The sequence below is a fragment of the Pseudomonas sp. FW300-N2F2 genome (assembly GCF_017351655.1).
GTDB classification, from domain to species: Bacteria; Pseudomonadota; Gammaproteobacteria; order Pseudomonadales; family Pseudomonadaceae; genus Aquipseudomonas; species Aquipseudomonas fluorescens_AA.
In genome coordinates, this window is record NZ_JACNDQ010000002.1 from 1,315,250 (window position 1) to 1,423,898 (window position 108,649).

Annotated in this window: 84 protein-coding genes (1 of these 84 only partly in view); 38 read left to right on the plus strand and 46 right to left on the minus strand. The window is 63.7% G+C overall.

Going from position 1 to position 108,649, the window contains the following annotated elements:
- The 5 genes from J4E63_RS20555 to J4E63_RS30945 all read left to right on the plus strand — a co-directional run.
- Positions 1–65, plus strand: partial view of an aldehyde dehydrogenase (NADP(+)) gene (locus J4E63_RS20555; RefSeq protein ID WP_207283164.1) — the 3' end only. Its footprint begins 1,516 nt before the window's first position; the window shows 65 of its 1,581 coding nt (coding positions 1,517–1,581); its start codon lies beyond the left edge, outside the window; its stop codon occupies positions 63–65.
- Between the two features lie 234 nt (positions 66–299).
- On the plus strand, positions 300–596 hold the full coding sequence (locus tag J4E63_RS20560; protein WP_192261354.1) for a DUF5629 family protein: 297 nt from the start codon (positions 300–302) through the stop codon (positions 594–596).
- Positions 583–1,767 carry a lactonase family protein gene (locus tag J4E63_RS20565; protein ID WP_207283165.1) on the plus strand — a complete coding sequence of 395 codons (1,185 nt, stop codon included), beginning with the start codon at positions 583–585 and terminating at the stop codon, positions 1,765–1,767. Before J4E63_RS20560 ends, J4E63_RS20565 begins: the two co-directional genes overlap by 14 nt.
- A 156-nt stretch (positions 1,768–1,923) precedes the next feature.
- Entirely contained in the window at positions 1,924–2,103 is a 180-nt protein-coding gene (locus tag J4E63_RS20570; protein ID WP_003202673.1) for a hypothetical protein, read from the plus strand.
- Positions 2,104–2,276: 173 nt separating this feature from the next.
- Positions 2,277–2,402: a hypothetical protein gene (locus tag J4E63_RS30945; protein ID WP_259333991.1), complete on the plus strand. Its 126-nt coding sequence runs from the start codon at positions 2,277–2,279 to the stop codon at positions 2,400–2,402.
- Between the two features lie 145 nt (positions 2,403–2,547).
- On the opposite strand, the gene J4E63_RS20575 is transcribed toward J4E63_RS30945, so the two are convergent.
- The 9 genes from J4E63_RS20575 to J4E63_RS20615 form a co-directional block, all read right to left on the minus strand.
- Entirely contained in the window at positions 2,548–3,150 is a 603-nt protein-coding gene (locus J4E63_RS20575) for a glutathione S-transferase (RefSeq protein WP_207283166.1), read from the minus strand.
- Positions 3,147–6,788 carry an AAA family ATPase gene (locus tag J4E63_RS20580; RefSeq protein WP_207283167.1) on the minus strand — a complete coding sequence of 1,214 codons (3,642 nt, stop codon included), beginning with the start codon at positions 6,786–6,788 and terminating at the stop codon, positions 3,147–3,149. Before J4E63_RS20580 ends, J4E63_RS20575 begins: the two co-directional genes overlap by 4 nt.
- On the minus strand, positions 6,785–8,029 hold the full coding sequence (locus tag J4E63_RS20585) for an exonuclease SbcCD subunit D C-terminal domain-containing protein (RefSeq protein WP_092165397.1): 1,245 nt from the start codon (positions 8,027–8,029) through the stop codon (positions 6,785–6,787). The genes J4E63_RS20580 and J4E63_RS20585 overlap by 4 nt, the downstream gene beginning before the upstream one ends.
- Before the next feature lie 354 nt (positions 8,030–8,383).
- Complete coding sequence (locus J4E63_RS20590; protein ID WP_207283168.1) at positions 8,384–10,021, minus strand: BatD family protein; 1,638 nt, start codon at positions 10,019–10,021, stop codon at positions 8,384–8,386.
- Positions 10,018–11,754 (minus strand): tetratricopeptide repeat protein, encoded by a 1,737-nt coding sequence (locus J4E63_RS20595; RefSeq protein ID WP_207283169.1) that lies wholly within the window; start codon positions 11,752–11,754, stop codon positions 10,018–10,020. The genes J4E63_RS20590 and J4E63_RS20595 overlap by 4 nt, the downstream gene beginning before the upstream one ends.
- The gene (locus J4E63_RS20600; RefSeq protein WP_207283170.1) at positions 11,751–12,830 is read right to left on the minus strand and encodes a VWA domain-containing protein; all 1,080 of its coding nucleotides are present in this window, start codon (positions 12,828–12,830) and stop codon (positions 11,751–11,753) included. Before J4E63_RS20600 ends, J4E63_RS20595 begins: the two co-directional genes overlap by 4 nt.
- Positions 12,823–13,317, minus strand: a complete 495-nt coding sequence (locus J4E63_RS20605) for a DUF4381 domain-containing protein (RefSeq protein ID WP_060742000.1) — start codon at positions 13,315–13,317, stop codon at positions 12,823–12,825. Before J4E63_RS20605 ends, J4E63_RS20600 begins: the two co-directional genes overlap by 8 nt.
- Positions 13,314–14,258 (minus strand): DUF58 domain-containing protein, encoded by a 945-nt coding sequence (locus J4E63_RS20610; protein WP_060742001.1) that lies wholly within the window; start codon positions 14,256–14,258, stop codon positions 13,314–13,316. Before J4E63_RS20610 ends, J4E63_RS20605 begins: the two co-directional genes overlap by 4 nt.
- 9 nt (positions 14,259–14,267) lie before the next feature.
- On the minus strand, positions 14,268–15,227 hold the full coding sequence (locus J4E63_RS20615) for a MoxR family ATPase (protein WP_039589986.1): 960 nt from the start codon (positions 15,225–15,227) through the stop codon (positions 14,268–14,270).
- Between the two features lie 603 nt (positions 15,228–15,830).
- Between J4E63_RS20615 and J4E63_RS20620 the strand changes: the two genes are divergently transcribed.
- Entirely contained in the window at positions 15,831–16,199 is a 369-nt protein-coding gene (locus tag J4E63_RS20620; RefSeq protein ID WP_207283171.1) for a DUF6124 family protein, read from the plus strand.
- Positions 16,200–16,401: 202 nt separating this feature from the next.
- On the opposite strand, the gene J4E63_RS20625 is transcribed toward J4E63_RS20620, so the two are convergent.
- The 6 genes from J4E63_RS20625 to J4E63_RS20650 form a co-directional block, all read right to left on the minus strand.
- Positions 16,402–17,379: a D-glycerate dehydrogenase gene (locus tag J4E63_RS20625; protein ID WP_207283172.1), complete on the minus strand. Its 978-nt coding sequence runs from the start codon at positions 17,377–17,379 to the stop codon at positions 16,402–16,404.
- A gap of 15 nt (positions 17,380–17,394) precedes the next feature.
- Positions 17,395–18,693, minus strand: a complete 1,299-nt coding sequence (locus J4E63_RS20630; RefSeq protein WP_207283173.1) for an MFS transporter — start codon at positions 18,691–18,693, stop codon at positions 17,395–17,397.
- An 89-nt stretch (positions 18,694–18,782) separates the two neighbouring features.
- Positions 18,783–19,763, minus strand: a complete 981-nt coding sequence (locus J4E63_RS20635) for a sugar kinase (RefSeq protein ID WP_207283174.1) — start codon at positions 19,761–19,763, stop codon at positions 18,783–18,785.
- Positions 19,756–20,538 (minus strand): AP endonuclease, encoded by a 783-nt coding sequence (locus J4E63_RS20640; protein ID WP_207283175.1) that lies wholly within the window; start codon positions 20,536–20,538, stop codon positions 19,756–19,758. The genes J4E63_RS20635 and J4E63_RS20640 overlap by 8 nt, the downstream gene beginning before the upstream one ends.
- Positions 20,539–20,718: 180 nt before the next feature.
- On the minus strand, positions 20,719–21,744 hold the full coding sequence (locus J4E63_RS20645) for a LacI family DNA-binding transcriptional regulator (RefSeq protein WP_310650714.1): 1,026 nt from the start codon (positions 21,742–21,744) through the stop codon (positions 20,719–20,721).
- Between the two features lie 277 nt (positions 21,745–22,021).
- Complete coding sequence (locus tag J4E63_RS20650) at positions 22,022–22,375, minus strand: hypothetical protein (protein ID WP_060742007.1); 354 nt, start codon at positions 22,373–22,375, stop codon at positions 22,022–22,024.
- A gap of 429 nt (positions 22,376–22,804) precedes the next feature.
- Between J4E63_RS20650 and J4E63_RS20655 the strand changes: the two genes are divergently transcribed.
- Positions 22,805–27,673, plus strand: a complete 4,869-nt coding sequence (locus J4E63_RS20655; protein ID WP_207283176.1) for an NAD-glutamate dehydrogenase — start codon at positions 22,805–22,807, stop codon at positions 27,671–27,673.
- A 187-nt stretch (positions 27,674–27,860) separates the two neighbouring features.
- On the opposite strand, the gene J4E63_RS20660 is transcribed toward J4E63_RS20655, so the two are convergent.
- From J4E63_RS20660 to J4E63_RS20670, 3 genes are all read right to left on the minus strand, one after another.
- A complete protein-coding gene (locus tag J4E63_RS20660; protein WP_207283177.1) occupies positions 27,861–28,265 on the minus strand; it encodes a cupin domain-containing protein in 405 nt (134 codons plus the stop codon).
- A 298-nt stretch (positions 28,266–28,563) separates the two neighbouring features.
- Positions 28,564–28,857 carry a putative quinol monooxygenase gene (locus J4E63_RS20665; protein ID WP_103309747.1) on the minus strand — a complete coding sequence of 98 codons (294 nt, stop codon included), beginning with the start codon at positions 28,855–28,857 and terminating at the stop codon, positions 28,564–28,566.
- Positions 28,858–28,977: 120 nt separating this feature from the next.
- Positions 28,978–30,411: a PLP-dependent aminotransferase family protein gene (locus J4E63_RS20670; protein WP_092473724.1), complete on the minus strand. Its 1,434-nt coding sequence runs from the start codon at positions 30,409–30,411 to the stop codon at positions 28,978–28,980.
- A gap of 195 nt (positions 30,412–30,606) precedes the next feature.
- Between J4E63_RS20670 and J4E63_RS20675 the strand changes: the two genes are divergently transcribed.
- Entirely contained in the window at positions 30,607–31,047 is a 441-nt protein-coding gene (locus tag J4E63_RS20675) for a carboxymuconolactone decarboxylase family protein (RefSeq protein WP_207283178.1), read from the plus strand.
- 155 nt (positions 31,048–31,202) lie between these two features.
- Here the strand turns inward: J4E63_RS20675 and J4E63_RS20680 are convergent, their stop codons facing one another.
- Positions 31,203–31,529 carry a hypothetical protein gene (locus J4E63_RS20680; RefSeq protein WP_060742013.1) on the minus strand — a complete coding sequence of 109 codons (327 nt, stop codon included), beginning with the start codon at positions 31,527–31,529 and terminating at the stop codon, positions 31,203–31,205.
- Between the two features lie 205 nt (positions 31,530–31,734).
- Here J4E63_RS20680 and J4E63_RS20685 point away from each other — a divergent pair, with 205 nt between their 5' ends.
- From J4E63_RS20685 to J4E63_RS20695, 3 genes are read left to right on the plus strand one after another with little or no spacing between them, the layout of a single operon-like run.
- Positions 31,735–32,367 carry a secretin and TonB N-terminal domain-containing protein gene (locus J4E63_RS20685; protein ID WP_092445044.1) on the plus strand — a complete coding sequence of 211 codons (633 nt, stop codon included), beginning with the start codon at positions 31,735–31,737 and terminating at the stop codon, positions 32,365–32,367.
- Entirely contained in the window at positions 32,364–32,909 is a 546-nt protein-coding gene (locus J4E63_RS20690) for a sigma-70 family RNA polymerase sigma factor (protein ID WP_207283179.1), read from the plus strand. Before J4E63_RS20685 ends, J4E63_RS20690 begins: the two co-directional genes overlap by 4 nt.
- Positions 32,910–32,946: 37 nt before the next feature.
- Positions 32,947–33,888, plus strand: coding sequence for a DUF4880 domain-containing protein (locus J4E63_RS20695; protein WP_207283241.1), 942 nt, complete (start codon positions 32,947–32,949; stop codon positions 33,886–33,888).
- Between the two features lie 439 nt (positions 33,889–34,327).
- Here J4E63_RS20695 and J4E63_RS20700 read toward each other — a convergent pair whose 3' ends face one another.
- Positions 34,328–34,939: a type II secretion system protein J gene (locus tag J4E63_RS20700; RefSeq protein WP_207283180.1), complete on the minus strand. Its 612-nt coding sequence runs from the start codon at positions 34,937–34,939 to the stop codon at positions 34,328–34,330.
- Positions 34,936–35,388 (minus strand): type II secretion system minor pseudopilin GspH, encoded by a 453-nt coding sequence (gspH, locus tag J4E63_RS20705; protein ID WP_207283181.1) that lies wholly within the window; start codon positions 35,386–35,388, stop codon positions 34,936–34,938. The genes J4E63_RS20700 and gspH overlap by 4 nt, the downstream gene beginning before the upstream one ends.
- Before the next feature lie 117 nt (positions 35,389–35,505).
- Here gspH and J4E63_RS20710 point away from each other — a divergent pair, with 117 nt between their 5' ends.
- Complete coding sequence (locus J4E63_RS20710; protein ID WP_207283182.1) at positions 35,506–35,949, plus strand: type II secretion system protein N; 444 nt, start codon at positions 35,506–35,508, stop codon at positions 35,947–35,949.
- A 114-nt stretch (positions 35,950–36,063) separates the two neighbouring features.
- On the opposite strand, the gene gspI is transcribed toward J4E63_RS20710, so the two are convergent.
- Entirely contained in the window at positions 36,064–36,438 is a 375-nt protein-coding gene (gspI, locus tag J4E63_RS20715) for a type II secretion system minor pseudopilin GspI (protein WP_092198320.1), read from the minus strand.
- A gap of 148 nt (positions 36,439–36,586) precedes the next feature.
- On the opposite strand from gspI, the gene gspG reads away from it, so the two are divergent.
- The 9 genes from gspG to J4E63_RS20760 all read left to right on the plus strand — a co-directional run bounded on the left by gspG (position 36,587) and on the right by J4E63_RS20760 (position 59,444).
- Positions 36,587–37,036, plus strand: a complete 450-nt coding sequence (gene gspG, locus J4E63_RS20720; RefSeq protein WP_060742020.1) for a type II secretion system major pseudopilin GspG — start codon at positions 36,587–36,589, stop codon at positions 37,034–37,036.
- An 8-nt stretch (positions 37,037–37,044) separates the two neighbouring features.
- A complete protein-coding gene (gspK, locus tag J4E63_RS20725) occupies positions 37,045–38,031 on the plus strand; it encodes a type II secretion system minor pseudopilin GspK (protein WP_207283183.1) in 987 nt (328 codons plus the stop codon).
- Positions 38,028–39,209 carry a type II secretion system protein GspL gene (gene gspL / locus J4E63_RS20730; protein ID WP_207283184.1) on the plus strand — a complete coding sequence of 394 codons (1,182 nt, stop codon included), beginning with the start codon at positions 38,028–38,030 and terminating at the stop codon, positions 39,207–39,209. Before gspK ends, gspL begins: the two co-directional genes overlap by 4 nt.
- The gene (gene gspM / locus J4E63_RS20735) at positions 39,202–39,777 is read left to right on the plus strand and encodes a type II secretion system protein GspM (RefSeq protein WP_207283185.1); all 576 of its coding nucleotides are present in this window, start codon (positions 39,202–39,204) and stop codon (positions 39,775–39,777) included. Before gspL ends, gspM begins: the two co-directional genes overlap by 8 nt.
- The gene (gene gspD, locus J4E63_RS20740) at positions 39,774–42,134 is read left to right on the plus strand and encodes a type II secretion system secretin GspD (protein WP_207283186.1); all 2,361 of its coding nucleotides are present in this window, start codon (positions 39,774–39,776) and stop codon (positions 42,132–42,134) included. Before gspM ends, gspD begins: the two co-directional genes overlap by 4 nt.
- A 169-nt stretch (positions 42,135–42,303) precedes the next feature.
- Positions 42,304–43,722: a type II secretion system ATPase GspE gene (gene gspE, locus J4E63_RS20745; RefSeq protein WP_192261330.1), complete on the plus strand. Its 1,419-nt coding sequence runs from the start codon at positions 42,304–42,306 to the stop codon at positions 43,720–43,722.
- Entirely contained in the window at positions 43,722–44,933 is a 1,212-nt protein-coding gene (gspF, locus tag J4E63_RS20750; protein WP_060742025.1) for a type II secretion system inner membrane protein GspF, read from the plus strand. Before gspE ends, gspF begins: the two co-directional genes overlap by 1 nt.
- A 509-nt stretch (positions 44,934–45,442) precedes the next feature.
- Entirely contained in the window at positions 45,443–46,612 is a 1,170-nt protein-coding gene (locus tag J4E63_RS20755) for a substrate-binding domain-containing protein (RefSeq protein ID WP_103310410.1), read from the plus strand.
- A gap of 214 nt (positions 46,613–46,826) precedes the next feature.
- Entirely contained in the window at positions 46,827–59,444 is a 12,618-nt protein-coding gene (locus tag J4E63_RS20760; protein WP_207283187.1) for a filamentous hemagglutinin family protein, read from the plus strand.
- A gap of 296 nt (positions 59,445–59,740) precedes the next feature.
- Here J4E63_RS20760 and J4E63_RS20765 read toward each other — a convergent pair whose 3' ends face one another.
- Positions 59,741–62,314, minus strand: a complete 2,574-nt coding sequence (locus J4E63_RS20765) for an EAL domain-containing protein (protein ID WP_207283188.1) — start codon at positions 62,312–62,314, stop codon at positions 59,741–59,743.
- Positions 62,315–62,652: 338 nt separating this feature from the next.
- On the opposite strand from J4E63_RS20765, the gene J4E63_RS20770 reads away from it, so the two are divergent.
- From J4E63_RS20770 to J4E63_RS20780, 3 genes are all read left to right on the plus strand, one after another.
- Positions 62,653–63,039, plus strand: coding sequence for an EF-hand domain-containing protein (locus tag J4E63_RS20770; protein WP_053119671.1), 387 nt, complete (start codon positions 62,653–62,655; stop codon positions 63,037–63,039).
- 126 nt (positions 63,040–63,165) lie between these two features.
- Positions 63,166–64,011 carry a DUF692 domain-containing protein gene (locus J4E63_RS20775; RefSeq protein ID WP_207283189.1) on the plus strand — a complete coding sequence of 282 codons (846 nt, stop codon included), beginning with the start codon at positions 63,166–63,168 and terminating at the stop codon, positions 64,009–64,011.
- Positions 64,004–64,765 (plus strand): DUF2063 domain-containing protein, encoded by a 762-nt coding sequence (locus tag J4E63_RS20780; protein WP_207283190.1) that lies wholly within the window; start codon positions 64,004–64,006, stop codon positions 64,763–64,765. Before J4E63_RS20775 ends, J4E63_RS20780 begins: the two co-directional genes overlap by 8 nt.
- 110 nt (positions 64,766–64,875) lie before the next feature.
- Here J4E63_RS20780 and J4E63_RS20785 read toward each other — a convergent pair whose 3' ends face one another.
- Complete coding sequence (locus tag J4E63_RS20785; protein ID WP_207283191.1) at positions 64,876–65,382, minus strand: DoxX family protein; 507 nt, start codon at positions 65,380–65,382, stop codon at positions 64,876–64,878.
- Between the two features lie 17 nt (positions 65,383–65,399).
- Entirely contained in the window at positions 65,400–66,032 is a 633-nt protein-coding gene (locus J4E63_RS20790) for a ferric reductase-like transmembrane domain-containing protein (protein ID WP_207283192.1), read from the minus strand.
- Positions 66,033–66,512: 480 nt separating this feature from the next.
- Here J4E63_RS20790 and J4E63_RS30950 point away from each other — a divergent pair, with 480 nt between their 5' ends.
- Together J4E63_RS30950 and J4E63_RS20795 are read left to right on the plus strand one after the other, a co-directional pair.
- The gene (locus J4E63_RS30950; RefSeq protein ID WP_237140769.1) at positions 66,513–66,770 is read left to right on the plus strand and encodes a transposase; all 258 of its coding nucleotides are present in this window, start codon (positions 66,513–66,515) and stop codon (positions 66,768–66,770) included.
- Positions 66,767–67,603 (plus strand): IS3 family transposase, encoded by an 837-nt coding sequence (locus J4E63_RS20795; RefSeq protein ID WP_259333607.1) that lies wholly within the window; start codon positions 66,767–66,769, stop codon positions 67,601–67,603. Before J4E63_RS30950 ends, J4E63_RS20795 begins: the two co-directional genes overlap by 4 nt.
- A 131-nt stretch (positions 67,604–67,734) precedes the next feature.
- On the opposite strand, the gene J4E63_RS20800 is transcribed toward J4E63_RS20795, so the two are convergent.
- Both J4E63_RS20800 and J4E63_RS20805 read right to left on the minus strand, forming a co-directional pair.
- Positions 67,735–69,045, minus strand: a complete 1,311-nt coding sequence (locus J4E63_RS20800) for an ATP-binding protein (protein ID WP_207283193.1) — start codon at positions 69,043–69,045, stop codon at positions 67,735–67,737.
- Positions 69,042–69,782 carry a response regulator gene (locus J4E63_RS20805; RefSeq protein ID WP_207283194.1) on the minus strand — a complete coding sequence of 247 codons (741 nt, stop codon included), beginning with the start codon at positions 69,780–69,782 and terminating at the stop codon, positions 69,042–69,044. The genes J4E63_RS20800 and J4E63_RS20805 overlap by 4 nt, the downstream gene beginning before the upstream one ends.
- 225 nt (positions 69,783–70,007) lie before the next feature.
- On the opposite strand from J4E63_RS20805, the gene J4E63_RS20810 reads away from it, so the two are divergent.
- The 3 genes from J4E63_RS20810 (at position 70,008) to J4E63_RS20820 (ending at position 72,174) form a co-directional block, all read left to right on the plus strand.
- A complete protein-coding gene (locus J4E63_RS20810; protein WP_207283195.1) occupies positions 70,008–70,271 on the plus strand; it encodes a DUF2790 domain-containing protein in 264 nt (87 codons plus the stop codon).
- 169 nt (positions 70,272–70,440) lie between these two features.
- On the plus strand, positions 70,441–71,661 hold the full coding sequence (locus J4E63_RS20815) for a cytochrome c biogenesis protein DipZ (protein WP_207283196.1): 1,221 nt from the start codon (positions 70,441–70,443) through the stop codon (positions 71,659–71,661).
- 183 nt (positions 71,662–71,844) lie between these two features.
- The gene (locus J4E63_RS20820) at positions 71,845–72,174 is read left to right on the plus strand and encodes a hypothetical protein (protein ID WP_060743197.1); all 330 of its coding nucleotides are present in this window, start codon (positions 71,845–71,847) and stop codon (positions 72,172–72,174) included.
- A gap of 3 nt (positions 72,175–72,177) precedes the next feature.
- Here the strand turns inward: J4E63_RS20820 and J4E63_RS20825 are convergent, their stop codons facing one another.
- Entirely contained in the window at positions 72,178–74,043 is a 1,866-nt protein-coding gene (locus tag J4E63_RS20825; RefSeq protein ID WP_207283197.1) for a sigma-54-dependent Fis family transcriptional regulator, read from the minus strand.
- 343 nt (positions 74,044–74,386) lie between these two features.
- Between J4E63_RS20825 and J4E63_RS20830 the strand changes: the two genes are divergently transcribed.
- The 5 genes from J4E63_RS20830 to J4E63_RS20850 all read left to right on the plus strand — a co-directional run bounded on the left by J4E63_RS20830 (position 74,387) and on the right by J4E63_RS20850 (position 79,751).
- Entirely contained in the window at positions 74,387–75,460 is a 1,074-nt protein-coding gene (locus J4E63_RS20830; RefSeq protein WP_207283198.1) for an ATP-NAD kinase family protein, read from the plus strand.
- A 2-nt stretch (positions 75,461–75,462) separates the two neighbouring features.
- On the plus strand, positions 75,463–76,440 hold the full coding sequence (locus J4E63_RS20835; protein ID WP_192261318.1) for a thiamine pyrophosphate-dependent dehydrogenase E1 component subunit alpha: 978 nt from the start codon (positions 75,463–75,465) through the stop codon (positions 76,438–76,440).
- A gap of 36 nt (positions 76,441–76,476) precedes the next feature.
- Complete coding sequence (locus J4E63_RS20840) at positions 76,477–77,493, plus strand: alpha-ketoacid dehydrogenase subunit beta (protein WP_060742039.1); 1,017 nt, start codon at positions 76,477–76,479, stop codon at positions 77,491–77,493.
- Positions 77,493–78,605, plus strand: a complete 1,113-nt coding sequence (locus J4E63_RS20845) for an acetoin dehydrogenase dihydrolipoyllysine-residue acetyltransferase subunit (RefSeq protein ID WP_207283199.1) — start codon at positions 77,493–77,495, stop codon at positions 78,603–78,605. Before J4E63_RS20840 ends, J4E63_RS20845 begins: the two co-directional genes overlap by 1 nt.
- Positions 78,606–78,686: 81 nt before the next feature.
- On the plus strand, positions 78,687–79,751 hold the full coding sequence (locus J4E63_RS20850; RefSeq protein ID WP_225613516.1) for a 2,3-butanediol dehydrogenase: 1,065 nt from the start codon (positions 78,687–78,689) through the stop codon (positions 79,749–79,751).
- A 58-nt stretch (positions 79,752–79,809) separates the two neighbouring features.
- Here the strand turns inward: J4E63_RS20850 and J4E63_RS20855 are convergent, their stop codons facing one another.
- The 15 genes from J4E63_RS20855 to J4E63_RS20925 form a co-directional block, all read right to left on the minus strand.
- The gene (locus J4E63_RS20855) at positions 79,810–80,364 is read right to left on the minus strand and encodes a DinB family protein (protein ID WP_207283200.1); all 555 of its coding nucleotides are present in this window, start codon (positions 80,362–80,364) and stop codon (positions 79,810–79,812) included.
- A 233-nt stretch (positions 80,365–80,597) separates the two neighbouring features.
- Entirely contained in the window at positions 80,598–81,515 is a 918-nt protein-coding gene (locus J4E63_RS20860) for a dihydrodipicolinate synthase family protein (RefSeq protein WP_025213515.1), read from the minus strand.
- A gap of 213 nt (positions 81,516–81,728) precedes the next feature.
- Complete coding sequence (locus J4E63_RS20865; protein ID WP_207283201.1) at positions 81,729–82,757, minus strand: trans-3-hydroxy-L-proline dehydratase; 1,029 nt, start codon at positions 82,755–82,757, stop codon at positions 81,729–81,731.
- Positions 82,758–82,865: 108 nt separating this feature from the next.
- Positions 82,866–83,588: an amino acid ABC transporter ATP-binding protein gene (locus J4E63_RS20870; RefSeq protein ID WP_058543020.1), complete on the minus strand. Its 723-nt coding sequence runs from the start codon at positions 83,586–83,588 to the stop codon at positions 82,866–82,868.
- A complete protein-coding gene (locus tag J4E63_RS20875; RefSeq protein ID WP_060742045.1) occupies positions 83,581–84,231 on the minus strand; it encodes an amino acid ABC transporter permease in 651 nt (216 codons plus the stop codon). The genes J4E63_RS20870 and J4E63_RS20875 overlap by 8 nt, the downstream gene beginning before the upstream one ends.
- Before the next feature lie 12 nt (positions 84,232–84,243).
- Positions 84,244–84,909 (minus strand): amino acid ABC transporter permease, encoded by a 666-nt coding sequence (locus J4E63_RS20880; protein ID WP_060742046.1) that lies wholly within the window; start codon positions 84,907–84,909, stop codon positions 84,244–84,246.
- The gene (locus tag J4E63_RS20885) at positions 84,902–86,677 is read right to left on the minus strand and encodes an aconitase X (protein ID WP_207283202.1); all 1,776 of its coding nucleotides are present in this window, start codon (positions 86,675–86,677) and stop codon (positions 84,902–84,904) included. The genes J4E63_RS20880 and J4E63_RS20885 overlap by 8 nt, the downstream gene beginning before the upstream one ends.
- A gap of 10 nt (positions 86,678–86,687) precedes the next feature.
- Positions 86,688–87,506 (minus strand): transporter substrate-binding domain-containing protein, encoded by an 819-nt coding sequence (locus J4E63_RS20890; RefSeq protein ID WP_072404405.1) that lies wholly within the window; start codon positions 87,504–87,506, stop codon positions 86,688–86,690.
- A 234-nt stretch (positions 87,507–87,740) separates the two neighbouring features.
- Positions 87,741–88,490 carry an AraC family transcriptional regulator gene (locus J4E63_RS20895; protein WP_207283203.1) on the minus strand — a complete coding sequence of 250 codons (750 nt, stop codon included), beginning with the start codon at positions 88,488–88,490 and terminating at the stop codon, positions 87,741–87,743.
- A 242-nt stretch (positions 88,491–88,732) separates the two neighbouring features.
- Positions 88,733–89,989 (minus strand): FAD/NAD(P)-binding oxidoreductase, encoded by a 1,257-nt coding sequence (locus J4E63_RS20900; RefSeq protein ID WP_207283204.1) that lies wholly within the window; start codon positions 89,987–89,989, stop codon positions 88,733–88,735.
- The gene (locus tag J4E63_RS20905) at positions 89,986–90,222 is read right to left on the minus strand and encodes a 2Fe-2S iron-sulfur cluster-binding protein (RefSeq protein WP_060742051.1); all 237 of its coding nucleotides are present in this window, start codon (positions 90,220–90,222) and stop codon (positions 89,986–89,988) included. The genes J4E63_RS20900 and J4E63_RS20905 overlap by 4 nt, the downstream gene beginning before the upstream one ends.
- 191 nt (positions 90,223–90,413) lie before the next feature.
- On the minus strand, positions 90,414–91,529 hold the full coding sequence (locus tag J4E63_RS20910) for an FAD-dependent oxidoreductase (RefSeq protein ID WP_207283205.1): 1,116 nt from the start codon (positions 91,527–91,529) through the stop codon (positions 90,414–90,416).
- Complete coding sequence (locus tag J4E63_RS20915; RefSeq protein ID WP_207283206.1) at positions 91,526–92,458, minus strand: 4-hydroxyproline epimerase; 933 nt, start codon at positions 92,456–92,458, stop codon at positions 91,526–91,528. The genes J4E63_RS20910 and J4E63_RS20915 overlap by 4 nt, the downstream gene beginning before the upstream one ends.
- Positions 92,459–92,570: 112 nt before the next feature.
- On the minus strand, positions 92,571–93,242 hold the full coding sequence (locus J4E63_RS20920; protein ID WP_060742054.1) for a GntR family transcriptional regulator: 672 nt from the start codon (positions 93,240–93,242) through the stop codon (positions 92,571–92,573).
- Between the two features lie 205 nt (positions 93,243–93,447).
- The gene (locus tag J4E63_RS20925; RefSeq protein WP_207283207.1) at positions 93,448–94,614 is read right to left on the minus strand and encodes an MFS transporter; all 1,167 of its coding nucleotides are present in this window, start codon (positions 94,612–94,614) and stop codon (positions 93,448–93,450) included.
- 137 nt (positions 94,615–94,751) lie between these two features.
- On the opposite strand from J4E63_RS20925, the gene J4E63_RS20930 reads away from it, so the two are divergent.
- On the plus strand, positions 94,752–96,143 hold the full coding sequence (locus J4E63_RS20930) for a PLP-dependent aminotransferase family protein (RefSeq protein ID WP_207283208.1): 1,392 nt from the start codon (positions 94,752–94,754) through the stop codon (positions 96,141–96,143).
- Between the two features lie 348 nt (positions 96,144–96,491).
- On the opposite strand, the gene J4E63_RS20935 is transcribed toward J4E63_RS20930, so the two are convergent.
- From J4E63_RS20935 to syrB1, 3 genes are read right to left on the minus strand one after another with little or no spacing between them, the layout of a single operon-like run.
- The gene (locus J4E63_RS20935; RefSeq protein WP_207283209.1) at positions 96,492–97,703 is read right to left on the minus strand and encodes an alpha/beta fold hydrolase; all 1,212 of its coding nucleotides are present in this window, start codon (positions 97,701–97,703) and stop codon (positions 96,492–96,494) included.
- 60 nt (positions 97,704–97,763) lie between these two features.
- Positions 97,764–98,699 (minus strand): syringomycin E biosynthesis L-threonyl-[L-threonyl-carrier protein] 4-chlorinase SyrB2, encoded by a 936-nt coding sequence (syrB2, locus tag J4E63_RS20940; protein ID WP_060742633.1) that lies wholly within the window; start codon positions 98,697–98,699, stop codon positions 97,764–97,766.
- 17 nt (positions 98,700–98,716) lie between these two features.
- Positions 98,717–100,564: a syringomycin E biosynthesis L-threonine--[L-threonyl-carrier protein] ligase SyrB1 gene (gene syrB1, locus J4E63_RS20945; RefSeq protein ID WP_207283210.1), complete on the minus strand. Its 1,848-nt coding sequence runs from the start codon at positions 100,562–100,564 to the stop codon at positions 98,717–98,719.
- Between the two features lie 339 nt (positions 100,565–100,903).
- Here syrB1 and J4E63_RS20950 point away from each other — a divergent pair, with 339 nt between their 5' ends.
- From J4E63_RS20950 to J4E63_RS20960, 3 genes are all read left to right on the plus strand, one after another.
- Positions 100,904–101,965 carry a TauD/TfdA family dioxygenase gene (locus J4E63_RS20950; RefSeq protein ID WP_103309111.1) on the plus strand — a complete coding sequence of 354 codons (1,062 nt, stop codon included), beginning with the start codon at positions 100,904–100,906 and terminating at the stop codon, positions 101,963–101,965.
- Between the two features lie 34 nt (positions 101,966–101,999).
- Complete coding sequence (locus J4E63_RS20955) at positions 102,000–103,700, plus strand: cyclic peptide export ABC transporter (RefSeq protein ID WP_207283211.1); 1,701 nt, start codon at positions 102,000–102,002, stop codon at positions 103,698–103,700.
- Positions 103,701–104,086: 386 nt separating this feature from the next.
- Positions 104,087–108,649, plus strand: a 4,563-nt coding sequence (locus tag J4E63_RS20960; RefSeq protein WP_207283212.1) for a non-ribosomal peptide synthetase, incomplete at its 3' end; no start/stop codon positions are given.

Genomic DNA, 108,649 nt, shown 5'->3' on the forward strand with positions numbered 1-108,649 from the left:
AGAACGCCAACCCGCTGGGGATCCTGCGGTTGGTGGATGGGGTGCCGGGGCGCGAGGCGCTCTGATCGCGGTGGGGCAGTTGCATTGAGGTTTGATGGACTGCCGCCATCGCGAGCAAGCTCGCTCCCACACTGGATTTTTTGTGAACACAAGATCTGTATTCATTGAAATCCTAATTGTGGGAGCGAGCTTGCTCGCGATGGCGATCGCCCGGTCAACATCGCTTCTGAAGTGATGGCCCAAGGTCCACTCGCCCATTGGGTTATCATGGCCACTTTCCCAAAGACCGACTGATCACCATGACTGCCGTAACCGACCCCCTGCTGCTTGCCCTCGACTCCTGCAACATGCTGATTATCGACGGGCTGCACGCATTCAATTTTGAGCTCGACGAGCAGGACCAACTGCACGTCGAGTGCATGAACGGCCGTACCCTCGAGCATTGGCGTTTCACGCCGGCGCAAATGCAGGCCGCGACGTTCGACAAGGCTTCGAATCACTGGATCATCACCAGTGACTCCGGTGACCACCGTCTGGAATGCGTGGACGCCACCAGCGGCCACGACGATGAGGACGACGAAGATGAAAATGCGTAGTCTCTGGCCGCTGTTGATGGCCGGCAGCCTGGGCGCCATGGGCGCCATGGGCGTCCAGGCGGACACCGAAGAGCGTCATCAACTGCTGGTGGGGTCTTATACCGCCGGGCAGAGCCAAGGCATCTATCGGTTGCAGTTCGACAGCCGTACCGGCCAGATCGACGCCAACCCGTTGCAAGTGATCAAGACGGACAACCCCTCGTGGCTGACTCTCTCGCCCGACCTGACCCGGCTGTTCGTGGTCAACGAAAACGGTCCGGGCCAGAAAGACCCGGTGGGCAAGGTCAGCAGCTACGCCATCGACCCGAAGACCCATGCCATCAGCCTGATCAACCAGGTGCAATCCCTGGGCAACGAGCCGACGCATTCCAGCCTCAGCGGCGATGGCCGGCACCTGCTGGTCAGCAACTATTCGGTCGTGGAAGACCCGGGCGGCACCCTGGCGGTATTGCCGGTGGGTGCCGACGGCAAGCTGTCGCCAGTGGTGCAGTTGAGCAGCCATCAACCGAGCCGGGTCAACCCCGAGCGGCAGATGTCGGCCCATGTGCATTCGGCGGTGTCGTCGCCCGATGGCAAGTACGTGTTCGCCAACGACCTGGGGGCGGACAAGGTGTTCATCTACCGCTACGACCCCAAGGCCAATCCCGAGCTGCCGCTGACTGCCGCCGATCCGGCCTTCGTGCAGTTGCCACCTGGCAGCGGACCGCGTCACCTGCTGTTCAGCGCTGACGGCAAGCACGCCTGGCTGACCATGGAAATGAGCGCGCAAGTGGCGGTGTTCGATTACCAGGACGGCCGCCTGACCCAGCGCCAACTGGTCGACTTGGCCGCCGGCAAACCCCAGCCGGGCAGGGCGGCGGCTGCGCTGCATGCTTCCAGGGACGGCAAGTTCCTCTACGTCAGTAACCGTGGCACCACCAATGAAGTGCTGGTGTTCGCCATTGACCCGGCTGCGGGTACGCTCAAAGAGCTGCAGCGGCGCTCGGTCGAAGGCGATCATCCGCGGGAGTTCAGCCTCGACCCGAGCGGAAAATTCCTGCTGATTGCCAATCAGAAGAGCAACCAGATCGTGGTGGTCGAGCGCGATCCGAAGACCGGCCTGCTGGGTAAAACCGTGCAGAAAATGCCGATGGATGCACCGAGCGACTTGAAGTTCATGCTGCGTCAATAGACCGCAGGCCTTGTTTTTCAAGGCCTGCGCCGTTGTATCAACGAGACTGATATTCGCTAGTACTACAAAGCATTTCAAAGCGAGACGCCTCGGCGCGTAAGTTTGCTCCACGGCCCAACCGGGCAAGTCAGCCAACTGAATCCGAGGTCTACCGCCATGAATCTGAATCTCTTCTCCGTGATCGCCGCTTCCGCCATCTCTGCCACCGTAGCGCTGCCCGCCAGTGCCAGTGTCGAGATCAGCGACAAGAAAAACCGTACCCAGAGCTACACCGAGAAATACCTGCAACAAAGCGCCAACTTCTATGCGGCGCTGGACCACAAGACCCAACACTGAAATCTCGCGCAACGCCTGAAGCCTGCGATCTTTTCATCTTCACTGATATCGGGTGAAAGAGAAAAGATCGCAGGCTTCGCCGTTTCTGGAAAAATCCCGCTGTAATATCACTTGGCCATGTGTTTAAATTTGACGCTGACAAATTGACTCCTTCGCAGATAAGGATCGACACCATGGCGATGCGTCTGGCAGTGATGCTGCTGTTTCTCTACTCCACGCCGATTGTCTCGGCGGCCCAATCGGATGCCGGTGAGCTGGAAGTGGCGCGTGAGCGCTTATTGAGTCTGCTGAGCGACTAATTGGACCAGGCAACAATCGGGTTGCAGGAATGCCTTTGTGGCGAGGGAGCTTGCTCCCGCTCGATTGCACAGCAATCGCAAAAAAGGGTCCGCTGCGCGGCCCAGCGGGAGCAAGCTCCCTCGCCACAAAAACAGGTACGGGCTGTTATTTGGCCATGATCGCCACAAACAGCTCGGACTCCAGGAACCTCTGCAACCAATCCTGCAGCCGCGGATAGGGCGCCTGGGCAAACCAGTCGCGGTCGACGTGGGCGAATTGCCGTATGAAGGGCATCACTGCCACGTCCGCCAGGCTCTGGTGCTCAGCTGCCAGAAACGGCCGGGTTGCAAGCAGTGCTTCCAGGCGGCGCAGAAAGTCTTCGCCCTGGCTGCGGTAATGCTCCTTCGGGTACTCGGGGTAGCGCTCGGGGTACTTGTAGCGATTCAAGTGCAGCTTGAACACCTGGTCGTTTTCCTCGATCAACGCCGCCGTCAACGCCTGGCCGTCGGCGTTGTCCCGTAGCCGCCAGTCTTGCGGGTCGTGCCGGGCCAAGGCCCAGTTCATGATCTCCAGGCTTTCATCGATCACTCGGCCATCGACCTGCAGCACCGGCACCGTGCCTTTGCTGGAGAGGGCGAGCATCTCGGCGGGCTTGGCCTTCAGGCTGACTTCGACAATCGCCATGTCGACCGCGCTGTAGCGCAAGGCCATGCGCGCCCGCATCGCGTAGGGGCAGCGGCGGAAGGAATAGAGCGTGGCGCGGCTCATTTCACCTCCACGGTGCTCAACCCGTTGCCCTGGCGACGGACCTGGATCTGCACCGGGATCCGCTCGTGCATTTCCTGCACGTGGGAGATCACCGCGACCTTGCGGCCTTGGGCCTGCAAGCCGTCGAGGGCGTCCATCGCCAGTTGCAGCGATTCGGGGTCGAGGCTGCCGAAGCCTTCGTCGATGAACAGCGATTCGATCTTCAATGTGCTGGACGCCATCGAGGCCAGGCCCAAGGCCAGGGCGAGGGAGACCAGGAAGGTTTCGCCGCCAGACAACGAATGCACCGAGCGCAGTTCATCACCCATTTCCGTGTCCATCACCAGCAGACCGAGCATGCTGCCGCCACGCTTGAGCCGGTAGCGGCGCACCAGTTGCCGCAGTTGGGCATTGGCGTGATGCACCAGCAAGTCGAGGTTGTAGGCCTGGGCCAGCTTGCGGAAGCGGTCGCCGGTGGCCGAACCGATCAGGGCATCGAGGCGTGCCCAGCGCTGGTATTCGGCGTAGGCCTGTTCGATCTGCTGGGCCAGGGCTTGGTTGGCGTTCTGCCGGCGCTGGTCCTCGGCCTGTTCGGCACGCAGTTCGGCGCAACGCTGTTCGCTGACGGCGAATTGGGTTTGCAGTTCGGCGAGGGCTTCGGCGAGTTGCTCGGGCGCCAGGTTGCCGTTGTGCTGGGCCTGGTGGTTGTGCAGGCGCTGCTCGCGTTCGGTGAGCAATACGCTGGTCTGTTCGATGGCTTTTTCGCTGTTGAGCAAGCGCTGGCGCAACTGGCCGAGGTGTTGCTCGTCCAGGCCGAGCAGGGCTTCAAGGGCGGCATCGTCCAGTTCAGGATGGCCGGTGCGCCACTGCGCGATACCCGTGGTCAACGCCTGAAGTTCGTGGTCCAGGGACTGCGCCTGTTCCTGGCGGGCCTTGAGTTCGGCGGCCAGCTGCACAAGGCTGTTGCGCACTTGCTGCAACTGCTGATTGGCCGTCGCCTCGGCCTCGCGGGTCTGTTCCAGGCGCTGGTCGAGTTGTTGTTGCCATTGTTCGGCGCTGAGGTGCTCGCCGAGCAGTTGCGCGAGTTTCTCCTGGCAGGCCTGCTGTTGCTCGCTCAGGGCGCTGAATTGCAGGCGGGCCGCTTCCAGTTGCTGGACGCGGGTCTGCTGGCGGTCCTGCTCTTTCTCCAGGGTCTGCTGGCGCTGGCGTTGTTCGTCCAGTTCGTCGCGCTGCTGTTCCAGTTGCTCCAGGCGTTGGGCAATCTGCTGGTCGAGCTGCAGGAAGGTCGCGGCGGGTTCGCTGCGCAAGGCCTGCAAGGTGTCCGCCGGCAGCAGGGCACTGAAGTGGTTCAGTTCCTCGTCCAGGCGCTGGCGGTCGCGGGCCAGTGCTTGCTGCTGGTTGCCCAGGTGGTGTGACGCCTGCTGGCTGGCCGTTTCGGCCTCGCGCAGGCGCTGGCCCAGGCGTGCGGCGTCCTGCTGCAGGGTCAGCAGGGCGGCTTGGCGTTGTTCGTCCTGGCCGATGCGCAGGTGCAATTGGCTGTTCTGTTGAGTCAGCCAGGCGTCGCGCTTGCTCGAGTCCTGGGCCAGCAGTTGCGCTGACAACGGGTGGGCTTCCAGGCTGGGGGCCAGGCTCTGTTGCTGGCTGGCGAGCTGTTCCTGTTGTTGTTTGAGTTCCTTGAGCTGGGCAATGACCCCGCTGTATTGCGCCCGCAGGTCGATGACTTTCTCATTGAGCTGTTCGACGGCTTTGCGGGCGTTGGCCTCTTCGGCTTCATCGAAGCGTCCGAGGTTTTCCAGCAGGGCTTCGGGCTGATGATAGGGATGCTCGACGCTGCCACACACCGGACAGGGCTGCTCGTCCTGCAACTGTGCGCGCAGTTGTTCGACGCTTTCACTGCGGGCCAGGCGCTGGCGTTCCAGCAGTTCGCGGGTCACGGTCAGGGTCTGTTCGGCGATGGTCAGTTCGGCCTTGGCTTCGCCGCCCTCACGCACCAGGCGGTCACGTTCCTGCAACGCCTGTTGTTGGCGTTGCTCGAGCTCGGCACCCCGTTTGTCCAGTTCTTGCTGACTGGCCCACAGCCGGGTCAGGTCTTCGAAGGCGCGCAGTTGCTTGCGGTTGTCTTGCAGCAGGGTGCCGAGCAATTGGATCTGTTCGGCCACGGCCTCCGGCTCGGCGCCGGCTTCCTTGTACAGCACCTCAAGGTCTTGCCGGCGGCTGGCCAGTTCCTCGGCGGCACGGGCGGCGCCTTGCTCCAGCATGGAGAGTTCGGCCTGGCCCTGGTTCAGGCGATTGCCGATCAGCATCAGTTGTTGGAGGCGATCGCGATAAGCGTTCCAGGCGTCGCTCAGCGGTGCCAGGTGCGTACTTTGTTCAAGCTCGCCGGCGATTCGCTGCAAGCGCTCGGCCACCTGTTTCTGTTGTTCGAGCAAGGTGTCGATGGCGCGCTGGCCTTCGGTGCAGGCCTGTTGCGCCTGGTCCTGATGCCCGGCGGCCTGGCTGGCGTCCCTGACGAGACGGGCGAGGGTGCTTTGCTCCTCGAAAGCCTGGCGTAATAACGGCGCACTGTCGCCCCTTTGTTGCCGGGCCGCGACCAATGCCAGTTGCGTGACGCCCAGGCCTTTTTCGAGTTCGGCTTGCTGCTGGTGCAGGTCGATTTGCTGCTGGGTGAGCTGCTGGATCTGCGCGGCCAAGGGCTCGAGCTGTCGGCTCAGTTCCGCCTGGCGGATGAACTGATGGCGTTGGGGCGCCAACTGTTCCAGGCGGGTCAGTTTCAGGCGTTCGTCGGCCAGGGCGTGCCAATCGGCCTGGGCCTGTTGCAACTGTTCGGCGGCGCTGGCGTGTTCATCCTGCAATTGGCGCAGGTCGCGCAGCCAGGTGTGTTGTTGCTCCAGTTGCTTGAGTTGCGCCTGTTGGGCCTTGAGTTGTTGCTGGGCGTCGTTGAAGCGCTGGTCGAGCTCGGCCCGGGCTTCGGGGGCCAGCGGGGTGACACCGGTGGCCTGGTCGTGCAGCTGTTTGTGGGTTTCCTTGGCTTGCTTGGCCTTGTCGAAGGCGCGACGACCGAGGCGGGTATACAGGGCGGTGTCGGTGAGTTTTTCCAGCAGTTCGCTGCGGTCGTTGTCATCGGCCTTGAGGAACGCGCTGAACTCGCTCTGGGCCAGCAACACGGCGCGGGTGAACTGCTCGAAGTTCAGGCCAAGGGCGGCTTCGAGCTGGGTCTTGTATTCGCCTTTCTGGCTCGCCAGCAGTTGATCGTTGTCCAGGTCCCGCAGGCTCTGGCGGCTGGCTTGTAATTTGCCGCCGGCCTTTTCCCGGGCGCGATTGGCTTCCCAGCGGGCCCGGTAGCGGCGCCCGTCGATGCCGCGAAAATCCACTTCGGCAAAACCATCGCCGGTGCCACGGCGCAACAGTGTGCGCGGATCGCCCGTGGCAATCTCGCCATCGACGTCCGGCACCTTGGCATCGCGACCGGTGTTGTTGAGGCGCGGCACGGCGCCGAACAGCGCCAGGCACAAGGCGTCGAGCAGCGTGCTCTTGCCGGCGCCGGTGGGACCGGTAATGGCGAACAGGCCGGCGCTGGCCAAGGGTTCGGCGGTGAAATCGATTTCAAAAGGCCCGGCCAGGGACGCCAGGTTCTTCAGGCGGATCGCGAGGATCTTCATGGTTGCTCGCTCTCCATCTGCACGTCTTGCAACAGCACGGCAAAGTCCTTGAGGGTCTGTTCATCCACTTCGTTGCCATAGGTGTCCTGCCAGGCGCGGCTGAACAGTTCCTGCGGGCTGAGTTGATCCAGTTCCACCAGCGCGCTGCCGTCATCGGCACTGCCGGCGCCACCGTTGCCGGCATACTCTGCGGCGATCCGTACCAGGCGCACGGCCTTGCCTTGCAGTGCGGTTTCAACCTGGTGGCGCAGGTCCGGCTGCGGTTCGTCGAGGCGCACCCGCACTTCCAGCCAGGGTTGGCGCTGGATGTCGGCCAACAGGTCGATGTCGGGCAGCTCCTTGAGTTGCCCAAGGATATCGGCCAAGGGAGCCGGACCCAGGCGTTGCAGGTTGACGGCCCGGGGAATCAGGCGCGGTTCGACCTTGACCAGGGTTTCGCCGTCCAGGGTGATGTCGAGAATCTGATGCTGGTAGCCAATTTCCGAGAATGACAGCGGGATCGGCGAGCCGCTGTAGCGGATGCGCTCTTCGCCGTTGACCTTCTGCGGTTTGTGCAAGTGGCCGAGGGCGACGTAGCTGATGCTCGGGCCGAACAGGCTGGCGGGCAGGGCCTCGGCGTTGCCGATGATCAGGCTGCGCTCGGAGTCCTCGGACACCGAACCGCCGGCCATGTGCGCATGACTGATGGCAATCAGCGCCTGGCCCTTCTTGCGCTTGCTGTTGGCCGCGGCGATCAGCCACTCATGCACCTGGCCGATACCCCGCAGGTAGTCGTCGCCCAGTTGCGCGCCGGTGACTTCGGCGGGACGCAGGAACGGCAGGGCCAGGCACCACGCCTTGACCTTGCCCTTGGCATCGGGCAATGGCAACAACAGGCGCTCGACGTCCAGTTGGCCGTCGTCCAGCCACAACACCCGGCCCAGGGCGTGGGTGCGCAAGCGTCGCATCAGCGGCGCGGGCAGTTCGATTCGCGAGCCGGAGTCGTGGTTGCCGGCGATCATCACGATGGTCAGGTTGGCGTTTTGCTCATGGGCGCTGACGATGAAGTCGTAGAGCCGCTCCTGGGCTTTGACCGGCGGGTTGACGGTGTCGAAGATGTCGCCGGCGATCAGCAGCACGTCGGGTTTTTCGTGGGTCAGCTGGCGCAGCAGCCAGTCGAGGAAACAGGCGTGTTCGAAATCGCGTTCCTGACCGTGCAGGTTTTGCCCCAGGTGCCAGTCGGAGGTGTGAAACAGACGCAAGGCAAACTCCAGAAAACAGATGATGGCCGCGGGGAAGAGAAGGGCGGCTAAAAGAAGGAGAGTTTACTGGGAAACGGGGGGGAGGACTTGTTCAACTTCATGGGATCTATTTGAACACGCCCCTGTGGCGAGGGAGCTTGCTCCCGCTGGGCTGCGCAGCGGCCCCTTTTTGCGATTGCTGCGCAATCGAGCGGGAGCAAGCTCCCTCGCCACAAAAGCCACAAAAGCCACAAAAGCCACAAAAGCCACAAAAGCCACAAAAGCCACAAAAGCCACAAAAGCCACAAAAGCCACAAAAGCTGCAAAAGCTGCAAAAGCTGCAAAAGCTGCAAAAGCTGCAAGACAATGCGTGGGTTATTTGGGGTAAAGCGGTGGCAATCCCGAATCACCGGCCGAATCCAGCACCCCTTCGGTGGGCGGGATGGTGCGGATCGCGCGCCACAGGTCTTCGCCTTGCCAATGCTGGCCGGTCTCGCTGTAGAGCGCGCCGTTGAGGCCGTCCAGGGCGTCGGACAGCGGCACGAAACGCGCCGCCATGTCGGCCAGGGTTTCCGGTTGCTGGCGGGCCCAGGCGTCCAGGGCCTGGCGGGTGGCGTGGGGGTCGTTGGCCAGGCAGGTGCGCTTGAGGTCGTCCAGCAGGGTGCGCGGGCTCGGTCCGGCCTGGGTCGAGCGCAGGATGGCCGGCTGCCAGCGGGCGCGCCACCACAAACCGAAGCCGAGCAGCGTCGTGCAGGCCAGGATCAGGCTGCTCAGTTGCCAATACCACAGGGTCTCGCTGTCGACCGTCGTCACGATCTGCGCCGTGCCGGCGGGTGTATCCACCATCAGGCTCGGATTGTTCGCCACCTGCAGGGTCCGCGCCGGGAGGCTGGTGCGGTCCAGGTGATCTTCCAGGGTGTTCCACCAGACCACTTCCACCGGTGGCAGCTCGATGGTGCCGCTACGGTTGGGCACCAGCGCCTCGCGGTCTTCGCGGCTGCCCACCAACCCGCGTTCACTGCTGCGGCTGCTGAGTACCGGCTGGTCCGGATAACGTCGCAGGCCATTGATCTCAGTGGCCGGCAGCGGTGGCAGTTGGGCGCTGGCCAGGCCTTCGGCTTCCAGGGTCAGGCTGCGGGTCAGGGAGTCGCCCACCTGGCTGTGGGTCGGCTCCGGGCTCCAGCTCTCGCTCAAGGACAGGCTGCGTGCCGGCAGCCAAGGCACATCGGCCGGGTAGCTGGCGGGCTTGGGCTTGACGCTCAGTTGCAGGAGCTCGGAGCTTACCCGCATCAATTGGCCGGGCTTGGGGCCCGAAGGGGCTGCGTCCTGGGCCACCGGTTCGACCAGGGTGGCGCTGAAGGTCTGGGCCGGGATCGTCAGCTCGCCGCTACGTTGCGGGTAGATGCCATAACGCAGCTCGATCACGCCGTGGCGCACATCGTTGATGACCTTTTCATAGGTGCGCGATTCGCCCAGTTGTTCGGTGCGGGCATCGGGGATGTGCAGTGGCGTCAGGCTGCTGTCGTCGTACAGCGACACCGAATGGTAGATGCGCAACGTCAGGATTGCCTGGGCCTGCACATACACCTGGGTCTGGTCGAGGCTGGCCTCGATGAACACCGGTGCCAGGGTCCCGGACGCATTGCGGGTTTCGCTTTCGATGACTTGCAAGGTGATCGGCTGGCTGGTCACTTCGCCCAGTTGCAGCGGGGGGATGATCACGGTACCGCTTTGGCGCGGCAGCAGGGTGACGATCCAGCGGGTGGTGGCGCGGTTCTCGCCGTCAAGGGTCGTCAACTGGTTGACCTGACGGGTGCCGCGCACATCGAACAAGGCCTGGAGCGGGCCCAGGTCGGGTTTGCCGAACAACGTGGCGTCGTTGGATTCCAGGGTCAGCTCCACCGTTTCCCCGGAGTTCAGGCGGCTGCGGTCCACACTGGCCGTCAGCTGTGCAGCCTGGGTTCCAGAGGCCCAGAGCAGCAAGACGAGGAAGTAGGCGGTGAAGCGGGTCATGGGGTTTTTCCCTGGGCCTGATGGCTTTGCTGTTCATACCAGAATTTACGCCTGAGCAGCTCGCCGGGATTGTCCGGGATCTGGCGCAGCCATTGTTCCATGGCCTGGCGTTGTTCTTCTTCATTGCGCTGGCCGGCGGCGGGACGCAGCGGCGGCGTGGTGGTCTGCTCGTCAGGCAGCTCGCTGCCCGGCACATCCTGGGCGGTGGGCGCTTGCGCGGTCCGTGGCGGCTGGGATTCGTCCGGTGTCGCGGTTGCCTCGGCGGAGGGTTGGCCCGCTTCGGAAGATTGACTCGTCGAAGTGCTATCCGGCGTTTGCTCGCCCTGGCCCGGTTCCTCGCGTTCGGCGGGCTTGGGCTCTGGCGTCGGTGGTGCCTGTTCGTTCAACAGGTTCTGCACCAGGGCCTTGTTGGTCTGGGCCGGGCGCAGGTCGGGTTGCAATTCCAGGGCTTGTTCATAGGCATCCAGTGCGGCTTCCAGCTCACCGCTTCGGGCCAGGGCGTTGCCACGATTGTAGTGGGCACGGGCGTCGTTGCCTTCGGCGAAGCGCCGGGCGGCTTCGCTGTATTGGCCGGCTTCGTACAGGGCGACGCCTTGCCATTGGCTGTCTTCGAAGTGGGCGGCGGCTTCGGCGGGGCGCTTTTGCTTGAGCAAGTGCTGGCCCTGCTGGTCGGGGCGCAACCACAGGTCCTGGAATTCGAAAGCGTGGCCGGTTTGCGGCAACATGAACAGCAGCGGCAGGCAGAACAGCCAGCCTCGACGCCCGGCGCAAGCGGCCAGCAGCAACAAGGGCAGGAGCAGCCAATAACCCTGGTCGGCCCAGGTGTCCAGGCGCAATGTCTGGCCGTCGCTGCGCAGATGGCGAGGACCGTCCAGCAGACCCAGGCCGCGCAGGTCGCTGTCGTCCAGCCGCGCCGGTCGGTAGCGACCGTCCAGCTCGTTGGCGAAGGCCTTGAGGCCCGGGCTGTCCAGGCGCGGAACCAGGATCGAACCCTGGGCATCCTTGAGGTAACTGCCATCTTCCTGGGCCACCGGTGCGCCTTCGCGGGTACCGATGCCCAGCATCAGCCATTGTGTGGCGGAACCGTCCAGGACCTGGCGGATGCCTTCACGTTCCTGCTCGTTCAACGACGAACCGATCAGCAGGATTCGACCGTGGCCGAGTTCACCCTGGTCCAGCAGGGCCATGGCTTTATGAACGGCCAGGTCGGCGCGATGGCCGCTTTGGGGCATGATCGACGGCGCGAGGGCTTCGAGCAGGTTGGTGCTGGTGGCCAGGTCGTCGGACAGCGGCACCAGCGTGTGGGCGCTGCCGGCATAGACGATGATCGCGGTCTGGGCATCGCTACGGTTCTGCAACAGGTCCAGCACCTTGCGCCGGGCCTGTTCCAGGCGCGTGGGCGGGACATCGGTGGCGAGCATTTCCGGGGTCAGTTCCAGTATCACTATCAGCGGATCGGCGGGTTTCTGGCTGGTCTGTTCGACCCGCGCCCAGCTTGGCCCCAGCAACGCCAGCACGATCAACAGCCAGCCCAGGCCCAGGGCAATCCACGGCAGCCGGCTTTCCCGACCACTGCCGCCACTGAGCAGTACCGCATGAAAGGCCGGCGGCAGGATCATCTGCCAGCGGCCCACCCGTTTCTGCCGGTGCCACAGTTGCCAGAGCAACCAGCCCAGCAACGGCAGCAGCAACACAAACCAGGGGCGCAGCCAGTGCGGCCAGAGGGCGATCATCGACGCCTCCGCAAGCGCAGGCGCTTGAGCCGCTGGCGCCACTCGGTGTGTTGGGACGGTTGGAACAGCGGCTGGTTGAACAGACGTTGCAGTGGATTGTCCGGCCAGCGCGCCCGGGCCACCAGCAATATGCTCAACAGCAGCGCAGCGGCCAGGGGCCAGTGATACAGCGCCAGGGCAGGGCGTGCCTGGGTCGGTTGCTGGGTCACCGGTTCGAGCTGGTCGAGGGTGGTCTTGATCGCCAGCAATTGCTCGCCATCCTGGGCGCGAAAATAGCGACCGCCCGTGACCTGGGCAATGTCCTTGAGGGTCGGCTCGTCGAGGTCCAGGCTCGGGTTGACGCCGAGGAAGCCCGCCGTGCCACTTTGTTCCGGGTCGGCACCAATGCCGATCGGGTAGATTTTCACGCCTTCGTCGGCGGCCAGCCGCGCGGCGGTCAGCGGGTCTATTTCGCCGCCGTTGTTGGCGCCGTCGGTGACCAGGATCAGTACGCGACTGTGGGCCGGACGTTGGCGCAGGCGCTTGAGGGCCAGGCCGATGGCGTCGCCGATGGCGGTATTCTTGCCGGCGATGCCGATGCGCGCCTCGTCGAGCCAACGACGCACGGTGCGGCGGTCGAAGGTCAGCGGTGCCTGCAAGTAGGCCTGGCTGCCGAACAGGATCAGGCCGACCCGGTCACCTTCGCGGCCTTCGAGAAAATCCCCGAGCATGTGCTGGACCAGCGTGAGGCGACTGACTTCTTCGTCCTTCCACTGCATGTCGGGAAAGTCCATGGAGCCCGAGACGTCCACCGCCACCAGCAGGTCGCGACCGCTGGCGGCAATGGGCAGCGGTTCCCCCAGCCACTGCGGTCGTGCAGCGGCGATCAGCAACAGCAGCCAGAGCAGGATAAAGGGTGCCTGTTGCCGCCAGGTCGGCAGATTGGCCCGGGCCCGACGGCCCACCAGGCCTTCCAGGTCGCCGAGGAAGCTGACCTTGAGCGCCGGCTCGCCGCTGTCGGCCGCCGGCAGCACCAGGCGCATCAGCCAGGGCAGCGGCAAGAGGGCGAACACCCACGGCCAGGCGAATTCAAACATGTTTGCGAATCCAGATTTCGACCGCCTGGGTCAGGCCGGCGATGGCTTTGTCATCGAGCTTGCATTCGGGCTTGTAGGCGCCTTCCACCAGCACCATCCAGCGCGTCAAGCCAGCGGCCGGGCAACGGTTGTCCAGGAAGGCCAGCCATTTGCGCCCGTTGAGGGTGTGGCTCTGGCTGTAGGGGTAGTGGTTGCGACACAGGCGCTTGAGCAGCCCGTTGAGTTGCTGCAACCAGGCACCGGCCGGCGCGCCGTCGTAGGGCTTGGGCAGCCGGGCGAGTTCGGCCAGGGCGGCCAGGCGCACCGGGTCCAGGGGTTGCTCGCTGCGGTCGGCGGTACGCTTGGCGGGAATGAACCGGCGCAATTGCCACAGCCCCAGGCCCAGCAACGGCAACATCAGCAGTAGCAACCACCAGCCCGGTGCGGGCGGCCAGAAGCCAATGGGCGGTGGCGCCATCAGCGGCTGCAATTGATCGAGACTGCTCATCGGCTTTTCCCGGCCCGCTTGGGGTTCAGGTATTCGCGCAGTTGCTCGACCATGTCGCCCTGGGTACTCAGGGGCATCATCAGGATTCGCAGCTTTTGCGCCAGCAATTCCCAACGCGCCTGGCGTGCCTCGGCCTGGGCGCGATAGGCCTGGCGCAGTTCGAAATTCAGGGTGTCGAGCTCCAACTGCGCGCCACGCTGGGCGAAACGCAGCAAGCCGGCGGCGGGCAAGGCGTGATCCAGCGGGTCCGACAGCGGCAGCAGCAACAGGTCGCAATGACGCGACAGCAGGCTCAGCTGCTGTTCGGCGCTGTCGGACAACGCACGTTCGTCGCAAATCACGATCACCAGGCTGCCGGGCCGCAGCACTTCCCGGGCTCGACGCAGGGCAATGCCGAACGAGTCGCGGTCCGGCTCGCCCTCGGTGTGCAGTGACTGATTGACCCGCACCAGCCGGTTGAGCAATTGCAACAGGCTCTGTTTGCTGCGCCGCGGCTTGACCTCGTAATGGGTGTTGTTGCCGAACACCAGGCCGCCGACCCGGTCGTTGTGCCCCAGCGCGGCCCAGCCGATCAGGCTGGCGGCCTGGGCGGCGAGTACCGACTTGAACATCAGTCCCGAGCCGAAGAACAGCCGGTGGCTTTGCTCGATCATGATGAAGATCGGCCGCTCCCGCTCTTCGTGGAACAGCTTGGTGTGAGGCTCCTGGGTCCGGGCGGTGACGCGCCAGTCAATGGTGCGTACGTCGTCGCCGGCCTGGTAGACCCGCACCTGGTCGAAATCCACCCCACGCCCGCGCAGCTTGGAGTGGTGCAGGCCGATCAGCGGGCTGCGCTGGCCCGGTGTCGAGAACAGTTGCACCTCGCGCACGCGATGGCGCATCTCGATCAGCTCCGAAAGGCTGACGCGGATGCCCGGTGCGGGCGCCAGGGGGTTATTCATGACTCATGCTCAAGCGACAGCGACGACGTCGAGAATCCGCTGCACGACCCGGTCCTGGTCGATGCCGGCGGCCTCGGCTTCGAACGACAGGATGATGCGATGGCGCAGCACGTCGAACAGCACGGCCTGGATATCTTCCGGGCTGACAAAGTCGCGCCCGGCCAGCCAGGCATGGGCACGGGCGCAGCGGTCAAGGGCGATGGAACCCCGCGGACTGGCGCCGTAGGCGATCCATTCGGCCATTTCCGGATCGAACTTGGCCGGGTTGCGGGTGGCCATGATCAGTTGCACCAGGTACTCCTCCACGGCGTCGGCCATGTACAACCCGAGGATTTCCTTGCGTGCGGAGAAGATCGCCTGCTGGCTCACGCGGCGCTCGGGCTTGGTCTCGCCGTTCAGCGCTTCACCCCGGGCCTGCTGCAGGATGCGCCGTTCCACGGCAGCATCGGGAAAACCGATCTTGACGTGCATCAGGAATCGGTCGAGCTGGGCTTCGGGCAGCGGGTAGGTGCCTTCCTGCTCGATCGGGTTCTGCGTGGCCATCACCAGGAACAGCGGCGACAGTTCATACGTGCTGCGCCCGACACTGACCTGGCGTTCGGCCATGGCTTCGAGCAGGGCCGACTGGACCTTGGCCGGGGCGCGGTTGATTTCGTCCGCCAGCACAAGGTTATGGAAAATCGGCCCTTGCTGGAACACGAAACTGCCGGTTTCCGGCCGATAGATTTCCGTGCCGGTAATGTCGGCGGGCAGCAGGTCAGGGGTGAACTGGATACGATGGAACTGCGCTTCGATGCCCTCGGCCAGCTCTTTGATGGCCTTGGTCTTGGCCAGCCCAGGCGCGCCTTCCACCAGCATATGACCGTCGGCGAGCAAAGCGATGAGCAGGCGCTCGATGAGTTTTTCCTGGCCGAGAATCTGCGTTGAAAGAAAGGTTCGCAGCGCAAGCAGCGCTTCACGATGTTCCATCGGTGACTGTTCCTGGAAAGGGTGGCCCCAGGCGTTCGGATAACGCCGGGGCTGGGGGCGTTACTTTAATGCATGGCGGGGGGTGGCGACTAACGGGATTTTGATTGGCCGTGTGAATTGTGATCGGCTTGGAAAGATTGTGAGGTGGGTTTGCTTGCCATGAATCCCACCCGGACAGGCGCACTTACCCCGTAGCGAGGGAGCTTGCTCCCGCTTGACCGGGCTGGCGCTCCAGTGGGAAGCACTCACAAAGTGAAGGGGTGTTTATCGGGATGTAGGAGTGCTCTGGAACAGGCTATGTTGTCTTGCGCCATTGCCTACAACTGCGCCAGAATCCGCCGGCTTGTGCGCTTGGGAGGCAGGTTCTATCGTTTTCGGGTCGCTGATGAATCAGCGATCGGGTTTGGTAGCCCGGCTCTCTACATGACGCAAGCGTCACTTTTTACAAGTGCATCTCAGCATTTGTATTTGATGGTGGCCATGCGTAGGGCGCTCTCGAGCGCGCCGGAGTTCATGTGGGCCGGTCTACCAACCTTCGTATGGCCGCCACCCTCGTTTGGTAGCGAGGTGGTGGTTCCTCCTATCCCACATGAGATTCTATTTATGTTCAAAGCTACCCCCAATCCCCCGAACACCGAACCGACCTCACCGCGTCCAAAAACCAAGTCCCAGAAACACGACGAAGTCACCGACCGAGTCCTCGACCATTACCTGAACCCCAAACCGGACAAACCCGAAGCAGAACCTGCCCTGGGCCAACTCTTCACCGTCAACAAAGACATCGACACCGAAAGCCTGCTTGCCAACCTCAGCGAAACCCTGGCTTCGGCCAATGCCATGGTCAATGACCTGGCCTTCGACCTGGACGGTTCACGCCGGCATTTCCTCCTGGGCATTCAGCAACTGATCGAACTGGGCAGCCTGCTGGCGAACCGTGCACTGGACAACATCGAAACCCGCCAGCCGACATAGCCCTTGTGGCATTCCTTAAATCCTGGGCAAACCGCAAAAACCTGTGGGAGCCGAGCTTGCTCCCGCTGGGCTGCGCAGCAGACCCGAAGCCCGCCACCTCGGTGTATCAGGCAGGCCGCATCCAGCCCTTTAAGGGTCGCTTCGCAACCCAGCGGGAGCAAGCTCCCTCGCCACAGAAGCGCTGCTGTGCTCGGATGATTGCTCAGCCTTTCCACACCCCCAAATTCACCAGGTTCTCCGGTCGCTCCCCCGCCAATGCCGCCAGCAGGTTGTCCACGGCGCAGCGCGCCATCGCTTCCCGGGTCTCGTGGGTGGCCGAGCCCATGTGCGGTGTCGCTACCACGTTGTCCATCTGCAACAGCGGCGAATCGGCATTCAAGGGTTCGTGCTCGAACACATCCAGCCCCGCGCCACGGATCTGTTTGTTGCGCAGGGCGTCGATCAGTGCCGCTTCATCCACCACTTTGCCTCGGGAGATATTGATGAAGAGGGTCTCGGGACGCATTCTCGCAAACGCCTGCGCATCGATCAGCCCTTGGGTTTCAGCCGTCAAGGGCAAGGTCAGGCAAACGAAGTCCGCCTGCTGCAACAATGTTTCGAGACTGCAGTAACGCGCACCGAAACGCTGCTCGACCGCGGGCTTGGGCGAGTGGCTGTGGTAGAGCACCGGCATGCCGAAGCCGAAGTGCCCGCGCTGGGCCAAGGCTTCGCCGATGCGCCCCATGCCGATGATGCCCAGGGTCTTGCCATGGACGTCGGTGCCGAAATGCCGGGGGCCGATGCTCTGTTGCCAGCCGCCTTCGCGGACCAGGTTGGCCAGTTCCACCACGCGCCGGGCGGTTGCCAGGATCAGGGCGAAACCGGTGTCCGCGGTGGTTTCGGTGAGCACGTCCGGGGTATTGGTCAGCAGGATCCGACGTTCAGTCAGGTAGTCGATGTCGTAGTTATCGACCCCCACCGAGACGCTGGCGATGGCTTGCAGGTTCGGCGCCAGGTCCAGCAGCGCCGCATCCAGCTTGAGGCTGGCGCCCAGCAGGCCGTGGGCCGTGGGCAGGGCGTCGCGCAGTTGTGCCAGGCCCTGGGCATCGAGGCGTTCGATGAGCGTGACTTGGGCCTGGGCTTGCAGGCGAGCCATCAATTGAGGTGACAGCGCTTTGTACAACACCACGTGCTTTTTCATGGGAGGGGTCTCGATTCAGGAACGGGCGGGCGCCGGGCTCGGCGTCGCGGGGTGGGAGACGGTCCGGTCGCTGGCGCCGGGCTTGAGGGCGAGCGTCAGCACGACCGACAGCAGCAAGGCGCCGCTCATCAGCAGGAAGGACATGCCAGGGGAGCCGGTGGTGCCGTTGAGGTAGCCCACCAGGTACGAGCCGCCGAACGAACCCAGTGCGCCCATGCTGTTGATCAACGCCATGGCGCCGCCGGCGACATTGGCCGGGAGGATTTCCGGAACGATGGCGAAGAACGGACCGTATGGCGCGTACATGCAAGCGCCGGCGACCACCAGCAAGCCATAGGACCACCAGAAGTGCTCGGCCCCCAGCAGGTAGGAGGCGTAGAACGCGATGGAGGCGATCAGCAGCGGCGGCCAGACAAAACGCTTGCGCTGCTGCGCCTTGTCCGACGCCCAGGACACCACCAGCATGCCGATCACCGCCGCCAGGTACGGCAAGGACGACAGCCACCCGGCCTCGACCATGTTCATCTGCAGGCCGGCCTTGAGGATTGACGGCAACCACAGCACAAACCCGTAGACGCCGATGCTCCAGCAGAAAAACTGCAACGCCAGGATGATCACCTTGGGAGAGCGAAAGGCTTCGGCGTAGTTCTTCACCGCCTTGATGCCGACCTGTTCGGCCGCCAAGGCACTTTCCAGGTCATGTTTTTCCTGGTCGCTGAGCCACGTGGCCTGGGCCGGGCGATCATCGGCCAGGCGCCACCAGACAAAGGCCCAGAGCACCGCCGGCAGGCCCTCGATGATGAACATCCAGCGCCAGTCGAATCGCTGCACCAGGTAACCCGAGACCACGGACATCCACAGCATGGTCACCGGGTTGCCGAGGATCAGGAAGGTATTGGCGCGCGAGCGTTCGGCCCGGGTGAACCAGTGGCACAGGTACACCAGCATCGCCGGCATCACCGCGGCCTCGACCACCCCGAGCATGAAGCGGATCACGATCAGCCAGTAGGCGTTGGAGACCACGCCCGTCAGGGTGGCCAGCGAACCCCAGAGGATCAGGCTGACGAAGATCAGCTTCTTCACGCTGTGCTTTTGCGCGTAGATCGCCCCCGGGACCTGGAAGAAAAAGTAGCCGAGAAAAAACAGGGCGCCCAGCAGCGACGAAAGCCCTGGGGTGATCATCAGGTCCTTGGCCATGCCCGAGGCGGCGGCAAACCCATAGTTGGCCCGGTCGAGGTAGGCCAGGCTGTAGGTGATGAAGACGATGGGCATGATGTACCACCAGCGGCGGGTGGCGAGGTTGAGCGTTTGCATGTCGTTGACTCCTGAGCTTGTTGTTTTTGTTTGCAGCAGGTGTGTTTTGCGGTGGCTTCTATCGCGAGCAAGCTCGCTCCCACAGGGGGTTAACTCGATCCCATGTGGGAGCGAGCTTGCTCGCGATTGGCGGTTTCAAATTCAGCCAATAACTCAAGGCGCGTCGGCAACCCTTCCATATCCCCACGGCTCTGCACCGCGCGGCTGCCAATCCAGTTGGCGCGCTGCACGGCCTCGGTGATGGCCTGGCCTTCGAGCAATGCGCTGATCAGGCCCACGGCGAAGCCATCACCGGCGCCCACGGTGTCCACCACTTGGGCCACCGGCACGCCGGGGATGACGCCCTGGTCCAACGCCGTGCGGTAATAGGCGCCGTCCGCGCCGAGCTTGATCACGACGAGTTCGGCACCTTGGTCCAGGTAGAACGCGGCGATGTCGGCCGGGTCGTCGAAGCCGGTCAGCAGCCGGCCTTCGCCGAGCCCCGGCAAGACCCAGTGGGCGAGGGCGGCGAGGCGATTGATTGCAGTAATCATCGTCGACTCGCTGCCCCATAGGCTTGGCCTCAGGTTAGGGTCGAACGACAGGCTGCGGCCGGCCGCGCGCATACGGCTCATCAATTCAAAGGACATCTCGCGGGCCGTGCTCGACAGCGCCGGGACGATGCCGGTGGCGTGCACGTGACGGGCGTCAAGTAGTGCAGGTGCGATGGAGCCGACCGACAGATGACTGGCCGCCGAGCTGCGCCGGAAATACTCGACTTGCGGGTCGCTGCCATCGACGGTAAGGGACTTGAACTGGAAGCCGGTGGGGTGCTCCGGGTCGACCGCCACGTGGCGACAATCCAGGCCCTCGCTTTCCAGGGTCTGCGTCACGAAGCGCCCCAGGGAATCGGCGCCGACCCGACTCAGCCACGCCACCTTGAAGCCCAGCCGCGACAGGCCGATGGCCACGTTGCTGTCGGCCCCCGCAATGCGCTTGTGAAACTGATCGACGCTGGCCAGGTCACCACGCTGATCCGCCACCAGCATGGCCATGGTTTCGCCGAACGACAACACATCGAATTCAGACATGGGCAGGCTCCTGGCGCGATTGCCCGAGGCGGGACAGGGTGGCGACATGGCGGGCGGTCAATTGCAGCAGGTCATCGTCTTGCAGCGGGTATTCGGCGGCGCGCATCACGCCGGCGGGCATGTGCTTGAGCAGTTGTTCCCACTCGTGCAGGTCGGTCACGGCCGGAGGCACGGCGACGAGTTTGCCGTCGGCGCGCCGGGCCACGGCCTTGCAGTGCACATACGCCACATACCGCCCGAGCTGTCGGGCGGCCACGGCGGCCGATTGGTCTTGCCATTGCCAGTTGCCAATGTCGAAGGTCATGGCGACGGGCAGCCCCTGGTGCTCCACCGCGGTGAAGAACCGTTGCAACGGTTCGATCCGCCCGCCCTGCAAGGTCTGGTCGTTTTCCACCAGCAGTTGCACCGGGCTGGCGGCGAGCACCTGGGCCAGTGCCGACAGGTCATTGGAGTCGGTGAAATGCCCGAGGGAGACTTTCAGCCAGGTCGAACCGAACGCCTCGCCGCGTTGCAGGGCCAGCGCCAGGGCGGGGTTGGGCCTGGACTGGCCGGCGAGCCACAGTTCCAGGGGTGACGAAAAAATACTCTGCAGCCCCTGGGCCCGGGCAGCGGCGGCCAGTTCAGCGGGCTGTTCGGTGGTGAGCAATTCTTCGCGCCATTCGATGCGCGAGGCACCGGCGGCGGCCAACAGATCGATGAAACGGCCTTGGCCATGCTGCCGCACCAGGTCGGCGCCGTAGCTGGAAAGGCTGATGGAAACGGGTGGGTTGTGCATTGTTGTTGTACCTCTGAAACCGGTTTCAGTTCTGTTCAAAAAAAGGGTTCAAAAAAAAGCGTTCAAAAAAAGGGGGTGTGCTTCAGGGCCCTATCGCGAGCAAGCTCGCTCCCACAGGGATCTTCAGTGCGCCACAGATCCCGTGTGGGAGCGAGCTTGCTCGCGATAGGGCCCTCACCATCACCGACCATTCCCAAGCGTCGACCCACGCTCAATCAACCGCGCCGCAAAATCCAGGGTCCGCACCGGCCCGTTGTCACCGCGCAAGCGCTTGAGCAGGCATTCGAAAGCGCTGGCGCCGATCTGCGCTGTCGGTTGGGCCAGGGCCGTGATGCCGCTGCCCACCAAGGGGTACCAATCCAAGTCATCGAGGGCGATCAGGCCCACGTCATCGAACAAGCGGCAACCCAGTTCGCGCAACACCGTCGTGGCGGCCAGGGCGGCAATGCCATTGGCGCAGAACAACGCCTTGGGGCCCTGGCCAGGCTGGGCAAGAAAGGCCTTGATACGCGTGGTCAACTGATCAGAGGTTTCCACCACGGTGCCGGCCAGGGCAGGCCGCCGTTGGATACCAGCCTTGAAACTCTCGACCCGCTCGATTCGCGAACTGGTGCCGTCGAACGGTTCTGTCACCAGCAACAGATCGCGGTAGCCCCGTTGTTCGAGGTGATCGAGGGCCATTTCGATGGCCGCCGGGTTGTCCAGCCCGACCAGGTCGCTGTCGAGCCGATCGACCTTGCGATCCACCAGCACCAGGGGCATTTCGCTGCGCAGTTCGAACAGTTCGTCACGGTGGTGACCCAAGGTGTTCACGATCAGCCCTTCGATGTTGTAGGCGCGCAGCAGCGCCAGGTGCTGGCGTTCCTGCTCGTCGTCGCGGTCGGTGTTGCACACCACCAGGCTATAGCCATGGCGACGGCAGGCGGTTTCCACGCCATGCATCACGGCAATCGAATAAGGGTTGCGGATATCGGCCACCAGCATGCCGATCAGGCGTGTGCGCCCACGCTTGAGGCCGCGGGCCATCTGGTTCGGCCGGTAGCCCAGCTCGCTGATGGCCTGCTCGATGCGCCGGGCGATGGCCTCGGAGAGCAGGGCCCGGTCTTCGCCAATGAAACGCGAGACACTGGCCTTGGAGACCCCGGCGCGTTCGGCGACGTCGAGCATGGTCACGCGGTTGCGCTGGGCGGCGGAGAAAGAAGTCACGGATAGAAACCTGCTTATTAGAGTTGTTCAGCGGTTCTGAAACCGGTTTCAGGAAACCTCAGAACGCCGTCGCCCGTCAAGGGCGTCTCGATACGAGAGCGACCGACGGTTGCCACGTCGTGAGCGGTTTGGAGATGACGCTCACTTTCTATGCAAGCTGAGCCACCGCCATCGCGAGCAAGCTCGCTCCCACACTGGTGACTTGTACACATTGGTGAACGACGCCATTCCTGTGGGAGCGAGCTTGCTCGCGATGGCGTCCATGAAAACGCTGGCGTCAGGCCTGCCTTACATAGGTCCCTGTACCCCGGAGAATGTTCTGCAAGGTCAACTCCACTTCTTCCAGGTCCGCCGCATCACTGTTGTGACTGATTTCCAGCACATCATCGCCATTGAGCGCATCGGCGTCCGCCGCCGCGATTTCGATCCTGAGCAAGGTTGGGCTCAGCGTCACCTTTACGCCCTCCAGGGTCGAGGGTTCGCCATCGAGGGCGATTTCCAGTTCGTCTTCGTCGGGGTAGCGCGTCATCAGGAACATTTCGCCCTGGGCGCTGTGGCAGCAGAGCATGGCCATGTTGTCTTCTTCTTCATCACACGGGTTGGCGATCAGAAGGGCGGTGGTCATTTGCATGGTGATGGCTCCAGGATCGAGTGCACCTGCGGGGTGCGAAAAGTGGATTCTGCCAGCCCGAAGGATTTTCTGCTGGTTTACCGCCTCGGGGTGCCGTTTGGCCCCCAGCCTGCTAGGGTTGTTCGGTGCGTACCGGCTGTTTAGCTAGCCGATGACCGAATATGTCGCAGCGCTGCAAGCAGGCAGGTTGTCGCACTCGTTAAGCTGCGCAACGGATGTGCACCTGCCAAGGCCACCCCTGGGTGGTTTTTGCAGGTGTCCATGGCATGAAATTACATGGAAAAGGATGTGACCTGCGGGTCCTGTCCAGCTTCACCCACCTGTCATCCTGTTTCCTCTGCCCGAGAATCAGGAACGGGATGGCCGACAGCCCCGCAGGGGTTGCACGCGACGCTTCAATCAATAACAAGCCCAAGCGGAGTACCACAGATGGCGTTCTTCACCGCAGCCAGCAAAGCCGACTTCCAGCACCAACTGCAAGCGGCACTGGCGCAGCACATCAGTGAACAGGCACTGCCACAAGTGGCGCTGTTCGCTGAACAATTCTTCGGCATCATTTCCCTCGATGAACTTACCCAGCGCCGGTTGTCCGACCTCGCCGGCTGCACCCTGTCTGCCTGGCGCCTGCTTGAGCGCTTCGATCACACGCAACCGCAGGTGCGCGTCTACAACCCCGATTACGAACGCCACGGCTGGCAGTCGACCCACACGGCCGTGGAAGTGTTGCACCACGACCTGCCGTTCCTGGTGGACTCGGTCCGCACCGAGCTGAACCGTCGCGGCTACAGCATCCATACCCTGCAAACCACTGTGCTGAGCGTGCGTCGCGGCAGCAAGGGCGAGTTGCTGGAAATCCTGCCAAAAGGCACCCAGGGCGACGACATCCTGCAAGAGTCGTTGATGTACCTGGAAATCGATCGCTGCGCCAACGCCGCCGAACTCAACGTCCTGAGCAAGGAACTTGAGCAAGTGCTGGGCGAAGTGCGCGTGGCCGTGGCCGATTTCGAACCGATGAAAGCCAAGGTCCAGGAAATCCTCGACAGCCTGGACAGCAGCGCCTACGCCATCGACGCTGATGAAAAGAGCGAGATCAAGAGCTTCCTGGAATGGCTGGTGGGTAACCACTTCACCTTCCTGGGCTACGAAGAGTTCGTGGTGCGCGACGAGGCCGACGGCGGTCACATCGAGTACGATCCCGACTCGTTCCTCGGCCTGACCAAATTGCTGCGCGCCGGCCTGACCGCCGAAGACCTGCGCATCGAAGACTACGCCGTCGCCTACCTGCGCGAACCGACGCTGTTGTCGTTCGCCAAGGCCGCGCACCCGAGCCGCGTGCACCGTCCGGCCTACCCGGACTATGTGTCGATCCGCGAAATCGACGCCAGCGGCAAGGTCATCAAGGAATCCCGTTTCATGGGCCTGTACACCTCCTCGGTGTATGGCGAGAGCGTGCGGGTCATCCCGTACATCCGTCGCAAGGTCGCGGAAATCGAGCGCCGCTCGGGCTTCCAGGCCAAGGCGCACCTGGGCAAGGAACTGGCCCAGGTGGTCGAAGTGCTGCCCCGTGACGACCTGTTCCAGACCCCGGTGGACGAGCTGTTCAGCACTGTCATGTCCATCGTGCAGATCCAGGAACGCAACAAGATCCGCGTGTTCCTGCGCAAAGACCCGTATGGCCGTTTCTGCTACTGCCTGGCCTACGTGCCACGTGACATCTATTCCACCGAAGTGCGCCAGAAGATCCAGCAAGTGCTGATGGATCGCCTGAAGGCCTCGGACTGCGAGTTCTGGACCTTCTTCTCCGAATCCGTACTGGCCCGTGTGCAGTTGATCCTGCGGGTGGACCCGAAGAATCGCCTGGACATCGACCCGCTGCTGCTGGAAAAAGAAGTCGTGCAGGCCTGCCGCAGCTGGAAGGACGACTACGCCAGCCTGGTCATCGAAAGCTTCGGCGAAGCCCAGGGCACCAACGTGCTGTCGGATTTCCCGAAAGGCTTCCCGGCCGGCTACCGCGAGCGCTTTGCCGCGCACTCGGCCGTGGTCGACATGCAACACCTGCTGAACCTGAACGAAAAGAACCCGCTGGTCATGAGCTTCTACCAGCCGCTGGGCCAGGTCTCCGGCCAGCGCGAGTTGCACTGCAAGCTGTATCACGCCGACACGCCGCTGGCGCTGTCCGACGTGCTGCCGATCCTGGAAAACCTCGGCCTGCGCGTGCTGGGTGAATTCCCGTATCGCCTGCGCCACACCAACGGCCGCGAGTTCTGGATTCATGATTTCGCGTTCACCGCCGCCGAAGGCCTGGACCTGGACATCCAGCAACTCAACGACACCTTGCAGGACGCCTTCGTCCACATCGTGCGTGGCGATGCCGAGAACGATGCGTTCAACCGCCTGGTGCTGACCGCCGGCCTGCCATGGCGCGACGTGGCGCTGCTGCGTGCCTACGCCCGTTACCTGAAGCAGATCCGCCTGGGCTTCGACCTGGGTTACATCGCCAGCACCCTGAACAACCACACTGACATCGCTCGCGAACTGACCCGGTTGTTCAAGACCCGCTTCTACCTGGCGCGCAAGCTCAGCGGCGATGACCTGGAAGACAAGCAGCTGCGCCTGGAGCAGGCGATCCTCTCGGCCCTGGACGACGTCCAGGTGCTCAACGAAGACCGCATCCTGCGTCGCTACCTGGACCTGATCAAGGCCACCCTGCGGACCAACTTCTACCAGACCGACGCCAACGGCCAGAACAAGTCCTACTTCAGCTTCAAGTTCAACCCGCACCTGATCCCGGAACTGCCCAAGCCGGTACCGAAGTTCGAGATCTTCGTCTACTCGCCACGGGTCGAAGGCGTGCACCTGCGCTTCGGCAACGTTGCCCGCGGTGGCCTGCGCTGGTCGGACCGTGAAGAAGACTACCGCACCGAAGTGCTGGGCCTGGTAAAAGCCCAGCAAGTGAAGAACTCGGTGATCGTGCCGGTGGGCGCCAAGGGTGGTTTCCTGCCACGTCGCCTGCCGCTGGGCGGCAGCCGGGACGAGATCGCGGCCGAGGGCATTGCTTGCTACCGCATCTTCATCTCGGGCCTGTTGGACATCACCGATAACCTGAAGGACGGCGCGCTGGTACCGCCGGCCAACGTCGTGCGTCATGACGACGATGACCCGTACCTGGTGGTCGCCGCGGACAAGGGCACGGCGACCTTCTCCGACATCGCCAACGGCATTGCTATCGACTACGGCTTCTGGCTGGGCGATGCGTTCGCCTCCGGCGGTTCGGCCGGCTACGACCACAAGAAAATGGGCATCACCGCCAAGGGCGCGTGGGTCGGCGTGCAGCGCCACTTCCGCGAGCGCGGGATCAATGTCCAGGAAGACAGCATCACCGTGGTGGGCGTCGGCGACATGGCCGGCGACGTGTTCGGCAACGGCTTGTTGATGTCCGACAAGCTGCAACTGGTCGCGGCCTTCAACCACCTGCACATCTTCATCGACCCGAACCCGGAGCCCGCCAACAGCTTTACCGAGCGCAAGCGCCTGTTCGACCTGCCGCGTTCGGCCTGGACCGACTACGACACCAGCATCATGTCCGAAGGCGGCGGTATCTTCTCGCGCAGCGCGAAGAGCATCGCCATCTCGCCGCAGATGAAAGAACGCTTCGACATCACGGCCGACAAACTGACCCCGACCGAGTTGCTCAACGCCTTGCTCAAGGCGCCGGTGGACCTGTTGTGGAACGGCGGTATCGGCACCTACGTCAAGGCCAGCACCGAAAGCCACGCCGATGTCGGCGACAAGGCCAACGATGCGCTGCGCGTGAACGGCAACGAACTGCGCTGCAAGGTCGTGGGCGAGGGCGGTAACCTGGGCATGACCCAATTGGGTCGCGTCGAGTTCGGCCTCAATGGTGGCGGCTCCAACACCGACTTCATCGACAACGCGGGCGGCGTGGACTGCTCCGACCATGAAGTGAACATCAAGATCCTGCTCAACGAAGTGGTGCAGGCCGGCGACATGACCGACAAGCAGCGCAACCAGTTGCTGGCGAGCATGACCGACGAAGTCGGTGGCCTGGTGTTGGGCAACAACTACAAGCAGACCCAGGCCCTGTCCCTGGCGGCACGCCGCGCCTTCGTGCGGATCGCCGAATACAAGCGCCTGATGAACGATCTGGAAGCCCGGGGCAAGCTGGACCGCGCCATCGAGTTCCTGCCGACTGAAGAGCAACTGGCCGAACGTGTCGCGGCGGGCCACGGCCTGACCCGTGCCGAACTGTCGGTACTGATCTCCTACAGCAAGATCGACCTCAAGGAAGCGCTGCTCAACTCCCTGGTACCGGACGACGATTACCTGACCCGTGACATGGAAACCGCGTTCCCGCCGACACTGGTGAGCAAGTTCTCCGAGGCCATGCGTCGCCATCGCCTGAAGCGCGAGATCGTCAGCACCCAGATCGCCAACGACCTGGTCAACCACATGGGCATCACCTTCGTTCAACGGCTCAAGGAGTCGACGGGCATGAGCCCGGCGAACGTGGCGGGTGCCTATGTGATCGTGCGCGATATCTTCCACCTCCCGCACTGGTTCCGGCAGATCGAAGCCTTGGATCACCAGGTCTCGGCCGACGTGCAACTGGAGCTGATGGACGAGCTGATGCGCCTGGGGCGTCGCGCCACGCGCTGGTTCCTGCGCAGCCGTCGCAACGAGCAGAACGCTGCCCGTGACGTCGCTCACTTCGGTCCGCATCTGGCCGCATTGGGCCTCAAGCTCGACGAACTGCTGGAAGGTCCGACCCGCGAAGGCTGGCAGACCCGTTACCAGGCCTACGTGGCCGCCGGCGTGCCGGAGTTGCTGGCGCGCATGGTTGCCGGCACCACGCACCTGTACACCTTGCTGCCGATCATCGAGGCGTCCGACGTCACCGGCCAGAACGCCGCCGATGTGGCCAAGGCTTACTTCGCCGTGGGCAGTGCCCTGGACATCACCTGGTACCTGCAACAGATCAGCGCACTGCCGGTGGAAAACAACTGGCAAGCACTGGCCCGTGAAGCGTTCCGCGATGACATCGACTGGCAGCAACGGGCGATCACCATCTCGGTCCTGCAAGAGGGCGACGGTTCCCAGGACGTGGAAACCCGCCTGGCGCTGTGGCTTGAACAGCATCACGAAATGGTCGAGCGCTGGCGCGCCATGCTGGTGGACATCCGTGCCGCCAGCGGTACCGACTACGCCATGTACGCGGTCGCCAACCGCGAATTGCTGGACCTGGCGTTGAGTGGTCAGTCGGTCGTGTTGCCCGACTGATCCGGCGTTGAATGAAAAAGCCCCGCATTGAGAGATGCGGGGCTTTTTTTTGGCTTTAAAGATTCACTGTGGACCCCTGTGGGAGCGAGCTTGCTCGCGATAGCGGTGGGTCAGCGACATTGAGCTTGACTGATACACCGCCATCGCGAGCAAGCTCGCTCCCACAGGATGGCTTGTAGTGCGACTGTTAGTTCTTCAGCGGTATCAACACCGCTTCATCCTCTCCCATCACCATGAACACCAGCAATTTCGCCGGTTGGCTCGTGCTGGCGTTTTTCGACACCAGGTGCTCGGAACCCGCCGCTTCATACCAGAATTCCCCGGCCTTGTAGGTCTTCGCCGGCTCGCCTTTGACCTGGGAGGTGATGGCGCCTTCCAGCACATAGGCCATGGCCGTGCCTTCGTGTTTGTGGGCAATGGACGCTTGGCCGGGGGCATAGTTGACGGTCAGCATCATGGTTTTTTTGCCTGGAACGTTTTTCAGCCGTTGTTCCTGCAACACCGTGACCTTCTCCGAAGGCGCGGCTTCGTGGGCGTAGGCATGGGTAACGGGCAGCAGGCTGAGGGCGGCGATCAGATAGAGGGTTTTCATGGGGCATGGACCTTGGTGATTTCGAGTGATTTCGCGCTGTCGCGGCGATGGGTTCACCCTAAGCCCCAGGGTGGGGCAAGCAAACGTCCAATCTTTCGGAAGGTGGGTAGACCAATGGTTGGGTGGCAAATTTCCATCAGGCTGGCCCGTACCCCCGTGGCGAGGGAACTTGCTCCCGCTGGGTGGCGAAGCCGCCCCAACCGGAACGCCGCCACTGTCCAGGCAGACTGCATCAGCCGGTTTACGACTGCTGCGCAGCCGAGCGGGAGCAAGCTTCCTCGCCACAGGTCAAGAGCGCTCAGACAATCGGAAAACTATTGAAATCCACGCTTCGAGCCAGGCGGTTGTCGATCAGGCTGATGAAACCTTGCACTTCCGGACAGTTGAAGTGGGCTTGCATGGCCGCCTCCGATTGCCAGCGGGCGCTGACGTTCCAGCGGTCGCCATCGTCCGGGCAACGGTCGACCATGTAGGCGTCGCAGCCTGGCAGGGCGCGCAGGGTTTCGACGATCTGCTGCAATTGCCGGCCCAGATCTTCCGAGCGCCCGGCGGCGGCTTGCACCTGTACGGTATTGATCACTTGGCGAGACATTTTTCAGACTCCTGAATCAAGTCGGACGGAGGTGTTCACGAGTAATGACACCCGTGCAGGATAGGCCTGGCGGCGCGAGCCTCAAACAGCCAATGGGCGGATAAATGCCCAGTCCAATCCTCAGGCCACCTGCTGCAGAATGTCGCGCAAACGGTCGAGGGCGATGTCGATGTCGAGGGTTTCGATTGCGCCGAAACCGAAAAACAGGCCCGGCCGTACGGGCACATCATTGAAAAAACCGTCGAGGCTGTAGAGCCCGACCTCGGCTTTTTTCGCCAGCTCGATCACCAGCGCCAGGTCCACCGGGACCTTGCACAGCACGGCCATATGAAAACCCGCGGTGGTGGGCACGGCCTCGAACCAGGGCGACAAGTCCCCGGCCATGCGCGCCAGGATCCGCTCGCGGCGCCCGGCGTACAGGGTGTGGCAGCGGCGGATGTGCTTGAGCAGGCAGCCCTCGGCGATGAACTTGGCCAGGGCCCATTGGGGCAGGGTGGAGGTGTGCTGGTCGGTGAGGCGCTTGGCCAGGATCACCGCTTCAAGGATCGCTGGCGGCAGGATCGCGTAGCCTAGCCGCAGCTCCGGCAACAGGGTCTTGGAGAAGGTGCCGACGTACGCGACGATCCCGCGCTCATCCAGGCTCTGCAACGAATCGGCGGGCCGGCCTTCGTAGCGGAATTCGCTGTCGTAGTCGTCTTCGATGATGATCGCCCCCAGCTCATAGGCCCGCGCCAGCAAGGCCTCGCGGCGGGCCTGGCTCATGGGCATGCCCAGGGGGAACTGGTGGGAGGGCGTCACATAAATCAGCCGCGTGCCGTCGGGGATCAGGTCTACCCGCATGCCTTGTTCGTCCACCGGCACCCCAGCCACCGTGGCGCCCTGGGAGCCGAACAGCAAGCGCGCCGGCGGATAACCCGGATCTTCCATGGCCACCAGGCTGCCGGGACGGGTCAACACCCGCGAGATCAGGTCCAGGGCCTGTTGCGCGCCGTTGCACACCACGACGTCCTCGTCCTGGCAATTGACCCCGCGGGAAAAGGCGATGTGCCGGGCAATGGCATTGCGCAGCGACGGCAGGCCTTCGGGCTGGCTGTAGAAACCCTTGGCACTGGCGATCTGGCGCAGCGCGTGGGCGGTGCAGCGCCGCCAGTCGTCCAGCGGAAACTGGCCCTTGCCGGTGGCGCCGCCGATGAAGTCGTAGCGCAACGCACCTTCGAGGGTGGGGTGGCGCATCAGGTCCGGCATGGTGCGCCAGGCCTCGACGACGTCGGCACCGGCCAGCTCGCGGTGGCTTTGCTTGCGCACGACTTTGGCCGGTCGCGCATTGACGTAGGTGCCTTTGCCGATGATGCCAGTGAGGAAGTTCTCGTAGGTCAGTTGGGCGTAGGTGTCGGAGACGGTCTTGCGCGAGACACCCAGTTGCTCGGCCAGCAGGCGACTGGGCGGCAGTTGGGTACCGGCGGCCAGGCGACCGCTCTCGATGGCGCTGCGCAATTGTTGATACAACTGGCCCGACAGGTCCTTGCGGCCGTTGATGACAACATGAAGTTCCATACCCGCGAGCTCCTGGGCGATTGTTCGGTGGCCAGCGTCAAAGGCGCAAGATTACCCGCATTGTGCGACTGCATAGAAATTGCGTGGGGAAAATCCCGTCCATTGGACTTGTCCCCGGTTTTTTCGCCGAATTGGACCTGTCATTGCCCGGCACCAGGGCCTACCGTGAAGGTCTCGAATGCCACGGAGCCCGCCATGAGCCCGCGTCTGGATTACTACACCGCATCCCCCGGGGCGATGCGAGCCATGATCGGCCTGGAAGCCCTGGCCAGTCGCCTGAGTATCGAACCGGCGCTGCTGCACCTGATCAAGATCCGCGCCTCGCAACTCAATGGCTGTGCCTTCTGCACCGACATGCATTCGGTGGAGGCTCGACGCCAGGGCGAGACCGAGCGGCGGCTCTACGCGCTGGCGGTATGGCGCGACAGCGGTTTCTTCACGGCTCGCGAACGCGCCGCCCTGGCCTGGACCGAGGCGGTGACGCTGTTGGCTGAAAGCCAGGTGCCCGATGACGTCTATGCCCAGGCCCGGGCCTGCTTCAGCGAGGAGGAACTGGTGGACCTGACCCTGGCGATCAGCACCATCAATAGCTGGAACCGGCTGGCGGTGAGTTTTCGCCAGAGTCCGGGGGGTTGAGTTTTCAGTCGTTTAGCGCCTGGCAGGCCGCTATCGCGAGCAAGCTCGCTCCCACATGGGGTGGGTCTGAACAGGAGTTTTGTGTTTCTCCCGGATCAATGTGGGAGCGAGCTTGCTCGCGATGAACGATAACGCGGTTTGATGTTGGGCAAAGGTTAATTGTCGGCGGGCGTCGGCGGCCGCTGGGGCTTGACCGAAGTGCCGAATGTATTGCCCATGCGCACCCCCGTGGCCGCCGGGGTGGCCAGGCCGATGCTGTTCGGTGCACGTTCGTTGACCGGCACGTTCATGGCGTCCTGGGCCCGTTGCGCCGCCTTCGCGGCCTGGGGGTCGTTGCCCATCTGCCGACTCAGGCAGTTGTAGTCGGGGGTCTTGTAACCCCCCACAGTCACCTCGATACAGGCCGGGGCTTCTTCGCCCTGGGCCCAGGGCAAGGCCATGAACAGCCCGAGGCCTGCCATCATGTTCATCCACTGTTTCATCTCCGACCTCCTGGCCCGTCGCAGCGGACGGTGCGTTGTCAGGGCATCAGTCTAGTGCGGCCTGGAGGATTTGTATCAGTTGTCATACGACATTCATAAACACCCCTCAGGATGACGATTTTCAACGGATACGTCAGTCGTGCAGCAGGGCAGAGCCGGGGGCGGACGCGGACGTGGATTGACCAGGGCGCCTTTGGGGTGGCTGATGGTGTTGCTGTGTCTGCTGGCTGGGCCGATCCAGGCGGTGGGCCTGGTGGACCTGGACATCGCGCCCCAGGAACTGACCACGGCGCTGGAGCAGTTCAGTCGTGCGACGGGTATGGCGGTGCTGGTGGATCACCAGCTGTCGAGCCAGCGCCAGACGCTGGGTGTGCAGGGACGGTTTCCCCCCTCCGAAGGATTGCGGGTGTTGCTCAGCGGTACCGGGCTGGCGGCGCATTATGCCCGGGCGGATGCGTTCACGTTGCAGCCGGTGCGGGTCCGCGAGGTGCCGCTGCCTGCCGGCGTCACCCCGGGCTTGAGTGACAGCAACTACGCGGCAGCCATCCAGACGGTCATCCAGCGCAATTTATGTCGTTCACCGTTGACCCGCCCGGGCAGTTTTCGGGCGGTGCTGCAAGTGTGGATCGGCCGGGACGGTGTGGTCCAGCACAGCCGCCTGGTCAGTTCCACGGGCGACCTGATGCGGGACAAGGCCTTGGTCAACAGTTTGCAGAACCTCAGGATCGACCGTCCGGCGCCCAGTTCGTTGCGCCAGCCGGTGACCCTGCTTTTGTTACCCGACTCATCAGGAAAAAGCATGGAATGCATGACAGGGGAAGGGGTGTCCGGGCGATGAAAGACATCGGTCGCAGCCCGTTGGTGAAGTTGTTTCTCACCTCCTATGAGGATTTCAGGGTGCGCCTGCGCAGGCGCCTGGGCTCCGAGGAACTGGCCAACGACGTGCTGCATGAAACCTACCTGCGGGTCGATCGCATGGTCGACACGCCGGACATCGCCCAGCCCAATGCCTATCTGTATCGCATGGCCCTGAACATCGCCGCCGACCGTCGGCAGGCCGATGCGCGCTTGCTCACGGGCGATGAAATCGAGGAATTGCTGCAGGTCTCGGATGAGTCCCTGGACCCGGCGCGGGTGGTCGGTGGGCAGAAGGAGTTGCAGACCTTGCTCAAGGCCTTGTACGAACTGCCGGCGCGCCGTCGCAGGATTTTCATCGCCGCCCGCCTGGAAGAAGCGCCGCACTTGGAAATCTCCCAGCGCTTCGGTATTTCCACGCGCATGGTGGAAAAGGAAATCAAGGCGGCGCTGGGGCATTGCGCCCTGCGCCTGGAAAGAAAAGTCATTCAGCGGTTCGGTCCCGGCGCGGGAAAACCGTCTTGAGAGTAGAGACCCGACCCTTTCATGAGTGTGTGTGCGCTTGAACATCTTCAGCATCGCTTCCCCTGATGCCACGCCCCAGGCCCGATTGGCCAGCGAGGCCCGAGATTGGCTGATCCTGCTGACCTCGGGGCGCGCCACCGTGGCCGATGCCCGGGCCTTGCGCCTGTGGTGCGGGCAAAGTCCCGAACATGCGCAGGCCTTTGAACAGGCCAAGGCGCTGTGGCATGGGCTGCAACCCGCCGCCGCCGCGTTGCAGGCGCCTCGGCATTTCGGCCGTCGGGCGTTGTTGGGTGGCGCCCTCGCGGCATCGGCGGCCTTCCTGCTGATCCGCGCCACGGTGCCCGGCGGTGTTTCCGGGCTGGGGGCCGACTACATCACCGACGTCGGCGAACAGCGCCGAGTGGAATGGGTCGAGGGCGTCAGCCTGGAACTCAACACCCAGACCCGTCTCAGCCGTCGCGCCCTGGCCGATGGCGGGCAAGGATTGGAATTGCTCAGTGGCGAAATTGAAGTGCAGGGGCGCAGTGCCCAGGTGATCAGCGTCCACGCCGGCACCGGTTGGATCAGCGCCGCCCGGGCACGCTTCAACATCCGCTACACCGGCCAGAGCGTCTGCGCGACCTGCCTGGAGGGCGTGGTGCAGGTCGAAGTGCAAGGCCAGCGGTTTCGCCTGGAACCGGGCATGCAACTGACTTACGACCCTCACCAGGTGGGCGCGCCCAAGCGTGCCGATGTGTCGGCCGCCATTGCCTGGCGTGAGCAGGTCCTGGTGTTCAATGACGCGACCCTGGCCAGCGTCATCGATGAAATCAACCGCTACCGTCCCGGCATGTTGCTGCTGCTCAACCGCGAACTGGGCCAGCGCAAGGTCCAGGCACGGTTTCGCCTTGACCAATTGGCGGGCGTGGCGCTGTTGATCCGCGATGCCTACGGCGCCAAATGCACCGAATTGCCGGGTGGAGTGGTGGTGCTGAGCTGAGGCCGGCGGTGCCTGGCGGGCCTCATCGCGAGCAAGCTCGCTCCCACAAGGGGCCCTGTGTAGTACCCAAATCTTGAGCTCACCGGGTAACCCTGTGGGAGCGAGCTTGCTCGCGATGGGGCCGGTACATTCGACATCATCCTTGACAGACCCACCGCTATTCGCGAGCAAGCTCGCTCCCACAAGGGGCCCTGTGTAGTACCCAAATCTTGAGCTCACCCGTTAACCCTGTGGGAGCGAGCTTGCTCGCGATGGGGCCGGTACATTCGACATCATCCTTGACAGACCCACCGCTATTCGCGAGCAAGCTCGCTCCCACAAGGGGCCCTGTGTAGTGCCCAAATCTTGAGCTCACCGGGTAACCCTGTGGGAGCGAGCTTGCTCGCGATGGGGCCGGTACATTCGACATCATCCTTGAAAGACCCACCGCTATCGCGCGCTAATCCAGCGGCCCCAGCACCTGTCGATACGTTTCGGCCCCCTGAGGTGTCTGGCGAGTCAGGCTGACCTCGATGCCTGTCGGGTTTTCCTGGCGGTTGCCACTGAGTTTGCGCCAGCCTTTTTCCGTGTCCCAGTACCGCAGGCCGGCGTCGCTGACGTCACTGAGCACGGCCACGCCCGGGCCGGGTGCGGGCAGGGGGTAGCGGTTGCGGGCCTGGCCCTGGGCGCGGTAAAGCGTGTCGCCCTTGAGCCACCAGCGCACCCGTTGCAGCTCGCCTTCCTGGGCCGCCGCCACGCGGATCACATCCAGGCGAAAGCCCCGACCTTCGGTGCTGCGCACGGTGAGGGCGGGCGGGGCGCTCGAGGGCTGGTCGTCGACGCCGGGTTTGACCGGTTCACTCAGCTCGATGCTGGCGCGCAGGGCCACGTCGCGCTCCAGTTGGTTCAACACCCGCAGCAGCGCTTCGGTCTGCTCGGTACTGGCCTGCAAATGGCTGTCGGCACGGGTCACGCTATCCAGCCCGCGCCAGGCGATCAGGCTGACCACCGCCATCAGCAGGATCGCCACCATCACCTCCAGCAAGGTGAAGCCTTTCTCCCGGGCGCTCATTGGAGTTGCACCCGCCCGGCGGCACTGCGTTGCACAGTGAGACTGTTCTGGCCGTCCGACAAGCGGATCTGCAAGGGTTCGTCGATCCATTCGGCATTCAACACGACCCGCTGCCTGGGTTCCACGCGCACTTCCATCGACGGACTCTGCCAGCGACGTCGACGCAGTTGCGGGTCGTCCTCGAAGCGATCGACCCCGGTGCCCCGGTCCGCGCGGCGACTGAAGCCAAAGCCCTTGGCATCCCAGCGCCAGGTAATCGGCCGCCCGTCGGTGCGTGCTTCGGTCTGGGCCAGTTGCAACAGCTGCACCAGCCGTTCGCCATCCTGGCGCAGCAACTTCAATGGGTCCGGCTTGATGCTCAGGCTCACGGCGGCACTGGCGATGCCGATGATCACCAGCACCACCATCAATTCGATCAGGGTAAAACCGCGTTGCTTGCCGAGGTTCATGTGCGCTCCTTTGCGTGAGCGTCATCCTGCACGGTGAAGATGATAGGGATGTGAAATAAAACGGAGAGAATTGACGCGTACGCTGCAAGTTGGAATCAAAAAAAGGAGATTCAGGCCATGGCGTTCATCGAGCGTGTGTCCCCGGCGCAAATCGTCCAGGTCGTGGGCTTGTTGGCGGCGTTGGCCGGGGTGGCGACCTGGTCTTCGCTGCTGCTCACGTCGGCCGAGTCGCGCACGCCGGACGTCGCTCCGCAGCGCATGGCCGAGCGTTCCGATAACCCTGCGTTGCAATGGTTCTCCAACCAGCCGGCACCGGTGGACATCAAGGTCAGCGGCGTGCTGGCCGGCACCCACGCCGCCGTGGCGATCCTCAGCCTCAACGACGGGCCGCCGCGCAGTTTCCTGGTGGGTGAACGCGTGGCCCAGGGCGTACGGCTGGTGGCGATCGAGGCGCAGGCGGTGGTCATCGAACGTGGCAATGAGCAGACCCGGTTGGTCCTGGCCCGGTTGCCGGATTCGGTGAGTTTGCCGTCCCTGACACGCCCCGAAAATCAGCGCTGAACCTCTGTGGCGAGGGAGCTTGCTCCCGCTCGGTTGCGCAGCAACCGCAAGATTTTGGGGCCGCTGCACGACCCAGCGGGAGCAAGCTCCCTCGCCACAGGGGGGGGTCTGCCTTTATTTTTCCCGGCTGACCAACGTCTCCAGCCGAGCCAGCGGCGGTGCTTCGCGACTGCGGTCCGACACGCTCAGTTCAACCCGCAGCAGCCGGCCGTTTTCCGCCGGGCGCAGGGTCTGTTCGCAGCGCAGCAGCAAGCGCCCCTGGTCGCATTCGAACACTTTGGAACCCTGGGCAAAACGGCCTTCCAGGCGCAACTGCGCCAGTTGGCTGCGAGCGGCCAGCAGGGCGATGGATTTGTCCCGCAGCAGGCCGTTGCTCTGGGTCATCACCGCCGCCACGCGCACGGCGGCCGACATGGCCACGGCGATGATCGCCAGGGCCACCAGCACTTCGATCAGGGTGAAGCCGGCTTGCGGAGCAGGGCGTGGCATGGCGCGGGCTCGGGTGCGAGGGCAGCCTTCAAGGGTAGCCGGCGTTCGTGACCGATTGACGACGCAAGCTCCTGAGCAATTTCAATATCACTGACATATTTTCTTGCAACACTGCGCCTCGAATCGAATCCAGCGAAGGACCGTCGAGATGCAGATCGCCCGTTACAACGCCCGTTCCCAAGGCCCTCGCGGGCAGCGGGGTTTCACCCTGATCGAAATCATGGTCGTGGTGGTGATCCTCGGCATTCTGGCGGCGATGGTGGTGCCCAAGGTCCTCGACCGTCCCGACCAGGCGCGGGCAACGGCGGCGAAACAGGACATTGGCGGCCTGATGCAAGCCTTGAAGCTGTATCGTCTGGACCACGGCAGTTATCCGAGCATGAACCAGGGCCTCAAGGTGCTGGTGGAGAAACCGGCCGATGCGAAGAACGGCACCTGGCGCTCCTACCTCGAGCGCCTGCCCAACGACCCATGGGGCCGCCCCTACAACTACCTCAACCCCGGTGCCAACGGCGAAGTCGATATCTTTTCCCTGGGGGCCGACGGCCAGCCTGATGGCGACGGCGTGAATGCCGACATTGGCTCCTGGCAGTTGTAAGGGCCGTGATGCGGACGGATTCGCCCCTCGCGGCGAAGCAGCGCGGCATGGCGGTGATCAGTGCCTTGCTGATCGCCGCCGTGGTGGCGGTCATCGCCGGCGGCATGCTGACCCGCCAGACCCTGTTCACTCGCAGCCTGGAGGCCGAGCAGTTGCGTGTCCAGGGCACGGCGCGGTTGCAGGGCGGCCTGCAACTGAGTCGCCAGTTGCTCCGGGATGCCCGCCAGAGCGATCCACTGACGCGCTTCGGCCAACCCTGGGCCAAACCCATCGTGATACCGGGTTCAGGCCAGATCGACACACCGTTCGAAGGCCAGTTGGAAGATGAGCAAGGCAAGTTCAACCTGCGCAACCTCGTCGCCAATGAGCGCGTGGACGAGGAGCAAATGCGCGCCTTCGAACGCCTGTGTCAGCAGTTGGGCGTGGCCGCGACGGTCCGCACGCGTATCGTCGAAAGGGTGGTCGAGGCCTATCCGCGCCTGTTGAATCCGCAGCGGGTGGACCAGGCGCCAAAGGCCAATACCTTCAACAGTGGCCGCGAAACGTCGCCACAGGCCGACAATACGCCGCTCGCCCCGACGCGGCCGATGCTGCGCACCTTGCAAGACTTGCGCAGCGTCAAAGGCGTCACCACGCGGTTACTGGACACACTGGCGCCTTACGTGACGATCCTGCCCACCAACACCTGGCTCAATGGCAACACCGCCAGTGCCCCGGTGCTGGCCGCCTACGTGCCGGGGCTGTCGCTGCAACGGGCCGAGGCACTGGTCAGGGAGCGCGACGGCGGCCACTGGTTTATCAACCGCGGGGATTTCGTCAATCGCCTGCGCATGCCGGAGCTGGAGACCGCCAGCGTCAAGGTCGGCATCACCAGCGACTGGTTCCGCCTGCGGGGTCAGGCGCGCAGTGGTCAGCGGCGGGTCGAGCTGGACGCTTTGCTGCAACGCACCGAGGACCGCTTGCCCCAGGTGATCTGGTCAAGGGTGGGGGTATGACGCGCTTGCGCATCGCCCTGGCGCCGCTGGGCAGCCTGGACCTCGACAGCCCGCTGGCGTTTGCCTGGCTGGATCGCCAGGGCCAGGTCCGCGAGCAAGGCCGCAGCAGCCTTCGGGCGTTGGGCCAGCGGGGTAAAAACCTTTCGGTGGAGTGTTTCCTTCATCCCCGCGACAGCGTGTTGACCCGCCTGGAGTTGCCGCTGTTGCCGGCGGCCAAGATCAGCGCAGCGGTGACGTGCGCGGCCCAGGCCCTGATGCTCGGAGCCAGCGAACACATGCAGGTGGCCCATAGCCCGCGCGACATTGACGGGCAGGTGCAGATCGCCTGGCTGGACCGTGAATCCCTCGTCAATCTGGGGCGGCTTGTGCACCAGGCCGGCATGAAACTGCGCGGCCTCTACTCGGCGGCCTACGCCTTGCCGGTGCTGTCCGGGCCGGTGGCCTGCATCGAGGACGACCATCTGCTGGTGCGCCATGGCCTGCAACACGCTGTGGTGCAACCGTTGCAGGAGGAGGCGCTGGACGAGTGGCTACTGGAAACGGGGGCTGGGCTGCATTGGATCGGCGCCGCGCCGCCCAAATCTTCCCTCGACACCTTGGCTGAAAGCCAGCGCTGGACTGGCCCGGCACCGGGCTGGGGTTTGCATGCCGGTCTGGCACGCAACGCCGTCGAGCGCGGTGGTTGGGGTCGGGCGGTGGCGATCTGCGCGACAGCGCTGGCGGTGTGGGTGGTCGGGTTGAACCTCTATGCCGCCCGCGAAGCGGCCCAGGGCCAACGGCTCAAGGCACAGATGAGCCAGCGGGTGAAACAGGCGTTTCCCGAGTTGCCAGTGATCCTCAACCCGCTGCAACAGGCACGCCAGCAAATCGCTGCGCGCCAGAGCGGTGCGGCGACCGATCCGGCCCAACGCTTTGCCAGCCTGGTGCAGCAGGCGGGCAGCGCCATGCCGTTCATGAGCGGCAATGTCCAGGCGTTGGTGTTCGAGAACGGTGAGTTGCGCCTGACTGTCGTGGCCGAGGCGCAGAAAACCGCCGCCGAAGAGGATTGGAAAATCCCCCTGGCCCAGGCCGGCATCGACGTCGCCGCCGTCGACCAGGGCTGGCGCCTGCGGGTGGCCGCGGCCGGCCAGGGTACGCAGGACGCCTCCGACGAAACCCCGGACACCGACGATGAATAAGCACTCCCTGGCACTGGCGCGGGTCCGTTGGCAAACCTTTCGCACGCGTTTGCGCACGTTCTGGCAGGGGCTTGCCGTGCGCGAACAAGCCGCCGTGGCTCTGGCTGCGCTGGTGTTGGGCGGCTGTCTGGTCTGGCTCGCGCTGATCCAGCCACCGCTCAAGACCATCGCTTACTGGCAAGCCGAAACCCCGAAGCTGCGATCCCAGACCGAGGCCCTCGAAGTACTGTTGCGTGACGTCGCTGGGCCGGCGCAAGACCAACCCCTCGAAGCCGCCTTGCGCCAGAGCCTGGACGCCAGCGGCTTGAGCCAGCACTACCAATTGCAAGCGCCCGGTACCGAGCGCCCCGGCGCCTGGCAGCTCACGTTCGAGCAGGCCCCGGCGGAGGCGGTCATCAGCTGGCTGCTGGGCAATCCACGGCAATTTTCCCTGGAGGTGATCGAGGCCCGTTTGCAGCGCACCGCCCTTGCCAATCCCGATAACCACGACTACCTCGACAACAGCGCCGGCACACTGTCCGGAACCGTTCGCATGGATCAGGCGCAAAGCGCTAAGGAAGCTTCATGAAAGGGGCCCGATACCCACGTCATTGGCGCAAGGCCGCGCCACTGTTGTTGCTGGCGTTGAGTGCGTGCAACAGCACGCCGCCCGCGTCGCAGCCACCGTTGCTGGTGGACAGCGAGTTGGGTATTCCATTGGGGAGTACCCAGCGTAGCGGCGATGCATTGCTCGATCGCCAGCGGGCCCAGGACCTGCGTGAACGCAAGCCCGCGGTGCGGCATCAGGTCGATCTCACCGCCCGTGCCCGAGAGCCCCGCAGCAATGCGCCGGCGCGCACGCCCCTGGGGGATCAACCGGTGACGCTGAATTTCGTCGAGGCGGATATCCAGGCGGTGGTGCGGGCCTTGTCCCGTTCCACCGGCCAACAGTTCCTGGTGGACCCGCGGGTCAAGGGCAACCTGACGCTGGTTTCCGAAGGCGAGGTCCCGGCTCACCAGGCCTACGACATGCTGCTGGCCGCGCTGCGCATGCAAGGCTTCAGCGTGGTAGACGTGGGGGGCGTGGCCCAGGTGGTGCCGGAGGCCGATGCCAAGCTGTTGGGTGGGCCGATCTACAGCGCCGACAAACCGGCCGGCAACGGCATGCTGACGCGCACCTTCCGCCTGCAATACGAAAACGCGGTGAACCTGATCCCGGTGCTGCGCCCGATCGTGTCGCCGAACAACCCGATCAATGCCTACCCGGGCAACAACACCATTGTCGTCACCGATTACGCCGAAAACCTGTCGCGGGTGGCGCAGCTCATCGAAGGCATCGACACCCCGAGTGCCATCGACACCGATGTGGTGCCGATCCACAACGGCATCGCCGTCGACATCGCGCAAATGGTCTCTGACCTGCTGGAAACCCAGGGCGGCGACCAGACCCAGAAGATCAACGTGATCGGCGATCCGCGCTCCAATTCCATCATCATCCGCGCCGGCAGCCCCGAGCGCACGGAGCTGGCGCGCAACCTGATCTACAAGCTCGACAACGCTCAGAACAACCCGAGCAACCTGCACGTGGTGTACCTGCGCAACGCCCAGGCCGGCAAACTGGCCCAGGCCCTGCGCGGCTTGCTCACCGGGGAAAGTGAAGGCGAGGGCAACGACAACTCGCGCTCGGTGCTCAGTGGCATGGGCGCCAATACCAACGGACAGAGTGGGCAGGGCAGCAGTGGCGATGGCACCGGCAGCACCACTAGCGGCAGTGCGTCGACCAGCGGCAACGGCTACGCCCAGGGCAGCAACGGGACAACCTCCGCGTCGACGAAAAACGAACAGAGCACTGCTTTCAGTGCCGGCGGTGTCACCATCCAGGCCGACGCCACCACCAACACCTTGCTGATCTCCGCGCCGGACCCGCTGTACCGCAACCTGCGGGAAGTCATCGACCTGCTGGACCAGCGTCGCGCCCAAGTGGTGATCGAGAGCCTGATCGTCGAGGTCGGCGAGGACGACGCCAGCGAATTCGGCGTGCAATGGCAGACCGGCAACCTCGGTGGCAGCGGGGTGATCGGCGGGGTCAATCTCGGCGGCACCGGGCTCAACCTCAACGGCAAGACCAGCATCGATGTCTTGCCCCAGGGCCTGAACCTCGGCGTGGTCAACGGCACCGTGGACATTCCCGGCATCGGCAAGATCCTCGACCTCAAGGTCCTGGCCCGGGCCCTGAAGAGCAAGGGCGGCACCAACGTGCTGTCGACGCCGAACCTGCTGACCCTGGACAACGAAGCGGCGAGCATTTTCGTCGGCCAGACCATTCCCTTCGTCAGCGGTAGCTACGTCACGGGCGGGGGCGGCACCAGCAACAACCCGTTCCAGACCGTGACCCGCGAGGAGGTGGGTTTGAAGCTCAATGTCCGGCCGCAGATTTCCGAAGGCGGGACGGTCAAGCTCGACATCTACCAGGAGGTCAGCAGCGTCGATAATCGCGCCTCGAGCACCACGGGTATCGTCACCAACAAGCGCGCCATCGATACCAGCATCCTGCTCGACGACGGGCAGATCATGGTCCTTGGCGGGTTGCTGCAGGATGGCTACAGCCAGAGCAACGACGCGGTACCGTGGCTGTCGACGATTCCCGGGATCGGCGCGCTGTTTCGTAACGAACGGCGGCAGATCACCAAGACCAACCTGATGGTGTTCCTGCGGCCCTACATCATCCGCGACACCGCGGCGGGACGCGGCATCACCCTCAACCGCTACGACTTCATGCGCCGCGCCCAGGGCCTGCTGCAACCGGATCGCAGCTGGGCAATGCCGGACATGCAGGCCCCGCAACTGCCGGCCTCGGCGAGGGCGATCCCGGGAACGCCGCCTGCCGGGCCGCAGATGCCCAGGGCGGTGATCAAGGCGGTGCCGGTCGAAGGAGGCACTCGCTGATGAACATCAGCGGCATGCACAAAGCTGAGGCCAGCCCAAGACACTGTGGGAGCGAGCTTGCTCGCGATGACGGCCGTTCACTCAACCTCATTGCAACTGACCCACCGCTATCGCGAGCAAGCTCGCTCCCACAGGGGATATATGTGTTTCTTGGGGCCGAGGTGTCGGCATGAACACCCTCCCATACGCCTGGGCCAAGGCCCAGCGCCTGGTGTTGAGCCAATCCGAAGAGGGGGCGGTGCTGATGGTGTGTCCGTCCACGCCGGGCTGGTCCATCAGTGAAGTACGTCGTCAGTTCGGCGAGGTGCGGCTGGAGCGGGTGCGCGACGAGGAGCTCGATGGGCTGCTCAACAGTGCCTATGCCGACACCGGCAGTGCCGCCGCAGTGGTGGGCGCGGCGGAAAACGAAGTCGACCTCGACCGGCTGATGCAGGACATCCCCGAGATCACCGACCTGCTGGACACCCAGGACGGCGCGCCGGTGATTCGCATGATCAATGCCTTGCTGACCCAGGCCGCACGGGATGAGGCCAGCGACATCCACATCGAACCCTACGAGAGCCATTCCGTGGTGCGCTATCGCGTCGACGGCACCCTGCGCGATGTGGTTTCGCCGCGCAAGGCCCTGCACGGTGCGCTGGTGTCGCGGATCAAGATCATGGCCCAGCTCGACATCGCCGAAAAACGCCTGCCCCAGGACGGCCGCATCGCCCTGCGCGTGGCCGGTCGGCCGATCGATATCCGCGTCTCGACGGTGCCCACCGGCCACGGCGAACGGGTGGTGATGCGGTTGCTGGACAAGCAGGCCGGCCGCCTGCAACTGGAAACGTTGGGGATGGACCCGGATGTACTGGGCAAGCTCGATCACCTGATCCGCCAGCCCCACGGCATCGTCCTGGTCACCGGCCCCACGGGCAGCGGCAAGACCACCAGCCTGTATGCCGCCCTGGCCCGGCTGGACGCCAGCGTCCACAACATCCTCACGGTGGAGGACCCGGTGGAATACGACCTGCCGGGCATCAGCCAGATCCAGGTCAACGCCAAGATCGACATGACCTTCGCCCTGGCGTTGCGGGCGATCCTGCGCCAGGACCCGGACATCATCATGATCGGCGAAATCCGCGACCTGGAAACCGCACAAATCGCCGTGCAGGCGTCCCTCACCGGTCACCTGGTGCTGGCGACGCTGCACACCAACGACGCGGTGTCGGCCATCAACCGCCTGATCGACATGGGCGTCGAGCCGTTCCTGCTGGCCTCGTCGATGCTCGGCGTGCTCGCCCAGCGACTGGTGCGCAGGTTGTGCCCGCAGTGCAAGCAGCCAGATCCCGCCACGCCCGGTACCTGGCGCCCGGTGGGTTGCCCGAGCTGTAACCAGACTGGCTACAGCGGGCGCACCGGGATCCATGAACTGTTCTGCATCGACGATGACATCCGCACGCTGATCCACCAGGGGGCAGGGGAGCAGGCACTGCGCGCCGCCGCTCGCCAGGCCGGCATGTTCAGCATGCGCGAGGATGGCGAGCGCTGGGTGCGCAGTGGCACCACGGCCCCTGAAGAAATCCTGCGCGTGACACGGGACGCCTGATGAATCGCTACCGTTTCGAGGCCGCCGACGCCCAGGGCAAGATCGAATCCGGACACTTGGAGGCCGACAGCCAGGGGGCGGCCTTCAACCTGTTGCGCAGTCGCGGGCTGACGGCATTGCAGGTGCAGGTCGAGCGCAACACGACACCGGCCAATGGCGGGGGCTTGTTCAGCGCCAAACTCTCGGACAACGACCTGGCCTGGGCCACTCGGCAACTGGCGAGCCTGCTGGGCGCGAGCCTGCCGTTGGAAGCCGCGTTGAGTGCCACGGTGGAACAGGCCGAGCGCAAGCACATCGCCCAGACCTTGAGCGCGGTGCGCGCCGATGTGCGCAGCGGCATGCGCCTGGCCGAAGCCCTGGCGGCACGCCCCCGGGATTTTCCGGAAATCTACCGGGCGTTGATTGCCGCCGGTGAAGAGTCCGGCGACCTGGCCCAGGTGATGGAGCGATTGGCGGACTACATCGAAGAGCGCAACAACCTGCGGGGCAAGATCCTCACGGCGTTCATCTACCCCGGGGTAGTGGGGCTGGTGTCGGTCGCCATCGTGATTTTCCTGCTCAGCTACGTGGTGCCCCAGGTGGTCAGTGCATTTTCCCAGGCCCGTCAGGACCTGCCCGCGCTGACCGTGGCGATGCTCACCGCCAGTGATTTCATTCGTGCCTGGGGCTGGTTGTGTTTTGGCGTGCTGGCCGGTGGGTTCTGGAGTTGGCGCATGTACTTGCGCAAACCGGCGGCGCGCTTGAACTGGCACGCGCGGGTGTTGCGCCTGCCGCTGATCGGGCGTTTCGTACTGGGCCTCAACACCGCGCGCTTTGCCTCCACCCTGGCGATTCTCGGCGGAGCCGGGGTGCCGTTGCTGCGAGCACTCGAAGCCGCCCGCCAGACCCTGTCCAACGACCGCCTGAGCCAGAGCGTCAGCGAGGCCACGGCCAAGGTCCGCGAAGGGGTCAACCTGGCGGCGGCGCTGCGGGTGGAAAAAGTCTTCCCGCCGGTGCTGATCCACTTGATCGCCAGCGGTGAGAAAACCGGCTGCCTGCCACCGATGCTCGAACGCGCCGCGCAAACCCTGTCCCGAGACATCGAACGCCGCGCCATGGGCATGACTGCGCTGCTGGAGCCGTTGATGATCGTGGTCATGGGCGGGGTGGTGTTGGTGATCGTCATGGCGGTGTTGTTGCCGATCATCGAGATCAACCAGTTGGTGCAATAGCCCACCGCGCAAAAACCGTGGCGAGAGAGCTTGCTCCCGCTGGGCTGCTTAGCAGACCTAAAACCTGACTTTCCAGTACAACAGACAGATCGCAATCAGCCTGTTTGGGGTCGCTTCGCAACCCAGCGGGAGCAAGCTCCCTCGCCACAAAAGCAGCCCGTTGTTTTGCAGTGATGCAACACCTCCCGAGCCTCGCCATCGCCAAACTCGGGTTCCTCGTTCTGTCATGTTTACGCGCCTGCCAACCGCCTGCCGCCACCTTCACGGTGAACCCTTGCCGCATCCCCGCAAGAACCAGCCGAACCCTCAGCCCAGAGCCCTCGAACACCCGAGAAAAAAGCCTAAAAAACAGCCCTCAGCTCCCGAGGTTTTTTCCTTTATCTGTCACCGGAAACTGCGAATTTCTAACCCATGGCCTCACCCCATCGCCACCGGCACAGGACCGAGCGCCATGACGGCAAGCACGCGTCACCCAACCTACGTACGAACACGATGAAAGGAGATTCTTCATGTTTAAGCGCAACGTTCTCGCGGTATCCCTGACCCTCGCCGGCCTCTGCGCCGCTCAGGCCGCCATGGCTGATGTCAATGGCGGTGGTGCTACCTTGCCTCAGCCGCTGTACCAGACTTCCGGCGTCCTGACTGCCGGTTTCGCCCCTTACATCGGCGTGGGCAGTGGTGCCGGCAAGTCGGCTTTCCTGACCAACGACTACACCAAGTTCGTGCCAGGCGACACCAGCGGCAAGAAAGTGCACTGGGCTGGTAGTGACTCCAAGCTGAGCGCCACCGAACTGAGCACCTACGTCAGCGCCCATGGTGCTGCCTGGGGTCCATTGATCCAGGTGCCATCGGTCGCCACCTCGGTTGCCATTCCGTTCAACAAGACCGGCACCGCCAACGTTGACCTGAGCGTCAACCAACTGTGCGGCGTGTTCTCCGGCCGTCTGACCGACTGGAGCCAGATCACCGGTTCGGGCCGTACCGGCGCGATCACGGTGGTCTACCGTGCAGAAAGCAGTGGCACCACCGAGCTGTTCACCCGCTTCCTGAACGCCAAGTGCGCTGAAACCGGCACCTTCGCCATCACCACCAACTTCGCCTCCAGCTACAGCGGCGGCCTGCCAGCCGGCGCCGTTTCCGCCACTGGCAGCCAGGCTGTGATGACTGCTGTGAACGCCGCCCAAGGCCGTATCAGCTACATGAGCCCGGACTACGCCGCTACCACCCTGGCCGGTCTGGACGACGCCACCAAGGTCGCCCGCGTTGCCGGTGTTTCCCCAGCCCCGGCCAACGTATCGGCCGCCATCGCCGCTGTCGCGGTACCTGCCGTCGCCAACCGTTCCAACCCGAACGCCTGGGTACCGGTGTTCGCCGCTACCACCAACCCAAGCGACCCTAGCGTCGTAGCCTACCCATCCACCGGCTACCCGATCCTGGGCTTCACCAACGTGATCTTCAGCCAGTGCTACGCGGATGCGACCCAGACCACTCAGGTTCGCAACTTCTTCAGCCGCCACTACGGTTCGTTGACCAACAACGACTCGGCCATCACCGCCAACCGTTTCGTGCCGCTGCCTTCGGCTTGGAAAACCGCTATTCGTGACTCTTTCGTCACGGCTTCCAGTGGTCTGAGCATCGGCAACACCAGCGTCTGCAACGCCATCGGTCGTCCGTTGTAAGCCCACGCTTGAGCGACCCGCAATACCCGGTCAGCAACGGTGAAAGCCGTTGCTGACTTTTTGCGTCATAGCCGTACCAACACAGCCACATGAAGTTTTCATGACATCCGTTCGGTCCCGAGCGGCTGTAACCGCCTAACCCCTATAACCAACGCTGGCAGCTGGATGGCACTGCGTTGCGCCCCCTTAGAGCGAACCCGAAAGGATGAGTAGGATGCTGCGCTGCAAACCCCAGACGAACCTGAATGCTTCACGTCGCGATGGCGAGTTGTCGATGTTGCGGCTCAAGCCGCTGGCCCAGGCCATTGCCCTGCTGATGGTGGCCGGCAATGCCCAGGCGGCGACGGCGTTCAGTTCGGCCTGGTTTGCCGCCAAGGGCGCGTCCCAGGCCGGTGGTACGGGGCGGCCCACGACCGCGCAGCCAGGCATGCCGCCGCCCTTGGCCCAACAGCAACGGGCCAATGCGCAGCTGCAGCGTTCATTGACCAACCTCAACAACACCGTGGCCGCCATCGCGGCCCAGCAGGCGGCCCAGGCTGCCGGGCGGCAAGCGGCGTTCGGGCAGGTGCAGGTCGTGCCCGACGGCTTGGGCGAGGGCGGGCTCAAGGTCGATAACAGCCTGACCCAGGGCTGGCTCAACGCCAAGGGACCGCAGCAGACCCAGGCCGGCGGCAAGACCACGGTGAAGATCGAGCAGATCGCCGACAAGGCGATTCTCAACTGGGAAACCTTCAACGTCGGGCGCAACACCACGGTGGATTTCCAGCAGCAGTCGGACTGGGCCGTGCTCAACCGAGTCAACGACCCCCAGGCGCGACCGAGCCAGATCCAGGGCCAGATCAAGGGCAATGGCACGGTGATGCTGGTCAACCGCAACGGCATCATTTTCAGCGGCAGCAGCCAGGTTAACGTGCGCAATCTGGCGGCGGTGGCGGCGAATATCAGCGATGAGCAATTCAGCCAGCGCGGCTTGTATGTCGATGCCACCGGCAGCCAGCCGACCTTCACCGATGCCGCCGGCAAGGTCGAAGTGCAACGCGGTGCGCAAATTGAAACCCTCCGCGCCGCCACTTCCACCGCAGGTGGTGGCTATGCCTTGCTGTTGGGCTCGGAAGTGGAGAACGCCGGTTCCATCATCACCGCCAAGGGCCAGACCACCCTCGCGGCTGGCGACAGTTTTTATATCCGTCGTGGCCAGGGCACCAGCGGCAACCTGCGTTCCACCACCCGTGGCAACGAGGTCGCGACGTCCCTCAAGCCCGGCAGCAGCGCCGGCACGGTGATCAACAGCGGCCTGATCCAGGCCAGCACCGGCGACATCACCCTCACCGGGCACAACGTGCAGCAGAACGGCGTGGCGGTGGCCAGCAGTTCGGTGGACACCCGCGGCACCGTGCACCTGCTCAACGCCGCGAGCGACAGCAGCGGCAGCGTGACCCTGGGGCAGGGCAGCGCCACGGCGGTGTTGCTCGATGCTGCCGGCGGCAGCGCCCTGGACAGTCAGCGCAATGCCGGACCGGCCAGCTTGGATGGCACGCCGAACAACCTGATCACCGGCCAGTTCAACAACCTCAGCAGCGTGGTGGACCGCAGCGACCAGTCCCGGGTCGAGATCGTCAGTGGCGGCAGCGTCGACTTCCAGAACGGTTCCATCACCCTGGCCACCGGCGGCCAGGTCGCGGTCAGCGCCGCCGGGCGCAGCCTGGTGCGCGATGGCGCGGTGATCGATGTGTCCGGCGCCATCGGCGTCAAGGTGGAGATGGAATCCAATTCCATCAAGGTCAACGTGCAGGGCAATGAACAGCGCGACGCCCCGGTCAACCGCGACGGCGGTAAACTGACCAACAACGATGTGTGGGTGGACGTGCGTGACTTGATCTACGTGCCGGCGGGCACTAACGGTTACGCCACCGATCGTTGGTACACGGCGGGTGGATTGTTGGAGGTCGGCGGTTACCTGGGCACCCGCGGCCACAGTGTCGGCGAATGGGCCGCACAAGGCGGTACCCTGACGTTCACCGGCAACGATGTGGTGACCCAGCAGGCGGCGCAGTTGAACCTGTCTGGCGGCACCTTGGATGTGCAGAGCGGCTACCTGCGTCAGTCCTGGCTCAAGGGCGCCGATGGGCGCTTGTATGAATTGTCCAAGGCACCGGGGGACATTCTCTATACCGGCATCTACAAAGGCTACGAAGACCACAGCCAGCGCTGGGGCCAGACCGATTACTACTACAATCCGCTGATCGCCCCGCGCGAACGTTTTGAGGCCGGCTACACCGTTGGCCGCGATGCCGGCAAGCTGGTGGTATCGACCCGCAACGCGGTGCTGGAAGGCCAGATCGTTGGCGAGGTCTACCAGGGTGAACGCCAGACCCAGGCGCCGAACCTCAACCTCGATGGTTACCAGCAATCGCAAAACGCCGTGGCCCGACGGGCTCAGTTGTGGGTAGGCAGCTACACACCGATCTACGACAAGACCAGTGGCGTGATCAATAGCGGCCTGAACCCCACCTTCGATCAGGTCACCGTCGGCAAGGTGACCGACAAGATTGCCGCGGGCCTGGACCTGACCTCGGCGGTCGGCAGCGACCGGCAAGGCAAGTTGGTGCTGGATAACACGCTGCTCAATGGCTTCCAGCTTGGCGCAGTCAAGGTGGCAGCGGCGCAAGGCATCAACGTCGATGGCACGCTCAAGGTGGCCGATGGCGGGGATATCACGCTTTATGCGCCGCAGGTGGAGGTGAACGCCGACCTGACCGCCCGTAGTGGGCGCATTGCCTTGGGTAACGTGCTTAAACAGGTCCGAACCGATAATTTCCAGATGGAAGACGTTGTGCTTTCGCCCGCCACCGGTCAGCGTGCCCCGGTCACGCTGGGCGAGGGCGTGACATTGAACACCGCTGGTCGGTGGAGCAACCTGCTACTCGACGGCAACGATCACCAGGGCCTGCCGTTCCTCAATGGCGGCGCTGTGTCTGTACGCAGCAGCGGCGACATCGATGTGCGCCAGGGCAGCCTGATCGACGTCAGCTCCGGTGCTGCGGTCATGGCCGATGGCAAGACCCGTGGCGGCAAGGGCGGTGACCTGACCCTGACCGCGAGTACCGGCACGTCGTCCAGTAACGGTGCCTTGAACCTGGGCGGCGAATTGCGCGGCACCGGCGTGAATGGTGGCGGGACCTTGAAACTGGCGGCCAACAAAGTGCTGATCGGCGACAGCGATTCGCCCCTCGAACCCGGCACCTTGCAACTGGGCGGTGACTTCTTCGACAAAGGCTTCTCGGCCTATGACATCACCGGTAACCAAGGCCTGACCGTGGCCGAAGGCACCCGCGTCGATGTGACGATGCCGGTGTACCGTTTCGGCGAGCAGGCGTTGAGCACCGGCAGCGGCGCAGAACCGGCCGATGCGTTGCAGCGCTGGACGCCGCAGCTGTACCAGGAAGATGCGATCAAAGGCGTCCTGACCCAGCGTCGCGGCGCAAGCCTGAGCCTCACTGCCGGTACCGCGAACTCCAGCGCGGCCGATATGGCCAGCACGGTGTTGAACCTGGGCAAGGGCAGCGTGATCAGCGTCGATCCGGGGCAGGGCATCGATGTGCGCAGCATCGGCCAGCTGACTGCCAACGGTACCCTCAACGCCTGGGGCGGGCGGGTCAGCCTCACCGGGTTGAGCGTCATCGGTGCGCAGGGTGAAGCCGTCAACGCCCAGGGCCACGGTCGTTCCATCTGGCTGGGCGAGCAAGCGCTGATCGACGTCTCCAGTCGGGCCGTGACCGCCCAGGATATGCGCGGTCAGACCTATGGCTTGGTACGTGATGGCGGGCAGATTGTCATCGGCGGCCAGATCGATGCCACAAAGGGTTCGGCTTCCGCATCCGAACTGTTTGTCGTGGTGCGCGACGGCGCGCGTCTGCAAGCGGATGGCAGCCAGGCCGTGCTGGATGTTCCCGGACAGGGACGCACGTCGGTGGCGAGCGATGGCGGCAGTATTTCCCTGGCGTCGGCCAATGGTTTGTACCTGGATGGCGATTTCAGCGCTCGTTCGGGGGGCACGGGGGCGGCAGGGGGCAGTTTGTCGGTGGCCCTGGAAACGCCGTATTACCGCAACGATGCGGTCAGTGACCGGGTGTTGCAAGTGCGTGAGCTGGTGCTCGGGCAAAACGCCCAAGCGACCCTGCCGGGCGACACGGCCGAAACCTCGGCGGATTCACTGGTTTACGGTCACGGCCGATTGGGTGTGGATCAGGTCCAGTCGGGTGGCTTCGACAGCCTGGCGCTGTTGAGCAACGGGCTGTTGAGCATCGATGGCGACGTGTCGCTGTCCCTTGGCCAAAGCCTGAGCCTGTATGCCCGCAGTTTTGTAACCAGTGCAGCCGCGCCAAATACCCGGGCTCAACTCAATGCTTCCCATGTACTGCTATCGGGCCCCGCAGCCAACCTTCCAAACAGGGATAGCTACGTCCGACCGGTGGTCGATGGCGGCGTATCGTTGCAGACGAACAAGGCCGTGTTTTCTGTCAACGCAGACCTGCTGGATGTGCAGGGTAACGTGACCTTCAGTAGCAAGGGTACCGTGCGACAGGCCGACGGCAGCACCGTCGAGTTGGAGCGCGCCGGTTTTGACCGGGTTCAGTTAAGCAGTCGGGGGGATGTTCGATTCCTGGCCGGGTTCTCGAACGATGGATTGCCTACAGGCTTTACCACCCAACTCCTGACGCCTTCGGACATGATGTTGCAAGCCGCTCAGCTGTATCCAGCGACGGGCGTTGGCGCCCGGGTTTTGGCAGGTTGGAGCATGACCGCGGAGGGAACACCGCAATATGATCCTTTGCGCAGCCTGGTCATCGGGCGAACGACCCAAACCACGTCCCAGGTGCCTTACTCGGCATTCGGGCGCTTGCAATTGGGTAGCGCAAGGATTGAACAGGGCGGAGTGGTACGGGCACCGCTGGGTTTGATTGAAATCGGCACCAATGGTGGTCCCGGGGAAGCCATCACCGATCGGATCAACCTGTTGCCGGGCAGCTTGACCTCGGTCAGTGGCCAGGGTCTGGTCATGCCGTATGGCGGCACTGTCGATGGTCAGAGTTACCAGTATGCCGGCAAGAAGGTTGTGCTGCTGGGACAAGGCGCGGTTCCTTCCGAAAACGGCGACATTAATATCGGCGTGATTCTGGGCGGCAAATCGGTGGAGGGCCAGGAAGGCTCGGTACTCGACCTTTCGGGTGGCGGTGACTTGCTCGGTGCTGGTTTCATCTCCGGCCGTGGCGGTTCCACCGATGCACGCTTCAACCCGTTGGTACAAATTGGCGCGAACGGCGGCTTCACCCTGCCGGGGCTGTCCACCAACCCGGTCTACGCTATCGTGCCGGGCAATCAGAGCCAGTATGCGCCGGTCGCCCCCGAAGGCGGCGCGGTGGATCCGCGAGTAGGCCAGCAAATTACCATTGGCGCCGGTGTGCCAGGGCTCGCCGCCGGTACCTATACCCTGATGCCGTCCACCTATGCGCTGATGCCAGGAGCGTTCCGAGTCGAGGTCAATGGCCTGGCGGGGCAAGGCCTCACAACGGGCGCGCAACAGATGCGCAACGGCTCCTGGACCACCGCTGGCGTGCTCTCGGTTGCCAATACCGGGCAGCGCGACAGTTTGTCCAGCCAGGTCATCCTGACGTCGGGGGATGTGCTGCGTCGCTACTCGCAATATAACGAAACCAGCTACGCCCAGTTTGCCGTGGCCGATGCCGCTCGCCTGGGCGTGCCTCGGGCCGTCTTGCCGGTCGATGCCAAGACCTTGAAGTTGAGCCTGTCGCCTGGCGCGGGAGATCAGGCGTTTTCCTTCAAGGGCATCGGCAAGTTCGCGCCTCAAACGGGGGGGTATGGTGGTACTGTCGCTGTGACTGCTATCGCGAATAAGGCGTTGGAGGTGGTAGCCGAGGGAAGTGGGGCGACGGCCGGCTTCGAAGGCGTGACCCTCAATGCCGAGAGCCTGAATGCGTTGAATGCCTCGCGCCAAGTGATCGGTGGCCAGTTTTCAGTGATCTATGGACAAGGCGGCAATTACATCAGCCCGCAGAAGGTGTCGAGCAGCGTGATCTTGCGCGAAGGCGCGACCTTGGCTGCTCCCGAAGTATTCCTTCTGTCCAGTGGCGGGGAAGTGCTGGTGGAGCAAGGCGCCGCCATCAATACCATTGGCCGGGGCAAGGCCGCCTATGACGCCCGTGATGGTTTTATCTATAACCTGAGCGGGAAATCGCTCAACTACAGCATGCTGGCGGCCTCCAACGGTTTGCTCAATGTGCTTGCGCCCGAGTCGGGTTCCAACGGTTCCATAAACATCGGCGGTTGCAGCCTGATAGCGTGCAGTGGCGTCACACGGATTCATTCCGAGGGCAGTATCGTCGCTGCTTCGGGCGGCAGCGTGGCCCTGAGTGACCAAGTGCGCTACGGCACCCGTCACCTGACCCTGGCCCTGAGTAATATCAACGTCGGCACCGCCCAGGCACTCAGCGATGCGGCGATGCGCCAGGTCTTGCCAGGGGGGCTGACCCTGAGCCAGACCGTGCTTGATCGCCTGTTGCGTGGCGACACCGAATATGGCGCACCGGCCCTGGAAACCCTAGAGCTGTCGGCCCGCGAGGCGTTGAATTTCTACGCAACCGTCAGCCTCGACACGTATGACCCGGTCACCGGCAAATCGCGCCTGAGCAACCTGATGCTCAGCACCCCGGCCATCTATGGTGCCGGCAACGCCAATGACGTGGCGACCATCCGCACCGCCAACCTGATCTGGAACGGTGCCGTCGGCGCGCCGGGTTCGGTGATTGCCGGTGGGGCGGGCACCGGTGCCGGTCGCCTGGACATCCAGGCCCAACGGATCGAGTTCGGTTACGGTGCCTTCGCCCAGCCCAGCTCGATCACCACCCTGGACCGCCTGGCGCTGGGATTCGCCAACGTCAACCTCAGCGCCAGCGAGCGACTGACCGCCAACCACAAAGGCAGCCTGGCGGTGTATCAGAACCAGGGGGCCTATGACGCGAAAACGGGCTACGCCTACAGCGGCGGCAACCTGAACATCCTTACCCCGTTGCTCACCGGTGAGGCCGGTTCGGTCAACCACATCACGGCGGGCGGGGCGGTCAATGTAGCAGGCACGACCGCTAAGCCGGGCACTGTCTCCGGGCTTGGGGGCGAGTTATCCCTCAAGGGCCAGAGCCTCAACCTGGCCAGTGCCGTGGTGCTGCCCAGCGGCAAGCTCACCCTCAGCGCGACGGATGACCTGACCCTCGCCGACGAAGCGTTGATCGATGTAGCCGGTCGCGCGATCACCTTCAACGATGTCACGCGCTACAGCGCCGGTGGCGAGGTGATCCTGCAAAGCCGCAACGGCAACATCCACCAGGCCGGTGGGTCGAGCATCGACCTCTCGGCTCGCAATAATCAGGCTGGCCGGCTCAGTGCGGTGGCGTTGGACGAGGCGGCCGGGCTGGTCGACCTGCAAGGACGAATCCTCGGCAGCAGCAGTGGCGAATACGACGCCGGCGGCACCGCCATGCCTTACCTGGCCGGCGGCGTGGAAATCCAGGCCCAGCGCCTGGGCGGCACCGGCAGCCTCAGCGAGCAGTTCGCGGCGTTGAACCAACGCCTGAACGATGGGCAGGTCTACGGCTCCCGTGGCTTCCAGCTCAAGCAGGGCGACCTGGTGATCGGCAACGAACTCAAGGCCTCGACCATCAGTGTGTCGGTCGACAACGGAAACCTGTTGGTCAATGGCAAGGTAGACGCCAGCGGCGAACGGGCCGGCAGCATCCGGCTCGCTGCCGGGCGCTCTCTGACCCTGGGTAGCAACGCGGTGCTCGATGCCCACGGCAATCGCCTGCGTGTAGACAGCTACGGCAAGATCATCGACTCACCGAACCGCGCCATGGTCGACCTGACCTCCCGGGGCGGCGTGCTGACATTGGCCGACGGTGCGCGCATCGATCTGCGTCATGGCACCGCGGCGCCTGCGGGGCAGCATGATGGTCGCGCTCGCGGCACCCTGGAGCTCAATGCCCGGCGCGCCGGCCCGGATGCCACCCACGGTGACATTGCCATCGACGCCAGCGGCAACCTGGATATCCAGGGCGCACGGTCCATCGCCGTCAATGGTATGTGGCAATACAACGACGCAGCCTTTGGCAGCGATCCGGCGGCCAGTGGCCGTCCTTATCAGGTCATCGACCAGGCCTACCTGGATGGCAAGCATCAGGACAGCCTCGCCTTCATCAACGCGGCGCTGGCCAACAGCGATTTGATGCAACGCAAACTCGCTGGTCTGAACAACGCCCGTTATGCCGATGCGTTCCACCTGCGGCCCGGCGTCGAGATCGTCAGTGCGACGGCCGACGGTGACCTGGTGGTGCAGGGGGATCTGGACCTGTCCGGTTATCGCTACGCCAGTGTCAACCCGCACACCCGGCAAACCGCCGTGTACGGTTCCGGCGAGGCCGGCGCGCTGACCCTGCGCGCCGGGGGCGACCTGAGCATCTACGGCAGCATCAACGACGGATTCGCTCCGCCGCCCGCCACTCAGGATGACAAAGGCTGGGTGTTGCTGCCCGGCATCGATTTCACCGGTGGCGACATCGTTGTCCCCGGTGCCGGCGTGACCCTGGCCGACGGTACGGCGTTCCCGGCGGGAACCACGCTCAACTACGACTTACCCATCAAAAACGTGACCCTGGCGGCCGGCACCCGGTTGCCAGTGGCGACGATCCTGGAGCAACCCTTGGAACTGCCGGCCGGCACGGTATTGGCGGCGGCGGTGCACGACGCCTCCGGCAACCTGCTGTTTGCCGCGGGCACTTTGCTGAGCCGGGCCCAGACCCTCGAAGCCGGCTCGCAGTTGGGCGCTGGCAGCGTGTTGAGCGGCGCCGCCGCATTGCTCGGTTTCACCTGGCCCAAGGGCGTGGCGCTGCCCAATGTGGCCAATGCGGGCAATGTCCAGAGCAATATCCTCAGGCTGGACGGCAGCCTGGCGCTGAACCGTGGTTCGCTGATCCCCTCGGGCACCGATGTGAAGTTGCCGGATGGCGTCGAGTCGATCCAGCTACGTCCGGAAGTCGCTGGCAGCCAGGGGCGGATGTGGGCCGTCGCGCCGATGCTCGCCGAGGGTTCGCAATCCTGGTCGTTGCGGTTGGTGGCCGGGGCCGATACGACGGCGGCGGACAGCCGGATCGTCCAGCCCGATCCGGTACAAGGCGACTTGCGTCTTGCCGATAGTCACTACGGCATGTTTGGCAAATCCGTGCCGGCCAAGGGCACCTATCAGTGGACTCAACTAGGGGTCGATGAGCTGGCGGGCGCGGGATTCACGGTAGAGCTTGGCCAAACCGTTGACCTGGACATCGTGAGCAATTTTGGCTACGACTCGGTTGACGCCTTCTGTGCGGATTTCGCCGGTATTTGCGCGCTTCAAGCTTCTTACAGATGGACCAAGGCCGCGGAGGAGGAATTGGCAGGTTCCGGCTTTGAGGTCAAGGCCGGCGAGCTGATCAGCCAGGCCGCTGCGCAGTTTTTCCAGTTCGATTCGGTTCAGTCACTCTGCGACGCGGCGCCGAGTGTCTGTGCCCCCGCAGACGTGGAGTATGAAGCGGTTGCCGGCAGTGTCCGTCCGAGCGTCATCCGCACCGGTACCGGGGACCTGGAACTGCTCAGCGGTGGCAGCCTGCGCATGGATTCGTTGTTCGGCATCTACACCGCTGGCACCTCGTCAGTGCCGACGTTCCCGGGCGATCCCTACAACCAGCCCAAGGCCCTGGGCGCCAACGGCAAGGTGCTCAACGACGAGGATGGCAGCAACGAAAAGCTGGTCGATGGCGGCACTGAAAGTCTCTATCGCGCCTGGTATCCGGACGCGGGCGGCAATCTGTTGCTCAAGGTCGGCGGCGACCTCCGCGGTAACCTGACCGCGCCTGCAGCAACCCCGAACGGACGACCGAATCCCGCCGACATTGGCCAGGACTCGGCCAATGTGGGCAATTGGCTCTGGCGCCAGGGCAATGGTGATTCAGTGAGCAGCCAGCCGACCGCCTGGTGGATCAACTTCGGTAGTTATACCGCGTCGACGGTATCGGGTGGCGCTGATCAAATGGCCGCCTTCACCGGGTTCGGAACTTTGGGGGGCGGTGATCTGGATGTACAGGTGAAGGGTGACGCGGGCGTGTTGAACCGGCTCGCCGGTGGCGACTTCAACTCAAACATCAGCCCTCGTAGCCAGGGGCTGCTGTTGGCGGTGGGCAGCACCGGACGTGTGGGCGCTGATGGCAGCCTGCAATTGACCGGCGGTGGTGACCTGAGGCTGCGGGTGGGGGGCGTTCTGAATTCCGATAGCCGGCTCACGGACGGGCGTCTCAGTGGCGCAGTGATCAATCTGCGTGGGCATGCGCAGCTCGACAGCAGCGCGATCGGGCGAATCGACCTGCGCTACGGTAATCAGGGCACGGACCAGTCCCCGGGGGAAACGCGGGCTTACGATTCCTTCCGCTCCACACGCGGCCAGGCAACCGGTGGCTTGACCCTGATGCCAGGCGACGCCACGTTCAATCTTTCGACCCTGGGCGACCTGGTGGTGCAGGAGGTCGTAGACCCGGGGAGAGCGCCGATAATGAGCGTTTCGCCCTTCAAGAATGGCGAGATCAATGGGGCGGGTGTGAGCTGGTTTACGCTGTGGACGGCCAATACGGCAGTGGACCTTTGGTCGTCGGGGGGCAATATGACGCCCCTGGTGTCAGAAATCGAGACCGACCTGTCGGTGGTCTATCCCTCCATCCTGCGGGCTGTGGCCGCCAGTGGCAGTCTTTATTATGGCCAGGCCAAGGTTTTTGGTACCGCAGGCTACGATGGCAGTTATCGCAGGGCGCTGCTACTCGCACCCGGTATCAACAGCGAGCTGCAGTTCCTGGCCGGCGACTCCATCTATGGCGGCGACCTGACGGTCAGTCGTTCCGGGGCCTCGTCTGCGGCCATGGCCACCCCGCTGCGGCCGGCTTTCATGGGGCTTGTCAATGGAAGTGTGGTGGTCAGTAACCTCTCTGCCGATGCCAATAGTGTCTCCATAGGCGCGAATACATTGCCGTTGTTTGCTTTTGACAGCAGCAGCGCTGCCGACGAATGGGCGACCAACACCGATCCTGCCCGTTTCTATGCGCTCAAGGGCGACTTGCTGGCCGTCAATAGCGGGCGGGCGATGACGTTCACCACCCCGAGTGACAGCCGATTCGGCCAGACCTATTACGAAGGAACCGGGTCGGTGTGGATGATGGCCGGACGGGACATCGTCAGCAGCGGCATCCCGCTGAGTGGCGGCAGGGGCGGTGAGTCGGTCACGGGGGAGTACACCAGCACCGGCAACCTCTTCATCCACAACAACCCCACCGACATCTCCATTGTCTCGGCCGGGCGCGACATCCTCTACAGCAACTTCAACGTCGCCGGTCCCGGCCTGCTGGAGATTACCGCCGGGCGCAACATCCTGATGGACGACAAGGTCAGCATCACCAGCCTCGGCGCCGTGGTGCCGGGAGATTCGCGCCCTGGCGCGAGCCTGGTGCTGCAAGCTGGCGCGGGTCTCAACGGCGCGGATTACGAGCGCTTCGTCAAGGCGTACCTGGACCCGGCGAACCAGGCCTTGGCCGGTGTGCCCCTGGCGAACCAGGACGGCAAGGTCGCCAAGACCTATGAAACCGAATTGGTGGATTGGCTGGAGAAGCGCTTCGGCTTCAGCGGTGACAGCGAACAGGCCCGCAGCTACTTCGCGGCGTTGCCGGCCGAGCAGCAGCGGGTGTTTGCCCGCGACGTGTACTTCGCCGAGCTCAAGGCCGGTGGTCGTGAGTACAACGAAGTCGGCGGCGTGCGCCAGGGCAGCTACCTGCGGGGCCGGGAGGCTATCGACCTGCTGTTCCCAGCCAAGGACGTGGCGGGCAATCCGATCACCTACAAGGGCGACATCACGATGTTCGGCGGGGCGGGGGTGCACACCGATTTCGGCGGCAGTATCCAGATGCTGACCCCGGGCGGCGGCCAGACGTTTGGCATTGAGGGCAATGCGCCGCCGTCCACCGCCGGGGTGATCACCCAGGGTGAGGGCGATATCCAGTTGTATGCGCAGAACAGCATCCTGCTGGGGCAGAGCCGGATCATGACCACCTTTGGCGGTTCGATCCTCGGCTGGTCGGCCCAGGGCGATATCAACGCCGGCCGGGGTTCGAAGACCACCGTGGTGTACACACCGCCCAAGCGCTTGTACGACACCTGGGGCAACGTGACGCTGTCGCCTTCGGTGCCGAGCACCGGTGCCGGTATCGCCACCCTCAACCCCATTGCCGAAGTGGCGCCGGGGGATATCGACCTGATCGCGCCGCTGGGCACCATTGATGCGGGCGAGGCGGGGATCCGGGTGTCGGGCAACGTCAACATCGCGGCGTTGACCGTGGTGAACGCGGCCAACATCCAGACCCAGGGCAAGTCCACCGGCGTGCCGCTGTCGGCCTCGGTGAACACCGGGGCCATCACCTCGGCCAGTTCGGCGGCGTCTTCGGCGACGCAGGCGGCTGAAGACGTGGCCCGTCAGCAACAGAACGCGGCGCGGCAGAACCAGGCGTCGGTGTTCACGGTGCAGGTGGTGAGTTTTGGCTCCGAGCAACTGGCCCCGTCACGCGACGGCGCCAACCGTGACGCGCCTCGCGCCTACGACCCGGCCAGCCCGGTGCAGGTACTGGGCGCGGGGCCTTTGGACGAGCAGAACCGCCAGCGGCTGACCGAGGAGGAGCGGGGGCGGTTGAGTTTGTAGGGGATTGAGCAGCAGTGTGAGGTGGGCTGTGCTGGCCTCATCGCGAGCAAGCTCGCTCCCACAGGGATCTGGGGTGTTCATGAGCTTTTGCCTGCACCGCAGAGCCCATTGTGGGGGCTGGGGTGTTCATGAGTTTTTGCCTGCACCACAGAGCCCATTGTGGGGGCCGGGGTGTTCGTGAGTTTTTGCCTGCACCACAGAGCCCATTGTGGGGGCTGGGGTGTTCATGAGTTTTTGCCTGCACCACAAAGTCCATTGTGGGAGCGAGCTTGCTCGCGATAGCGGTGGGACGTGGGTTACAGCCACCGCGGCGTGGTGAAGAACGAGGCCATTTCCGAGCGGGCCAGTGCCGCGCCGAAGTACGGGCCCTGGACATGGTCGCAGGCCACGTTGCGCAGTTGGCTGAATTGCAGGGCGTTTTCGATGCCTTCGGCGGTGACCATGAGTCCTACGCTGCGGCTCAACCGGATCATCGCCAGGACGCCTTCCTTGTCGTCCTCCAGGCCCAGCTGCGACAGGATGTTGCGATCGAAGCGGATGCCATCGAACGGCTGGTCCAGCACCTCGCGCAGGGAGGCGATGCTGGTGCCGAATTTGTCGATGTTGATCCGCACGCCGAGGTCCTTGAGCGCATGGAGGGTGCTGGCGACGGTCTTGTGGTCGGCCAGCAGGACCCCTTCGGCCACTTCCAGGGTCAGCCGGTGAGCCGCCAGGCCGCTCGCTTCGAGGGCCTCTTGCACCTGGTTGAGCAGGAAGCTGCTGTTGAACCACCGGGGTGAAACCGCGATGGAGACATTGACGGCGCTCGGCCAGGTCGCGGCTTCTTCACAGACATTGATCAACATCCAGGTACCCAGCTCTTCCAGTTGGCCCGAGGTTTCGGCCACCGGTATGAAGTCGGCCCCACCCAGCTCACCTTTCTCGGGATGGTGCCAAAAGGTCTGGGCTTCGAAACCGTGCAGTTGCTCAGCGCTCACGTCGAAGCGAGGCAAGTAGCGCAGTTCCAGTTGGTCCCGCTGCATGGCGTCGCGCAGTTGCTGCTCGTATCGCCGCCGGTCGCGGGCCAGGTTGCCCATGGCTTCCACATACACGCGCCAGGTGTTGCGGCCTCCTGCCTTGGCCGCATACAAGGCGATATCGGCGTGGCGCAACAGTTCATCGGCGCGTTCGTCACCGGGCTGCGCCCAGGCAACGCCGATGCTCACCCCCAGGTACAGCGTATTGCCGTCCAGGTGCATGGGCCGTTGCATGCAATCGATCAGCCGTTCACACAGTTGATCGAGATCGTCGGCGTCGCCGGGGTCGGGCATGACAATGACAAATTCATCACCGCCCAGGCGCGCCACCAGATCGGTGCCACGGACGTTTTGCTGGAGGATATGCGCCACTTCCCTGAGCACTTTATCGCCCACGGCATGGCCCAGGGAGTCGTTGACCGGCTTGAACCGGTCCATGTCCAGGTTCAGCAGCGCCAGAGGCGGGCGATCAGGTCGGTCCAGGTGTTCGCGCAGGCAATCGAACAGGCGGTTGCGGTTGGCCAGCCCGGTCAGCGGATCATGCAAGGAAAGGTGCTTGATCTGGGCCAGCGCCCGCAGCTCGTCGGTGATGTCGGTGGCGGTGCCGCGAAAACCCAGGGTGCCGGCCTCGATGGCCCGTACCGACAGTTTGCAGGTGCGGATGCGCTGGTTGCGCGCGGTGTACTCGCACAGCAGCGGCGCCGAAGAGAGGCTGTTGGCGCCGCCGAGCAGCCATTGGGCAATCGAGATCGAGCCGCCATGGGGGTGGAGCAGCCGTTGCAGAGGTTTGCCCAGCCATTCCGTGGGGCTGAACCCGGTCACTTGTTCGAAGCGCTCCGACAGGTAGGTCAGTGTCCCGGTCGAATCGACCTCCCACAACCAGTCGGATGAGACTTCGGCAATGTCGCGGAAACGTTCTTCACTGCGTTCCAGCGCCTTGCGGTGGGCCAGCAGGCTGGCGTATTGGCTTTCCTGGGCGCGAAGCATCACCAAGGCATGGCGCAGGACGGCCAGCGCCAGGATTCCCAGCACCAGTAACGCCAGGGCCAGCAAAGGCAACAGCCCCTTGCGAAGATCCTGGCCTGGCGTTTGTGGTCGCCAGGCCAGGGCCTCCAGGGTCAGGTTGTCGAGCAGTAGTTGGGCGGTATCGGCTGGGCCTGGTGTCCTGGCGATATGGGCATCGGGCAGGGCGAAGTCCCGCGCCAGGTTTTTCAGGGCGCCGGGGTCCAGGACCTTGACGAAGAGCATCAGGCTGGGCGGGCCGGGAATTTGCGCCACGCTGTTGTCCGTGCCGGTGGTGATGGCGGACACGGCGACGAATGCAGGGGCATCTTCGTGATGCAGCATTTCGACGACCACTTCGTCGTGATGCTCCTCGGTGCTGGCTTTGTTCCACAGGGCGCGCAGATCGCCGGTCAGCCAGGTATCGGCATCGACGTCGCTCATTTGGCCCTCGATCACCGAATAGACGGTCTTGCCGGTCGGGGAAATGACAAACACCGCCTGGTAACCGTAGAGCGAATACACGCTGCTGCCGACGTTTTCCTGGTCATAGGCCCATTCCTTGTCGACCTGGACATGCAGGTGCCGGTAGGCGTCGCTCCACTTGGAATAGTCGCTCAGGTCCCGGCCGATGCCGGTGCGGATCCCCTCGATGGCCCGTTGGGCGAAAAACAGGCTCTGCTCACGGGCGCGTAGGTCCTGGGTACCGGTGATGTTGAGCAACACGGCGATCGCCAGTGCGGACATGACAAACAGCAGGAGCATGATGGCCGGAAAAGTGCGACGGGTGAAGCTACGGGTTGGCGAGCCCGGGGAAAGGACAGTCGAGTCGTTGCCAGCATTTTCAATCATAAAGATAAGTCATCAGCCAAAAAGCGATTTCACCCGCACCTGTTTTGTATCGGCGGATGGGCTGATTTACTTAGTCGTGTTAACGAAGGGGCCGACGGGCTGCGTTGTCTTCGTCATGTTCGGGCGTTGAAGCGTGATGCCCACTCGAGGGTGACATCCCGTTGGGGCGGCATGTATCGCAGTGTGTACCGCACAGGCCTGGATACACCTGCTTGACGAAGGCCCAGGCCGGTGACACAGGCCGGATACACATCGGCGATTAACTACGCCAGCCAGCCGACACCGAGCCTCGGTGCGGGTGACTGGCGCCTTAATCGTCAATCGTCAGAGGAATCCCCATGCTCAACTTCTCCCGCAATTCGTCCCTTGCACTCGGCCTGGCCCTGGTCGGCGGCCTGGGTCTCTCCACGGCGGCTTCGGCCTTGACCATGAACGACCTGGCCCAGGGCTACACCCTGGCGGCAGCCGATACCGTGAAGAAACCCGCCGAAGGCAAGTGCGGCGAAGACAAGTTCGCCAAGACCGACAAAAACCACGATGGCCAGGTTTCGCGGGACGAGTTCATCGCCGCGGCCCCGGAGCGCGCGGCGGAGTTCGACAAGATCGACGCCAACCACGACGGCGGCATCTCGTTGCCGGAAGCCAAGCAATACCTGTCGGCCCAGGCGAAGACCGCGGAAGGCAAATGTGGCGAAGGCAAGTGCGGGGCGGCTATCGAGTCCTGATTCGCCCCGGGTGGTGAGCCTGATGGGTTGATACCAGCTCCTTGGCCACGGGTGTTCGGTTTCCATCGTGGGGTGGGTGTTCGTTCCATGAGGCTCTCCACATCTCGTTTCCCCAGGAGATGTGTCATGTTGAATTTACCTCAACCCTCGGCAGGCCTCGGCCTGCGTCGGGCCTTGCTCGATGAGCTGCGCCAGGCACCGGCCGGGGATTTCGATTTTCTCGAAGTGGCCCCGGAAAACTGGATCGGAATCGGCGGCCCCCATGGGGCCGCCTTGCATTCGCTGGCCGAACGTTATCCGTTGACGTGCCATGGCCTGTCGTTGTCCCTCGGTGGGCCGGCGCCGCTGGACCTGGCATGTCTCGGCCAGGTGCGTGCTTTTCTCGAGCGTTTCAACGTGCCGCTCTACAGCGAGCACTTGAGCTACTGCGGCGATGATGGGCATCTGTATGACCTGTTGCCGCTGCCCTTTACCGAAGAAGCGGTGCATCACGTGGCGGCGCGGATCCGTCAGGCCCAGGATGTGCTGGGGCGGCGCCTGGCGGTGGAAAACGTCTCCTATTACGCCGCCCCCCGACAAGACATGAGCGAGCTGGAATTCACCCGGGCGGTGTTGCGCGAAGCCGATTGCGACCTGTTGCTGGACGTCAACAACGTCTACGTCAACTCGATCAATCACGGTTTCGATCCCCAGGGATTCCTGGCGGGCCTCGAGCCGGAGCGGGTGGTCGCGATGCATGTGGCCGGGCATTACGATGAGTCCGACACGTTGAAAATCGACAGCCATGGCGCACCGGTCCAACCGCAGGTCTGGGCGTTGCTGGCCCAGGCCTACGGGCGTTTCGGCGTGCGGCCGACCTTGCTCGAACGGGACTTCAACTTCCCGCCCTATGCCGCGCTGGTGGCCGAATTGCAGACGATTCGCCAGTTGCAATACCCGGCCGTCCCCCGGCAGGCGGTGAGCCATGGCTGAGGCCCGGCAGACGCTGCACCAGCAGCAACAGGCGCTGACCCGTTACCTGCGCGACCCGGAACACTGCCCGGTTCCGACCGGCATGGACGCGGCGCGGGCGCAGGTGTACCGCGACCTGGTCTTCGAAAACATGCGTTCGCTGCTCAGCGGCACCTTCCCCGTGCTGGTGAGCGTACTGGGGCAGGCTCCCTGGTGTGCCTGCGTGCGCCGGTTCCTGCGCGAACACCGCTGCGTCACGCCCATGTTCGGTAAAATCGCCGAGGAGTTCGTGACCTACCTCGCGGCCCATCCATCGCCGGACTGGCCGCCGTTCGTGGCGGAGTTGGCGCACTATGAGTGGGTCGAGGTGGCGCTGCTGCAATCCGAGGCAGAGCCGTTGCCGAGTCATGACGAGGCCGCCTTGCTCGATCTGCCGCTGCGTGTCTCGCCCCTGGCGTGGCCGCTGGCGTACCAGTGGCCGGTGCATCGCCTGGCCCCGAGCTACCGGCCCTCGACGCCACCTGCCCAGCCGACGCTGTTGCTGGTGCGGCGCACGCCTGGGTTTGAGGTGCGCTTTGCCGAACTCAGCCCGTTGGCCTGGCGCCTTTTGCAGCGCATCGAGGAACATCCCGGGTTGGCGGGGCGAGGGCAGTTGCTGGCGTTGGCGCAGGAGGCGGGGGTGGCTTCGTTCGAGTTCATGGACAGCGCCGTGGCGCTGTTGCGGCGGATGCAGGAGCAAGGGGTTGTTGGCGTGCAGCCACACCCCGTCAATTAAACCCAAACCCTGTGGGAGCGAGCTTGCTCGCGATGGCGGTATGTCAGTCACTGTGAGGTCGACTGACCCACTGCTATCGCGAGCAAGCTCGCTCCCACAAGGGTTTTTGGTCAGGCCTTGCTTGGGTGAGACAGGCTGCTCTTCAGCACGGCATCCACGCTCAGCTTCCCAGCCCCTTGCAGCACCAACGGCAGCAACGCCACCAGGTAGATCAGCGGCAGCTTGAAGTTGCCATGCCCCTTGTTGGTAATCGCATAACCCTGGGCCAGTTCGCTCAAGCTCGACCAGTCCGCCGGCCAGTGCACGGCGGCGGTCGCCACCACGGTGACGACGATCAGCACCAGCGCTGATAGGCGCGTGCCCAAGCCGATCAACAGGGCGATGGCGCCGATCAGTTCGGCCCACATCGCCAGTTCCCAGTTCCACTGGGCCGGCACATGGTCGAAGGGGAACGGGAAGGCCGACTGGATCTCGGCGAACCAGTTCTCGCCATTCCATTTTTCCAGGCCGGATTCGAAAAACTCCCAGGCCAGGAACAGGCGCAGGCCCAGCGGCGCGAGCCAGGCGCCTGCCTGATCGAGATGCAGGTGCAGTGTTTTCAGTACGTTTGAATACATGATCGGCCTCCCTGGGCTCAAGCGTGTTGCGGCCGATGGCGGCGCTGAGTGGCCTGGGCCAGCTTGCCCACCAGGCGGATGGCGCTGGCGGCGCAGATCAGGCCGAACGGCAGCACGTACCAGTCGCTCATGGGAATGCGCTTGAAATTGGAGTAGGCAAAGATCGCCGCGAGCACCCACATACCGGTGACATGCAGGCGCTTCCAGGCCTTGAAGCCGATCAGGCGCGTGGTGCTTTTGAACGAGGTCAGGGCCAGCAGCAGGATGAAGACGTAACCCACGGTGCCCGGCACGTTGCCGAGGGTGGTGCGGCCGGGCCAGAACTCGGTGTTGAGCTGGCCGTAGCTGTAGATCAGCACCGCGTGGACCAGATGGGAGAAGGCAAACGCCAGCCCGATGAAGCGTCGTTCACGCACCAGCGAGCGGCTCAGGGGCGAGGGCACCAGCACCGCGAATGCCGAGGCGGTGAAGGCCAGCAGGAAGAGGAAGAAGGACGAACGAGCCGTGGCGCGAATGGCGCTGCGCACGCCTTCGGTGAGGTCCGGGTTGAGCACCAGGATCAACCCGGTCATCAACAGCACCAGGGCGGCGAGCAGGCTGAACAGCGACCAGCCCTGGAAACGAAGGGGAGATGCAGTTGCGGTAGGCATGTAAAGGCTCCTTGGATGTCGAGGCCCGGTCGTGATGGGCGCCGGGGTACGAGGAGTCTTTCAAACCGGTGTAAGCGGGGTGTGTCCGCAACGCCGTATCGTGCAAGTTTGTGTATGTCCATCATCCGCAGACACACTGACATACAAACCTGCATCCAAATCCAATACCCCACAGGGGGATTGGTAAGGCATCAATCTGTATAACGCCTCGGAACAGTGTGGGAGCGAGCCTGCTCGCGATGGCGTCAGGTCAGTTGAGCCGATGCCTGCAGACACACCGCTATCGCGAGCAAGCTCGCTCCCACAGGGGGACTGGTAAGGCATCAATCTGTGTAGCGCCTTGGAACAGTGTGGGAGCGAGCTTGAACTGGCCTAATGATTTTGGACACTTCAATCGGGCGCTATGATGGCGCCCAAATCTGAGGTGTTTTGGTTATGCGTAAATCTTACTCCAGTGAGTTCAAACTCAAAGCGGCCAGCATGGTGCTGGACGAGGGACAGTCGGTTCCCGAAGTCTGCGCCAGCCTGGATATTGGGCCCACGGCGCTTCGCCGCTGGGTCGATCAGGTTCGCAAGGAACGCTTGGGTTCGACCCCGGTGGGCGCCAAGGCGATTACCGCTGATCAGCGTGAAATTCAGCAGCTCAAAGCGTTGCTCAGGCAAAAAGACCTGGACATTGAAATCCTAAAAAAGGCCAGTGCTCTCCTGCTTTTGGACTCCAAAGATCATTCTCGTTGATCAATGAGCTGGACGAGCAGTACGGCATTAACAATTGCTGTCGGGCGTTTGGAGTCAACCGCAGCAGCTTTTACGCCTGGCGTCAGCGCCAAGGCAAAGTGAAGCCCGAGCGGGAGAAACTTAAAGCCGTGCTGGTCGAGCATCACAAGGAGTCCAGAGCATCCGCGGGGTCTCGCACCCTTTCCAAGGAGCTGCAAGCAAAGGGACATCGTGTCGGGCGGCATATGGCTCGCAGCTTGATGCGCGAAGCCGGTGTTGCCAGTCGTCAGCGCCGGCGGCACAAGTACAAATCTTCCGGCGTGGAAGCGTTGGTGGCGCCGCACGTGCTCAAGCGCAAGTTTGATGTCACGGCGATCAACCAGGTGTGGTGTGGCGATGTGACGTACATCAAGGTCGGCAAGCGCTGGATGTATTTCGCGGCGGTGCTGGATCTGTTTGCTCGCCGGATCGTGGGCTGGTCGTTTTCAATGATTTCCGATGCCTCGCTGACCTGCGAAGCGTTGCGAATGGCGGTGCAATTGCGAGGTTGCCCAAAAGAGGTGCTGTTTCATTCCGATCAAGGCTGCCAATACACCAGCCACAAATTCAGGAATGAAATGCGCAAGCATGGACTCCTGCAAAGCATGAGTCGCAAAGGTGAGTGCTGGGACAACGCCCCGATGGAGCGTTTCTTTGGGAGCCTGAAGTCGGAGTGGGTGCCAGAAGATGGCTACAGCTCGGAGCATGAAGCCCGCGTGGATGTGCAGCGTTATGTGATGCGTTACAACAACGTCAGACTCCATAGCTACAACGACTACCGGTCGCCGGTAGCTATGGAGAAACTGGCAGCATGAAACCGTAACTGGTGTCCAAAATTAGTTGACCAGTTCAGCTTGCTCGCGATGGCGTCAGGTCAGTTGAACGGATGCCGGCTGATACACCGCTATCGCGAGCAAGCTCGCTCCCACAGAGGTTGTTGGTTGTGTCAGCTTGAGAATGCCAGGCGCAGCTCGGCGCATAGGCCGCCGCCGTCGCGGTTGCTCAGGGTCAGTGAGCCGCCCATGGCGATGGCCAGTTGCTGGGCGATGGCCAGGCCCAGGCCGGTGCCACCGGTTTCCCGGTTGCGCGAGCTTTCCACCCGGTAGAACGGCTTGAGCACCTCGGCCAGTTCCAGCTCGCTGATCCCGGGGCCACGGTCCAACACCTGGATCACCAGTTGCCCGTTGGCGGCCGGTTGCACCTGGATCTGCGCCGCGCCGCCGAATTTCAAGGCGTTGTCCACCAGGTTGACCAGCACCCGCCGCAGGGCATGGGGGCGGGTGTCGATGACGGCGGCGTTTTTCCCGGACAGTTGCACGTCCTTGCCGGTGTCCTGGTAGTCGAACACCAGGCTGTCGAGAAACGCATCCAGGCTGATCCGGCAGCTGGCCTCGGTGGCGCCATGGATGCTGCGGGCATAGGCCACGCCTTCACGCACCAAGTGTTCCATTTCGCTCAAGTCGCTCCACAGTTTGTCCCTTTCGATCCCTTCGTCCATGAACTCGGCGCGCAGCTTCATGCGCGTGATGGGCGTCTGCAAGTCATGGGAAATCGCCGCCAGCAACTGCATGCGCTCCTTGAGGTAGGCGGCGATGCGGTCCTGCATGGCATTGAAGGCCTTGGCCGCATGCACCACTTCGGTCGGGCCCTTTTCGTCCAGGCGGACGCTGTGGGCGTTCGGGTCGAGGGTTTCCACCGCCTGGGCCAGCCGGGTCAGGGGGCCGACGGCGATGCGCACGGCCAGCCAGGTGCAGCCGATCAACAGCGCCAACTGCCCCAGCAACACCATCGGCAGCCAGGGGGAGAGGGGCATCATCGCCGGGCGGACGTCGATGGTCAGCGGGCTGCCGTCCCCCAGGCGCAGGAGCGCCTGATAGTGCATTTTCGGCCCGGGAATCTGCTTGAAGGTCAGGCCATAGGCCTGGCCGATGGCTTCCTGGATCGAACTGACCGAGATCGGCGCATCGGCAAGATCCATCGGTTGCCCTGGCTGGCCTTCGTCGAGCAGGTAGCCATAGTTGCGCCGGGCGAGTTTCGGCAGCCAGGCCGGGCGTTCGGCGGCAGGCAGGCGGTCGAGAATGGCGACGGAGGTCGAGACATCGGTTTCCAGGTTGCCGAGCATGGTCGACTTGGCACTCTGATAGCGCTCGTAGTATTGGACACCGAAGGACAGGCCCTGGGCCAGGATCAGGCCGATCAGGAAGATCAGCGACAACCTCGAGGCCAGGGTCCGTGGCCAACGCAGCGGCAGACTCATACCGACGCCTCGAGGATCTCCACCGGCAGCGAGAACACGTAGCCTTCGCTGCGCACGGTCTTGATATAGGCCGGCTCCCGGGCATCGTCCAGCAGGCGCTGGCGCAGGCGACTGACCAGCAAATCGATGGAGCGATCGAACAGGTCGGCGTCCCGGCCCTGGGTGAGGTTAAGCAACTGGTCGCGGTTGAGCACCCGTTGCGGATGGTCGAGGAATACCCGCAACAAACGATATTCGGCGCCGCTCAAGGCAACCATGGTGCCGTCAGTGTCCAGCAGGTGGCGGGCGGTGGTGTCCAGGCGCCAGCGCCCGAATGCCAGCAGGCGACCGCTTTCGGTGACCACCAGGTTGGGCGGCAGCATGCGGGTGCGGCGCAGCACGGCGTTGATCCGCGCCAGCAGCTCACGGGCGGCGAACGGCTTGACCAGGTAATCATCGGCGCCCATCTCCAGGCCGATGATGCGGTCGGTTTCGTCGTTGCGGGCGGTGAGCATCAGCACCGGCGTGGCCTTGTGCTTGCCGGCACGCAGCTCCCGGCACAGCACCAGGCCGTCGTCGCCGGGCATCATGATGTCCAGCACGATCAGGTCCACGGGGGTGGTTTCCAGGAAAACGCGCATCTGCCGGCCATCGGCGACGACGGTGGTGCGCAGGCCATTTTTTTTCAGGTAGTTGCCAACCAGCTCTCTGATCTCGCGATCGTCATCCACTATCAACACGTGATCGACATGATCCATGGTGTCCAGCTCCTCGGCGTTTCGTTGTGAGCAGTCTACAGGCGCCGGTCGGCCTGGCTCGCGGCGGTTTGTATTGCAGTGTATCTGGCGCGCGACGGATACACAGCGATGCAAAAAGCCACGTGGCTCGATACAGACGCGATACCTGCGCGGCATTCAATGGCACCCATCGAGGCAACACAACGCAGCCTCGGCAGATAAACCCCATTGAATCGAGGAATCGCCATGAACACCAAAGCCCTCTACGCCGCCTGCCTTTTCGCCGCGCTGAACATCTGCACCCTGTCGGCCCGGGCCGAAAGCGACGTGCAGGCGCACAGCTACACCTACGGCACCCACCTGGACATCCAGAAGGTGCTTTCCCTTACCGAAGACGCCGAGCCGACCTGCGGCGTGGTCAACGCCCACATGACCTACCTGGATTCGGCAGGCCACGAGCAAGCGCTGGACTATCGCAAGTTTTCCGATAACTGCAGTAACCAGAACTGACCTGCTTTTTGTGGCGAGGGAGCTTGCTCCCGCTGGGGCGCGAAGCGGCCCCTTTATTTTCCTGACGTACCCAGTTGTCAGGTCGATTTCGGGGGCTGCTGCGCAGCCCAGCGGGAGCAAGCTCCCTCGCCACAGGGTCTATGTCAGCCTTTTAGATTGAGGTGTTGCCATGCTTCTGATCGCTTTTCTCGGCGGGATCCTGACGATTCTCAGCCCCTGTATTCTTCCGGTGGTGCCGTTTCTGTTCGCCCGGGCCGGTCGCTCCCGCGGCTCGGTGCTGCTGACCCTCGGCGGCATGGTGCTGACGTTCGCCCTGGTCTCCAGCCTGGCGGTGGTCAGTAGCGAATGGGTGGTGCGCGCCAGCAGCGTCGGCCGGCAAGTCGCCTTGGTGGTGATGGTGGTGTTCGCCTTGTCATTGATCTTCAGCCGGGTCGGCATCTGGCTGGCGCGGCCGCTGGTCAGCCTGGGCAATCGCCTGGACGCCGGGGCCGGGCGGATGGCCGGGCCGGTGGCCTCGGTGCTGGTCGGGGTCGCCACCGGGCTGCTCTGGGCACCGTGCGCCGGGCCGATACTCGGGGTGATCCTGACCGGCGCGATGCTGCAAGGCGCCAGTGCACAAACCAGCCTACTGTTGCTCGCCTACGGCCTGGGCAGTGCCTTGTCCCTGGGCACATTGATCCTGGCCGGGCGTGGGCTGGTCGGGCGCCTGAAACTCTCGCTGCCGATCACCACCTGGTTGCGCCGGGGAACGGGGGCAGTGGTGTTGCTGGCAGCCGTGGCGATTGGCACCGGGGCGGACGATCGGTTGTTGGCGGCGACTTCCTCCCAAGCCTCGGCCACCTTGGAACAAGGCTTGCTGAAGAACGTGCCCAAGGTCATTGACTATGTGGTGAGCAAGGCCGGCGCAAGCTCTATGCCGGCCCTCGAATCCCAGGGCGCCATGCCTGCGCTGGACGGCGCGGTGCAATGGCTGAACTCGCCGCCGCTGAGCAGCGAGTCACTGCGGGGCAAGGTGGTGCTGGTGGACTTCTGGACCTACGACTGCATCAACTGCCAGCACACCTTGCCCTATGTGAACGGTTGGGCGAAGAAGTATGAAAAGGACGGGCTGGTGGTGATCGGTGTCCACACCCCGGAATACGGCTACGAGAAGATCATCGACAACGTACGCGAGCAGGTACGCAAGCTGGACATCCACTACCCGGTGGCGATCGACAATCAGTATGCGATCTGGCGCGCCTTCAACAATCAGTACTGGCCGGCCCATTACTTCATCGATGCCAAGGGGCAGGTGCGCTACAGCCACTTTGGCGAAGGGCGCTACGGCGAGCAGGAGCAGGTGATCCAGCAGTTGCTGCAGGAGGCGAAGGCAAGCCAAGACTTAAATTAAAAACCTTTAATATCAATCTATTGAAATTGCATTCTCTTCTTGTTTCTAGATTGTCGTGCCATTTGGGAACGGATGTCGCAGATGGCGAGGGCAAAGGCACAGGGGCCGCAGGCAAATGCTGGCCCCTTGCTCATTTGCATCCAGTCAAACTTCTTTCCTTTCAGAAAGTTGGGCGACAAACCTATGCGTATTTCTATGTGGGTCGTAACGACGTTTCTCTTGGCCGCCGTCTCGCTTGGAGCCCAGGCCAAGGCGCTGACGCAGAACCAGCAGTCGGTGTGCCGCTGGGGTTCGGACATTGCGGCGGGCGCGCAGGCGTCGAAGCTTTCCGGCGTCAGCCTGTACGGCGCGCGCAAGAAGCTGCAAGTGCGCAAGTTTCCCCGGCCCTGGATGCGCATGACCGCCCTGGGCATTACCGAGCAGACTTACAACAGCGCTTCGCGTCTGAAGCCTGCTGCGGTCAAGCAGACCTACTACGAACAATGTGTCCGTCATGAGCTGGCACGCCGATAGGCCTCAGGCCGGGCTCCGGCCTGGCATCTCGATACCGTGCTGGTGCACCCGCCGATACAGGGTCGCCCGGGAAATGCCCAGGGCCCGGGCGGCGGCGGTGGGTTTCCAGCGGTGGCGCACCAGGGCATCGAGCAGCGCCTGGCGTTCCGGGCTGGCGCTCGGCTGCGGTCCATGATCGGCGGCGTCCGCGCGGTGCAATGACTCGGGCAGGTGGCTGAGTTGGACCACACTGGCTTCGCACACCGCGCAGGCATAGCGCAGCACATGGCGCAACTGGCGGACATTGCCCGGCCAGTGATAACCGAGCAGGCATTCCAGCGCCGCGCTGCTCAGTTGCACTGTCTCCCCACAGAGCGCCGACTCCTCGGCAAGCATTCGATTGATCAGCGCCAGCCGGTCGCTGCGTTCGCGCAACGGCGGTAGCTGGAAACGCGCGCCACCGAGGCGGAAATACAAATCCTCACGAAACTCGCCAGCGGCCACCAGGGTCTCCAGGTCGCGGTGGGTGGCGCAGATCACCTGGATGTCCACGGCCTTGCGGCGGGATGCCCCCAGCGGCGCCACTTCACCCTCGGCCAGCACCCGCAGCAGGCGGGTCTGCAAGGCCAGCGGCATGTCACCGATCTCATCCAGGAACAAGGTGCCGCCATCGGCTTGTTGCAGCAGGCCTTGCATGCCTTTGGCCGAGGCACCGGTGAAGGCGCCGGCGACGTAGCCGAACAATTCGCTTTCGATCAGGCTTTCGGGAATGGCGGCGCAATTCAACGCCACGAAAGGGCGATCATGGCGCTGGCTGGCCTGGTGCAGCTGCCGGGCGAACACTTCCTTGCCGGAGCCGGTTTCGCCCTGGATCAGCACCGGCAGGTTGCGATCCTTGACCCGTACCGCCAGGCGCAGGCTGTCGGTCAGGCGCGGATCGATCTCGGCCGGGGTCATCGCCACCCGCGGACGCGGATTGGCCCGCTGGCGGGGGGCGCTCAAGCGGCCATGCAAAGCGTGATCGAAGAGGCAAAGGCTTTCGTCCCGGGCCCGGTGCAGCCGCTGCTGGTCGAACACCTGACCGATGTGTTGCGGCAACTGTCCGTAATGTTGCAGCAGGTAGTGGCGGGCGGCCGGGTTCAAGGCTTGCAGGCAACCGTCGTCGTCCCAGGCGAACAGGAAGTCCGGCTGGCTGTCGACGTAGCCGGCGTTGCGATGGGCCCGCAGCACCCAGTAGCCCTGGGCACTGCTCATGAAAAACGCCTGCTCGATCTCCCGGGCGCTCTGCACCACCATTTGCCGGATCAGGTGCTGCGAGCGTCGATCATCCGGCGAGCGCACTGCCGAGACGTCCAGCACCCCGAGCAATTCGCCCTGGGGGTCGAAGACCGGTGCGGCGGAGCAGGTCAGGCCAATGAACGCCGCGCGGAAATGGTCGCGCTTGTGCACCGTCACCGGGGCTTTGCCCATGAGCACCGCCGCCACGCCACAGGTGCCTTCTTCACCCTCCGACCAACATGTGCCCAGGTACAGCCCGGCCTTGCGGCAGTCATTGCGGATCGTGGTTTCCACCCGATAGTCGATGGTCTGGCCCTGGGCATCGGTCAAGAGCACGCAGTAGTCGGCATCACGTACCCGGCCATGGAGGCGGGCCACTTCTTCGCTGGCGATATTGAGGAACAGCTCGGAGCGCTCGCGGCATTGCTTGAGCACGTCCTGGGACAGGATGCGCGGGCCCTGCAGCGAACCGGGGTCCAGGTGATGTTGCTCCAGGGAGCGACGCCAGGAGTCGAGGATCAGGTCCGGGACGGGCAGTTGAGGCAATTGCGCCGCGTTTTTCACCACGCGGCTGACGCAATCCACGTGCGCCCGGGAGTGAGCGGAAAGCATAGGGGCCTCCGATTCAGCTTCTTGTCGTTGTGCGCACATTAAGCGCCGTTCGCCGGGTGCAGACAAGCACCGACGGGTTGTTCGGCAGGTGTGAGACGCCACGTCTCAGCGTCTCGCCGCCACCTCGTGCAGGCTGACATGGAGCGTCTCAGCGGGGCTCGCTTGGCCGCATCGAACATCCCGCCTGGACCGCTCTGGCCCGGCTGTCTCCTGGACTTTTCCGGTAACTGGCACCGCCCTTGCTCTACCCCTGGAGCCCGCCTGACGGGTCATCCAATAATAACAACGAGGTGCCTATGTTCTCCTGCCCAGGCCGTTCGCCTGTTTCTCCCGCGGTGGCACCATGAGCCGCCGGCCACTGACCGTGGGCATCATCGCCAACCCCGCATCGGGCCGCGACGTGCGGCGCCTGACCGCCAATGCCGGGCTGTTTTCCAGCACCGACAAGGTCTCGGTGATCCAGCGCCTGCTGGCCGCTTTCGGTGCCACCGGCATCGAGCGGGTGTTGATGCCCACCGACATGATTGGCATGGCCGCCGCCGTGCTGAAGAACAGCCACAGCCGCCAGGCCCGCAGCAGCCACTGGCCGGCCCTGGAGTTCCTCGACCTGACCCTGCGCCAGACCGTCGAAGACACCCGCCAGGCCGCGCGCCTGATGGCCGAGCGCGAGGTGGCGCTGATCGCCGTGCTCGGTGGCGACGGTACCCACAAGGCGGTGGCCGCCGAAGTGGGGGACATCCCGTTGCTGACCCTGTCCACCGGCACCAACAACGCCTTTCCCGAACTGCGCGAAGCCACCAGTGCCGGACTGGCCGGTGGCTTGTACGCCAGTGGCCGGGTCCCGGCCCAGATCGGTTTGCGCCGCAACAAGCGTTTGCTGGTTTGCGACGCCAGACGTGGCCTGCGCGAAGTCGCCTTGGTGGACGTCGCCGTGTCGCCCCTGCGGTTTGTCGGCGCCCGGGCTATCAGTCGGGCACAGGACCTGGCCGAAGTGTTCGTGACCTTCGCCGAGCCGCAGTCCATCGGCCTGTCGGCGCTATGCGGCTTGTGGTTGCCGGTGTCACGCCAGGCACCGGGTGGCGCCTGGATGCGCCTGGACCCGCAATCCCCCGAAGCGTTGCTGGTGCCGCTCGCGCCGGGCCTGTTGCAGGGCTGTGGCGTGCTCGCCGCCGGCCCCCTGGAACCCGGTGTCGCCCACGGCCTGTCGCTCTCCAGCGGCACCCTGGCCTTGGACGGCGAGCGGGAAATCGAATTCAACGTTCATGACCGGCCCACGGTCACCCTCGATGCCGGCGGTCCACTGAGCATCGATGTCAACGCGGTGCTGGCCTACGCCGCGCAACAACGTTTGCTGGCCATCGGCCGCGAACACCCGCAACACCCTCTGAATCTTCAAGAAGACACCCCAGGAGAATAAAAATGTCGACACCGCTCACCCACGATCAACTGCTGCACGCCTATCAGGTGATGCGCACCATCCGCGCCTTCGAAGAGCGCCTGCACGTGGAGTTCGCCACGGGTGAAATCCCCGGGTTCGTCCACCTGTATGCCGGCGAAGAAGCCTCGGCCGCAGGCGTCATGGCCCACCTGGGCGATGACGATTGCATTGCCTCCAACCACCGTGGCCATGGCCATTGCATCGCCAAGGGCGTGGACGTCTACGGCATGATGGCCGAGATCTACGGCAAGAAAACCGGCGTTTGCCAAGGCAAGGGCGGCTCGATGCACATCGCTGACTTCGAGAAAGGCATGCTCGGCGCCAATGGCATTGTCGGCGCCGGCGCGCCCTTGGTGGTCGGCGCGGCTTTGGCGGCCCGGCTCAAGGGCACCGACAGCGTCGCCGTGGTGTTTTTCGGCGACGGCGGCTCCAACGAGGGCGCGGTGTTCGAAGCCATGAACATGGCCTCGGTGTGGAACCTGCCGTGCCTGTTCGTCGCGGAAAACAACGGCTACGCCGAAGCCACCGCGTCCAATTGGTCGGTGGCCTGCGATCACATCGCCGACCGCGCGGCCGGGTTCGGCATGCCCGGTGTGACTGTCGACGGCTTCGACTTCTTTGCCGTGCATGAAGCCGCCGGGGCTGCCGTCGAACGCGCCCGTGCCGGGGAGGGGCCGTCGCTGATCGAGGTCAAGCTGACCCGCTACTACGGCCACTTCGAGGGCGACGCCCAGACCTACCGGGCTCCCGACGAGGTCAAGCACTTCCGTGAAAACCAGGACTGCCTGATGCAGTTCCGCGAGCGCACCACCCGGGCCGGCTTGCTCACCGTCGAGCAGTTGGACCAGATCGACAAGGAAGTGGACCTGCTGATTGAAAACGCCGTGTACAAGGCCAAGTCCGATCCCAAGCCTTCCTCGGCGGACCTGCTGACCGACGTCTACGTCAGCTACCCCTGAACGCCCTCCTGAACAACAAGAATAGAGAACTCCATCATGGCGAGAAAAATCAGCTATCAGCAGGCAATCAACGAAGCGCTGGCCCAGGAGATGCGCCGGGACTCAAGCGTGTTCATCATGGGTGAGGACGTGGCCGGTGGCGCTGGCGCACCCGGTGAAAACGACGCCTGGGGCGGTGTACTTGGGGTGACCAAGGGCCTTTACGACCAGTTCCCCGGGCGCGTGCTGGACACGCCGCTCTCGGAAATCGGTTACGTCGGTGCGGCGGTCGGGGCCGCCACCTGCGGCGTACGCCCGGTGTGCGAACTGATGTTCGTCGACTTTGCCGGGTGCTGCCTGGACCAGATCCTCAACCAGGCGGCGAAGTTTCGCTACATGTTCGGCGGCAAGGCCTCCACGCCCCTGGTGATCCGCACCATGGTCGGCGCCGGCTTGCGCGCCGCGGCCCAGCATTCGCAGATGCTCACGTCCTTGTGGACACACATTCCGGGGCTGAAAGTGGTCTGCCCGTCATCGCCTTACGACGCCAAGGGCCTGCTGATCCAGGCGATCCGCGACAACGACCCGGTGATCTTCTGCGAGCACAAGTTGCTCTACAGCATGCAGGGCGAAGTGCCGGAAGAGCTCTACACCATCCCCTTTGGCGAGGCCAACTTCCTGCGCGACGGCAAGGACGTGACCCTCGTGTCGTACGGACGCATGGTCAACACCGCGATGGACGCCGCCCGCAGCCTGGCCGGGCGCGGTATCGACTGCGAAGTCATCGACCTGCGCACCACCAGCCCGATGGACGAGGACAGCATCCTCGAAAGCGTGGAGAAGACCGGGCGCCTGGTGGTGATCGACGAGGCCAACCCGCGCTGTTCCATGGCCACCGATGTTTCCGCGCTGGTGGCGCAAAAGGCCTTCGGCGCGCTCAAGGCCCCGATCGAAATGGTCACCGCGCCGCACACGCCGGTGCCGTTCTCCGATGCCCTGGAAGACCTGTACATCCCTGACGCGGCGAAGATCGAGCAAGCCGTGCTCAACGTGATCGAGTGGAGCAAGCGCTGATGAGCCAGATTCATACCTTGACCATGCCCAAGTGGGGCCTGTCGATGACCGAGGGCCGGGTCGATGCCTGGCTCAAGGAGGAGGGCCAGGCCATCACCAAGGGCGAGGAAGTGATGGACGTCGAGACGGACAAGATCTCCAGCAGCGTCGAGGCGCCGTTCTCCGGAATCCTGCGCCGGCAGGTTGCCCGCCAGGACGAAACCCTGGCGGTCGGCGCCTTGCTTGGCATCGTCGTCGACGGCGAGGCCAGCGACGCCGAGATCGACGCGGTCATCGAGCAGTTCCAGTCCAACTTCGTGCCCGGTGACGCAGCCGATGAGGACAGCGGCCCGACACCGCAGAAAGTCGAGTTGGACGGGCGGGTGATTCGCTATTTCGAACGCGGCGAGGGCGGCGTGCCGTTGGTGCTGGTGCACGGTTTCGGCGGCGACCTGAACAATTGGCTGTTTAACCATGAAGCACTGGCCGTCGGGCGTCGGGTCATTGCCCTGGACCTGCCGGGCCATGGCGAATCTTCGAAAACCCTGCAACGCGGCGACCTGGACGAGCTGAGCGGCGTGGTGCTGGCCTTGCTCGATCACCTGGACATCAACGCTGTGCATCTGGTGGGGCATTCCATGGGTGGGGCGGTTTCGCTGAATGCCGCGCGCCTGATGCCCCAGCGTGTACGGTCGCTGACTTTGATCGGCAGCGCCGGGCTGGGCGCGCAGATCAACGGCGGCTACCTGCAAGGTTTCGTCGAAGCGGCCAACCGCAACGCCCTCAAGCCGCCACTGGTGCAACTGTTCTCCAATGCCGAGCTGGTCACGCGGCAGATGCTCGACGACATGCTCAAGTACAAGCGCCTGGAAGGCGTGGACGCCGCCCTGCGGCAACTGTCGGCGACGCTGTTCGCCGACGGCCGCCAGCAGGTGGACCTGCGCGATGTGGTGCAGGCCGGTCACGTACCGACCCTGGTGATCTGGGGCAGCGACGACGCAATCATCCCGGCGGCCCACAGCGAAGGGCTGGATGCCCAGGTCGAAGTGCTCCCCGGCCAGGGCCACATGGTGCAGATGGAAGCGGCCGAGCAGGTCAATCGATCGATTCTCGAGTTCATCGCACGGCACTGACCAAGCGGGCGGCGATGAATCGCCGCCCCATAAAATCCTCTGGAGGCAACTATGAACGTTTCAATCAAGCCAACCCGCAGCATGCGCGCCGCCGTCTGGCATGGCCGCAACGACATTCGCGTCGAAGACGTGCCACTGCCTGTTTCGCCGCCGGCCGGTTGGGTGCAGATCCGCGTGCAATGGTGCGGCATCTGCGGCTCGGACCTGCATGAATACGTGGCCGGGCCGGTGTTCATCCCGGTGGACGCGCCGCACCCGCTGACCGGGATCAAGGGCCAATGCATCCTCGGCCATGAGTTCTGCGGCGAAATCGTCGAACTGGGTGCCGGCGTCGAGGGTTTTAGTGTCGGCGAACCGGTGGCGGCCGATGCCTGCCAGCACTGCGGCACTTGCTACTACTGCACCCACGGGCTCTACAACATCTGCGAGAACCTGGCCTTCACCGGGCTGATGAACAACGGCGCGTTCGCTGAGCTGGTCAACGTGCCGGCGAACCTGCTCTACAAACTGCCTGCCGACTTTCCGACCGAGGCCGGTGCGTTGATCGAGCCGCTGGCGGTGGGCATGCATGCGGTGAAAAAGGCCGGCAGCCTGCTGGGTCAGAACGTGGTGGTGGTCGGCGCTGGAACCATCGGCCTGTGCACCATCATGTGCGCCAGGGCGGCCGGTGCGGCCCAGGTGATTGCCCTGGAAATGTCTGGAGCCCGCAAGGCCAAGGCCCTGGAAGTCGGCGCCAGCCATGTGATCGATCCGAACGAGTGCGACGCCCTGGCCGAAGTCCGCCGCCTGACCGCTGGCCTGGGGGCCGATGTCAGTTTCGAATGCATTGGCAACAAGCACACCGCCAAGTTTGCCATCGACCTGATCCGCAAAGCCGGCAAATGCGTGTTGGTGGGCATTTTCGAGGAGCCGAGCGAGTTCAACTTCTTTGAACTGGTCTCCACCGAGAAGCAAGTGCTTGGCGCGCTGGCTTACAACGGTGAGTTCGCCGATGTGATTGCCTTCATCGCCGACGGACGCCTGGACATCTCGCCGCTGGTGACCGGGCGCATCCAGTTGGAGGAGATCGTCGGGCAAGGTTTCGAGGAACTGGTGAACAACAAGGAGCACAACGTGAAGATCATCGTGTCCCCCGCACGGATCTGATAGCGCCCGGGTGGGCGATGGCCGGCAGCGGCCGTCGCCTTTTTTTCGGCGTAGCGCTTCAGTCGGGCCGATAGTCTCGCCAGACAGTTGCTTCGTTGAGTTGCAGTGTTTGTTCTTCTTGCTGCCGAAACCTACGGTCGCAGTCGAGGAAAAACTCATCGAGCTGCGGTGGCTTGACACCCGCGCCGCTGAGCATCGAATGCACCTGGCCGCGGTGATGGATCTGATGTTCGAACAGGTGCAACAGCAGTCGGTCGATTCGTTCAAGCACCACACCGTCGGCACGCACCAGGTCGACGCAGCGGGCGAGGTCTTTTTCTCGCAGTGATTCGCAGAAGGCCACAAGCCGCTGGTCGGTTTGAGCCTGGCTCTGCATGAGCTGGGCAAAGGGCAGGATCTCGGAGAAATCCTTTATCTGGCCGTCCCGGTCACCTTCCAGGGCGGTGAGGTAATAGCGGTCCACTTCCAGGATGTGGCAAAGCGTGGTTTGGATGGACGGGAAGAACCCCGTGCGCGGCGCGGCGTAGTCAGCCTCGCTCAACTGCGCGCAGGCGCCGAGCAGCCTGTGGTTGGCCCATCGGTTGTTCAGGGCCTGGGCCAGGAAATAGTTCATGGGCGGTCTCCCTGTTGTGTCCGCCACAGACAGTGTGGGAGCGAGCTTGCTCGCGATGAAGGCGGCACATTCAGCATAGTCGCTTCAGGCAGACCGCTATCGCGAGCAAGCTCGCTCCCACCATTTGAATCCCATGGGCTCACTATCGCGTACTCACCACAAATCCCTGTGGGAGCGAGCTTGCTCGCGATGGCGGCGTCCCAGTCACCGCCAGTTGGCGCCATGCCTTGGGGTCAAAGCCCCACATCCGGCAACGCCGGCCGATTGGCCATGGCCTTGGCCATGATCTGCTCCACATACACTCGGTCTTCCTCTGGCAAGGCCAGGCGCGGTGGGCGGGTGAGGGCGCTGCCGCGGCCGGCGATGGCTTCGCACAGCTTGATGCATTGCACCAGATCGGCGCGGGCGTCCAGGTGCAGGATCGGCATCAACCATTCGTAGATCGGCATCGCTTCGGCGAACCGTCCGGCGCGGGCCAGGCGGAAAATGGTCTCGCCTTCCTTCGGGAACACGTTGGACATGCCCGAGACCCAACCTTCGGCGCCCACGGCAAGGCTTTCCAGTACCACGTCATCGAGGCCTGCGAACAACACAAAGCGATCGCCGACTTCGTTGCGCACGTCGATGAAGCGCCGGGTGTCGCCGGAGGAGTCCTTGAAACACACCACGTTGTCGCAATCGGCCAGGGAAATCAGGATGTCCGGGGTCACGTCATTCTTGTAGATCGGCGGGTTGTTGTAGACCATCAGCGGCACATCGGCGTGGCGGGCCACGTAGCGGAAATGCTCGGCGGTCTCGAAGGGTTTGGAGCCGTAGACCAGCGCCGGCATCAGCATCACCCCGTCGACGCCTACCTTGCGCACCGCGTTGGCGACCTTGGCGGCCTGCACGCTGGTGAACTCGGCCACGCCGCAAATCACTGGCACGCGGCCACGGGAGGCGTCCACCGCGACTTCGGTCACGGCGATTTTTTCCTCGGCGCTCAGGGAGGTGTTTTCCCCCACCGAACCGCAGACCACCAGGCCGGAAACACCGTCACGGATGACGTTGGAAATCACTTGGTGGGTTTTTTCCAGGTTGATGGAAAAGTCATCGTTGAATTGAGTGGTGACGGCAGGGAACACGCCGCTCCAGTTGATGCGTTTGCTCATGGGTTGTCTCCGGTGGTTAATGGTATTTCGTATACGCGAATAAAGTTGAGTCGAATACAGAGCTTTTGTGGCGAGGGAGCTTGCTCCCGCTGGGCTGCGAAGCGGCCCCAATAACGACCTGGCAACTCGGTGTGTCAGGCAAATCCAGAGGGCCGCTTCGCGACCCAGCGGGAGCAAGCTCCCTCGCCACAGGGGATGTGCAAAGTGCAAAATTCATGCGCCAGGCCAGGTGTCGGAAAGCCGATAGCCCTGGGGCCACGGGTCGGCCGGGTCGAGCAACAACTGATGAGTCCCGGTGATCCACGCCCGTCCGGCGATGCATGGGTAAATCGCCGGGCGTCCGGCCACGTCGGTCAGTGAGTCGATGCGGCAGTGGAATTCGGAGCCGATGATCGAGCGGCCGATAAACCGCTCGCCCACCTGCATCAAGCCCTTGGCGTGCAACACCGCCATGCGTGCCGAGCAACCGGTGCCGGTGGGGGAACGGTCGATCTTGCCGGGCTGGATCACCACGGCGTTGGCGCCAGTGGCGATCCCATTCTCCTGGGCGATGGGCGCGGCGATCTGGCAGAACGAGATGTGCGACCAATCAGGATTCAACGGGTGCACGAAGCCCAGTTGTTCGTTGGCGGCGCGGGTGATCTTCAAGCCCACGGCCACCAGCTCGGCGGCTTCCTCGGGGCGAATGGCAAAACCCAGGCGTTGGGCGTCGACGATGACAAAGCTGTCGCCGCCATAAGCGGTGTCCACCTGCAGGGAGCCCAGGCCTTCGACTTCGATCCAGGCATCGAGGCGGTCGGCGAAGGAGGGCACGTTCTTGATCTCGACCCGTTGCACCTTGCCGTCGCGGCAGTCGGCCACCGCCTCGATCAGGCCGCCCGGGGCCTCCAGTACCAGGCGGGTCTGGGGCTCGGTCATCGGCAGGATGCCGCTGTCCAGCAACACGGTGGCGACGCACAGCGAGTTGGAGCCGGACATCGGCGGGGTGTCGGCCGGTTCCATGATGATCCAGGCCATTTGCGCCCGTGGGTCCTTGGCCGGCACCAGCAGGTTGACGTGACGGAACACACCGCCACGGGGCTCGTTGAGGACGAAGTTGCGCAGGGTCTGGTCCTGGGCGATCCAGCGTGACTGCTCCCACACCGTGGCACCGGGTGGTGGCGCGACACCGCCGACGATCACATCGCCGACTTCGCCTTCGGCGTGGCAACTGACTACATGGATGATTTTGGATGAGCGCATGAGTCAAATCCTTGGGTTGTCTGGTCGGGCCTCATCGGGAGCAAGCTCGCTCCCACATTGAAATGCGTTCCCCTGTGGGAGCGAGCTTGCTCGCGATAGGGCCCTCCGTTATTTCACCGACTTGAGAAACGCCGCCGTCTCCGGCTGCACCGGGTTGCCGATCACCTGGTCCGGCGGGCCGATCTCATGGACCCGCCCATTGCAAAAGAACGCCACGCGGTCGGACACGTCCCGGGCGAAGCGGATCTCATGGGTCACCAGCACCATGGTCATGCCGTCTTCGGCGAGCATGCGCATGGTGTCCAGCACTTCGCCCACCAGTTGCGGATCCAGGGCCGAGGTGGCTTCGTCGAAGAGCATGTAGTCCGGCGACATCGCCAGCGCCCTGGCGATCGCCATGCGCTGCTGCTGGCCGCCGGAAAGCTTGCCGGGGAAGGCCTTGAGCTTGTCCCCCAGGCCCACATGTTCAAGCTGCTGCACCGCCAGCGCCTCGGCGTCCTGCCGGCTCTTGCCGAGCACCTTGCGCGGGGCCAGCATCACGTTTTCCAGCACGGTCAGGTGGGGAAAGGCATTCCATTGCTGGAAGACGATGCCGATCTTCTGCCGCAAGCGATTGAGATCAGTGGCCCGGTCATGAACCTCGATGCCGTCCACGCGGATGCTGCCTTTCTGGATCGGCTCCAGGCCGTTGATGCACATCAGCAGGGTCGACTTGCCAGAGCCGGAACCGCCGATGATCGACACCACTTCGCCCTTGTCCACCGTCAGGCTCACACCCTTGACCACTTCCAGGTCACCGAAGGATTTGTGTACGTTTTCGATCTCAATCATTTTCCTGCCACCTTCTTTCCAGGCGTGCGCCGAGGCGGGCGACCACCAGGCTCATGACGTAGTAAATGAGGCCCGCGATGCACAGCACCAGCAGGGGTTCCTGAATGCGCGTGACGATGGTTTGCGACGCCCGCAGCAATTCGACGATGCCGATCCACATCACCAGCGCGGTGTCCTTCATCACGCCCAGCACCAGGTTCAGCCAGCCGGGAAAGGCCACCCGCGTGGCAATCGGCAGGACGATGAAGCGCAGATCCTGCACATAGCTCAGGCCCAGCGACCGGCTGGCCCGGCGGGTGCTCAACGGCACCGCCAGCACGCCACCGCGGACGATCTCGGTGAAGTACGCCGCGGCGTAGATCCCGAGGACGATGCAGCCGACGGCAAAGGCGCTGAGGTTCAGGCCGGCGATGCTCTTGAGGGAGTTGAACAGCACGAACTGGATCAGCAGCGGCACACTGCGAAACACGTCCAGCAACCAGGCCAGTGGCAGGCTGGCCCGCGGCAGCAGCGCCCGCAACAGGCCGAACAACAACCCGGCGAAGGTGCCCAGCAGGATCGACCACACGGTCAGTTGCAGCGTGACCCAGGCCCCCTCGAGCAAATACAGCAGGTCGTTGACGCTGAGGCTTGTAGAAAACATGACCCACCCTCCTCAGTAACGAAACAGCCGCCAGGACAACAGCCGGGCCAACCCGACGATCAGCTTGGCGATCAGGTAATACAGCACCGCCGCGAGGGCGAAGTATTCGAAGGTGCGGAAGGTCTTGACGTTGTATTCCTGGGTGACACCGGTGAGGTCGTTGTTCAGGCCGACCACCACCCCCAGGGACGTCATCAGCACCGCCCAGACCATCTGGTTGGTCAGCGGGTAGAAGACGATGCGCAACAGTTGCGGGACGATGATCATCCGATAGGCCTGGAAGGCACTCATCCCCAACGAACGGGCGGCGCGCATTTGCGTACCGGGCACGGCCTTGAGGCCGCCGCGAAAGTTTTCCGCCAGGTAGCCGGCGTTGTTGAAGGTGATCCCGGCCAGCAAGGCCAGCCAGGAACTGACGTGCAGCCCGAGGGAGCCGAGGCCGAAGTAGAGGATGTAGATCTGGAACAGCGAGGGCGTGTTGCGGGCGATGGACACCCAGCCATTGCCCACGCCCCGCAGCAAGCGATTCGGGGCTTGGCGCATCACCGTCAGCACCAGGGCGATCAGCACGCCGAAAATCATCGACAGCGCGGCGGTCTCGAAGGTCACCCAGGCCCCGGCGAGCATGTCGGGCAGGGCGCGCAAGGCCGGGCGCCATTGGAAGCTGTAGTCAAACATGGGATGGGCTCCCGGTGCGGGTGGGTTGCAGCCATGTTGGCGGCTGGCCGCGAGTGGCGGCGGTGCACGCGGCCTCGACGCAATCGGCGAGGGCGGCAAAGTGCACCCCGCGACCGACCAGGCCGGGTGCGTAGTGGGCGTATTTACCGGAGTTGGTCATCAGCGTGGTGGCGTGGGGCGGGATCACCGGCTCACCCAACATGCACCAACAGGTGTCGGTCACCAGCACCGCGCCGAAGGCCTCGATGGCGGTCAGATACCCGGCTTTGCGGGCCTGCTCCAACACCGCCCGGCCGCAGGTGATTGCCAGCACCACATAGGGATGCTTGACCCGGCCCGCGCACAAGGTCGCGAGGGCGGCGAATTCACTGAGGGAGAAATGCGGATTGCCCAGGGACACCACGTCCACCCAGTTATCTCGGGCGCTGTTGAGTTCGCGCCAACTGGCAAGCAGGCCCGTGGCATCGACGCTTTCCTGTGGCAACGCGACGTCGCGCTCCAGGACATCGGCCGGGTCGAGGGCTTCCGGTGTCACCCCGGCGATGTGGAACAGCGGCGCGGCGCTGGTGGTGGCGAACGCGGCGCCGAAGGCCTTGAGGTCGTCCAGGCTCGGTGCGGCGTGTTCCAGGCCGCGTATCAGCGGAATACGCCGGCCGGCCAGACTACCGATGTGATAGCCCAGCAGCGGATAGAAACTGTCATCGACCGTGCCCAGCGTCGGCACGTCGACGATCAGTCGGGCCTTGCGCGGATCGTCGAGATGGCAGCCGGTCAACGGTGCCCGCCCGCACAGGGCAATGCAGATGTCGAGGAAGTCCGGGTACTTTTGCGTGCGCGCGCCCAACACGCTGTTGGCATAGACCACCGCATTGGATTCGGCCCAGACGATTTGCTCGCCGGCTTTTGGCGCGGTGTCCAGCAGGTAGGGCGCACAAGTGAAACTCAGCTGGGCGCCCATCGCCATGTAGGCGTCGCCCAAGGCACTGGCCGGCTCGCCCAGCGCCGGGTCGACACCCAGCTCGCGCCAGCGACGCTGGTCCACGGAGATGGAATTGAGGGTGGTGGGCACGCGAACTTTCGCGCCCCATTGCACCAGTTGCTCGGCAAAGCGCAGGCTGGCGGGACCGGTGTAGATGCAGCCGTCGATATGGGCCTGGGTCACGTCCAGCAATTGCGTGGCGCCCTGGATCTCGGCCATGCGCAGCACGATGTGCATCGCCACTTGGGCAGCCTTGCCATGGCTGCCGTCGAGCAATGCCCGGTCTTGTCCGGTCAGTTCCAGGGTTGAGAACGTGGGCGGCTGCGACGCCGCGTACGAACCTTGCCAGCCGTCGTCCAGGGGCCGGCCAGACAATGTCAGGACATCGCCTTCCAGACGGACAAAACCCTGGCCGCGCAGCCCATTGAAGGCCTCGTGTCCTACGCACAACACCGGCAACGAACGCTGGAAAATCACCTGCGCCACCAGCACGCCCAGGGTCAGGATTTCATCGGCTTCGGCCAGCACCAGGGCTGCGGGGGCGTGGCCGTTGCTGATCAGCTCCATCAAGACGCTGCTGCCGGTACAGGAGCCGCGTCCGCTGGGAATCGCCAATACGCGCCCGGCCAGGTGCTGGCCACTCAAGGGATGGTGCCGGTCGATGACCTCACCACTGGCTGGATCGACTCCACCCCAGAAACTCAGCCCCACCTCGGCGAACAGCAGGGCGCCCTGGGCGGCACCCTCCACCAGGCTGCGGCCTTTCACACGGACAGGCGTGCTTGGCATGCGCCGATCCTCAGTAGTACACCTGGGGAACGGTCAGGTTGGCCGGCGGGATGTCGGTGCCGACCCATTTGACGAACAACTCCTTGTACCGGCCGGTGCGCACCTGCTGGTTGACGAACAGGTTGAGGTAGTTGAGCAGGCCGTACTCGCTGCGCTTGGCGCCGAGGGACACGTAGTCGATGACGTAGGGCGCGTCACCGGCGATCTTCAGGCCCTTGTACTTGCCCGACTTGATGGTCGCGGCGGCCACGGTGTTGGTCACCACGGTGGCATCGATGTGCCCCTGGGCGACGGCCAGCAGGGTGTCGTTCTGCGACTGGTAGGCGCGGAAGCTGCCGCTGCCCCAGCTCTTCTGGTCCTTCTCCAGGGCGATGGCTTCGTAGGTGCTGCTGGTGTTGCCCAAGGCTTTGCCCTTGAGATCGGCGTAGCTGTTGATGCCGGTGTTGTCGCGGGTCAGCACCACCATCTGGAAGGCGAAGTAGGGCACGGTCAGGCCGACGGTCTTGGCTCGCTCCAAGGTGTCCGACGTAGAGGCGACGATGACGTCGGCGCGCCCGGACAGCAGCGCGGGGATTCGGTCGGAGAATGGTGTTTCCACCACTTCGGCGTCTACGCCGAGGACCTTCGCCAGGTCCTGGCAATAGTCCACGTCGAATCCCGCCGGTTTGTTGCTTTCGTCGCGAAAGCCCATGGGCGGGAAGTCCAGGGTCACGGCGCAGCGCAGTTTGCCGGAACCGATGATGTCGTCGAGTTTGTCGGCGTGGGCCGGGGCGATGAAAAGCGGGGTGAGGACAACGCTGAGGGCTACGGCCAATGCAGGGTTTTTCATAAATGCCTCGCTGTCGAATAAATGCGGTGAGATATCGTATTGAGGATTTCGTATACGATATTAGATAAGCAATCGGCATGCCTGTTTCTGGTTGAGTCGCAGTAATTGTGTTGGAGGACTGACCTAGAGGCTTTTCCGGCGGGCGGTGGCATATAGGGGCAGGGTGCTACGTTGGCCTGTGGTGTTACAGATGGGAGCAGCCACGGGATCCGACGCCCCATCAGGGAACATGGATCAGCGCTGATTCTCGCGATATTGGCTGGGGGACAGGCTGGTCAGGGCGCGGAACTGGCGACTGAAGGCGCTGTGATCGGTGTAACCGCAGCGCAGGGCGATCTCGGTGATCGGCAGGTCCTGGTCGAGCAACAGCCGCGAGGCTTCCTCCAGCCTGGCCTTGTGAATCATCTGCCGTGGTGTGAGTTGGAAGATGCGCTTGCAGTGCCGTTCCAGTTGCGCCACCGACAATTCGGCGATGGCGGTCAGCTCGGCAAGGCTGATGGGGCGGGCGAAGTGCTGTTTGATATGGGCGTCCACCGCCGCCAGTTTGTGAAACGCCGGATGGCTCGATTGCGGCAGTTGCAGGTCGCGGGAAATGCCGGCCAGGCCGACGATCCGGCCCTCCGGATCGTGCAGGGCGAGCTTGTGGGTCAGGCACCATACGGGCTGGTTGCCGTAATACAAATGCAGTTCGAGCTGGTCGGCCAACTCCCGCCCGCTGGCCAGCACCCGGCGATCCTGTTCGGTGTACAGCGGGCCGAAGCGTTCGGGGAACACCTGGTCGGCGGTGAGGCCGAGCAGGTCTCCACGGTGTTTGAAACCGCAGCGCCGGGCCAGGGTCTGGTTGACGAAGGCGTAGCGGGCCTGCGGATCCTTGATGAAAAACACCACGTCCGCGAGGGTGTCCAGCAGCGGGGCGATGGGCTGCAGGCTGCGCAACAGGGTGTCGAGGTCGCAAGGGGCTAGGGCGGTGAGCGAGGGGTACATGGCCGGCGTCGTCTTTTTTTGTGGGGGCGATAGCGCAGTGTCAGTCGAAAATGTGCTGCCTGTCACGCCGCCTTCGCGAGCAGGCTCGCTCCCACATTGGGGGCCGCGGTGTCTCCTGCGAACCTTCTGTGGGAGCGAGCTTGCTCGCGATGGCGTCAGTGCATCCGACATCGATGCAAGCTGACCCACCGCTATCGCGAGCAAGCTCGCTCCCACAGGGGATTGGGGTGAGTGCAGATCGGTCAGGTGGGTGGGGTTTCTGCCAGGTTCAGCAAAGTCTCGATCCGCGCCGGGCTGAAGGGCGGGCGCGGCAGGGGTGGAGTCCAGCCGAACAGGTGTTCCAGGGCGGCGCCGCACACTCGGCCCTGGCATGCGCCCATGCCGCAGCGGCTGGCCAGTTTCGCTTCGCGCCAGTTGGCATGGCCGGCCAGTTCGCCATACGGCACGTCCTCGCAGCGGCAGACCAGGGTGTCCGCCGTGGCCAGGGTCTTGAGTCGTGGATCGAGGGCGAAGGCCGTGTTCAAGGCCAGGGCGAACCCCTGCCAACGTGCGCGAAGGGGCCACAGCTGTTGGGCGGCAGTGCTATTGCCGACGGCGGCATGGCCGGCGATGGCGCCTTCCACCAGCGCCAGTTCGCTGCCGCCGAAACCGGTGCACTCACCGGCGGCGTAATGTTCGCGGCGAGAGGTCGCTTGCCACGCGTCCACCGCCAGCGCCTGGTCTTCGACCGCGCAGCCCAGGGCCTGGCCCAACTGGGTGTTGGGAATGAGTCCGAAACCGCAGGCGAGCCGATCGCAGGCCAATTCAATCGTCTTGCCTTGCTGTTGCAGGCGCACGCCCTCCAGCCGGTCCCGGCCGAGGGCTTCCACCACATGAGTGTCGGTGCGGTAGTGCCGGTCGAACAGGCTGAACGATTGGAAAAGCTTCCCCGGCCAGCGTGGCAATTGCGCGGCGAAACCGGCGACGGCGCCGCGACGGGCCTGCTCGGCGATGCGTACCACCTGCGCGCCCTGATGTTTTGCCGTGGCGGCGCTGGCCAGCAGCAAGGGGCCGCTACCGGCGATGACCAACCGTTCGCCGCGCACTGGCAGGCCGCCCTTGATCAACGCCTGCAACCCGCCGGCGCCGGTCACGCCGGGCAGTGTCCAGCCGGGAAACGGCAGCAGCAGCTCACGGGCACCCGTGCAGAGGATCAAGCGCTCGTAGCTGATCTGCCAGCCGCGCTCGGCATCTTCCACCAGCAAGGTTTTATCTGCCGCGCAGGCGATCACGCGAGTACCGGCATGGCAGCGTACGTTGGCGCAGGTGTGCAGTTGATCGCGCAGGTGTCGGGCGGCGGCGGGCAGGTTGGCCTGGGGGCCGTCGCGCCAGATCTGCCCGCCGGGCAGCGGGTTGTCGTCCAGCAGCACGATGCGTGCACCGCTGCTGGCCGCGGCGAGGGCAGCGGCCATGCCCGCGGGGCCGGCGCCGATGATCAGCAGGTCGGTGGTTTCGTTCATGGTCGGGTCTGCACATGCATGCCATCGAGGCACAAGGTCTGGCAGGCCAGGCGGCGCCGGCCATCGATCAACACCCGGCACTCCTGGCAGATGCCCATGCCGCACAAGGGCGCCCGTCGCTGGCCGCTGACCGAGGTGCGGCTGCAACCGTCCGCGCCCAGCGCCAATGCCGCCGCGACGCTGGTGCCGTTGGCCACTGACAAGGGGTGGCCGTCGAGGAATAGATCAGGCATGGGAACAATCCCCCAGGGGTAAATGGATATCAGCGCCAAACGCCCATCCCGTGGCGAGGGAGCTTGCTCCCGCTGGGGCGCGCAGCGGCCCCGACAACGATCTGACAACTCGGTGTGTCAGGCCAATCCAGGGGACTGCTGCGCAATTCAGCGGGAGCAAGCTCCCTCGCCACAAGGACTTGGGTCGGGATTCAGGCATGGGCCGGCTCTCCAAGGAAACGCTGCGGCAGGTAAGCTTGAGGCGCCAGCGGCGAGGTTTCGTCGAACAACTGCGCCACCAGCAAGTCGGCCGTCGCCGGTGCCGTGGTGACGCCCAGGCCTTCGTGACCGACCGCCAGCCACAGCCCCTTGCGTTGTGGATGTTGACCCACCAGCGGCAAGCCGTCGGGGCTCGCCGCGCGAAAACCGGTCCAGGCCCTGATGCCGTTCAGATGCGCCAACCCTGGCATGTATTCAACGGCGCGCTTGAGCATCTTCGCCAGCATCCAGCCTTCCACCTGCGGATCGACGCTGCCGAACTGCCGTGAGGCGCCGATGAACAATTGTCCGGTCGGGCGTGGTTGGATATTGCACGCCACCGACGGCCCGCTGGCGTTATGGGCGCTGGTGACATAGCCCAGTTCCACCAGGGTGTGAGTGACCGTGGCGGGGTAGCGATCAGTGATCAACAGGTGACCTTTTTTGGGTTCGATGGGCAACTCCGGGCACAGTTCGGTGGCCTGGATGCCATTGGCGAGGACCACCGCGTCGGCGCTCAGCCAGCGACCGTCGCCGAGGCGCACGCGGTGACCGTCGACTTCGCTGACCTGTGCCCGCTGCTGGCGAATGTTAGGTGCGTCCAGCATCCAGCGGGCGGCTGCCGGAGCGTAGAGAATGCCGTCGCCCTTGATCAGCAGCCCGCCTTCCAGTCCTGGGCGTAGCTCGGGTTCCCGCTGATGCAGAGCGGCTTGGCCGATCAATTCGCAGGCTTCGCCATGGGCCAGCAGGTTCAGGTATTTGCTGTGGGCCACCGCCATTTCTTCGGCGTTGGTCGCCAGCCACAAGGTGCCGTTGTTGCGCCAGGCACAACCCTCGGGCAGGGCCGGTGCCAGTTCGCGCCAGCGTTGCAGGGAGTATTGACTGAGGGCCAGTTCCGCCGGGTTGTCATCCAGCACCAGCAGATGCCCCATGCCGGCCGCCGTGGCGCCGTGCCAACCGGCGTCCAGCACCAACACGTTGACGTTGCGCCGGGCCAATGCCTGGGCACAGGCCGCGCCAATGATGCCCGCGCCGATGACGATCACATCGGCGACATGGCCCTGGCTCACGGACGAATGCCCCAGGCGAACGGGTCGTCCGCTTCGATGATCAGGGTGGTTTCGGCACTGATGTAGGCGCGACCGCGAATGGTTGGCACGATGCGCTCGCCCGAGTGTTCGTAGGCGCCTTCGAACTCGCTGCCAATGACACTGGCCTGGCGCCAGATCTGCCCAGGCTGCAGTTTTCCATCGGCCGCCAGGCACGCCAGCTTGGCGCTGGTACCGGTGCCGCAAGGGGAGCGGTCATAGGCCTTGCCCGGGCAGAGCACGAAGTTGCGGCTGTCGGCTTGCGGGTCATCGGCAAACAGTTCGATATGGTCGATCAGGCCGCCGTCCTCGCCGCGAAAACCCTGCTGCTCCAAGGCTTGCTGTACGGCGTAGGTGTAGGCGGTCAAGGCGTCGAGGTTATCGCCGGCCACGCGCTGGCCATGTTCGGCGATCAGGAAAAACCAGTTGCCGCCCCAGGCCACATCGCCTACCACCTGGCCGATGCCGGGTACTTCCAGGGCCAGTGCCTTGCGGTAACGATAGGCCGGCACGTTGCGCACGCTGACCGAGCGGTCTTCGTGCAAGGTTGCCTGTACCGTGCCCACCGGGGTTTCGATGTTGTGCACGCCGGGGCCGATCCTGCCCAGGTGGGCCAGTGACGCCACCAGGCCGATGGTGCCGTGGCCGCACATACCCAGGTAGCCGCTGTTGTTGAAAAAGATCACGCCGGCACAGGCGCTCGGGTCCACCGGCTCGCAGAGCAGCGCCCCCACCAGCACATCGCTGCCCCGGGGTTCCAGCACGCAGGCGGTGCGCCAGGCGTCATGCTCGGCGGCCAGGCGTTGCTTGCGCTCGGCCATGCTGCCCTGGCCCAGTTCAGGAAAACCGTCGGTGACCAGTCGGGTCGGTTCGCCGCCGGTATGGGAATCGATCACGGTGATGCGTTTCATGGGAGGGCCACGTCCGTTCAGGTGAGTGACGGTAAGCGTGGCCCGCGCCCAGGGGTGGCGGCTTGATGGTTTTATCTATCGCCGATGACGAAATCGGCACAGCGTTGGCCCATCAATGGCTGGAAGGCAGGAACTTGAACAAGGTCTCGCAGACGCCGGCGATGTGTTCGTCCAGCAGCGCCACGGCCCGCTCGACATCACCGGCGCGGCAGGCCTTGATAATTTCCCGGTGCTCGTGATCGGCACGGTCCTTACCGGCCGAAAGGCTCATCTGCATGCGCAAGTAACGCTCCAGCTTGTCGTGGACCGAGCGAATCAGGCTCACCATGAACGGCCGTTGCGCCGGTTCGTAGAGACAGGCGTGCAGTTGCCAGTTCAGTTCGGCCCAACGCCCGACGTCGTCTTCACCGACGAACTCCCGGCAGATGCTTTCGGCGCGGGCGAAGGTGTCTTCGGTCATGTTGGGAATCGCCAGGCGCAGCACTTTGTCTTCCAGGAGCATGCGCACCTCGAACATCTGCGCCAGCTCCGCCTCGGAAATGCGCGTCACCATCGCCCCGCGATTGCGCTGGAACATCACCAGGCCCTCGGCCTCCAGACGCTTGAGGGCCTCGCGCACGGGGATCTTGCTGACGTTGAACTGGCGGGCGATGTCATCCTGGCGAATTGGCTCGTCCTCGGCAAAATGCCCAGCCACGATGGCATCGCGCAGGTGGCGGGTGATGATTTCCGAGGTGGAAGGGGTGTTGCCCAGGTCAGGCAGGTTGAACTTGGATAAAGTCACGGCGGCGGGTCGTTCGGCTTAGGTGGGGATATGGTATACGACTTTGCCGAGCGCAGTGTCGAGCTGTCCAAGGCTTCCCCCAATCCTTCAGCCAGCCCCCTGTGGCGAGGGAGCTTGCTCCCGCTCGATTGCGCAGCAATCGCAGAATGTTGGGGTCGCTGCGCAACCCAGCGGGAGCAAGCTCCCTCGCCACAGGTTGGTGTGTTCAGCCGTGGGACAGGTGGCTCACATAAGCCTCAGTCCGGACGATACGCCATCCGGTAACAGACACCCCAACCAACAACGCCAGGCCGAACACGATCAACGCCACGTCCGCGCCGAAATGATCGGCCAGCAACCCGGTCACCACCACCGGGATGCTGAACCCGACATAGGCGAACAGGAAAAAACCGGCACTGACCCGGGCCTTTTCCGCGCCGGCCATGGCGGTGACGGCCGACAACCCGCCCAGGTACAGGAAGCCATAGCACGCACTGCTGGCGCCCAGTGCGCCAAGCAGTACGGCGGTCAGGGAACCGACGCTGGCGCCCCAGGCCAGCAAGGCATAGCTCACCGGCAGGATCAACAGCCCCAGGCCCGTGGCCCTGGCCGGCGGCATGCGTCGCACCCAAGGCTGGAAGAGCAAGCCGCAACTGATGACCGTGAAGGTCGACAGGCCCGACCAACGCTGCAAATCGTGGGTTGCCAGCACCGACGGCAATATGGCGATGACCAGGCCCGAAGTCGCCCAGGCCAATAGCATGGAAAAGCTGTAGGGCAGGCTGCCGGCGGGAAACAAAGGCAGGCGCAGCAGCGGCGCGTCTTTGATTTTCAGCGCCGGGTCCGGTAGCCGCCAGACCACGACAATCGCCAGGGCGGCCAACAGCAGCTGCAACCAGAAGCTGCCGGGCGTGGCGCTGTGATGGACGAACAGGAACAGACTGGTCAACGCCGCGCCGAGGCCAAAACCCAGGGAGGTGCTGGCGGTGACCCGGTTGGCCGGCGAGCGGGTATCGCGGGTTGCCATGAGCTCTGTCATATAGGCGGTCGACGTGGCCGAGGCCAGCCCCGTGCCGACCCCCATCATCAAGCGCGCCACACCCAGGGCCACCAGGCTCGGCCAGAGCAACGTCACCAGCGTCGCCAACATCGACAGCCCGAGCGCCACCAGGATCAACGGCTTGCGGCCCACCCGGTCGGCCAGTCCACCGAACGCCAGCAGGACCGGCAACACCCCCAGCACATAACCGGAAAACGCCACCGCCGTGGCCCCGGCCCCGGAGCCGGACAACTGCGCGTAGGTGGTGTACAGCGGCGCCTGCAGGTTGACCGCGAGGGTGATCAGGCAGAGGCCGAAAGCCAGCCCCCAGGAATGTCGATGCTGTGGGTTCAAGAGTGTTCCTTAAAGGGTGCGCATGAAGTCCCGGGGACTATCGCCGCCGGGCACAACGCAAACAAGGAACAGACGCCGGTCATTTGTGTTTAACTGTTTTCTAGAAAATCGAGAACACTTAGCCAAGAGTGCCCGCCGTGGACCTGAAGATTGATCGCAACACTGCCGAGCCCATGATCCGGCAGCTCGTGACGCACCTCACGGGCTGGATCAACGCCCATGGCATTCGCCCCGGCGCGCGAATGCCGTCCATTCGCCAGCTGGCCCGGGAAAATGGCCTGAGCCTGTCGAGCGTGATCAAGGCCTATGACCAACTGGTTGCCAGCGGGGTGCTGGAGTCTCGGCATGGCGCGGGCTTTTTTGTCGCGCAACAGGTGGCCCTGCCGGTGGAGCCGATAGCTGAAACGGATAACCCGTCGTGGCGGTTGTTCGACAATGAATCGACGCAGCTCAAGCTCGGTTGCGGCTGGCTGCCCGACGCCTGGCGCGACGACACCGACCTGGGCCAGGCGATCCGCCAGGTGGTGCGCAGCGACAACCACGCGTTGTTCAACTACAGCACCCCGTTGGGTTCGCCTCATCTGCGCCAGCACCTTCAAAAACGCCTGGGCCTGATCGACATTCACGTCGACCCGGCACAGATCATCACCACCCAAGGCGCCAGCCAGGGCCTCGACCTGCTGGTGCGAACCCTGCTCAAGCCCGGTGACCTGGTGCTGGTGGAAAGCCCCGGCTACTACAACCTGTTCAATCTGCTGAGGCTGCAGGGGGTCAAGACCGTGGCGGTGCCGAGGACTGCCCAGGGCCCGGACATCGCCCACCTGGAACAGCTTCTCGGCGAGCACAAACCCTCGTATTTCTTCATCAACAGCATGTACCAGAATCCCACCGGCACCAGCCTGGCGCCAAGCGTGGCCTATCGTCTGCTGCAACTGGCGACGGCCCATGACTTTCGCCTCATCGAGGACGACATCTACGCCGATTTCCAGAATGGCCCGACGTCCCGCCTGGCTTCCCTGGATGCCCTGGACCGGGTGATCTACCTGGCGAGTTTTTCCAAGACCTTGTCCAGTTCGCTGCGCATCGGTTATGTGGTCGCCCAGCCCGACATCATCCGACGCCTGGCCGAAGTCAAGATGATTACCGGCATCGGTTGTTCGCTGCTGGCGGAAAACGTGGTAGCGACGTTGCTGGCCAACGGTGCTTATCGCAAGCTGATCCAACGCTTGCGCCAGCGCCTGAACAAGCAGATGGCAAGTACGCTGCGCCAACTGGACCCGGCCCACTGGGAGGTGTTTGCCGAGCCGATGGGGGGGATGTTCGTCTGGGCCAGGCCTCGGTGCCTGGCGGCACAACGGGTGCAGCAGATCGCCCGGGAGTTGCAGATTCAACTGTCCCAGGGTTCGACGTTCCTGCCCCAAGGGGAGGCGTGCGACTGGTTGCGGTTGAACGTGGCCTATACCCAGGACCATCGTGCGCAGACGTTTTTCCAGCGGGTGGAGCAGGAATCGATTGTGGTGGGCCAGTAAGGCATGGGGAGATTGTTCTGGCGCCATCGCGAGCAAGCTCGCTCCCACATGGGTTCCTGGGTGCCTACAGATTCAGCATCCGCCAACAATCCACTGTGGGAGCGAGCTCGCTCGCGATGACGGCGGCACATTCAATACTGATGCCAGCTGAACCGCCGCTATCGCGGGCAAGCTCGCTCTCACATGGGTTCCTGGGTGCCTACAGATTCAGCATCCGCCAACAATCCACTGTGGGAGCGAGCTTGCTCGCGATGACGGCGGCACATTCAATACCGATGCCAGCTGAACCGCCGCTATCGCGAGCAAGCTCAGCTCCCACGGGTTTTGCACTGCGCCCTATCCGGTGAGTCAGACCACCGTCGATTCGAGGGTCGATTCCAGGAAGTGGAAGGCGGTGTGTTTCGAGCGATGGGTCGACTCGAAGAACGCCAGATGGCTGCCATTACGCTCCACATGCAGCAAGGCGTCACTTATGGACTCGGCAATGTGCTTGGAACCACCAATGTGAGTGGTTTCATCGGCGTCGCCGGCGACGACCAGGGTGGGCGCCGTGATCTGCTCCAGCCGCGACTTCAACTCAGTCTTGTTCAGCGCATCGTTGAGTCGCGCATAGCGATAGAACAGCTCTTCGTTGACATAAGGGTAGAGCGCCGCATGGGCGATGGAGTCCGGAATGGTCGCCAGGGTCGCCTGGTCCAGGAACAACGCCTGCAGGTCGCTGGCTTCGTTGCGGTCCACGGCGGCCGATTCCATCAGCCACTCGAAGTTCTGCTGGTGGGTGGTGCGCAGGCTGTCGTCGCCCAGGTTGTAATCGCCGTGCCACAGGCTCAGGGAGTTGACCCGATCGGTGTGGATGGCCGCCGCGCTGAGGGCGATCACCGCGCCACCGCAGATACCCATCAAGTGCGCGCTTTGCAGGCCATAGTGGTTCATCACATTGATCAGGTCGCCCACCTGGGCATCGGTGTCCACGGACAACTGATCGAAGGAGGTGCAGGAACCGAACAGCCCGCGGGTTTCCCAGGTGACCACGAAGAACCTTTCGCTCAGCGCATTGAACCAGTCGCGACACAAGTCGAACGGCATGCCGCAGGGCAGGGCGAGGACGATGGCCGGGCGGTTTTGATCGGTGCTGGCATGCACCGACAGCGCCACATTGTCGCGGGTAATCAGGTGCAGTGTCTCGACCTCGGGCACGGCACCGCTGAAATCGAAGTGTCTGACCAGGCGCCCGAATTCCTTGGCACTGTCGACATCGTCGAAGTGGTCATAGGCAAACTCGAGCGCCTGGCAGATTTTCTTGCTGATGAACATCTCGAAAGATGACAGTTGCGCCTCGCCGTCATGCACGTACTGCACGGCTTTGACGCCGATCCTGGCGAACGCGGTGCTGACCGCGCGTTCCGTGGCTCTCACGCTGGAGGAAGCCTGGTCGGGCGCCACGTCACTGCCCTGGGCCAAAAAGCTCAGGCAGATAGGATCGGGCAAATGGATGGCAAGGTGCCTAAGCATCCTCACGGTCTCACACAGGCGCGTCGCTGCGTCGGTGGAAGTAGTCATGGATTGGGGACTCCTGTCAGGCACGTTGCGCATGCCAACTGTCATATGGCATTGAAAAGATCAGACGGCTTCGAACTTCTTGCCTCGGGTCGTGTGGGTGACAAGGCGGTTGTATTCAGGTGTCGTCTCGCCGATGACCTGCACCGCGCCGTACTTTTCAAGGCTGATACGTCCACCGTATTCCTCGATGTGGTCGGAGTCCGGGTAGATCTTCACGAACGACGGTACATAACGCGAGGCGAAGCCCATGCGCATGTCCTGGGACTCGCCGCTGTGGGGGTAGGAGGCGTGCATCAGGGTCGACCAGAAAATGATGAACTGGCCGGCTTTCATCTGCATGGGCACGGCGGAGGCTTCGTCGGGCTTCCAGTTTTCGTCGATCTGCAGCTGGCGATAGTCGTAGCCGAAGAAACCGCGTCGCACACCATCCTTGACCACCGAGCTGTTGTTGGCATCGGGATCGTAGGCCATGCGCTTGGTTTCGTCGTAGTTCATGCTGTTCTGGGTGCCGGGAATGAACTGCAGGCAACCGTTGGCGATGTTGGCGTCGGTGAAGGCGGTCCAGACGGTGATGGTGCCGCCGAAGTCTTCGTTTTCCGGCCAGAGAATCTGCGGCTTGCCCGAGGCGTTGGCGAAGGTGTCGGCCTGGTGCCAGTCGGTGCCTTCATCGCCCGGGTATTTAGGGAAAAACTCGGTGCGCCAGCACAGCACGTCCGGGCCGAGGATGCTCTCGACGCGGTCGCAGATTTGCGGACGGCAGATGTGGCTGGCGAGGAATTCGTCGTCCAGGTGGCGATCGTAGTTGGCAATGTTGGTGCCGCCGGAGATCGCATCCAGGTCCTGGTAGGCCGCGGCACTGCGGTCGAGCAGGCGCAGGCGGGTGCGCTTCCAGGTCTCTTTCATTTCTTCTGGCGAATAGGCGTCGAACGGGCCGATGAAGCCGTTCTTTTCAAAGGACGCACGTTCTTCCGGGGTCAAGGCGAATTTTTTGCTCATGAGCTTTTCCTTTTCGATCAATGGGCTTGAACAAGGGAGCGCTGGATGCAGCCGGCCAACACTTTGGCGGTCGCGCCATCTGCCAGCACACCTGGGTCGAGGCTGACCCGGTAATGGGCCTTGAACGTGCTCAACGAGCGGATCAGGGCCAGGGAGGTGCCACCGAAGTCGAAGAAATCATCGTTCAGGCCGATGTTCTTCAGACCGATGTCGTCCGACCAGACCTTGAGCACGAACTGCTCCTGTTCGGTGAGGCCCGGTTCGCTGGTGTGGTCCACCGTCGAGGTGGTGGAATCGGGCGAGGGCAGGCGGCTCTTGTCGATCTTGCCGTGGTCGGTGACCGGCAACGCGGCCAGTGGGATGTAGGCCGAGGGACGCATGTAGTCCGGCAGGTTCGCGGCCACCTGTGCGGCCACTTCGCTGCGCACCTGTTCGGTCCAGGCCGCCACGCCATGGGTCGGCACCACGTAGGTGACCAGGCGCCAGTCGCCATCGCCGTAATCGTGACCGGCCACGTGGGCGGCGACTACGGCGGGGCTGGCTTGCAGGCACGCCTCGACTTCGCCCGGCTCGATGCGGAACCCGCGGATCTTCAACTGTTCATCGCAACGACCGGCGTAGCGGTACTCGCCATCGTCTCCCAGCACCAGCAGGTCGCCGGTTCGATAGGCACGACTCGAGGTGCCCGGCAACTGGACGAAGCGCTCGGCGTTCAGGGCGGGACGATTCAGGTAGCCCAGGGCGACCCCGGCGCCTTCGATGTACAGCTCACCGGCGCTGCCTGGGGACACCGGTTGTTGATCGGCGTCGAGCAGGTGCAGGCGCCAGCCGTCCAGCGGCGCGCCGATGGACACCATGGCGGCGCTTTCCAGATCCTGGCCACGCACGCGTTTGAAGGTGGTGTGGACGGTGGCTTCGGTGATGCCGTACATGTTGATCAAGGCCGGCTTCTGATCGCCATGGCGCTCAACCCACGGCCGCAGCACGGTGGCTGGCAGCGCCTCGCCGCCGAACACCACATAGCGCAGGGCCAGTGGCGCACTGGCAGAGCGGTCCGCCTCATCCAGGCCGCGGAACGCCGATGGCGTCTGGCTCAGGACAGTCACGCCCTGGTCGGCCAACCATTGACGCGTGCCATTTGGCGAGCGCGAAACATCGTAGGGCACCACGGCGACGTGGCCACCGTGGGCGAGGGCGCCCCAGATTTCCCATACCGAAAAGTCGAAACCGATGGAGTGGAACATCGACCAGACGTCGTTTTCGGTGAAGGCGAACGAGCGCTGGGTACTTTCCAACAGGCGGCTGACGTTACCGTGCGCCACCAATACGCCCTTGGGCTCACCGGTGGAACCGGAGGTGTAGATGACATAGGCCGTGGCCTCGTCGGGGTTGCGTTGGTCGTTGGCGGGCAGCGGTTGCAGGGCCGGCCCGGCCAGCAGCTCGGCCAGGGACAGGACGCGTACGGACGCGCTCTGCGGCAGGTCGGCGAGTTCACCGATCATCAGGCCCAGGCCGCTGTCGCGCACGATGTGTTCGACACGTTTACCGGGGTATTGCGGGTCGACCGGGACGTAGGCGCCGCCGGCCTTGAGGATACCCAGCAGGCTGATGACCAGGTCGACGCCACGTGGCAGGCACATCCCCACCAGCATGCCGTCCTGGACGCCTTCCTGGCGAAGCCTGGCCGCCAGCTGCGACGAAGCCGTGTCGAGTTGTGCGTAGCTCAATGAGCGAGAGGCGTCGGAAACCGCGGTTCGCTCAGGGAATTCACGGGCCCGGGCGACGAATGTTTCATGCAGGAATGCACCGGGCGTGAGGGGGGCTGGCGCGGGGTTGACCGATCCGCCAGTGTTCTTAATCGGCATGACTAACGCTCCTGTTAAATGCCAGGCACAGCGTGTTTGCATGTTGCGCAAACCGATGTGCTCGAGACGTCACTGCGACCCACGGCATCGTTTGCGGTACCTGTGCAATTCGCAGCTGACGCATTTCAGCACCGACTTCGTGCCGGCGTCTGTCGCGGGAAATGGGGACAAGGATCAGCCGTTCCGCAAACGGCCTGAGCAAACACCATGACCCCCTCTGTCCCGGTTTGCGGTGCCAGACATCACCCCGGATCAGTGTTTTTATCCTTGCCCGATGGTGGGGCGCATTGGTCCGGCCCTGCGACGTGGATCCGATGATCCGTGGTTCAGGAGTTATTCATGAGTCTTCAAACTGACGCATCGCCCGTCATGCCCGCTGACGGGATGGCGGATTCGCTTGTCTGGCCAGGTCACGGGGCCGGCGAATCGGTCAGGCTGTCATTGCTCGCCGACGGTTTGAGTTTGCCGGTGGTGATCGAACCGATCGAACCGGGGCTGGATCCTTCGCTGTGGGCCAACACCCATCGCGAGGCTATCGAGGCGTTGCTGTGTCGTCACGGCGCGGTGCTGTTTCGTGGTTTTGACCTCGGTTCGGTGCCGGCCTTCGAGGCGTTCGCCGAAGCCTTGTCACCCGGGTTGCACGGCAGCTACGGCGACTTGCCGAAGAAGGAGGGCGGACGCAACGTCTACCGCTCCACGCCGTATCCCGAGCGCGAGATGATCCTGTATCACAACGAGAGCTCGCACCTGGAAAGCTGGCCGCGCAAGCAATGGTTCTATTGCGAGCAGCCGTCACGGGTTGGCGGTGCGACGCCGCTGGCCGACATCCGCCAAGTGCTGCAAAGCCTGCCGCCGCAGGTGGTGGCTCGGTTCGAACAAAAAGGCCTGATGTACAGCCGCACCTTTACCGCTGGCGTCGAGCCGAGCTGGGCATCGTTCTTCGGCACCAGCGACCGCGCGGCCGTCGAACAGCGATGCCGGGAACAGGGCACCGATTTCGAATGGCTCGACGACGAAACCCTGCAAGTGCGCACCCTTTGTCCGGCGGTTATCCAGCATCCGGTGACCGGGGAGCGGGCTTTCTTCAACCAGGTACAGCTGCACCATCCGTTCTGCCTCGGCGAGGAAATGCGCGAAGACCTGCTCGATATGTTCGGCGCCGATCGTCTGCCGCGCATGGTCAGTTACGGCGATGGAACGCCGATTGAAGACGACGTCATGGCGTTGCTCGGCGAGGCCTATGAGGCCTGTGCGGTCAGGTTCGCCTGGCGCAAGGGCGATGTGGTGATGCTCGACAACATGTTGGCCGCCCACGCTCGCGACCCTTACGAGGAACCACGCCTCATCGTTGTGGCGATGGGCGAAATGACCGCCCGGGGCGATGTATGGCGACCGGCGTGAGCCCTTTCGCGACTCCATTGAAGGATAGCAACCCATGAAAAAAGAGAAGAAAGCGAAGAAGCCCAAAGCGGGCTCGGTCATGCGTCTGTTGTGGCGTAACCATCCCTGGCTGACGCTCTTTACGTTGATCTGCGGTGTCATCAGCGGGGTGGCGTCCATTGCGGTGGTGAGCGTGATCAACGACGCTCTCTACAATGACGGCTCGCGCCTGCAGGCGCTGTACTGGTTCATCGGGCTCAGTGCCACGGCGCTGATCCTGCGCAACGGTGCGGCGTTGTTCCCGGCCTACGCCAGCATGCGGATCATGACGCGCTTGCGCATTGCGCTGTGTCGCAAGATTCTCGCCACGCCACTGGAAGAAGTGGACCGGCGCGGCCCGCCCAATGTGCTGACGATGCTGACCAACGACATCCCGCAATTGAATACGACATTGATCATCATGCCTACCATCCTGGTGGAGACGACGGTCTTTCTGTTCGGCATCGGCTACCTGGCCTACCTGTCGTGGGTCGTGCTGGCCTTGACGGTGTCACTGATGATCCTGGGGGTGGGGCTGTATCTGTTCTTCTTTTCCTGTGGCGTGCGGAACACCTCTCGTGTGCGGGACGAATACACCGCGTTCAATGAATACACCCACGCCCTGGTGTTCGGCCTCAAGGAACTCAAGCTCAATGGCGTGCGGCGTCGTTGGTTCGGTCGCTCGGCCATCGAGGCGTCTTCGACCCGTGTGGCGCGCTACAACTTCGTCGAGCGCCTGTGGTACACCGCTGCCGACAACGTTGGGCAATTCACGCTGTCGCTGCTGATCGGTTGCCTGCTGTTCGCCGCGCCCCTGGTTGGTGCCATCGAGCCGAAAATCATGACCGCCAGCGTCCTGGCGGTGTTGTACATCATGGGCCCGCTGTCGTTGCTGGTCGGGGCGATGCCCTTGCTGGCGGCGGGACGGGTGGCGTGTACGCGTCTTTCGGAATTCGGTTTCTCGATCAACGATCCGCACCCGGAGCCTCTCGAGACCGACGTGCCCAAGGTTCATCTGCTGGAGCACAAGAAGTCCTGGAATCGCATCGAATTGAAAGCCGTGCGCATGCATTACCAGGAGCTGCACGCCGAGACCGGCTTCTCCCTGGGGCCCATCGACCTGACGGTGCAGGCCGGCGAGTTGATCTACATCGTCGGTGGCAACGGTTGCGGTAAAAGCACCTTGGCCAAGCTCCTCTGCGGGCTCTACATCCCCCAGGAGGGTGAGGTCCAGCTCGATGGCAAGCCTGTCACGGATGAAAATCGCAACGACTATCGCGATCTGTTCTCAGCGGTATTTTCCGATTTCCATCTGTTCAATCGCCTCATTGGCCCCGACGAAGAGGACGGCAGCCCGACACTGGCGAGCAAGTACTTGGAAACCCTGGGGCTGGCCGACAAGATCAAGATCGAAGGGCAGGGGTATTCAACCCTGAAGGCCTTGTCCTATGGCCAGCAAAAACGCCTGGCACTGGTGTGCGCCTACATGGAAGACCGGTCGGTCTACGTGCTGGACGAATGGGCCGCGGACCAGGATCCGCCATTCAAGAAGTTCTTCTACGAGGAGCTGCTGCCCGACCTCAAGCGTCGTGGCAAGACGGTGCTGATCATTACCCATGACGACCAGTATTTCCAACTGGCCGATCGCATCATCAAGTTGTCGGATGGGCAGATCGTTTCCGACATCAACTGCGCCCTGCGCGACAAGCGAGCCTGATGCCCATTCAGGCTCCATCGTCCGGCTTGCGATGTCGCGACAGGACTGCTGAACACCCGTGAAAAAGGCTTGGCATCTCCACCCGGCAGACGTGTATCCGCCGCCGGGCGGCGATGCCATGCAAGAACGCTCCGGTCGTTCGACCGACCCATGCCGCGCCGGCTACCTGCGCGGATTTGCATCAACTCCAGGCGTGCCTGTTGCATTCAACCCGGGCAGCACTGACAAATCTCTGAGAAGGAACGTATGGAATTTATCTTTGCGCGTGCTGTGGATGGCGTTGTTGCAACAGGCCTGTCGGCTGACCGGTGTCATGAAAAACGCCGGGCCCCCAGGGCTTCGGGCAGTGCGTTGTGGGTGTGCGTGCGCGTGTCGGAGGGGCAGGTATGAATCAGTTTCTCCAGCTCTCGACAAGTTACCCTCTGACGACAGCGCAGCGGGACATCTGGCTGGACCAGATGACCAAGGGCGATTCCCCCCTGTACAACATTGGTGGCTATCTCCATATCCAGGGCGTCGTCGACCCTGAGCGTTTTCAGCGGGCGGTCGACCTGTTGATTGAAAAGTACGATGCCCTGCGTACGGTATTGCACTACGGCGCCGACGGCGTGCCCATGCAGACAATGGCAGAGACATTGGAAGCGCGGGTTCCGGTGCTGGATTTTTCCGATCGGCCTGACCCGGAGGCAGCGGTCCATGCCTGGATGCAACAAAGGATGGCGGTCGCCATCAGGTTGGATGAAAGCCCTTTGTTCCGTTTCTATCTGGCTAAACTCGGTGACGCGTCGTTTTACTTTGTGATGCACCTTCACCACATCATCCTGGACGGGTGGGGCGTCGGCTTGGTGCTCACTTCGCTGGGTGAGCTCTATGACGCCCTGGAAAACCAGCTGCCGCCTGACGTGTCGGCACCGTCCTATGTCGGCTTCATCGACGAGGATGCCCGCTATCGTGATTCCCCTCGTTTCAAGCTCGATGAGGCGTACTGGCTGGACAAATACCAGGACGTTCCGGATCCACTGTTCGTCGCGCGTCACCATGATCAGCAGCCCGGGGTCCTGGCGCCCAGTGCTCAAGCCTTGTATCGCTTCGCCCACACGTTGAGCGACCGAATCGAGGTCTTGGCGCAAGCGCATCAGGCGTCACGTTTTTCGGTGCTGCTGGCTGCACTGTATGTCTTTTTCATACGGACCACCCAGCGCGATGAGTTGGTGATCGGCCTGCCGATCCTGAACCGCCCCAATGCAACCTTCAAGAAAACGGCGGGGTTGTTCACGCAGGTCAGTGCCGTGCGGTTCAAGTTCGCCAGCGACTTGTCATTTGGTGAGTTGATACGTGGCGTGACCCGCACACTCAAACAGGATTATCGCAACCAGCGGTTCCCCCTGAGCGAGATGAACCGTTCGCTAGAGTTGCGGCGCGACAACCGCGCGCAGCTGTTCGACGTTTCGTTCTCCTATGAGCAGGAAGATCGTCGGTTCATGTTCGGACAGGCGCCGGCTCATTTTGTGATGGGCTCCAATGGCCAGGAGCAGATGCCGCTGTCCATCCATATCCGGAGCAACCCGCACGACGACAATGCCTGGCTGCACTGGATCTACAACGAAAGCTACTTCCGGGCCGATGAAATCGAGTCGATGGCCGACCGATTCATGCATGTGCTGGAGCAAGGCCTGCGTGACGATACATTGCCGATCGAGGGCTTCATTCTGCCGACTGTGGCCGAAGCGGACATGCTCCAGGCTTGGAACGCGAGCGATGCGCGCACGTATGAGCATGACCACACGATCCATGGGCTGTTCGAAGCGCAGGCGCGGGCGCGACCTGACGCGGTAGCGGTGGTGCATGAAGACCGTTGCCTGACTTATGGCGAACTCAACGCCCGGGCGAATCAGGTGGCGCACCATTTGTTAGTCCTCGGCGTCCGCCCGGACGACCGGGTGGCGATCTGTGTTGAGCGCGGCCTGGACATGATCGTCGGCCTGCTGGGCATCCTGAAGTCCGGTGCCGGCTATGTGCCGCTGGATCCGGCTTATCCCCGGGAGCGCCTGGCCTTCATGCTCGACGACAGTGCGCCGGTTGCTTTGCTCACTCAATCGACGCTGCAAGTTCAGCTGCCCGCCTTGCAAGTCCCGGTATTGTTGCTCGATCAGGCCGAGGCGGCGGGTATCAGCGCCCAGCCACGGTTCAACCCTGATGTGCGCGCCCTGGCCTCGCACCACTTGGCCTATGTGATCTATACCTCGGGATCGACCGGCCTGCCCAAGGGCGTGATGGTCGAGCACCGCAACGTCGCGCGGCTGTTTTCGGCGACGCAGCCCTGGTTCGAATTCGGCCCGCAGGACGTGTGGGCGCTGTTTCATTCTTTCGCCTTCGATTTCTCGGTCTGGGAAATCTGGGGCGCGTTGACCCACGGCGGCCGTCTGCTGGTGGTGCCGCAACTGGTCAGTCGTTCTCCGCAAGACTGCTATGCGCTGCTGTGCGAGGCCGGTGTGACCGTGCTGAACCAGACGCCGAGTGCTTTCCGGCAACTGATCGTGGCCCAGGGTGACAGCGATCTGCGCCACAGCCTACGCCAGGTGATCTTTGGCGGCGAAGCGCTGGAAACCGGGATGCTCAAGCCCTGGTATGCCCGTGCGACCAATGCCGGGACACAGTTGGTGAACATGTACGGCATTACCGAAACAACGGTGCACGTGACGTATCGTCCGCTTGAAGCGGCCGACGCACAGTTGACCGGCGTGAGTCCCATCGGCAAGCGTATTCCCGATCTGCGCCTGTACCTGCTCGACCAGTACGGCCAGCCCGTGCCGGTGGGCGTGGAGGGCGAGTTGTATGTGGGAGGCGCTGGTGTGGCGCGGGGTTACCTGAACCGGCCCGAGCTTAACGAAACGCGATTCCTCGCCGACCCGTTCGACGGCGCGGCTCATGCGCGAATGTACCGTACCGGGGACCTTGGCCGCTGGCTGAAAAACGGTGAACTGGAATACCTGGGTCGCAACGATGAACAGGTAAAGATCCGTGGTTTCCGCATTGAACTGGGCGAGATCGAGGCGAAGCTGACGGAATGCGCGCAGGTGCGCGAAGCGGTAGTGATCGCCCGTGAAGACAGTCCGGGGGACAGGCGCCTGGTGGCTTATGTCGTGGCCGACGCCGGCGCGCAACTCTCGGCGGCTGACCTGCGAGACCAATTGCTGGGGCTGTTGGCGGACTACATGGTGCCGAGTGCATTCGTGTTGCTGGATGCGCTCCCACTGACGACCAACGGCAAGCTGGACCGCAAGGCGCTGCCGGCGCCTGACTCACAGGCTTATGCCCGTCGCAACTACGAAGCCCCTGAAGGCGAAGTGGAAACGGTGCTGGCCGGGCTTTGGGCCGAACTGCTCGGTGTGGAACAGGTGGGTCGACACGATCGGTTCTTCGAGCTGGGCGGCCACTCGTTGCTGGCGGTCAAGCTGATCGAACGCATGCGCCAGGTCAAGCTGCACGCCGATGTGGGGGTTCTCTTCGGCCAGCCGACGTTGGCATCGCTGGCCGCCGCCACGGGCATCGGCAATGGCATCGTGGTACCAGACAACGTTATTGCCCACGAGGTCGAACGCATCACACCGGACATGCTGCCACTGGCCACGCTGACCCAGGACGAGATCGATCGGGTGGTCGCGGCAGTGCCGGGCGGCGTGGGCAATGTCCAGGATATCTACGCATTGGTGCCGTTGCAGGAAGGCATCCTGTACCACCACCTGGCGACCGAGGAAGGCGATCCCTACCTGTTGCAGATTCTGTTGCGCATCGACAGTCGCGAACAGCTCGATGCTATTGTGCAGGCCCTGCAAGTGGCGGTTGAACGCCATGACATTCTGCGTACCTCGGTGGCGTGGGAAGGCTTGGGCGAACCGGTCCAGGTGGTCTGGCGCCAGGCACGGTTGATGGTCGAAGAACTCGTGCTGGACGGGGCGGGAGGCGATGTCGCCGACCAGATGCAGCGCCGTTTCGATCCACGTCATACCCGCTTCGATCTGCGCCAGGCGCCGATGATGCGCATTCATTTCGCCGAAGATGTCACTCACGGCAACTGGGTCGCGGCATTGTTGTTCCATCACCTGATTGACGACGCCACCTCCCTGGGGATGTTGGGCAAGGAGATCGAGGCGCATCTGGAGGGCCGTTCGGCGGAACTGCCGGTATCGGTGCCTTATCGCAACTATGTGGCGCAGGTGCGGTTGGCCGGCAACCACGAACACCATGAGGCGTTCTTCAGCGAGATGCTGGGGGACATCGACGAGCCGACATTGCCGTTCGGTCTGCGGGATGTGCAGGGCGACGGTAGCGGTGTCGAAGAAATCGTGTTGCCGCTGGCCGACGACCTGGCCCAGCGTCTACGTACCCAGGCACGGCGCCAGGGAGTGAGTACGGCCAGTCTGCACCACTTGGCCTGGGGTCAGGTGGTGGGGCGTTTGTCCGGTCGCCAGAATGTGGTGTTCGGCACGGTCCTGATGGGCCGCCTGCACAGCGGACAGGAAAGCGGCCATGCCCTGGGCATGTTCGTCAACACACTACCCTTGCGCGTCGAGGCGGGACCCCAGGGGGTATTGGCCGGGCTGAAAGCGACCCACGCACGCTTGGCGACCCTGTTGAGACATGAGCACGCCTCATTGTCACTGGCGCAGCGTTGCAGTGGCGTCGCCGCGCCGACCCCGTTGTTCAGCACGCTGATGAACTACCGGCAGACGGCGGTGGCGGCGCAGGCACCCAAGGCGGCAGGTGAAGGCCGTCGCTGGGCCGGGGCGCAAATTCTGAGCGGTGAAGAACGCACCAACTATCCGCTGACGCTGTCTGTGGACGATCTCGGTGAAGGCTTCAGCCTGACCGTTCAAGCGTTGGCCGAAATCGGCGCACGGCGGATCGGCGCCTATATGCAAGTGGCGTTGGAAAGCCTGGTCGACGCA

What these genes read in the sequence shown, in the direction of transcription:
- J4E63_RS20665 (WP_103309747.1), bottom strand. Translation starts at nt 28,857, where the DNA reads ATGTCTCGCCAAGTGATCAATACCGTACAGGTGCAAGCCGCCGCCGGG.
- J4E63_RS20660 (WP_207283177.1), bottom strand. Translation starts at nt 28,265, where the DNA reads ATGAAAACCCTCTATCTGATCGCCGCCCTCAGCCTGCTGCCCGTTACC.
- gspI (WP_092198320.1), bottom strand. Translation starts at nt 36,438, where the DNA reads ATGCCACGCCCTGCTCCGCAAGCCGGCTTCACCCTGATCGAAGTGCTG.
- J4E63_RS20825 (WP_207283197.1), bottom strand. Translation starts at nt 74,043, where the DNA reads ATGCTTTCCGCTCACTCCCGGGCGCACGTGGATTGCGTCAGCCGCGTG.
- J4E63_RS20860 (WP_025213515.1), bottom strand. Translation starts at nt 81,515, where the DNA reads ATGAGCAAACGCATCAACTGGAGCGGCGTGTTCCCTGCCGTCACCACT.
- J4E63_RS20870 (WP_058543020.1), bottom strand. Translation starts at nt 83,588, where the DNA reads ATGATTGAGATCGAAAACGTACACAAATCCTTCGGTGACCTGGAAGTG.
- J4E63_RS20880 (WP_060742046.1), bottom strand. Translation starts at nt 84,909, where the DNA reads ATGTTTGACTACAGCTTCCAATGGCGCCCGGCCTTGCGCGCCCTGCCC.
- J4E63_RS20840 (WP_060742039.1), top strand. Translation starts at nt 76,477, where the DNA reads ATGGCGAGAAAAATCAGCTATCAGCAGGCAATCAACGAAGCGCTGGCC.
- J4E63_RS20765 (WP_207283188.1), bottom strand. Translation starts at nt 62,314, where the DNA reads ATGATTGAAAATGCTGGCAACGACTCGACTGTCCTTTCCCCGGGCTCG.
- J4E63_RS20755 (WP_103310410.1), top strand. Translation starts at nt 45,443, where the DNA reads ATGTTTAAGCGCAACGTTCTCGCGGTATCCCTGACCCTCGCCGGCCTC.
- J4E63_RS20780 (WP_207283190.1), top strand. Translation starts at nt 64,004, where the DNA reads ATGGCTGAGGCCCGGCAGACGCTGCACCAGCAGCAACAGGCGCTGACC.
- J4E63_RS20855 (WP_207283200.1), bottom strand. Translation starts at nt 80,364, where the DNA reads ATGAACTATTTCCTGGCCCAGGCCCTGAACAACCGATGGGCCAACCAC.
- J4E63_RS20805 (WP_207283194.1), bottom strand. Translation starts at nt 69,782, where the DNA reads ATGGATCATGTCGATCACGTGTTGATAGTGGATGACGATCGCGAGATC.
- gspM (WP_207283185.1), top strand. Translation starts at nt 39,202, where the DNA reads ATGAATAAGCACTCCCTGGCACTGGCGCGGGTCCGTTGGCAAACCTTT.
- J4E63_RS20605 (WP_060742000.1), bottom strand. Translation starts at nt 13,317, where the DNA reads ATGAGCAGTCTCGATCAATTGCAGCCGCTGATGGCGCCACCGCCCATT.
- J4E63_RS20775 (WP_207283189.1), top strand. Translation starts at nt 63,166, where the DNA reads ATGTTGAATTTACCTCAACCCTCGGCAGGCCTCGGCCTGCGTCGGGCC.
- J4E63_RS20650 (WP_060742007.1), bottom strand. Translation starts at nt 22,375, where the DNA reads ATGCAAATGACCACCGCCCTTCTGATCGCCAACCCGTGTGATGAAGAA.
- J4E63_RS20590 (WP_207283168.1), bottom strand. Translation starts at nt 10,021, where the DNA reads ATGACCCGCTTCACCGCCTACTTCCTCGTCTTGCTGCTCTGGGCCTCT.
- J4E63_RS20655 (WP_207283176.1), top strand. Translation starts at nt 22,805, where the DNA reads ATGGCGTTCTTCACCGCAGCCAGCAAAGCCGACTTCCAGCACCAACTG.
- J4E63_RS20900 (WP_207283204.1), bottom strand. Translation starts at nt 89,989, where the DNA reads ATGAACGAAACCACCGACCTGCTGATCATCGGCGCCGGCCCCGCGGGC.
- J4E63_RS20820 (WP_060743197.1), top strand. Translation starts at nt 71,845, where the DNA reads ATGCGTATTTCTATGTGGGTCGTAACGACGTTTCTCTTGGCCGCCGTC.
- J4E63_RS20790 (WP_207283192.1), bottom strand. Translation starts at nt 66,032, where the DNA reads ATGCCTACCGCAACTGCATCTCCCCTTCGTTTCCAGGGCTGGTCGCTG.
- J4E63_RS20580 (WP_207283167.1), bottom strand. Translation starts at nt 6,788, where the DNA reads ATGAAGATCCTCGCGATCCGCCTGAAGAACCTGGCGTCCCTGGCCGGG.
- J4E63_RS20690 (WP_207283179.1), top strand. Translation starts at nt 32,364, where the DNA reads ATGAAAGACATCGGTCGCAGCCCGTTGGTGAAGTTGTTTCTCACCTCC.
- J4E63_RS20905 (WP_060742051.1), bottom strand. Translation starts at nt 90,222, where the DNA reads ATGCCTGATCTATTCCTCGACGGCCACCCCTTGTCAGTGGCCAACGGC.
- J4E63_RS20865 (WP_207283201.1), bottom strand. Translation starts at nt 82,757, where the DNA reads ATGCGCTCATCCAAAATCATCCATGTAGTCAGTTGCCACGCCGAAGGC.
- J4E63_RS20800 (WP_207283193.1), bottom strand. Translation starts at nt 69,045, where the DNA reads ATGAGTCTGCCGCTGCGTTGGCCACGGACCCTGGCCTCGAGGTTGTCG.
- J4E63_RS30950 (WP_237140769.1), top strand. Translation starts at nt 66,513, where the DNA reads ATGGTGCTGGACGAGGGACAGTCGGTTCCCGAAGTCTGCGCCAGCCTG.
- syrB2 (WP_060742633.1), bottom strand. Translation starts at nt 98,699, where the DNA reads ATGAGCAAAAAATTCGCCTTGACCCCGGAAGAACGTGCGTCCTTTGAA.
- J4E63_RS20595 (WP_207283169.1), bottom strand. Translation starts at nt 11,754, where the DNA reads ATGATCGCCCTCTGGCCGCACTGGCTGCGCCCCTGGTTTGTGTTGCTG.
- J4E63_RS20700 (WP_207283180.1), bottom strand. Translation starts at nt 34,939, where the DNA reads ATGAGCGCCCGGGAGAAAGGCTTCACCTTGCTGGAGGTGATGGTGGCG.
- J4E63_RS20890 (WP_072404405.1), bottom strand. Translation starts at nt 87,506, where the DNA reads ATGAAAAACCCTGCATTGGCCGTAGCCCTCAGCGTTGTCCTCACCCCG.
- J4E63_RS20565 (WP_207283165.1), top strand. Translation starts at nt 583, where the DNA reads ATGAAAATGCGTAGTCTCTGGCCGCTGTTGATGGCCGGCAGCCTGGGC.
- gspK (WP_207283183.1), top strand. Translation starts at nt 37,045, where the DNA reads ATGCGGACGGATTCGCCCCTCGCGGCGAAGCAGCGCGGCATGGCGGTG.
- gspE (WP_192261330.1), top strand. Translation starts at nt 42,304, where the DNA reads ATGAACACCCTCCCATACGCCTGGGCCAAGGCCCAGCGCCTGGTGTTG.
- J4E63_RS20685 (WP_092445044.1), top strand. Translation starts at nt 31,735, where the DNA reads ATGGTGTTGCTGTGTCTGCTGGCTGGGCCGATCCAGGCGGTGGGCCTG.
- J4E63_RS20785 (WP_207283191.1), bottom strand. Translation starts at nt 65,382, where the DNA reads ATGTATTCAAACGTACTGAAAACACTGCACCTGCATCTCGATCAGGCA.
- J4E63_RS20815 (WP_207283196.1), top strand. Translation starts at nt 70,441, where the DNA reads ATGCTTCTGATCGCTTTTCTCGGCGGGATCCTGACGATTCTCAGCCCC.
- J4E63_RS20710 (WP_207283182.1), top strand. Translation starts at nt 35,506, where the DNA reads ATGGCGTTCATCGAGCGTGTGTCCCCGGCGCAAATCGTCCAGGTCGTG.
- gspG (WP_060742020.1), top strand. Translation starts at nt 36,587, where the DNA reads ATGCAGATCGCCCGTTACAACGCCCGTTCCCAAGGCCCTCGCGGGCAG.
- J4E63_RS20630 (WP_207283173.1), bottom strand. Translation starts at nt 18,693, where the DNA reads ATGCAAACGCTCAACCTCGCCACCCGCCGCTGGTGGTACATCATGCCC.
- gspD (WP_207283186.1), top strand. Translation starts at nt 39,774, where the DNA reads ATGAAAGGGGCCCGATACCCACGTCATTGGCGCAAGGCCGCGCCACTG.
- J4E63_RS20875 (WP_060742045.1), bottom strand. Translation starts at nt 84,231, where the DNA reads ATGTTTTCTACAAGCCTCAGCGTCAACGACCTGCTGTATTTGCTCGAG.
- J4E63_RS20615 (WP_039589986.1), bottom strand. Translation starts at nt 15,227, where the DNA reads ATGGAACATCGTGAAGCGCTGCTTGCGCTGCGAACCTTTCTTTCAACG.
- gspL (WP_207283184.1), top strand. Translation starts at nt 38,028, where the DNA reads ATGACGCGCTTGCGCATCGCCCTGGCGCCGCTGGGCAGCCTGGACCTC.
- J4E63_RS20760 (WP_207283187.1), top strand. Translation starts at nt 46,827, where the DNA reads ATGCTGCGCTGCAAACCCCAGACGAACCTGAATGCTTCACGTCGCGAT.
- gspF (WP_060742025.1), top strand. Translation starts at nt 43,722, where the DNA reads ATGAATCGCTACCGTTTCGAGGCCGCCGACGCCCAGGGCAAGATCGAA.
- J4E63_RS20620 (WP_207283171.1), top strand. Translation starts at nt 15,831, where the DNA reads ATGTTCAAAGCTACCCCCAATCCCCCGAACACCGAACCGACCTCACCG.
- J4E63_RS20955 (WP_207283211.1), top strand. Translation starts at nt 102,000, where the DNA reads ATGAAAAAAGAGAAGAAAGCGAAGAAGCCCAAAGCGGGCTCGGTCATG.
- syrB1 (WP_207283210.1), bottom strand. Translation starts at nt 100,564, where the DNA reads ATGCCGATTAAGAACACTGGCGGATCGGTCAACCCCGCGCCAGCCCCC.
- J4E63_RS20915 (WP_207283206.1), bottom strand. Translation starts at nt 92,458, where the DNA reads ATGAAACGCATCACCGTGATCGATTCCCATACCGGCGGCGAACCGACC.
- J4E63_RS20895 (WP_207283203.1), bottom strand. Translation starts at nt 88,490, where the DNA reads ATGTACCCCTCGCTCACCGCCCTAGCCCCTTGCGACCTCGACACCCTG.
- J4E63_RS20835 (WP_192261318.1), top strand. Translation starts at nt 75,463, where the DNA reads ATGTCGACACCGCTCACCCACGATCAACTGCTGCACGCCTATCAGGTG.
- J4E63_RS20560 (WP_192261354.1), top strand. Translation starts at nt 300, where the DNA reads ATGACTGCCGTAACCGACCCCCTGCTGCTTGCCCTCGACTCCTGCAAC.
- J4E63_RS20680 (WP_060742013.1), bottom strand. Translation starts at nt 31,529, where the DNA reads ATGAAACAGTGGATGAACATGATGGCAGGCCTCGGGCTGTTCATGGCC.
- J4E63_RS20625 (WP_207283172.1), bottom strand. Translation starts at nt 17,379, where the DNA reads ATGAAAAAGCACGTGGTGTTGTACAAAGCGCTGTCACCTCAATTGATG.
- J4E63_RS20600 (WP_207283170.1), bottom strand. Translation starts at nt 12,830, where the DNA reads ATGTTTGAATTCGCCTGGCCGTGGGTGTTCGCCCTCTTGCCGCTGCCC.
- J4E63_RS20670 (WP_092473724.1), bottom strand. Translation starts at nt 30,411, where the DNA reads ATGGAACTTCATGTTGTCATCAACGGCCGCAAGGACCTGTCGGGCCAG.
- J4E63_RS20935 (WP_207283209.1), bottom strand. Translation starts at nt 97,703, where the DNA reads ATGACTACTTCCACCGACGCAGCGACGCGCCTGTGTGAGACCGTGAGG.
- J4E63_RS20635 (WP_207283174.1), bottom strand. Translation starts at nt 19,763, where the DNA reads ATGTCTGAATTCGATGTGTTGTCGTTCGGCGAAACCATGGCCATGCTG.
- J4E63_RS20570 (WP_003202673.1), top strand. Translation starts at nt 1,924, where the DNA reads ATGAATCTGAATCTCTTCTCCGTGATCGCCGCTTCCGCCATCTCTGCC.
- J4E63_RS20885 (WP_207283202.1), bottom strand. Translation starts at nt 86,677, where the DNA reads ATGCCAAGCACGCCTGTCCGTGTGAAAGGCCGCAGCCTGGTGGAGGGT.
- J4E63_RS20640 (WP_207283175.1), bottom strand. Translation starts at nt 20,538, where the DNA reads ATGCACAACCCACCCGTTTCCATCAGCCTTTCCAGCTACGGCGCCGAC.
- J4E63_RS20850 (WP_225613516.1), top strand. Translation starts at nt 78,687, where the DNA reads ATGCGCGCCGCCGTCTGGCATGGCCGCAACGACATTCGCGTCGAAGAC.
- J4E63_RS20830 (WP_207283198.1), top strand. Translation starts at nt 74,387, where the DNA reads ATGAGCCGCCGGCCACTGACCGTGGGCATCATCGCCAACCCCGCATCG.
- J4E63_RS20810 (WP_207283195.1), top strand. Translation starts at nt 70,008, where the DNA reads ATGAACACCAAAGCCCTCTACGCCGCCTGCCTTTTCGCCGCGCTGAAC.
- J4E63_RS20950 (WP_103309111.1), top strand. Translation starts at nt 100,904, where the DNA reads ATGAGTCTTCAAACTGACGCATCGCCCGTCATGCCCGCTGACGGGATG.
- J4E63_RS20845 (WP_207283199.1), top strand. Translation starts at nt 77,493, where the DNA reads ATGAGCCAGATTCATACCTTGACCATGCCCAAGTGGGGCCTGTCGATG.
- J4E63_RS30945 (WP_259333991.1), top strand. Translation starts at nt 2,277, where the DNA reads ATGGCGATGCGTCTGGCAGTGATGCTGCTGTTTCTCTACTCCACGCCG.
- J4E63_RS20770 (WP_053119671.1), top strand. Translation starts at nt 62,653, where the DNA reads ATGCTCAACTTCTCCCGCAATTCGTCCCTTGCACTCGGCCTGGCCCTG.
- J4E63_RS20675 (WP_207283178.1), top strand. Translation starts at nt 30,607, where the DNA reads ATGAGCCCGCGTCTGGATTACTACACCGCATCCCCCGGGGCGATGCGA.
- J4E63_RS20575 (WP_207283166.1), bottom strand. Translation starts at nt 3,150, where the DNA reads ATGAGCCGCGCCACGCTCTATTCCTTCCGCCGCTGCCCCTACGCGATG.
- J4E63_RS20610 (WP_060742001.1), bottom strand. Translation starts at nt 14,258, where the DNA reads ATGAATAACCCCCTGGCGCCCGCACCGGGCATCCGCGTCAGCCTTTCG.
- gspH (WP_207283181.1), bottom strand. Translation starts at nt 35,388, where the DNA reads ATGAACCTCGGCAAGCAACGCGGTTTTACCCTGATCGAATTGATGGTG.